The organism is Paenibacillus sp. L3-i20, from assembly GCF_022180385.2.
Taxonomy (GTDB): Bacteria; Bacillota; Bacilli; order Paenibacillales; family Paenibacillaceae; genus Pristimantibacillus.
This window is the reverse complement of the sequence record NZ_BQME02000001.1, coordinates 403,701-507,500: the sequence shown is the minus strand read 5'-3', so window position 1 is coordinate 507,500 and position 103,800 is coordinate 403,701. Positions and strand designations below refer to the sequence as shown.

Sequence of the window (103,800 nt, the reverse complement as noted above, 5' to 3'; positions counted from 1 at the left end):
ATCCTGAGTACGGCGGGACACGAGAAACCCCGTCGGAATCCGGCAGGACCATCTGCCAAGGCTAAATACTCCCTAGTGACCGATAGTGAAGCAGTACCGTGAGGGAAAGGTGAAAAGCACCGCGGAAGCGGAGTGAAAAAGAACCTGAAACCGTGCGCTTACAAAAAGTCAGAGCCCGTTAAATGGGTGATGGCGTGCCTTTTGTAGAATGAACCGGCGAGTTACGATCCCGTGCAAGGTTAAGGTGGAAAGCCGGAGCCGCAGCGAAAGCGAGTCTGAATAGGGCGAATAAGTACGTGGTCGTAGACCCGAAACCGTGTGATCTACCCCTGTCCAGGGTGAAGGTGCGGTAACACGCACTGGAGGCCCGAACCCACGCATGTTGAAAAATGCGGGGATGAGGTGGGGGTAGCGGAGAAATTCCAATCGAACTCGGAGATAGCTGGTTCTCCCCGAAATAGCTTTAGGGCTAGCCTCGGATATGAGTGTCGTGGAGGTAGAGCACTGATTGGATGCGGGGCCCGCCAAGGGTTACCAAGTCTAGTCAAACTCCGAATGCCATAGACATGCTTACCGGGAGTCAGACAGTGAGTGCTAAGATCCATTGTCAAGAGGGAAACAGCCCAGATCATCAGCTAAGGTCCCCAAGTGTGTGTTAAGTGGGAAAGGATGTGGAGTTGCACAGACAACCAGGATGTTGGCTTAGAAGCAGCCACCATTTAAAGAGTGCGTAATAGCTCACTGGTCGAGTGACTCTGCGCCGAAAATGTAACGGGGCTAAACACACCACCGAAGCTATGACATTGCAGCTTGCTGCATTGGGTAGGGGAGCGTTGAATATACGTTGAAGGTATACCGTGAGGAGTGCTGGAGCGTATTCAAGTGAGAATGCCGGTATGAGTAACGAAAAGACAAGTGAGAATCTTGTCCGCCGAAAGCCTAAGGGTTCCTGAGGAAGGCTCGTCCTCTCAGGGTAAGTCGGGACCTAACGCGAGGCCGAAAGGCGTAGTGGATGGACAACAGGTTGAAATTCCTGTACCACCGAAGATCGTTTGAGCAATGGGGTGACACAGAAGGGCAGTGACGCGGACTGATGGAATAGTCCGTCTAAGCAGTGAGGCTAGTGTGTAGGCAAATCCGCACACTATTAGGCTGGGCTGTGATGGGGAGCGAAAATTATAGTAGCGAAGGTCATGTACTCCGGCTGTCAAGAAAAGCCTCTAGTTAGATCAAGGTGCCCGTACCGCAAACCGACACAGGTAGGCGAGCAGAGCATGCTAAGGCGCGCGGAAGAACTCTCGTTAAGGAACTCGGCAAAATGACCCCGTAACTTCGGGAGAAGGGGTGCCTCGGTAGGGTTAATAGCCCGAGGGGGCCGCAGTGAATAGGCCCAATCGACTGTTTAGCAAAAACACAGGTCTGTGCGAAGCCGTAAGGCGAAGTATACGGGCTGACGCCTGCCCGGTGCTGGAAGGTTAAGGGGAGCGGTTAGGAGCAATCCGAAGCTGTGAACCGAAGCCCCAGTAAACGGCGGCCGTAACTATAACGGTCCTAAGGTAGCGAAATTCCTTGTCAGGTAAATTCTGACCCGCACGAATGGCGTAACGAATTGGGCGCTGTCTCAACGAGAGATCCGGTGAAATTTTAATACCTGTGAAGATGCAGGTTACCCGCGACAAGACGGAAAGACCCCATGGAGCTTTACTGCAGCTTGATATTGGACTTTGGTACGATCTGTACAGGATAGGTGGGAGCCATTGAAGCATGAGCGCCAGCTTGTGTGGAGGCGACGTTGGGATACCACCCTGATCGTATCGGAGTTCTAACCTACTACCGTGAAACCGGTAGAGGGACCGTGTCAGGCGGGCAGTTTGACTGGGGCGGTCGCCTCCTAAAATGTAACGGAGGCGCCCAAAGGTTCCCTCAGAATGGTTGGAAATCATTCGAAGAGTGCAAAGGCATAAGGGAGCTTGACTGCGAGACCTACAAGTCGAGCAGGGACGAAAGTCGGGCTTAGTGATCCGGTGGTACCGAATGGAAGGGCCATCGCTCAACGGATAAAAGCTACCCTGGGGATAACAGGCTTATCTCCCCCAAGAGTCCACATCGACGGGGAGGTTTGGCACCTCGATGTCGGCTCATCGCATCCTGGGGCTGAAGTAGGTCCCAAGGGTTGGGCTGTTCGCCCATTAAAGCGGTACGCGAGCTGGGTTCAGAACGTCGTGAGACAGTTCGGTCCCTATCTGTCGCGGGCGTAGGAAATTTGAGAGGAGCTGTCCTTAGTACGAGAGGACCGGGATGGACGTACCGCTGGTGTACCAGTTGTTCCGCCAGGAGCATAGCTGGGTAGCCAAGTACGGACGGGATAAACGCTGAAAGCATCTAAGCGTGAAGCCCCCCTCAAGATGAGATTTCCCAGTATGTAAGACCCCTTGAAGACGACGAGGTTGATAGGTTCGGGGTGGAAGTGCAGTAATGTACGGAGCTGACGAATACTAATCGGTCGAGGGCTTATCCTATAATGTTTGTATCGGTGTTTTCTTCCTTGTCGAAGACAATGAGAAAATTACCTGGGTCATACAACCTACAAACAACAGCTAAAGTAACTCAAGCTATTCTTTCGTATCCAGTTTTCAGGGCGCAAGTACTGAATTTTATTCCCTGATAGCTCAGTTGGTAGAGCACTCGACTGTTAATCGAGTTGTCACAGGTTCGAGTCCTGTTCGGGGAGCCATTATAGAGAGGTGTCCGAGTGGTCGAAGGAGCACGATTGGAAATCGTGTAGGCTCAAAAGGTCTCGAGGGTTCGAATCCCTTCCTCTCTGCCATAATAACTTCTTGTACAAGAGAAGATTTTGTTAGAAACAGTTTTAGGCCCGTTGGTCAAGTGGTTAAGACACCTCCCTTTCACGGAGGTAACAGGGGTTCGAGTCCCCTACGGGTCACCATTTATGGAGGATTAGCTCAGCTGGGAGAGCATCTGCCTTACAAGCAGAGGGTCGGCGGTTCGATCCCGTCATCCTCCACCATAACTTACTTAGTAATGACGCGGGGTGGAGCAGCCCGGTAGCTCGTCGGGCTCATAACCCGAAGGCCGCAGGTTCAAATCCTGCCCCCGCAACCAAATTACCTTCGGAATTATCCGAGAACAATGATGTGGAGCTGTGGTGTAGTGGCCTAACATGCCTGCCTGTCACGCAGGAGACCGCGGGTTCGAATCCCGTCAGCTCCGCCATTTATCCACATCAAGGCTCGGTAGCTCAGTCGGTAGAGCAGAGGACTGAAAATCCTCGTGTCGGCGGTTCGATTCCGTCCCGAGCCACCATTTTTAAAAGCATAATTGAATACGCCGTTGTAGCTCAACTGGTAGAGCAACTGACTTGTAATCAGTAGGTTGGGGGTTCAAGTCCTCTCGACGGCACCACATGGAGGATTAGTGAAGTGGCTAAACACGGCAGACTGTAAATCTGCTCTCTCTGAGTTCGGTGGTTCGAATCCATCATCCTCCACCATTTACCTAGGGGCATAGTTTAAAGGTAGAACAAAGGTCTCCAAAACCTTTGGTGTGGGTTCAATTCCTGCTGCCCCTGCCAAGATTTTATAAGGTGTTGTATCATGGCGGTCGTGGCGAAGGGGTTAACGCACCAGTCTGTGGCTCTGGCACTCGCGGGTTCAAGTCCCGTCGATCGCCCCATTTATACACCTAAATCAACAAAAAAATAATCGTTGGGGTTTAGCCAAGCGGTAAGGCAACGGACTTTGACTCCGTCATCCTAGGTTCGAATCCTGGATCCCCAGCCATTACTTGCGGAAGTGGCTCAGCGGTAGAGCATCGCCTTGCCAAGGCGAGGGTCGCGGGTTCGATTCCCGTCTTCCGCTCCATTTTCATATTGGCGCCATAGCCAAGTGGTAAGGCAGAGCTCTGCAAAAGCTCTACCCCCAGTTCGAATCTGGGTGGCGCCTCCACAACGTTTCAAAAAGCAATATGTGCGGCCTTAGCTCAGCTGGATAGAGCGTTTGACTACGAATCAAAAGGCCAGGAGTTCGAATCTCTTAGGCCGCGCCATTTAAACAATATGCCGGTGTGGCGGAATGGCAGACGCGCGCGACTCAAAATCGTGAGGGAAACCGTGGGGGTTCGAGTCCCTTCACCGGCACCATAATCTTAAACTTAAGCTCATTGTACATTATGTACAATGAGCTTTTTTGTGTTTGAATATTTAGGGATATCTGAAGATTTTATGTTAGTCTTACTATTAGGAGTATACTCAATTCAAAGACTTGTCCTAACAAAATGTAAGAGTAGATGTAGTAGAAGCAAATGTTGCGAGTAGCGTAAAGAAGATGTTGTATAAATGCAAGTGATATTAAATTAAGGTTTACATAATCATGTATCTCAATATACTATCTTATAGTAATGATATATTAGAGGAATCCATTAGAATTAAAATGGATAGGTGTTGATAAGTAACTAATGAAAAGCAAAATATTGCATATAAAAAGTGCTAATATAAAAGAGTGAAATTATTTTTAAAATGGACTAGCTTTTTTGAAATATTCGTGGTATTATATAAGAGTCGCTTAACAAGAATAACTAACGACGCATGGAGGATTAGCTCAGCTGGGAGAGCATCTGCCTTACAAGCAGAGGGTCGGCGGTTCGATCCCGTCATCCTCCACCATAACTTACTTAGTAATGACGCGGGGTGGAGCAGCCCGGTAGCTCGTCGGGCTCATAACCCGAAGGCCGCAGGTTCAAATCCTGCCCCCGCAACCAAATTACCTTCGGAATTATCCGAGAACAATGATGTGGAGCTGTGGTGTAGTGGCCTAACATGCCTGCCTGTCACGCAGGAGACCGCGGGTTCGAATCCCGTCAGCTCCGCCATTTATCCACATCAAGGCTCGGTAGCTCAGTCGGTAGAGCAGAGGACTGAAAATCCTCGTGTCGGCGGTTCGATTCCGTCCCGAGCCACCATTTTTAAAAGCATAATTGAATACGCCGTTGTAGCTCAACTGGTAGAGCAACTGACTTGTAATCAGTAGGTTGGGGGTTCAAGTCCTCTCGACGGCACCACATGGAGGATTAGTGAAGTGGCTAAACACGGCAGACTGTAAATCTGCTCTCTCTGAGTTCGGTGGTTCGAATCCATCATCCTCCACCATTTACCTAGGGGCATAGTTTAAAGGTAGAACAAAGGTCTCCAAAACCTTTGGTGTGGGTTCAATTCCTGCTGCCCCTGCCAAGATTTTATAAGGTGTTGTATCATGGCGGTCGTGGCGAAGGGGTTAACGCACCAGTCTGTGGCTCTGGCACTCGCGGGTTCAAGTCCCGTCGATCGCCCCATTTATACACCTAAATCAACAAAAAAATAATCGTTGGGGTTTAGCCAAGCGGTAAGGCAACGGACTTTGACTCCGTCATCCTAGGTTCGAATCCTGGATCCCCAGCCATTACTTGCGGAAGTGGCTCAGCGGTAGAGCATCGCCTTGCCAAGGCGAGGGTCGCGGGTTCGATTCCCGTCTTCCGCTCCATTTTCATATTGGCGCCATAGCCAAGTGGTAAGGCAGAGCTCTGCAAAAGCTCTACCCCCAGTTCGAATCTGGGTGGCGCCTCCACAACGTTTCAAAAAGCAATATGTGCGGCCTTAGCTCAGCTGGATAGAGCGTTTGACTACGAATCAAAAGGCCAGGAGTTCGAATCTCTTAGGCCGCGCCATTTAAACAATATGCCGGTGTGGCGGAATGGCAGACGCGCGCGACTCAAAATCGTGAGGGAAACCGTGGGGGTTCGAGTCCCTTCACCGGCACCATAATCTTAAACTTAAGCTCATTGTACATTATGTACGATGAGCTTTTTTGTGTTTAATAGATGTATCTACATTACACATTATGTTATGAAAAACATTCTCTTTCTATAATCATTAAACGTTACGAAAGGTTTGTATTTGAGGGAACGAGTCGTTGGGGAGTAAAGCATAACTAATTTAGCGGACCAGCGCTTTACGGACTGGTCCTCAATATATTTTAAGATAGGATAATGAGTTCTACAATGCGCTTCCACCAAAAATCATACGATGTTCCCACTGAGTTCCTTTGATGGAGTCAACACGTACACCGCCGCTCTCTTTAGAGTAGGTGTGCAGTACTTTACCATTTCCTAAATAAATAGCGACATGAGTAACTTGTTGCTGCGACTTGGAAAGCTTCGAATAACTTGATGAAGCAGAACCTTTGTAAGACATGAAGAATACTAGATCCCCTCGATCCAAGCTGGACCAGCTCGTTTTCAGAGTAGAGTTTCTTTTGACATAGTCAGCTTGTGTGGATGAAGAACCAGGTAATGTTATACCTGCAGCTTGCTTGAAAATATGTTTGATGAGATCAGAGCAGTCAAATGTTCTAGTAGTACTGCGATTTGATCCAAATTCGTACGGAGTACCCAAGTACTTGTTGCCTAGTTTAATGGTTGCTTCTATTTTAGAAGAAGCGCTTGATGCTGTAGCTGCATGAGCTTGTCCATCTATAGGAAGAGGAATGACTCCAGTCGTTAATAGAGCAGAAGAGACAATACCTGCAACAATTGTTTTTGTGAAAATGTTTTGTTTCATTGGTGCACCTCCTAGTTGATAGTTATACCGTAACATAGCCAATGTAACCGTTTTAAGCTGTAAAAAATGGACATTAACCCATTTGCAGCACCGGAGTCTGAGGAAGGACTCGACCTAAGTCTAGTGAAAATACAGCCGGAAGTCGGTTTTAACAAGGGGTTAAACCATCTATACTAAGTACATAGGCAAGAGCAATCAGACGCAAGCGAAAAAGGAATATGAAGAAATTCTAATCGAAGAAAGGAGATGAAATTGGACATGAATGGAAAAAGTGCACTTGGAGCGTTATTGGTTATCGTCGGAGGCTTGGCGGTATTAAACTTTTTGAATATTGACTTCGGCAAAATTTTCAGCTTATTGCTTCCGATCATCCTTATCGGATTCGGTGTTGTTGGCTGGATGAATAATAAGAAAACAATTGGTGGTATCTTGATCGTCATTGGTACTATAATATTGATCGGCAAGCTTGGCGGACTGCTAATGTTGCTTCTGGCAATTGGATTGATTGTAGGCGGCGTATCGATGTTTAAAAATAATAAAAGTAAATCGTATTAAGTTAGTGTCAATAGTGATGTTGTGAAGCAACCTTAATGGGAGGTCAAATAGATGAGCATAGTACGTAGGATACGTGATATTACAGTCGCCACTTTAAATGAAAGACTCGAGAAAGCGGAAGATCCTGTTCGACTGATTGATCAATTTCTTTGGTCAACAAGAGAAGATATCGTTCAAGCTGAGAAGTTATATCAACAATACAATAGCCATAGTAATCACCTTCGTGCACAATGGTTGCAAGCAGAAGCCCAGAAAGAGCGTCGTGAGCAGCAAGCAATGACAGCACTTAAAGCTGGCGAGGAAAACATGGCGCGTATTGCCTTACATGAAAAGGCAAGCTGTGAGGAACGGTCAGCTCAATATAAAGATTTATTTGAACAGAGCAGACAAAATTCAATTGATCTTGAGGATCAACTGCGTGAGATGCGCAGCGAATACCAGACGGTATATGATAAACGTGAATATTACGCTGCTCGTATGGAATCCATTCGCTTGCAACAGCGTATGAACAGCAGATTGAACGGCGGCATTTTGGAAAATGGCTCACATCCTGGAACGGTGTTTCGGAAGATGGAAGATCGTATAACCGATATGGAGCAAGAGGCACGGAGTTTACGGGATGTTCGTAGAATGGGCCGGGAATCTGAAGTTGGCTCAATAGGAAATACAATAAAATCAGTTGTAGAGAGAGAGCTTATTGAACTGAAACGTAAGCTGGAGAAGGAGGGCTGGACATCTTGAAGAAATTGTATCGCTCCAGAAGAGATAAAAAGTTACTTGGACTATGCGGTGGATTAAGCGAGATGTTTAATGTCGATGCGACGCTACTACGGATACTTCTAGTAGTTATAACAATTATCTCTAGTGGCATGGTTATATTCATTTATTTAATCGCTGGACTGGTTGTACCGAAGGAACCACCAGTTTACGGAGCATTTGGACCTCATGGACCAGGCCCTGGAAACGGATATGGTGGTGGATACACGGGAGGTTACGGACCACAATACGGTGCAAAACCAGGTCCTCATTCCGATCCTTACGGACAATTCACTAATAACAATCAGCCTCCACACCAGAATCAATGGGATCCGCGCTATGCTAAGGAAGAGCCGATTCCAAATGCGCAATTTGATAGCATGATGGATGATCTAGAGAAAAAAGCTTTAAGACGTGAAATCGAAGAATTGAAAGCCAAAATAGCGAAGCAAGAGAAGGGAGAATAATATTATGGGAATCTTTAAAAGAATGAAAGATATGACGAAAGCATCATTTAACGAGGTATTGGACAAAATGGAAGATCCAGTTATTATGCTTAATCAGTACTTACGCGATATGGAATCAGAAATTCATCTAGCAGAGGTAACTGTAGCAAAACAAATGGCAAATGAGCGTAGAATGAAACAACGTCTAGATGATTCAGTACGTAATGCTGCTGATCGTGAATCAAAAGCAGAAGCAGCACTTAGAGCTGATCAAGAGGAATTGACTCGTAAGTTGTTGGAAGAAAAATTGTATTTTGACCAAAAGGTTACTGAATACATCGATCTTCATGCACAAGTTAAATCACAAGCAGAAGAGTTATTGCAACAATTGCATGGTATGAAAGAAGAGTTCTACCAGCTTCGCAACAAGCGTAATGAACTAGCTTCCCGTGCTCAAGTAGCAAAAGCTCAAAAACAAATGTCACAGCTAAGTTCCAACCATTCTATTGACAGTGGTACAGCATCCCGCGGCTTCAATCGTATGGAAGAAAAAATAATGCAAATGGAAGCTGAAGCAGATGTGCTTCGTACTCCTTACTCCTACGGCGGAAGTGCTAATTCTTCCATCAGCTCTGCTGATATTGAAAAGCGCATGAAGGTGGATGAGCAGCTTGCAGCTCTGAAAAATAAGATGGGTGCATCATCAACAAGCAGCTCTGAAACTAAAGAGTAATATAAAACAATGGAAGTAGCGGACCGATAATCGGTCTGCTCTTTCATATGTTTATAACTAGATGTAAAGATTTTGACGCTACATAAGGAGCTGTAAAGCATGCATGTAGGGAAGGACAATGAAGGAGAGCAGTTCACAGCGGCTAGAAGACGCAATATCATAGAGACAATCCTGTGGCTTATTATCATCATAAGCTTAGTTATTATTGTTTTGCAGGGTTTAGATGTGTTTAAGCTATATGTGCTTAAGGGGAAATGGGCAGTCATTGGACTAGGTGTTGTAGGAGCAGGGCTTGCGATAGCGACACTGAAGAGCTATTTGCAAAACTCCAAGTTGAAAGCAGTAATACAGCGGTTAAGCGAGCAGCCACGTAAGAGACCTTTTGCCGTAACCTTTAACCATAAGGATGAAGGAAGCGAAGAAGAAAACCATCCAGATGAAAATGATCCAAAATGGACTGAAAAAGTTAGATTCACAGCTGTTATTGAGGAGAGGCAAAGGCTTGCTAGAGAGCTCCATGATGCGGTCAGCCAGCAATTATTCGCAATATCAATGACCGCGACAGCTGTGAGTCGAACGATTGATCGCGATTGGGAACGCGCAAAGCGGCAAGTACAACTGATCGAAGAGATGGCTGCTGTTGCTCAATCAGAGATGAGAGCACTGCTTCTTCATCTCAGACCTGTTCATTTAGATGGTAAAAACCTTGGACAAGCGCTAACTATTCTTGTTGAGGAATTGAAGCAGAAAGTGCCTATGCAAATTTCGTTAGAGGTAGATGAGAACATCGCATTGTTGCCACAAGCGGAGGACCATTTGTTTAGAATTGCACAAGAGGCATTATCTAACACGTTACGTCATTCGAAATCTGAAAGTATGCATATTAGATTGTTGCGTATTGATAATAAAGTGCATATGACGCTTCAAGATACTGGTATCGGGTTTGATTTGGAAGAAAAGAAGCAAACTTCGTACGGAATGCTCACTATGGAAGAACGTGTGAATGAGCTTGGTGGTTCGCTGCAAGTGATTTCGCAGCCAGGAGAAGGTACAACAATTCATTTATGGGTGCCAATGGCACCGTTTAGTCCAAAAGGATAAGAAGGCGGTGTGCGCGTAGTGAAGGGAGTAGAGAAAGTGGAAGAAGCGATAAAGGTTTTATTAGTTGACGATCATGAAATGGTCAGAATCGGACTAGCAGCTGTTTTAGATACTGAGGACGGTATCGAAGTGGTTGGGGAAGCTAGCAATGGCGCCGATGGCATTCGATTGGCGCAAGCATATCGGCCAGACGTTGTATTGATGGATTTAGTTATGGATGGCATGGATGGAATAGAAACAACAGCTAAGCTATTAGAGCTATATCCGGAATGTAAAGTTATTGTACTGACTAGCTTTATTGATGACAGTAAGATCTATCCTGTAATCGAAGCGGGAGCATTTAGTTATTTGCTAAAAACTTCGAGAGCAAGTGAGATTGCGGAAGCGATTCGAGCAGCAGCGAGAGGGCAGTCAGTGCTGGAATCACAAGTTGCCGCGAAGATGATGAATCGCTTTAGAGCACCGAAGCAGCAAGAGCAAGCGCCACTTCATGATGATCTGACGGAACGGGAGATGGATGTGCTTAAGCGCGTTGCTCAAGGAAAGTCTAATCAAGAAATCGCTGATGAGTTATTTATTGGCATTAAGACAGTGAAGTTCCACGTCACGAACATTTTTAACAAGCTTAATGTGGATGATCGCACACAAGCGGCTATCTATGCCCACAAGCAAGGGATAGCCGATTAATTGCAGTTATTTATCTTACGCGTAAAGTGTTAGGCAAGTTCGGATTATAATTCAAAGAATAGCAAATATAATTGGGCTATAAATATGATGTATGGAATCAATAATTAGGAATTGTTATGTATCTGAAGCAACTGATCAAAAATTTGTTTATGATCAGTTATGGAAAGAAACTGAAATGTTGACGATAGTTCCTTTGGATCAGTTAACAAAGTGGCTCTAGATGCCTCTATCGTAGGCATTAAATCAGGCCAGTAAGCCAGAGCAATAATGTTAGGTAGTGTTTTAAGTAAACAAAGGTCTGATTCGTTTCGGGCCATAATGATTTTGGGATACAAAGCTTCTTTAAAACCTTCAATGAGAATGACATCGGTATCATTTCGGATTGTTGAGATAAGTTGTTCTAATGAGTCAGAGCTTTGTTTAATTATTGCAGTTCGTTTCGAAGAAGCGATTGCAGTAATATCGGCACCAGCTTCTTGATGACGCCATGTATCAGTCCCAGGGGTGTCCATCTGGAAATCATGGGCATCTCGTTTAATTGTGCCAACCCTATAGGACGCTTTTTTGAAATATTCCGTTAACCGGCAAACCATCGTGGTTTTGCCGGTATTTTTGTATCCTACGATTTGGACAATTAGTGGAGATTTATTGCTCGGTTGAATCATTTGATTTGGAGTCCTCCTCTATATGTAAGAACAGATATGTTTTTTGATGTGAAGTGCTTAATGAATCAGCATTAGTTTAGCATAATGGACGTATAGAGATCAGGAGTTCGCGAATATTTTACGATGTTCTAATGAATATCAGTGTTATGTTACAATAATGGGCAGAGAAAAAATGGATTCGGGTAGTGAGAAGGACGGGGGGAAGTAGCGTGGCGGAAGGGATTGGAATAGCGACAGGTGGCGAGGGGAAGTTTTTTCGCCGAGCGGTGAAGGTAGATGAGGCGCAGCAGCACATACTTACTGCTGCGACGGGGCAAACAATGGCAAGCGAACTTGTGCCGCTTGCAGAATGCGGCGGCCGCCGCCTCGCGCAGCAGCTCGCTGCGACGAGCGACTGGCCGCCGTTCGCGCGCTCGGGGCTCGATGGCTATGCCATGCGCGCGGCAGACACAGCGCAAGCGACGCCAGATGCCCCGGCGTCGCTGCGCATCGTTGCTACGGTCGCGGCGGGCGGCATAGCCGCCGCGACCGTAGAGCAGGGCACTGCCGCGCGAATTATGACTGGCGCGGCTGTGCCCCGAGGGGCGGATGCGGTTGTCATGCTGGAGCAGACCGCAGAAGCTGTTCTGGCCGGTGGCGAGGAGGCGGTGCTGATTAAAGCAGCCGCCCGTCCCGGCCAGAACGTGGCACCACGAGGCGAGGAGTTCCGCCTCGGGAGCCCGTTAGCTACGCCCGGCACGGTTATTCGGCCGGGGCATATCGCTTTGCTCGGTACATTCGGCTATGCTAATGTGCCCGTGTATCGGCGCCCGCGCGTCGCGGTGTTCGCCACGGGCAGTGAGTTGCTGCCCGTGGATGCGCCTCTCGCGCCGGGACGTATACGCGACAGCAATAGTTATATGGTCGCGGCTATGATCAGGGAGAGCGGCGCTGAGCCGCTGCTATGCGGTACATTGCCTGACAAACCTGAAGCGGTATTGGCTGCACTAGCTCGTGTAAGGGAACAATGTGACATCGTTATAACGACTGGTGGCGTTTCTGTTGGTGATTACGATGTGATGGCGGATATTTTTAGAGGGATGGCGAGTCATTCCACGGAACAGACACGTCACTCGTATACACTATTCAACCGAGTGGCTATGCGGCCAGGAAGTCCAACCTCAGGAGGAGTTGTGGACGGGAAGCTGGTCATAGCTTTGTCGGGTAACCCGGGTGCCTGTTTCGTAGGTTTCGAACTGTTTGCACGACCTGCTTTACGTGCGATGCAAGGAGATGCATGTCCGTTGTTACGAAGTGTAAAAGCTACACTTGTAACTAGTATCGGAAAGGGAAGCCCCCATGTACGTTATGTACGGATTAGGCTACAGCAAAATAGTGATGGAAGCCTTCTTGCAGATCCACTTGCCTTCTCAAAGTCCAGTATGATGGCTTCGTTAGCAGATGCTGATGGCTTAGCAGTTATTCCGTCAGGTTCAGTTGGAGCAGAAGCGGGCGACCTGATTGAAGTATTGCTATTGCCTTAAAGCGAGTACCAAACTAAAGTGTCTCTTTTGTCTCAATGAGAATCAGAGCGAGCTGTTGATAATGCCTCGATGAGGCAATCAAAGAAAATGATCGATTTATAGTGATCATTCGAATGGATAAAGATTATCAAGCATCCAATTGTCAACTAATATAACTTATTAAGTACCAACCCTCGGAATGGGAGTGGCGTATGGGCTTGCATCGCCCCGTAGTATATGGAGTAGGGAAAGGTCGCATGAAAAGGGAGCTGTAGCAAATTCATTGTTTTCTGCTGCTCTCCATAGGATAATGCACGTTTTAGATCGTTCAGTAATCCTTCAGAGCCTAATAGCAGTCTTCTAAGCCACACCTTATCTTTAAGTACAAGCATTCGTAGCGACTCTTGTTTGCGTTCGTATGCTACAAAATGATTAGCTGGGGCACCCGCATGGGGACTTTGCCAATGAAAAGTCATGTCTTTTCCTTTTTTAATACCAAGTGCTGACATGGCAGGGTGGCGAAGTGCTAATTCTATAACCGCCCATACCTCTTGTTTCAGATTTGATCCGTGACTTCTAAAGCTTCTATCCAGCTCATTAATTAATTGCACGATTTCTCGAATTCCATCTTCAGCACTAACATCCACTTCTATCCCATTTCTTCCTCCTAGACGAAGAAGCATTCCATCTATTTGCACCTTTGCTTTCGAGGCAATTTGAAGCCACTCTGCTACACTTTCAGCTGCAAGATTATAGACTTTGTGCCATTGTTGTTGATCATTAGAAGGTATATGAAAGCTAATTGGTATAGGCAAGTCGCTATATTGTCGTGTAGATTGAATTGGTATGTAGTGATGGGATCGTTCGATACTATGAATAGATCGTGTATAACCTGACATTCATGTGACCCTCCTAAAAAATGAACATAGCGACAGCATAACGCAAGCAGACTGTGAACACTGGCGAAACATCGGGGAGAATAATGACGTTTCTTCTCGAAAAGAGAGCTATTCGCTGTTGCATTTGAAGAAGCGTGTCGAATGAGCACTTAACAGTTTATGGACAGTTGTTTTAAGTTTGAAATTGGATAAATCAATCAACATAAGTTGTTCCTCTTACAAGGAAGGAATATGCGCCTTTAAGGCGTATTTACTAGGAGATTAAGTAATTGCTTCACATGCCACCTCTCATCAGTAGTTGCATCAAGTGTATTCACCCAAGGGCGAATGTGTATGTGTGCAAAAATTGTGATAGGAGGCTTGTATATGTACATACCCGAAAATTCGCATTTTAATCTGGGCGGAGCTACAAAAATTGGTCGTAAACCCTCACCAAAAAAGAAGATATACAGTTTAGTAATTGGTTTTGTTGTTCTCGTTGTAATGTTAATAACTGCTTTGTTGCTATCCAAGGCGGAGTCAGAGGCCAAGCTTGCAAATATATCGGTACCTTATGATCTTGAGCAATTATGGGGTTGGAGCGACGAGGTGCTTGAAGCAGGAGCGGGAAGCGCAGAGTGGACATTACGCTGGGACGTGACAACGACTTCTAAATCCGCTTTTAAAGAGCTGACAGCAAATTTGTTTAAAGAAGAGAACGGCGATATGACTAACAAGGTCATTACGAACGGAGGGAAATCGATAAGGGGAGAAGTTTCGAGATTGGGAGGGATATTATCTATTCATATACCGGAGGAAGCAGGAGGAGTCGATCACCTTTTAGTGATGCTAGAAGCGAGCAGTGGAGATGGGTCATTGCAGAAGTTGCTTGCATCCGCAGCTATTATTGGGGAGGAATTAGCATTAGTTTCTTCTTATACGGATACCAGCATGAAGGTACATGGATTTGCAAAGAGCAAAGATGCGGTTAAGCAACTAGAAAGATTATCTTTGGGAAAAGTAGTCGAGGATTATGAGGATGGTGGGACGTGGAGTGTAACACTGAATTCAAGTAAATTACTTTCTTCTCAGTCGTTGGATAATAAAAGAAGTGCTAATTTGCAAATCTCTGCGCATGATCATACCGAACGGAAAATGACAGAGCTAACGATAGGAATTCCCCTTATAACCGGAGACTTTTCGTCGACAAAAAATGAGCCGTAAGCGATCTTACATGGGCAAAGATTACCGAATATAACTTCAATCAGAAGAAATTGTGTGTCCTATCAGTATTTTTTATGGGTCGTTCAATGGCGATTTAAGGATGAATATGCTACACTACATTACATGTAATTCGTATAAAAATTCCATAGAAAGAATGAGGCATATGACGACTTACAATCCTACAATTGATACTATCTCTCCGGAGGGCGCAGTATACTACCTGTTCGGAGCAACCGGTGACTTGGCCCGGCGCAAGCTCTTCCCGGCGTTATTCAGTTTATATAAAGAAGGCAAGTTGTCGGACAACTTCGCAGTTGTAGGCCTTGCTCGCCGACCTCGTACGAACGAGCAATTTCGTTCGGATTTGTATGAGTCCATTAATGAGTTCTGTCGCTACAAAGTGGACAATCTAGAACTGTGGAATCGATTCACGGAGCATTTTGAGTATATGTCTCTTGACATCAATAATGTGGATGGTTTCCGCGAATTGAATGTTCTTTCAACAGAGCTGGATAAAAAGTTTAATATTCCAGGCAATCGTTTATTTTATTTGGCACTCGCACCTTCCCTTTTTGGACCGGTTTCTTTCAATTTGCGTGATGGCGGCTTGTTAGAGTGTCAAGGCTGGCATCGTCTAGTTATAGAAAAACCGTTTGGTTATGATCTGCCTTCTGCTCAAAAGCTGAATGAGCAACTAAACCAAGTGTTCAAGGAAGATGAAATTTTCCGTATCGATCACTATCTAGGCAAAGAAATGGTACAAAATATTCAAGTGATCCGATTCGCAAACGCATTTTTTGAACCGTTGTGGAACAATAATTATATCGCTAACGTACAAATATCACTTTCGGAAACGGTTGGGGTAGAGGAACGTGGCGGTTATTATGACAAATCTGGTGCTTTGCGCGATATGGGTCAAAACCATATGTTACAGATGCTTACAATGATTGCAATGGAACCGCCAAGCCGTCTTCACGGTGAAGATATTCGTGATGAGAAGGTGAAAGTGCTTCGTTCACTGCGCGGCTACACCTCAAGCGATGATGTTCGCAAAAACGTAGTACGTGGACAATATGCAAAGGGTAAGTTCGGAAGCAAAGAGTTGCCAGGCTATCGTCAAGAGGAGTCAGTTGATCCTGAGTCAACGACGGAAACCTACTTTGCGGCAAAAGTATACGTAGACAATTTCCGCTGGGCTGGTGTTCCGTTCTACATCAGAACAGGTAAGCGACTGCCAGTAAAAACGACCGAGGTAGTTGTAGAGTTCAAATCGATGCCGCAGAACGTATTGTTCGCACAGCGTCATGATTTGGCACCTAATCTGCTCGTTATTCGTGTCAATCCGCTCGAAGGAATATATATTAAAATAAATGCCAAAAAGCCAGGGGCAGACAATACTGTTCAACCTGTATCAATGGAGTTTTGCCAAAGCTGTCAAATCGGCATCAATACGCCGGAAGCTTATGAGCGACTTATCCATGATGCAGCAAGAGGAGATTCAACGTACTTTACACGTTGGGATGAAGTGTCCCACGCTTGGGAGTTCGTAGACCGTATTGCTAACGCATGGCGTGAAGATAAAAGCGACCTCGCGTTTTATCCGGCTGGTTCATGGGGACCTGTTGAGGCTAACAGATTGCTCGACGAAGAAGGTTTCCATTGGTGGCCGGTAAACGGTCAAGAGGAAGACAACGTAATTTGGGTAACTAAAGGCAGCAAGTAGCGAGTAATCACTACTGCTGCAATTGTATACCTTGCAAAAGTGAAGGGAAGTCAAGCATGAGCCAAACGTTAAGTAATGAAATTAAACAGGAAGTGGAAAAAAGACGTACTTTCGCGATTATTTCCCACCCTGATGCTGGTAAAACAACATTGACTGAGAAGCTCCTCCTATTCGGAGGGGCCATTCGTCTTGCAGGATCAGTAAAAGCTCGTAAGGCGAGCCGCCATGCAACGTCAGACTGGATGGAAATTGAGAAACAGCGTGGTATTTCTGTTACCTCATCTGTTATGCAGTTTGATTATTTGAATCATCGTGTTAATATTCTTGATACGCCTGGTCACCAAGACTTTTCGGAAGATACGTATCGTACACTAACTGCTGCGGACAGCGCAGTGATGTTGATCGACGTGGCCAAAGGTGTCGAGGCTCAAACGATTAAGCTATTCCAAGTTTGTCGTAAACGGGGCATTCCAATTTTCACATTCATTAACAAGCTTGACCGTGAAGGTAAAAGTCCTTTCGACCTTATGGAAGAACTGGAACAAGTGTTAGGTATTCGTTCCGTTCCGATGAATTGGCCAATTGGTACTGGCCGTGAATTATGTGGTGTGTATGACCGTATGAACTCGCAAGTCGAGTTGTTCCAAGGAAACGATCATTCAACGATCGAAGTTCGAAAAGTAAGCGACTACAACGATCCAATCATCCGTGAGATGGCAGGCGATTATTTGACAGATCAGCTTATTGCAGATCTTGAATTGCTAGATGTTGCGGGCGATCAATTCGATTTCGATAAGGTTCGAGCAGGAGAGCTTACACCAATTTTCTTTGGTAGTGCGGTCAACAATTTCGGAGTTCAGACGTTTCTGGAAAACTTCTTGAAGCTGGCACCGAAGCCTACGCCGCGTAACAGCACTTCAGGAGAGATTGAGCCAACAAATGAGAAGTTTACTGGCTATGTATTCAAAATTCAAGCAAACATGAATCCAGCTCACCGAGATCGGATAGCGTTCCTGCGTATTTGCTCAGGACGATTTGAACGTGGTATGAGTGTAAGACATGTGCGTAATCGTAAAGATATTAAGTTGTCTCAACCACAACAATTCCTTGCTCAAGATAGAGATATTGTAGAAACAGCTTATCCTGGAGATATTATCGGCTTGTTTGATCCAGGTATATTCCGAATTGGTGACTCACTATCCCAGGGGTCTGAAGTGGAATTCGACGAGCTACCAACGTTTTCTCCAGAAATCTTCTCAAAGGTAACTGTGAAAAATGCGCTTAAACATAAGCAGTATCAAAAGGGTCTGGATCAATTGACGGAGGAAGGCACAATTCAAGTGTTCTATTCTACCGGTAATTTTGATGAAACGATTCTTGGCGTAGTTGGTCATTTGCAGTTTGAGGTGTTCGAACACCGCATGCGTGCAGAATATGGCGTTGATATCCAGTTGCATCGTATGTCATATCAATTCGCAAGATGGATTGTTGGGGATAATATTGACCCATCCAAATTCAGAATTAATACGACACTGGTTAAGGACAAAAAGGGGAACTTTGTTGTTCTTTTCGAGAATGAATATGCAATGAGAACGGCTATGGAGAAAAATCCGACAGCTCAGTTTCTGGAGACTGCTCCATAAGTTGTGTAATAAATATCGTTTAGTGAATCCTCCCACGGGATCGTTGAATTCCGTTAAGGGAGGATTTTTTTGCGAAAAAAAGAGACGTTTTAACTAGGTATTATGGTATTGGTAATAAAAATTTAAGGATATTCTAAGAGAAAAGATCGAATCATACCGAAAAATTTGATAGACTAATAGGTATTATTACAAAAATGAGAGAGTTATTGCTGAAGAAGGAGTGTTACAAAGAACGTTATGAAAAATCGAAAATTAATGCCATTATTATTTATTGGATTGTTGATTGTTATTGCTGGATCTCTATTCGCAGTACAGTATTTAACAAAGTCGAGTAAGCCGTCTGAACCAACCGCTACAAAAATTACTGAAGTGCCGCAGGTTGAAGTTGTTAAAGAGCAATATGATGTCATTGTGGTTGGTACTGATCCAGAAGGTGTAACAGCTGCAGTATCAGCTGCTCGCAATGGATTGAAAACACTTTTGATAGACGGTAAGGACCGTGAAGTACTAGGTGGTTTGTTTACACTAGGTTGGCTGAACAGTCTTGATATGAATCGTGCGCCAGACGGCAAAGATTATTTAAACAAAGGTTTATTCAAAGAATGGTTTGATCAAATTGAAGGTGACTCATTCGATATTACAACAGCGACAAATGCTTTCCACAAGATGGTTGAAGGAGAGCCTAATCTAGAAGTTCGAATGGGCATGAAATCAATAGAGCCGATTATTGAGAAAACGGCTAAAGGCAACACAGTTACTGGTGTGAAGTTGAAAACTGCTAAAGATGAGGAAAAAGTCGTAGTTGCTAAGGCAGTTATCGATGCTACCCAGGATGCTGATTTTGCAGCAGCGGCAGGAGCAGAATTCACGTTTGGACGTCAAGATATTGGTGACGATAAGTTGCTAATGGCTGTTACGCCAGTCTACAAGCTAACAGGTATTACACCTAAGGTTTGGGGTAAAATTAAGGATCGTCTGAACAAAGATGAGTACCCAGGTACAGGTGCTAATGATGAGAGTGCATGGGGTTATATCGAGATGTGGGATTATCCATCTTCAAACCCAGAGCGGATTCGTTCACGTGGACTTAATATTGGTAGGCAAAATGATGAGACGATGCTCATTAATGCCGTACAAATCTTCGGAGTTGATCCATTCGATCCAGCTTCAAGAGAAGAAGCTTATGATATTGCACGTAAAGAGATACCACTTATGCTGGAACATATGAAAAAGCTGTATCCTGAGTTTGCAACAATTGAGCTCGGCGAGCTCGCACCAGAATTATATATTCGCGAAACTCGTCATTTGGAAGGTATGTATCGTTTATCGATGGTCGATCTACTAGAGCAAAGTACACATTGGGACGACATTGCTTTTGGCTCTTACCCGATTGATATTCAAAGCACATCAGCAGCGAAGACGGACCGTGGAACGGTATTGATGGCACCGAAGCTGTATGGTGTACCATTCCGTACATTAGTGCCTCAAACGATAGATGGCCTCCTTGTTGTCGGTCGTTCAGCAAGCTTTGATACTTTGCCACATGGTAGTGCACGTGTAGTTCCTCTTGGAATGGCTACTGGTCAAGCAGCTGGTGCGGCAATCAAGATAGCAATGGACGAAGGTGTGACTCTTCGTGAACTTGCTGCCTCTGAAAAGTTGATTAAGCAGTTGCAAGAGCTGTTGACTAAACAGGGTATGGATTTGAAAGCACCTAAGACAAAACCATACGACTTTATTAAGCACCCTGCTTATGAAGGATTGAAAGCAGCAGCTAGTATGGGAATCGCACAGGGCGCATACAGCAATGACTTCCAGCTAGATGCAGATTCGAATCCGCAGCGTATGCTTCAAAATGTGAAGGGTGTTGCGAAGGTACATCCAACAGCATTAACACAATCCGTTGATGCTTCTACTGCTTCGCTGGATGAAAAGACTAAGTTTGGTCCGTTAACATTAGATCAGGCAGCATATACAATTGCATTGTCATTGAAAGAAGGCGCTGCAAAAGAAGGTGCGCTTGATATGCTCCTAGCTGAAGGTATTGTTACAGATGCAACACTTGCACTCATTAAAAACCGTGAGAAACTAACTAACGGTGATGTCTATTTGTTGCTTAAGGATGCAGTTGTTGCAACAACTGGCGTTACCTACTAATACTTCTAAATAAAAAAATTAAAAAATAATACAAAAAATCAAAAAGGAAACTATTTGTTAGGTAATATATTACAAATAGTTTCCTTTTGTTTGTTATTTTATTGAAACTAGCAAACTACTAAATCGTATACTATAGGAGTGTGCATAAAAAAATAGAATTGGAGTGACTATGCAAGTGAAGAAGTTATCTGTATTAACAAAACCATCAATATGGGCCAAAACGGTCGTGGCTGCAGTATTGTCTGTTAGCTTAATGACACCCGCCATCCATGCGAGTGCGGATGCTGGCGGAGCACCTCCTAAAGCTAAAACGTTGGATTCGGCTAATGCTAATGGATTTCTTGACGATTTTTTTGCATCGGAAGAAGCTAAAGCTCACTATGTAGGTGCTTCCGTTGTTGTTGTGAAGGATGGCAAAGTGCTTGCTCAGAAAGGTTACGGTTTCGCTGATAAAGAAAAGAAAAGGGCAGTGGACCCAACATCGACTGTGTTCAGAATCGCTTCGGTTTCCAAGACGTTTACTGCTGCCGCACTCATGCAATTAGTTGAGCAAGGAAAGGTTGGCTTGCAGGATGACTTTACGAAATATGTAAAGGGTCTGACATTCGATAATCCATTTAATAAACCTGTTACGATAGAGCATTTACTTACACATACAACAGGTTTCCAAAATTATGACGTACAGCCAGAAGATATACATAATGACTTTAATAAGATTGTAGAGATTGAGGATTACGTTAAGGCCAACATGCCGCCTGTCGTGCGTGAGCCTGGAACTTCTTATTTGTACGATAATTTTGCTTCTTTAATTGTGGGATTAGTTGTGGAAAAGGTGAGTGGAATGCCATTCGCTGATTATATGGATAAGCATATTTTTAAACCACTTGCTATGAACAATACCGGATTTTTGCCTGAAGGAAAGCTCAAAGAAAATCTAGCAATTGAATATGGTCCAGCTGGCATTATTCCTCCATACGCGGTTTCACCAACTGTTATGCCCCATGGCGGCATGTTGTCGACTTCCGAAGATGTTGGTAAATTTATGATTGCATTTTTGAAGGGCGGAACAACTGGAGCTAATCGTATTTTGTCCGAGAGCACAGTGGATTCCATGGAACAATATCGTTCTTCTATCCATCCGTTAATGCCTAATACGACATATGGTTTCGAAGCTCCATTCCAATTGCCAGGAGCGGGAAGCAGCTCCAAAGTGATTACGAAAGCTGGAGACATGCTCGGTATGAGCTCTTATATGTTTTTGATTCCTGAGCAAAATACAGGTGTGTTTATAACGTACAATCAAACAGGTTTGTTACGCAACTTTTTCTACCCAGCTTTTATTCATACTTTTTTCCCGCAATATGCAGCACCTGCTAAGCTAGAACCATTTACAGCACAAAATGAAAAAGATTTAAGCAAGTTCGGCGGTTTTTATTCTGATCTTCGTTTAGATATTATGGTATCCGCATTAGGAACAGAAGGAGAAGGCGATCTAGTTGTTTCGGATGCTTACGTTGGAACTCGCGCTTTGAAGCAAATAGATGATAATTTGTTTGTTGATTCGCTTTCGAATCAGTTTACAGCATTCGAGCTTGATGCAAATGGGCATGTTGCCTATATGAAGGAGCCTTACCTCAATCCAATGGGCTACTCGCAAAAAGGCGCTGTTGCAGCTGGTTTCTCCGATGTAACTAACGAACATCCTTATGCGAAGCAAATATTTGCATTGCAATCTCTAGGTTATTTAGCTAATGATGCAGCAGAAAGCTTTAATCCAGAGGGAGCAGTAACTAGAGGTGAATATGTAAAAAACATTCTTGAAATAACTAATATCAAAGGTAGCAAAACGACAGAACTTGCTTTTACTGATCTAGAAGGTCACTCGGCAGCTGGATTTGTTCAAATGGCGTATGAAATGGGTATGGTTACGGGTAATGGTAAAGGATTATTCCATCCTGATAAAGCTATTACACGTCAAGAAGCGGCAGTTATGATGTGGCGTCTCATGAAACTTCAATATTCAGATGAGTTGTTTGAATCAGTGGAACTTGCAGGGAAAACAGATAAATGGGCTGTTCCGGCTGTTAAGATGTTAGTTAAACTTGGTATTTACGGTCCCGAAGTGAAGGTAAACAGCAAAGGTGCTTTCGATTACCAATCACAAAAAGTTCTTAATCGTCAAGAAGAAGTAGCAATTTGGTACGCTCTATTTACTCAGCCGACAGATCAAATTGTTGGTGGCCTAATGCAAGAGCAGGAAGCAAAAGAAAAAGAAAAAGAAAAAGAAAAAGAACAAACAAAAGAATTGCCTAAGGCATCTTAATTAATGTTTATAGTGAATGAAGTGTTTCAATAATGTTATCCAGAGAGCTCCCGAAGCGGGGCTCTTTATTGTTGCAGTGATATATTTATTTGATCATCGTATAATGATGAGAATGATATATGATGATGGGTGGTCGACGATATGGGAATTATTATGTTTACTGGAGGCGGCTCAGCATGAATCTGATCTTACACCTGGCCTAGCTAATGGAATTGCGATACCCTTCGCGACAGGAGTTTGTACGACATTTCCTGAAACAGTTAATGTGCTTTCAGCGGGAAAATGCTGTTATATCGGCCCCGTTATCCGAGATAAGCAGCGCTATATTGAAAAAATGAGTGTTAGCAAAGAAACAGATAGTTTGTCCGCCATTTATAATTGGATTCAGGAAATAAAAAGAAACTGAATTGGTCGCCCTTGTTCTGAAGAATACAAGAGTGGCTTTTTTTCTTCGATTTTTCAAATAAAGAAATCACTCGATAATTATGGTAATATGACTAATAAAGATCCTTAAACAAGGAGATGATCCAAAATTAGTAATGCTTCTATTGAGCCTAATGAGACAAAAACATACAACCAAATGCTGATCATAAATGGACAAGTTGTTTTGAAGGATAAGGTGGTAACAGGTGCTATAGCAGTGGAGGATGGAAATATAACTGCCATCCTGTTAAATGATGAGGAGATTGCCGAGTGGAAGGAAGGCATTAATGACCAGAGCATTCTAACAGTAATCGACGCCAAACAACGTTTTGTATTGCCTGGGCTTATTGATATTCACTGTGATGCAATTGAAAAGGAAGTTCAGCCGAGGCCCAACACACTTTTCCCTCTTGAGATGGCATTAGTAGAGTTCGAGCGCAAGTTGCCGCTCCACGGTATTACTACGATGTATCATTCATTATCGCTTGGGGTAGGGTTAAGTCTAAGAGGCGATCATTTACTTACGAAAATGATCGAGCTAATCCATCATTATAACCGTAAGCGAGCGATAATACGCAATCGTGTACATTTACGCTTCGAGGTTTCGCATCATGCAGGCGTACCGATATTGAAACGTTTTTTGGATGAGGGGAAAATACACTATTTATCATATATGGATCATTCCCCAGGTCAGGGTCAATATAGGGAAACAGGATCATTTGAAAAATATGTAATGAAAAATCAAGGTGTATCTTTGAAAGAAGTACAGGGGATTGTGGAAGGATTGCTTAAAAGACAACAAGAGATTGATTGGGACCAATTGAAAAGACTCGGCAACTTTGCTGTAGAAAGGGGAATACCCGTTGCGTCACATGATGATGATTCTCCAGCTAAAGTGGATCAATTAAAGAGCTATGGGATAAGTGTATGCGAATTTCCGATTAATTTGGATACAGCCAAATATGCAACTGAGCTTGGATATTCGGTATGTGTAGGAGCACCAAACGTAGTGAGAGGTATCTCTCATGACAATAATTTAAACGCAACTGATGCTATCCAAGCTGGAGTTGCAACGATATTATGCTCGGATTATCATCCTTCATCCCTACTTGGAGCTATATTTAAGCTGGTGGACGAAGGAATAGCCGATCTGCCTGTTGCAGTCAGAATGGCTACCCTACATCCAGCACAAGCATTGCATATAGATAACTCATTTGGATCAATCGAAATAGGCAAAGCCGCTGACATTATTATTATTGATCGATATGAAGGATTACCTTGGGTGACAGATACGATTGTTAACGGTGTTCATGTATTAGCTGCGTCAGTCAGGTATTAAGATGGAGATGGATTCGATGTTCCATCTTGATGAAGATGTTGGTATAAAGTATCTACCATTTGGGTCTGTTCAGATGTATTGGATTGCTTCCAAATCATCTCGAATAATACACCAAGGCCGGGTAAAGTGCGCTCATCATTGCCAACAGAGTCCTGAATGACATCAGTTAGTTGTTCTTTGGAGTTTTCTTGAACACGGTTAATAATTGCTTGACGAAGATCTAGCGTAGTCAATGGATAACCCTCCTGACGGATTCGGAAATTTTGCTTCTTTACTATGCCCAGCAACAAACATGACCATCCACCTCGTTTGATTATGTTATAATGGACGAAAGAAAGATGGGACAAGCGAAGACGATTAATGTTGAGTTTCACTGTCTTGAACGGAAGGTCAGGTATAGAATCATATGAATAATTTCCAGAGCAAGCAAATATATATCGGTTCACCTCAGAATGAAAGGGTTAAGCAATGGGCATCTTTACTTGATAAAAAGTATCGTGACCGTGCTAATCAATTTATTATTGAAGGTGTTCATTTAATTCAAGAAGCATTAAAGGCAGAAGCTAATGTTACATATATCGTTTTTGATGAAGAGCGAGGACTGCCCCATGAATTGAAGGAAGATAGCTATACTTCGACTAAGCAAATGGAGTGGGTTAGTGCATCAAAGGCAGTAATGGCGAAATGTACCGGGACAGATTCTCCGCCACCTGTATTCGCCGTTCTTGATAAGCTTTCTTACTGTGAAGATACCTTGTTAAAAGAACATGCATTAGTTGTTGTCCTTGACGGGGTACGCGACCCAGGCAATGTAGGTACTATTATTCGTAGTGCAGATGCTGCTGGGGCTGACGCTGTTGTGCTTGGCAAAGGCTGCGTAGATTTATATAACCCTAAGACGGTACGTTCCACGATGGGCTCCTTATTTCATTTGCCTATCCTTGAAGGTGAGCTTTCTGAGCTGCTGCCAAGGGCTAAAGCTAGTGGTGCAACACTAGTTGGAACAAGTTTGCAGGCAAACCATAGTTGCTATAGCTATGATTGGAAAGGGACGACATGGCTACTAATGGGCAATGAGTCGGAAGGATTGTCACCTGCTGTACGTGAACAGTTGGATGAAGCTGTTATTATCCCGATGGCAGGTCGAGCAGAGTCTCTGAATGTAGCAATGGCTACGACTATATTGTTGTTTGAGGCGCTCAGGCAGCGGGGATATTCACCGAAAATAAACTCATAAAGCAGAAAATAAACTCGTATCAGCCCAACTCATCCCCTAAACTCTGTAGTAACATGAAACCCAAAACGAGGAGAGAGCCAGTAACACCGCCCTCTCCCTTTTCTTTTTTCAATCGTTCTCCCATTCATTAGCTCAGGCATTCCCCAATCATTTCTCCGCCATTACAAACCGGAATCCTTTACCACTCCGGCATTATCTCAGCCTTGTTCTTCGTCTATTTTGAATATATCTGCCTCAGATTACATTCCCAATCTAATACTCAAACAAGGTTTTCCCCGATCATTTATTCCAGCTACTTCTCATGCTTGAACTTATCTACCTCTGCTTTTTTAAGCCCTACTCAAGCCTGTCAGGATACAACTTATTATCATTGTGAACATAAAAGCTATACCAATTACTATTTATATTTTCTTGTTAGTGAAGGAGTAGTGTTGACGTAGAGAGTGTGTTCTATTTATTGAGCGTGATAGCGGTAATCTTTTTTGAGCAAAGCCTAAATTAGTTTTTATTTACATTTTAAATATTTCAATGCTATAATTTGAATGAACGTTCATTCAAATTTGTAATAGGAGGATCAATATGTCCAAAGAGAGCGAGCAATTACAGGAGATGTTTTTGAAAAGTTTTGAGGAGGATGTTCAGGATCATGCTGTTAGGCAAATTATTTTGCATGCTATAGAGGTTTTTTCGAAAAAAGGGTTTACAGGTACAAAAATTAAAGATATCGCCCAAAGTGCGGGGTTCAGCCAAGGTTATGTCTATACATATTTCAAGTCGAAGGATGAGTTGTTCTCCAAAATTGTAGAGCTCGCCACTGTTGGTTCAGGAAGATCTGTTTATCAAGCAACACAATTATTAGGCTCACCGATCCAGAGGATAACATGGCTAACTGAAGCTTTTATATCAACGGACAGTATCGCGATGCAGCATTGGCGCTTACTTTTATTGCAAACGACTACGTCAGAGGCCATTCCTGAAGAAGCAAAAAGAATTGCGAAAGAACAAGCAATTGCACCGTTCCAACATTTTATTCCACTCATTATTGAAGGGCAGCAAACAGGAGAAATCGTCGAAGGGGATCCTTTTATGCTTGCTATCACTTATTTTTCCTTTATACAAGGGCTTGGTATTTCCAAAATCCAAACGACTGGCGATTTACCATTCCCGTCTGCGGAAGTTGTACTTCGATTTTTGCGTAAATAATTCGTGAGTATTGCGTTATCATTCGGAGGGAGTTGAGGTTGATATGATTAAGTCGTTCAAAAGTGAGAAAGCGCGATTGAAAGTATTACATTCTTATGAACTTGTGATGAAAATGTGGGAAGCTGATGTAACGGAACATACGATTCCTTCCCGATATGGAACGACTCACTGTTATACAGCAGGAAAGAAAAACAACCCGCCGCTGCTATTGTTCCACGGTGTCGGTGATAACTCGGCTGTAATGTGGGCGCTAAATATAAAAGTTTTGTCGAGTAAATATTATTGTATTGCTGTTGATACTATTGGCGGACCAGGCAAAAGCACTCCTAATGAACACTTTAAGAAGGGACTGTATAATGGGCCCGAATGGATAAATGAGATTATTGACTTTTTTAAACTAGAAAGAGTATATATGGCTGGCGTATCGAATGGAGCTTATATGGCTTATCAATATACGACAATACATCCGGAGCGGGTTATACGAACGGTTTGTATGGAAGGTGGGATGATTATTAATCCACTGATGGCTATGTTTCGGATATTGTTAGTTATGTTTCCAGAAATATTGCTGCCGACAAATCGTAATATGCTTCGTATTTTGAAAAAGCTGAGTTCACCGCACTCAGACGTATTCGATAGATACCCACTTTTAGCGGAGCACATGATTTTAGTAATGAAGGCGCATAATCAATTAGCAATGTCTCCGAATCAGCCTGCAAAATACGATAGGGAAAAGGGAATTGCAGTGAGAGATAAGTTATATTTTCTAATGGGAGACCATCTTCGGATAGTAGATAAAGATTTTATGGCTGTAATGGACGACGGACAATATAACTATAAAATAATACCGAAGACAGGACATGGCATCAATTTTGAGCAGCCAGAAGTTATACATGAGGAGTTGTTTCGTTTCTTTTCAGAAGTTGAGAAAGATATAGAGAAAATTGCATCACATGCTGCGCTATAATACAATATATGGATTACATAAACGGGTAGGTGTATCTTTTTGGAAAAATGGATAGAGAAACATATAAAAGATGCAGAGAATAAATTTGCATTGGACGATTATCGCTTTCATTCTTATAGCTTGCATCGCTCTGGAAGTTCTGCAAATGAAACGATATACACGTTATCGCTGGAATGGTTTCCAAATCATGCACCTGTTGTAAATGAAGACGAAGGTTCGAATCCTACGGGAACAGCCGTAATAAGGATTAATTTGAATACTAATCTTTATGATAGTGTCATTTTTGTTCAGGGCGAAAGCTTTGCAGGGGAAAACGGCGTCACATTCTCATTAAATGATGAAGCTGAGATTATAAGGTGGATTGAACGCGAAACGGGAATGAAGCATGGGAGTCAATTCGAACGGGATACAAGGGGCAAAGATAAGCCAGGGTTTAGATATAGAAGTATTTATAATGGTATTCGAACTTCGCCTTCAGGCAGTATTAGCATTGAGCTAGATCAAGAGGGGAAGTTAGTGTTTTATTCGGTAATTGGACCATTTCCTATGGTGGAGACGATTAGTGAGGATCAATTTACGCTAACTTTCAAGGAAGTAGAGCCTTTAATACTGGAACAATTGCAGTTGACCGAATTTCCAATCACTAACAAGAAGAAGTGGGTTTCCGCATATGGGCTTGAGGAATTTTATGCTACCGTACAGGATGTAAGAAAGATAGAAATTAAAACGATTATGAATGAAAATAACTCACAAATTGTAATGGATCGATTGCTTGAATGGGAAGAACCACTCGTCAATGATTTTAAAAGTCAGCCCGTTTATTTTTCGGAAGAGATTACAGTGGAACAAGTGATTGCTAAGGAACAACATCCAGAATTGATCATCATTAATGAATCCGAAGCAGAAGAATGCATTAAGACGGTTGTTAATTTTATGCGTAAAGTGTATGCGGATCAATCTGGTCAATGGATGCTGTCGACGCTGCGCCGGGAAAGAGCGTTCATCTTTGCTGAATTGCGTCCTGTAGCTCAGGATATCCGTTTATTGAAGCGCAAATTGCGTGTAGTTATTGATAACACAACCTTTGAAGTTATTAATATGATGGATAGTGAGGCATTCTTTGCGATGTTCGAGGGGTATGATCCTGCTGGCGAAGTTATTGTAAACCAGGAAGAAGCTTTTGCGAAGTTAGTTGAACATATCGAGATAGATCCTATCTATGTATACGATTCGTCGAGTAAGAGTTACATCTTTTGCGGTCGAGTCGACTGTAAATATGGAGTAAATGCTACAACAGGCGAGGTTGTGGAACTAAATTCTTTATAGTTCCTTGATCGTAATGTATTAAGCTATGTATAACCGTAAAGAATAGTAGTTTGGCGGACGCCGAATTGCTGTTCTTTTTAAATTATTAGAATTATATCAAGTAAACAGCTAGGAATAGATGGTAATTCATGATAGTATGGATAGTACATAAAGTTAATTAACTGGGATCAACGATATAGGAGGTAAGTACATGTCAAATGCCCAAAGTGAAACTTCGGTTGAAGCATTGTTTAAGCCCTTTACATCGTCAAATTTGTCGGTCGCAAACCGTATCGTAATGGCACCTATGACTAGAGGATATTCCCCAAATGGTGTGCCAGGGGAGGATGTTGCCGCTTATTATCGCAGGCGGGCACAGAATGGCGTTGGTCTTATCGTCACGGAAGGAACACTCATTAATCATCCTGCTGCTGGTGCAAGTCCGAACTGGCCTAATTTTCACGGTGAAGCTGCATTAAATGGTTGGTCTAACGTGGTAAAAGAAGTGCACGAAGCAGGAGGGAAGATCGTTCCCCAACTGTGGCACATTGGTTTAACACGCAAAGCCGGAAGCCAGCCGAACCCGGAAGCACTGTCAGTTGGTCCTTCCGGGTTAGATCTTTCAGGAGAGAAAATAACCCAACCTTTAACCGAAAATGAGATTGCAGATCTTATAGCAGCATATGCCCAAGCAGCGGCAGATGCTGCTCGAATCGGATTTGATGGTATTGAGCTTCACGGTGCACATGGCTATTTAATTGACCAGTTTTTCTGGGGCAGAACAAATCATCGAACCGATCAATATGGAGGGGATATAGCAGCACGAACACGTTTTGCTGCTGAAATTGTGAAAGCTTCCCGCCGTGCTGTGGGAGCTGATTTCCCCATCGTACTTAGATTCTCTCAGTGGAAAGCAGATAACTACGATGCTAAACTAGTCGAATCACCTGGGGAGCTGTCACAGTTTTTAACACCACTCGTTGATGCTGGAGTGGACGTCTTCCACAGCTCAACACGCCGTTATTGGGAGCCTGAGTTTGGTGATTCTAACTTAAATCTAGCAGGTTGGACAAAAAAATTGACTGGAAAGCCAACCATTACAGTAGGCTCGGTCGGATTAGATAATGAGTTTAGAAGCAGCAGCGGTGACATTGCTAAGCCAGCGGATCTGAATAGTTTAATTGAAAGATTAGAAAATGGAGAATTCGATTTAGTTGCAGTAGGTCGAGCATTACTCGCTGATCCTGAATGGGCTGCCAAAATACGCAATAATCGCGGTGATGAGCTTTCGAATTTCGATATAAGTTCTACCAAAACGTTATATTAATAAAGCTGATTAAATTCATTAAGTCGAATCAGATTTGTATAAACAAAGAAGGGGAGCCTGCTCGTTGTGGGCTCCTCTTCTTTTTGTTGACAATTAGGTCTCTCCACGATTGATTGAATATAAATACATCATTTTTCATAAATAAACATTACGAGAGAGAGGAAAACGAATGCAGCATGTCATATCGTTAAAAGACTTCGATTGTCTATACAGATACATGGATCGATAAGGAGTTTTTTTATGAAAGTCACTATCAAGACGAAAAAAATCGAAGAATTGAGCATGCAAGCCGAAAATAGGATGCATGTACAAAAGTCGCTGTTGCTATACCTGTTGAATAAATAGAAAAAGGATAGCAGATATTGATATATTTTCAGATATTTATTATACAAAAAAACAGCGAAGCTTCCTTTACTAAAGGAGGTCCGCTGTTATGTAGCATTACAAGTGTTCCTCTTATAGGTGCTCTCGTAAGAACGTAAGCATCTTTCCCCAAGCGTCTCGTTCGGCACGAGCGATATCCGAAACGGCGACATGGGGAGCGAGGCTATTAGGCGGTAGATTAGGAATATGGAATCCATGTCCTGCTTCTGGGTAACGGAGATGAGTCACGTTGCAGTGGGAAGAATTACGCTGGATAATCTGCACAATCTCGGCAGACATATCTGATGTAGGACCTGTCTCGTCTTTGTCACCAGTAATAAGCAGTAGGTTGCCTTGTATTCGCTCTACAGGAATTCGGGCATGCTCCTTTTCTGCATCCGTAGCATTTTGTATGGTCCAAGTGTGGATTTCATGTAGCTTTGATTTGTCAAAGTCCATACTGGATTGGTAACTATCCGGGTAGCTGAGGAAGCCAAACGGCTTGCCATTATACGACCATGATGCTAGTTTCTCATCAGATCCAATTCGAATGCCCTGTAACATGTACATAGACCCGTTAAAAGCTACTGCTGTTTTTAAATCTTCTGGAAACATAGAGCCGAGTAATAATGCAAGTTCACCACCTTTGGAAATGCCGATTATACCGATAGAATCGCCATTCACTTCTCTCCGCCCGCGAAGCCAGTTGATACATGAGGCAAAATTTTCTATTGGAATATTCACTAATTCGTTCGGTAAGCCATAATTTCCATAATAATCGTAATAGGCTACAGCCATTGCCGCAAACCCGCGGGAGGCGAGTATAGCCGCTACTTGCTCGGACCAATATAATCCGCCGCCTGAACCGCCGACTACGATGACGGTTGGTAGACTTGCAGCATTAGTCGGAACAAAAAACTTGCCTACAAAGTCAGTATGAACCTCTTCAACTGTCAACTGCCCGACTACATATTTTGCAATTATTTCAGTCTGGGCAATCCACTCATCTTCGAGATACAGAGATACTGTAATCTCCTGTGGTGACACATTACCTTTTATAAAAAAAGGAAAAGTTCCGATGTTCTCATATGATAATTGTGATGGTTCTGCATGCAATTTCATCGACCAAAGCAAGCCTGCCTGATCAATTCCTTCGTAGGTTCCAAACTTTGGGGCTTGCGAGGAGGGATCAATTCGCCCGCTTAAATCAGCTTCAAAAGTTGCATGTGATTGCCACAGACGCCCGCTATCGTCCTTCATCTCGGCCCTCACCTCATACAACTTTCCAACATGAAGTCCGACGATTTCAATATGAATTTGTTCGTCCACAAGTTCTGTTTTTCTTTGAATATGAATGATTGGATTCATAGGTTTCTCCCTTCGAGTATTCAGTCCGTAGTTTCTAAAAGTAAAGTATCTCTCTTAGTATTTTACTCAACATTGATTATCCAACGTTGAGTAAACAATATCACAAAAGTTAAATACTGTAAACAAAATTGGTAAAAAAAGTTGAGAAGTAAGGCTATCACACAAGTTTTTCGTTATCTGCTATCCGAATTATAGTTGGCAGCTACTTGTATTCCTAAAGCTACTTATCGAAAAACTTTCGTGTTTCTATCGTTCGTAATTGACATCCCATTGTAATTTATCTATACTGATCATTAATCTTATATACGATATACGTTGAAAGAGCCCAGTAGCTGCTTAGTCCCTGTTGTAGAAAGCCGGGGGTTGATGAAACCCGGTACACATTAGGTCAGCGAATTACACTCTCGAGTATCTCGGGTAATGCCGAGCGGAATTGCGAACGATATCTCGCCAAGAGTGGCACAAGTAGCTTGCGTAACCGCATGTCGATTGGTGCAATTTGGGTGGTAACACGGTTGAATAATCGTCCCTATGTCTAATACAGACAAGGGGCGTTTTTTGTTTTTCAAAATATAAGAACTTATAAGTTTTTCATCTTATAAAAGGCTTATATTTCTCCACGGAACGAAAGCTAAGCCTCCAAATGACGACTTTAGCGGTTTACGCTTGATAAAGGTAATTTACGGATTGTTATAAAATGAAGGGGTGGGATTACAATGAATATTATTGATGAGCTGGAATGGCGTGACGCCATTAATCAACAAACGGATGCAGAGGGGCTTCGAGAATTAACGAATGAAAAAGCAGTCTCCCTTTATTGCGGAGTAGATCCAACGGGCGACAGTATGCATATTGGTCACTTAATTCCATTCATGGTGCTGAAGCGGTTTCAGCTTGCCGGTCATCGTCCAGTTATTTTGATTGGTGGGGCAACGGGAACGATCGGTGATCCAAGTGGTCGTCAATCCGAGCGTTCATTACAGACGCTTGATGAGATTCAAGCGAATGTCGATGCGTTGTCCGCACAACTCAATAAGCTGTTTATAACAGAGGGCGACAATCAAATTCGAATGGTAAATAACTACGATTGGACTCATAAAATTAATGTAATTGAGTTTTTACGCGACTATGGTAAAAATTTCAGCATTAATACGATGCTTGCTAAGGATGTCGTTGCTAGCAGACTGGATAGCGGTATTTCCTTTACTGAATTTTCATATCAGATTCTGCAATCGCTAGATTACTTGCATCTATACCAGAATGAAGATGTACAATTGCAGATCGGCGGATCAGACCAGTGGGGCAACATTACAAGCGGTCTTGACCTAATTCGTAAGAAGGAAGGTGCCGAAGCTAAAGCGTTTGGTCTCACGATTCCGCTTATGTTGAAAGCCGACGGCACGAAATTCGGGAAATCAGCTGGTGGGTCAATCTGGCTTGACCCTAACAAAACGACTCCATTTGAGTTCTATCAGTTCTGGGCGAATACGGATGACCGTGATGTTGTGAAGTATTTGAAATATTTCACTTTCCTTTCCAAAGAGCGAATTGATGAGCTAGCTGAAAAGGTACAGTCAGAGCCTCATAAACGTGAAGCGCAAAAGACACTAGCAGAGGAAATGACGACTTTTGTACATGGCGAAGAAATGTTAGAGCAAGCTAAGCGTATTACAGCAGCCCTGTTCAGCGGAGATATTAAATCGTTAACTGCAGAAGAGATTGAACAAGGGTTTAAAGAAATGCCGACATTCGAAGCAACGAAGGAACCAAAAAATATTATCGATTGGCTTGTTGATCTAGGTATTATAAAGTCAAAGCGTCAAGCTCGCGAGGATATTACTAATGGCGCTATCTCTATGAACGGTGAGCGCATTACTGATTTGGAGTTTGAAGTGAACGATAGCCAGGCTATTGGCGGACGATTTATTATTATTCGCAAGGGTAAGAAAAACTATAGCTTGGTGAAAATGCACTAATGATTGGAATAGTACAAAACCTCACTTGTTTAACAAAAGTGAGGTTTTTTCATTTTATTATGGAAATAGTCTTTTAATTCATATAAATTATTTGAATATTGCAAATATTAACCATCAGCTCAGGGGAATATAGTGTATACTGAAATGGTACGAATCTCTAGATTGGTTATACTAATGAAATATTGTTTATAGAACTAATATAAATGAAATATCGGAGTGGAGCTGATTATTTTGAAACACAGTATGACCCTTTTTTTTGTCGTGATAATGTCGTTTTTTGTCGTTTCTTGTAAACAGATTCATGATAATGATGTGATAGGAAAAGACACAAGTTCACCTATTGCAACGATGGGACCTGATGTACAGCATGTGTCTAAGGAAGAAAATATGTTGATTCAGTTTTTAAAAGGTGAACAATACGGACAATACGGTGTATACACCAATCGGCTGGATTCAGGTCAGAGTGACAATGTTGCTACTGGGCATGAGGTGCTCAGTGAGTCTGCTGGACTTATGATGGAGTTTTATGCAAAAAAGAAGGATCGAAATGCTTTTCAACAGGAGTGGGAACTTGCAAAGCAAGTTTTCGATCAGGAAACGAGTTTTAGTTATCGCTATAGTCCAAAGCTTGATAAACGATATTCAGTGAACGCAGCAGTCGATGATTTGAGAATAGTTAAATCGCTGTATGAAGGTGCCAAAGTATTTGATGATAGCCGATACCTTGATGAAGCAAATAAGTATGCTTCAAGATTTACTGCTCACAATATCAAGGATTCAAAGCTTCATGATTTCTATGACGAGCAATATAAAATGGTTAATTCCTATATAACACTATGTTACATCGACCTGGGGACAATGCTGAAATTACCGCTAACGGAAAAGGAGTCTCAGAAGCTTCAAGCTAATATGCTTGCTATTATCGAGGGTGGTTATCTCTCGGATGGATTCCCCTTTTATGAAACTCGATTTAATTACGATAAGGACAGTTACAGCTCTGAAGATATCAACATGGTTGAAGGGATGTTAACTGTACTTTCATTAACGGAAGTGGGTAAACATAAAGAAGCAAGTGTACATTACATTAAGGAACATGTTAAAAAGGGAACACTTTATGGTAGATATACAAAAAGTGGAGAGCCTACAACTGATATTAGGTCAACTGCCTTATATGCATTAGCAGCTATGATTGGAAAAAGTGTCAAAGACGAGGAGCTTTATAAGGATAGTATTGATAAGATGTTGCAGTTTCAAATTATAGATACAGCAAGTCCGATGTATGGTGGCTTTGGAGATCCAGTTTCGGGACAAGCGTACTCATTTGATAACTTGATGGCTCTTAATGCGTTAGCTTTACAACAATAATAATGAAAGAGGCATTAGTATGAATCAATTAAGTAAGCTTTTGGGAAAGGGAATGAGTACTTTTTCAAAATATATATCACCGGCAATGCTTGCTGCATCAATGCTCGCAGTGATCACATGTATTGCATTATTTGTTCGCCCCTATATAGGGATGGCTGATAACGGTGATTTTTTTCGCATTATTTATGGTAATGGTCTTTATTTTAACGAACCCGATTATTACAGTCAGTACTTTGGTCATTTTGTAAAACAATACGGGATTTTTCAATATTTTAATGAAAATGCTGCGGCGTTAACTTCATCGCAATCGTTATTTATTAGGTTGTCTATGGCAATTAATAAGCTTATTTATCATCCAGAGCTCTTTGATATTCGAATACAAGGTGCATTATATACAGCTTTACTTATTGCAGCCGTTTATTTGTTAGTGGAAAGTGTAACTTGGAAAGTTCGCCGTAAATATGGCTATCCTATAGCGTTGCTTGCCGTGTTTATGTTTGCTGATACGGGCTACACAGCGTATTTTAACTCCTTCTACGGAGAAAGTGTCGTTTACATTATGTCCATACTGCTTGCAGCGTCAGGTTTTTTACTTTATCGCAATCGTTATAACGACTACGTCATGTTGGGTCTGTTTATCGTGAGTACGTTACTGCTAACAACTGCCAAGCAGCAAAATGCTACTGTAGGTGTAATTGTAGGGTTGATTGGAGTTATTTTTATCTATCTGCGCAAAAATAAGATGTTTCGGACAGTTGTAGCAACGTCAATGATTGTTTTGTTTTTGTCAGGAATATCAACATACGTCTTCATCCCGAAAGAGTTTGTAGAAATCAATCAATATCATGCGATGACTCGTGGTCCGCTTTCTCAATCAGATAATCCAGAGGAGACTTTGAAAAAGTTCGGTATTAATGAACAATATTCGATCTTATCCAAAAGTATATATTATGAGCGATTTACGACAGTCGATGTTGAATCCCCAGTGCTTAAAGATGAATTTTATAGTCAATATGGATTTGGATCACTATTAGGTTTCTACATAACTAATCCAGATATAACGCTGAAGATGCTGGATTTGTCAGCTCAACATGCTTTTACGATCCGACCTTCGGCAATGGGGAATTTTGAAAAGACGGAAAATAAACCATTCGGAGAAAAAACGAATTATTTCACTGGGTATAGCACACTTAAAAAGGAGTTATCGCCGAAAACGTTTGGTTTTATTGTGTTGTGGTTAATAGTTATATGCAGCATTTATATGCCTTCGTTTATTAGTGCTGTTAAAGCAAAGGATGTTCGCGGTGCGATTAGGCTGCCACTTATCGTTATGATGATGTTATTAGGTTTATCAGGAATAGCGGTTTCCACTATAGGTGCGGGGGATGCTGATTTAGCTAAACATTTGTTCCTATTTACGGTCATGTTTGATATCGTAACGTTTCTTGCTATCGCAGATGTGATTAGAAGAGGCATTTGGCAAAATAAAGGGTTAAAGGTAGGGGAATAGATGCTGCGGCTTCCCAAATTAATGATTATTTTTTTAATGTTAATACCATTATTTTTAGTTCCGAGCAATGTATTTGCTTCTAATAATAATGAAAGCAAGCTTCTGCTCATATACGATAGTTTAGCCAAAGGAACACCTCAAGAGGGAAATATTGAGTCACTTAAGAGGATACTCGCTGCATTGGGGTTTAATGTGAAGCTGCAATCCATTGAGAACTATCAATCGGGTGAATTAAGCGGGTACAACAAACTTATTGTTGTAAGGAATATGCTGAATAATTTTATCAATGATCAGTTTGAAAAGGATTTGTCCCCCTATAAGGGGGCGTATCTCCACATCGGGCATGAACGGCCTTCGTTTTTAAAGAGCAAATTTCCAGTTGAAATGGCTCTTTCTGTTCCTGATCGAGCGAAGATTACGATAGGTGGCTTAGATCAGTTAAATATTACGGCAAGTGCAGAGCGAATACCGATTATTTTACATACATCTGGAGAAAAATATGGTGGATTGGAATTGGCTAGTCATACTGAAAAGTTTCCCTACAGTGTGAAGTGGGGACAGGTTGCATTTGTACCTTATTTCGGTACTGGCTTTGGGGCTGAAATTTCTATGGGATATGTGTTGGCGGATTGGCTTGGTATACAAAATGACGGACAAATCTATCTCATCTTTAAGGAGATATATCCGTTTAGCGATTTAAAGCTACTGGAAAGTGCAGCAAATCAGCTTTATGAAGCGGGGATCCCCTTTATATTTAGTATCCGGCCGGTATTCTATAACACCGATTACCCAGCAATGAAGCGATATTTAGAAGTGCTGAAATATGTACAATCGAGAGATGGATCCATCTTCGTCGATGCTCCTGTGGCATCTTTAGCTGCTGGAATACAGAAGGACTTGCTCAAAGAGAAAATGACTGGATTTATTGACCTGTTGGCAGCAAATGGGATCGTACCGCTTGGTATTGGAGTTTCCTCCGAGTTGTATTGGAGAAATGGGGACCAGTTTGTAGAGAAGGGCATGTCATTTTTTAACTCTGCAATATTGTTTAGGGACGATATTCCAGAATTGGTGAAGGAAGCTGAACCGGGGAGATCATTTTTTTCTTCACCCATAAGCGTTCGCTGGAATGATGTGATCTCAACATTAGGCCGTCCAGAGGCAAGCCGTGTTCTTCCTTTGGACTTGGCGGTGACTTTCGACTTTGCAACTGGAACAGCCGAGTGGGAGGAGCAATTGCAGGAGCTAAAGGAAAGCTGGATCTCCTTCGATGATTATAAATATAGTCCTCATCGAACCGAAACAGAGGAGTACGTTATGGAATCTAAGGAAGGCCTATTATTTGTGAATAAGGAGGAAATAAGTATTGTTCATACGATAAGCAGTGTATTACCGGATTATGAGTATAGAGAGAAAGAAACAAAAAGTTTAGAGGGACTGTTTAAGGTCCAAAACAATTTTTATCTTATTGTAATTGGTGTTTCGTTATTGCTGTTCAGTGGGTTATTCGTTATCGGATATCGACTGTACAAACGGAAATATTTGAAATAAGGAGGGCTATATGACAGTTGCAGATATTTTGATGGTCATCGCAGTGTTTTGTATATGGTCCTTGTTGCTTGTCAATATTGTATTGATTATTGCGGGATATTTGTACTACATGAAATGCGAGAAAGAACCAGAACCGACTATAAAGGGAACTGTTCCGTTTGTGAGTATTATGGTTCCTGCACATAATGAAGGAATCGTTATCGTACCAACGGTGGAGTCGTTGCTCGCTCTTGATTATCCTCAAGATAAGTACGAAATTATCGTCATTAATGATAACTCTTCAGATAATAGTGCGGAGTTGCTAGCTGCTCTGCAATCGAAGTATGACGATAGGAATCTGATCATTATTAATACAGATAATGTGATAGGTGGCAAAGGGAAATCAAACGCGCTGAATATCGGTTTCAAGCAAAGTAAGGGTGAGCTCATCGCGATCTATGATGCAGACAATACTCCTGAGAAAACAGCGCTTAGATATCTAGTTGCGGAGATTACAAATGATGATAAGCTCGGAGCTGTAATTGGAAAGTTTCGTACGAGAAACCGCGATGCGAGCTTACTTACCCGTTTCATTAATATTGAGACGTTGTCCTTTCAATGGATGGCGCAAGCAGGAAGATGGCAATTATTTAAGCTCTGCACCATTCCAGGAACTAACTTTTTGATGAGACGATCTATCATTGAAGCAATTGGTGGTTGGGATGTTAAGGCAATCGCAGAGGATACGGAAATTAGCTTCCGAATTTATATGATGGGCTACAGGATCAAGTTTCAGCCCAAATCAGTCACATGGGAACAGGAGCCGCAAACACTCAAGGTTTGGTTTAAACAGCGAACGAGATGGGCTAAAGGGAATATTTATGTCATCGTGAAAAATGCTCCATTACTATTTGATCGTTCAGCCAAAAACATCCGTTTTGACATCGTATATTTCTTGTCCATTTACTTTCTTCTTCTCACTTCGCTAATTATTTCTGACGTATTGCTGTTGCTCCATGCGTTAGGGTTGGTCTATACGACCATTGCCGGTTTTAGTTCACTTTTATGGACTCTTGCTATCGTGTTATTTATTACCGGTACATTCATTACATTAACGACGGAGAAGGGAGAAATGAGTCTCTCGAATCTATTGCTCATCTTGCTGATGTATGTGACATATAGCCAGATGTGGATGGTAGTAGCTGCTTACGGCTTATATAACTTTATAAAAGATACTATTTTCAAAAGGGAAGTGAAATGGTACAAGACAGAACGTTACTAGCGAAAGGGGAGAAAATGATGATAAAAAATAGTTCGTCTCGAATAATAACTGCACTAGTAGCAGCATTAATAATGTTTACATCTACACCACTGAGTGCAAATGCACTTGGTTATCCGATTTTATTATCCGAGCAGGATCGTTATTTGTCAGGCATTATGGCATCGAATCAAAGTTATTTCCAGCTTCCATCTTATTGGAATGTTGAGTCAGCTACTGTCAAATTAGATTACACAGCATCACAGCTTTCGAAACAGGAGCAATCCAGTGTGACGTTGTTTGTGAATGGGACACCGTTTTACTCTTTCCGACCGATTATCAAAGAAAATCAGAAACAGCATCTTCAAGTTAATATCCCAAAGGGTCTTCTTATTAAAGGATCTAATTTATTGACCATCGAAGGCGGCATTCGAACAACAGAAGATAAATTGGTATGTTCTTGGGATGAAACTAGAGATAACTGGCTTCACGTCTATAAATCGACGTCAGTAGATATCAACTATTCATTGAATCCTCATGAAGGTACAATTAAAGACTTCAGTGAGCGATTTGTCGGCATGGATACGATGAACAGCTCAAACAATGTCATTGTTTTACCAACAAAAAGTGATCATGCCGCTTTGGAAACTGCAACGCATGTCATATCTGGATACGCTAAAGGAGACGTGGTAAAGGCAGGACCTCTAACGTTGCAGCCATTTACTGACATGACTTGGCCAACAAAACCATATGTAGTAGCGGTCTCACTTCATAAAGATTTGCCTGCAGTTGTGAAAGATCAATTAACTCCACAAGATTGGAGTAAAGTTGCAGTCATACAAGTTGTCGAGAATGGTGCTCAGCAAGTTCTTGTTGTTACTTCTGGTGAACCAACTTTGCTAGTCAAAGCGGGGAGATTGTTAGCCAATCAGGAGATGGTGATGCAGCTTGATAGCAACATAAAAGTTGTAAATGAAAGCACTGAAATCAACACTCCTGACGTAGCTATTCAACGTACAATGAAGCTTACCGAAACAGGGGACAAGCTTACAGGAGTATATCATCAGGAACGCAAGTACTTTATTACATTACCAGCCAACCGAGTGATTGCTGATTCAAGTCAAATTCATTTAGATTTCAGGTATGCCAAAAATCTGGATTTTGACCGTTCTATGGTTACAATCCTTGTAGACGACAAACCGATAGGAAGTAAAAAATTAAGCGAGGACTTAGCAGACAATGATTCATTAACGCTGACGATCCCCAAAAATTTAAACGTTGCGGGTAACTTTGAGATTACAGCTGCGTTTGATTTGGAGTTAAAAAGCAATTATTGTGTTCGAAATGACGCTCAAATGCCTTGGGCTTTTATAACGAATGATACAGTACTTAAACTGAATACGAAGGAGCAAACCGATTTACTATTCGATAATTACCCTTATCCATTTGTAAGTGATGGAAACTTCAACAACGTAGCTGTAGTATTGCCAAAGGAACTTGACCGTTCGACGTATCAAACCTTATCGAACGTATTTAGTTTACTCGGACAATATGCGGAAGGAAATAGGGGGGAAGTTCGTTTTTATAACGGAGAGGAAAGTTCGGATAATTGGGCAAAAAAGAACGTAATTGCGATCGGCAGTTACGCCGATAACTCACTCATACGCGATAATAACGAAAAGCTTTATTTCAAATATGATAACAATGGAAAAGGTTTTATATCAAACGAGAAAATGAGTATTGAGTCACGATATGGAACACAGATAGGGGCGCTTCAATTACTGGAGTCTCCGTATCAAGCAGGAAGAGGTCTGCTCGTCATCTCAGGTTCGAGTTCACAACATGGACTGCTGGCTTCCAAACTAATTGCTGCCGAAAAGGACAGATGGAAAGTTTGGGGAGATGCAGTCATGGCGGATAAAGACGGCACGGTGGCTGCATTCCGCTTCAAGCAACAGGCGGAAGCTGAACCGAAAGGAATGTTTGAAAATATTGTTGACCGACCGGATATACTAAGTTTCCTCGTTGCCGCAATTCTCGTACTTGCGCTCGTTATGATCTCGCTACTTCTTATGGTTCGTAAATATCGAAACAAGCGAGGTGGCAGAAATGAAGCGTAGTCGGAGCGGCATTCAATCGGACTTTGGTTTCTTGTTATTAATTGTTTTATGTTTTGTTGGTGTGATGTTTATTTCTGGAGATCAGGATCATTACATTCAAAATCTCATTTTGCTAAATGTGGTGTTTCTGATGGCGATTTTGACGTATTTCACCACAATTACAACAGGGTTAATTTTGAACATCCTCTTTATATTCGGTTATGGTACCTATACGATTTACCAAACGATTGTTGTGGGTGCTGGAGTGGACATTCAAAATTATTTCTGGCTCTTGATGGCTCCACTATATTCTTGTGCTATCTATTTGTTCTCACGTGGCGTACAGAAGATTCAGCAGGAAAATGAGGAGTTAAGGAGCTTAAATGATCAGTTTGCTATGATGGATCAGAACACAAATCTAAAAAATATTTTGTCCTTTCAGAAGGATGCTACCGTCTTTATGGCGTTGTCGAAACGGTATGAAATTCCATTAACACTTCTTGTGATGGAAGTTCGTTATTGGAAAGAAGTTCGTAATATGATTAGTGACGAGCAAATGTCGGATGTGTTGTATGAAATGTCGCAAATGAGCCAAACGAGTATCCGAAACAACGATTCGCTTTATATGCTAGATCAAGAAAACGCAACATGGGGTTTGTTATTATTTACGGATAAGGATGGCTCCAAAATTGTAGTGAATCGGATAAAGGAAGCTGTGGAGCATTTTAATAAAAATGATAAGAAAAAGGATTTCAAAGTAGAATTCCAGCTGCGAATGGGAGGTTTTGAATACGATATCGCATCGGTTCAGTCGCCGCTTGAATTTATTGATAAGGCACGTAAACAGTTGGAATATGATGTGTAATTGGACGAAACACAACTTCCCTCGAAAAAGAGGAGTTGTGTTTTTTACTTAACAACTTTTAGTTGTGGTAGGGTTTTATTTCCACACTTTATTCTCACTTAACGATTTCGTAATCTTAAACCTCATCTGTCTTCTTCAAGTAATGTATAAAATAAAAAGTACTAGTCTTATTGTCAAACATGATGTATTTCGGGTCGATTACGAATGAAGTGGTTAGTGCCCTTGTGAACAAGGGAGGGCGGGACTATATTTAGAATGAGTAGGAAAAATCACCCAAGCAAGGGGGTAAAAAGACCGCTATCCATTTCATCTTGGAGAGCTATAATAAAGTTTGTGGGGAATGTACAACCTGTTTCCCGAAAGTGGTAGAGTATTCCCGATGATACGGCGAGGTGATATGGTGGGCAAAATAGAGACGGTATTGACCAAACAGGGAAAAACGTTTAAAGATTATCGGCATTTGACCATTACGGAAGCAACGAAGGTTTGTATCCTTAATGTCATAAAAGGTCGGTTATATTCCGACAAGAAGACGATAAATCCGACATATGAGCCATATGCCACCAAACAGGAAGCAATCGATCGGCTGAAGGAACTGGCTGATGAATTTAAAAACAAAGGTTTTGTTGAAGAACCGACGGACGTCTTATTTCAGATCGCTGAGAAAGAAATATACGTGTTCGACAAAGCAAAATGGCATTACGAAGGCGACTTTCCGCAACAACTGGATTCCACTCAAGCCTACGTCCCGACGGGCATGTTCATAGCCTGGTTGATTAAAAACGATCTAGTTGGCAAACGAAGCCGCAGGGACGATGGACCGGAAATTGTACTTGTTAAACAGAATGAAATGACTGGAGCCCAATTTTATCGGCAAAACTGGGATGGCGTATTAAGCTCGAATGAATTGTCGGATGAAGCGGATGCATTTGCTCGCGAATACCTCGATATCCATAACGATCTTTATACCGCTGTTGATTTCACGAACATATTGGCAAACGGGCTGCCGACGATCTACCACGTGGAAGATTCGATTGAAAACTATCACATAATAGAGCCGATTATTACCGAGCGTTACCGGGAATGGAAACGTCGCAAAAATTCGGGATTCGCAAGTCGTTTATAACGTTTCGGGATCAGCTAAGGAGGATAGCGATGAATATTACCCAAGATTTCATAGATGAACGTTTCAAAGCATACGTTCTGGAAAACTTTTGTGAAAATCGTGAATGGATTCAGAAGAGTGACGTGGATCGAATCGTATCGCTGAAGCTTGCGAAGCATGGATATTCAAGTCTGAAAGGGATTGAACATTTCGCGTCGCTTGAGGAACTGGATTGCGGTTTTAACCATATTCGGGATCTGGATGTCAGTCAAAACGCTAAGCTCACCAAGCTGGATTGTTATTGGAACATCATTTCGGAATTACAAATCGATCAGAACACAAATTTAAAAGAACTTAACTGCAGTTACAACGCTATGTTTGATTTGCAATTGGATTATAATACGCAGCTTACATATCTCAATTGCGGAAACAATTATTTAATCAGCTTGAACATAACAGGCTGCTCGAATTTGATTGAGCCAGCCGGATCATACTATCAAAGGGATGGGGACTTTTCAATATGATGTCTCGCTATCTTCCTATAAATCCACGATTCTTTATAAGGAGCAAGAACTGTCCATTACAACGGATGCCTCCATCAAAGCCGATATGAAACGACTGACGCCCATCGTTAAGAAAGCATGGGAACACTTTGACGAACTGAGCGATAAAGCGCTGAACCTGATTGCCCAAATGAATCCAGATGAAGATGTGAGCGAGTTAATTCTATCCGAGCTTGAATTTGATAGAGAGGGCTCATTTCGATTGGGTTTCGATGCAGGCGATACCCCGGCCGGGCAACTATGCATTTATGTGGTATTTAATAGTAAGCTTGAAATGAACAGCGATCTCGTTTACGAAACTTATTAATATGAATATGTTTTAGTGATCTGACCCTTCCCAAAAGTGGAAGGTTTTTTTTTTCTATCAGTTCGAATTAGATTCAGCTATTTATAATAGTCATTTGACCGCAGTGAGTTGATAGAGGAATTCTGAATCCGTCACATGTGGAGTGCTGTTCACGTAACAATGCTCGTTCCACATATGGTACAATATAGGTGAATTCTATTTGAATGTAGTTGTGCTGTACAAGCTAATCAAAATCCACAAGCTATATTGCAATTGTCTCAGTAACTTAATAGAGTAGCCTAATGTTAGGCTGAGTGAGAAAGGAAGGGAATGATTCATTTCCCTTCCATTATTTTTATTTTACATCTCAGGGTGGTGAATCGATTATGAAATTGTACGTGACGGTAAAAAGCTTAGGTAAGCGCAAAAATGTGCTGACAAAGCTTGAAATAGAGCTTCTAGTCATTCCGACAACGCTGAGGGAGCTTATTACCGAAGTAGTTAAATGGAATGTACATCAGTTTACGGAGAAGCAACAGAGTACAACGCTGATTCCATTTTTAACAGGAATGGAGATTGAGGAGCGCAAAGAGAATGGGAAGGTAGCATTCGGCTCCGTTTATAATGACCAGATCCCTGATCTTAAACAAGCAATCGAGACCGCAGTAGTAGCTTTTGAAGACGGGCTATATAAAGTGTTTATTCGTGAAGAAGAAAATAGTGATTTGGAATCACCGATTAAGCTTAATGAAGGGGATGAAGTTGTATTTATTAGATTTACAATGTTAGCAGGAAGCATATGGTGAAGGGAGAGAATAAATGATGGAAAAGCAGGGACAACAGAAGCGTTATTTTGCATCACTACAAGAGCGAGCTGAGAGGGTAGACCCTCATCTTTCTTCATTAGCGAAATTAGTAGTAGAGTTAGGTCGAATGGTACGTGTGAATGAGGGGAATTCTACTTTTTTGAAATGTGAAGAGATATTACATTCACTTGCCGCGGGCAATAACGATCAATTATTCGAGCCGCTGGTGAAAGTTGTGAAGCAGCTTACGAATGAGCACACGGGAGAAGTGTTGGCGTATATTGCTGCTCATGCAACTGAATACCCCTATAATACGGGCTATGCACGCAGACCATTCCGTACAACGGAAAAGAGTGCCCATGTTGGTCAAGTGGTTAACAAGATGAGTTCGCTCATCACTATGGATTGTTATGAATTTAATATTATCGATTATTTGACGTTACCCAATTATCCGTTGAGACAGGATTATGAATTGGCACATTCGATCAGTGATGTTATTGCTTATGAGATAGATCGTAACCATACAGAAGTACTTGCAGCACTTAAGGAAATTGTATATGGAGACAACCAAACGGCATTGCTTACTCATGAAATGATCAAAGGGATATTTATGAGTCATAATGAGGAATTGTACGTTATGATGGGCGAGCTATTGACTGCATCACGATTACAAGAAGGACTTCGACAATCCATTGTGGAACGAATGGACGAGGGGACGTTGAAAGCGAACCTGTACATGCTGAAGGTTATCGTTGATAACGGATTTATTCGCTATAGTTCTGTCGTGAGAGCGCTTGGCGTATGGACAGGTATGGGACTGGAAGCAACAAATCAGCGCGTAGTCGGGCAACTTATCGAAGGAGCCTATCAATCTCTGAATGATGAATCCGTTCGTGAGTCTTGGTTGTCTAGCAAAAATGCAAATCATGTCTATTTAAGCTTATGGGCTACAGCAGTTTTCGAAGAACGTAACTTAATTAGTAAAATCCAGTATTTGATGGAGCACGGAGAGCTATACCAAAAGATCATTGCGCAGTATGTACTCGTTAATAGTAAAAATGACGATGTTCGGTATAGCATTGCACGACAATACTTAGATACTGCGGACTCAGAATTACAATATTGGATCTTGTCCAACTATTGTTATGATTACAGCCGTGTATGGAAAAGAGAAGATGACGACGAGCCAAGTATTACATTTGAACGTATCCCTCTTCTAGAAAATAAGGAAGAACGTCGATGTGAGTTTGAACAGCTTAAGGCGATGTTCCTTGGTGGAACTCAAAAAGAGATAGCTTCCACTTCCAAAGTGTTGGATTTTGCACATATTCATTACACGCCAGACCTCCCTATTCGCAAAATGTTATACCTTATCGCCTATGACATGGATAGTGAGTGGATCGCCGAAATTATTGCTCTGAAGGATCGATTAAGTGCGGATACGCGTGGAGAGTTGCTTTCTTATTTCATGAAGGATATGGATAATTCCATTCAGCGTGAATTCATATTTGCTTCTCTATCAGATAAGAGTATGACTAACCGTGATCATGCAATCAATAAGGCGAAAAAACTGACGTTATCGGACGAAGAGTTGATGCTGGTGGAAGGTTTATTGAAGCTAAAGACAGGTTCCTTACGCCAAAGTGCTATAGAACTGCTGTTGAAACAACCAAAGGATAACATGAAAGTCTCGTTGACTAGGTTATTGCAAGGAAAAAGTGAATTGCAGAGATTGGCGGCATTGGAGACGATTGTTGAGATTTTTGAGGATAATGAACGTGCGGAGCAATACGAAGCAGTGAGCTCGCTACCTAAATTAATTGATAGTCCCACACTTAAGGAGCAGCAGTTGATAGGCAGGCTCAATAAAAAAAGTGAATATACAGCAGCGAATGGCTTTGGTCTATTCGATCCCAATGCTATCGAGCCTTGGCTTACAGAAACTCCGGTAATAAGGGAGTTCGAGTGGAACAATGTTTTCCAGTTGTCAACGGAAGATGTGATTCGTTTTCTCTCTGGGCTGGAGCAAGAAATTCATAAACATCGTGATTATGAGTATGAGGTAGAGTATTATTCCGGTTACAAGGAAACGCTGCTGCTAGGTACAGAATTAAGACAGCTTCGCCCATTACATGAGGACGAGGAAGATGCTGCTGTGCTTCCGAAATATCCGCTGCACGACGTTTGGAAAGATTATTTAGAGCGCAGTGATTTGGGAGCATCCCAGTTACTACAGATCTATTTTTATTCGAAAATAGAGCCGCTTGACCAGACGTTGCAACGCTATTATCGGTATTTCATTGATGAGTTGGACTACGCTGAGCTTGAGAAGCATGCGCTGCTAGAAGGTTCACGTAAGGAATTTGCGGAGCAGGTATATCCTGTTGCCCAAATTCAAGAGATTAAAGATGCGCTCACTGGATTTAAGTATAATAGGCAAATCACTAATCTGCTTTATGCTTACTTCATAGATAGTGACAAGAGCGAAACTTTTGATTTAACGATAAATGCCTTGAATGCAGTCATCCAAGCTATGCCAATAGAGAAAGTAGCCAAAGAGTGGGGAATATTGAAACTCTTAGCGGAACCATGGATTTCAATGGCCCGTAGTCGAATATATGATGACAACAGCTTTAAACGAATGTTCCATACTTTTTATACTTTTAATCGCATGAACCCGAATAAGAAAGGTGATTCGAATCTTAACCTTAACGATTATTTACGTGCTGTCGAAGCGGGAATGATCGGTGCAGGGGAAGTATATCGGGAAATAGTCGGCAGTCAAAACGGTCGCAATCATATACGCAATATAACATCTAAACAATATGATTGGATAGACGATAAGCCGATGTTGCTTACGATTCGCCAGACAGCCGTAGAACGGATTTTGGAGGTGGAGCTTGGTCGTGGTGATCTAGCTACTGAAGTAACACCTCTCGCCATGGGGCTGGAGCGGATCGAGGGCATGGAGCATTTCATTCATATCTTATCCGGGTTGCAGCAGGAAACCTTCATTCGCGGCTATATCTATGGATACGGGGATAGCATTACGAAGAAAGAATCCCTTTGTCATCTGCTTAAGGCCAGTTACCCGCGTAAAGGTGAAGATGATACTTTATTGAAACAAATGTTAGAAGGTCTTGATATTACAGAAAAAAGATTGCTAGAAGCAGCCATGTATGCTCCTCAATGGTTGGATATTGTAGCCAATTATTTGAATTGGGATGGGCTGCGTAGTAGCGCTTGGTACTTCCATGCGCATATTAATGAAAGCTTCTCTGCCGAGAAAGAAACGATTGTGGCGCATTATTCACCAATTTCAGCACAAGAGTTTAATGACGGCGCCTTTGATATAAGGTGGTTTAAAGAGGCATACGATACACTCGGAGAGAAGCGATTCGATTTATTGTACGATTGTGCTAAGTATATTTCGGCTGGAGCTAATCACCGAAGATCACAACTTTTTGCAGATGCGACATTGGGTAAGTTAGAGATCATAGATATGCAGAAGTCAGTAGAAGAGAAACGGAATAAGGACCACTTGCTGGGCTATAGCCTTATTCCGCTGGCTGACAATCGAGAGCAAGATATTCGAGAACGTTATGAATTTATTCAGCGCTTCTTGGCGCAAAGCAAAAAGTTTGGCGCTCAGCGTCGGGCAAGTGAAAGCTTGACTTCGCAAATTGCACTTGGCAACCTAGCGAGAAATGCTGGGTACGGAGATGTCATTCGGTTGATGTGGGATATGGAAGCACGAAAGCTGGACGATATGCAATCTTATTTCCAGCCTTATAACCTAGATGAAGAGACGACAGTCCAACTCCTTATTGATGAAGAGGGACAATCTGAGATTGGCATCACCCGAAAAGGGAAAGAGCTGAAAGCCATCCCGGCTAAGTATAAAAAAGATGAGTATATTGCTACATTGAAAGAAATGAAGTCGGAACTGACCGATCAGTATCGGAGAGCCCGCAAAGAGCTAGAACGCTCAATGGAATCAGTTAATACATTCACTTTCCAGGAGTTGAAGGGGTTATCAGGTAATCCAGTAATCACTCCTCTATTACGGACGTTAGTGTTTAAGTCTGGAGAGAGTTTGGGATACTTCGATGCAATTGCAGGAGGGCTTGTCGATCCAGCCGGTAAGTTGATGCTTGTTGGGGAATCAGATGTACTCTATATTGCTCACCCTCTTCATTTGTACGAGAGCGGGCAATGGAGTCAGTATCAGAAGGACTTGTTTGATCGCGAGCTTCGTCAACCATTTAAGCAAGTGTTCCGTGAGTTGTATGTTCCAAATGCAGATGAACAGGCTCAAGGTACAGTTTCTCGCAGATATGCCGGGCACCAAGTACAGCCAAGAAAAACGGTCTCCTTGCTTAAAGGCAGGCAGTGGACAGTTAGTTACGAAGAGGGATTGCAGAAGGTATATTATGCTGAAAATTTGATAGCGAATCTTTATGCAATGGCGGATTGGTTTTCACCTTCGGAGGTTGAAGCCCCTACACTGGAAACCGTCCAGTTCTTAGATCGGAATACGTATAAGAGTGTCACCTTGGATAAAGTTCCTCCTATTTTATTCTCAGAAGTAATGCGGGATATCGATCTAGTCGTAAGTATCGCTCATATTGGCGGCGTCGATCCAGAAGCTAGCTTAACAACGATTGAGATGCGTAGAGTAATTGTTCAAGAGTCGCTTCGACTAATGAAGATTAATAATGTTCGTTTAGATGGTAATTATGCTCGAATTGAAGGCTCTCTTGGTGAATATGGCGTACATTTGGGCAGCGGTATGGTTTACAAGCAGGCTACAGGCGCTATGTATATCATTCCTGTACATTCACAGCATAGAGGCCGCATATTCTTGCCCTTTATTGATGAAGATCCAAAGACAGCAGAAATTTTGTCGAAGATCGTAATGTTGGCTGAGGATAAGAAAATTAAAGATCCACAGATTTTAATGCAGTTGCAATCATAATAGAGGACACTAGCTCTCAAACCACGTGTTCTAGGGCATTTTTGGGGGCTATAAAAAGGGATAATCCGTGTGTACGGGTTATCCCTTTTTTAGGTGTGACCAGCCGCTCCCTCTTACTCGAGTGTAGTTAAAAATAATTCAATTATGGTCGGTTTTTACGCATCCAATCAATAACATTTTCAAAAAAATCTAACGAATATGTATTTGTGCTTGGAAGATTAGATACTGAATTGAGGATTGTTATTATATTTTGCTCAATGCTTTTTGCTTGAATGAATTCTACATAATTCTTGACCTCCGAAAAAACGGCTATTTTTGTATTAAGATTAAATTGATTGGTTATCATAATCATGATAAAATAATGTAGAAAGGAGAGGGACGCTTTGCCTCAAATTAGACCTGTATCCGATCTGCGGAATAATTTTTCGGAAATATCAAAGATTGTTCACGAAAGTCGAGAACCGGTATTTCTTACAAAAAATGGACATGGCGATATGGTGGTCATGAGCATCGAGCAGTATGAGAATATGCAGTACGACAATGAGATTTTTGCAAAACTGAAAGAAGCTGAACTCGAAGCTAATAACTCAGATGTCCGTTATACTCACTCCGAAGTGTTTGATAAAATAAAACAGAACATTCGTAATGGTGACCGGGGGTAACCTCCGGTTTTTTTGCTTTTCTTGACAGTTATTTATTCGCACGATATATTAGGTATGGACATACATATTTTTTTGAGAGAATTTAATAGGTATATTAATACCTAAAAAGGAGATACAGGATGAGTAATATCGACAGGAGTGCCGAACTGAATAGATTGATAGGAAACTCTCTTGATGAGCTAAGGAGAATATACACAACTGAACAATCTATTCGCATTTTTATAGTCATTGCTTCTATCTATTATTTAAATGAAATTGAACAAAGCAACGAGAAGAAAGTTCAATGGGATCGGGATTTTCAAGATAATCCAATTGTAGAATGGTTATATGCCAGAATGAAACAACTGGAGTATAGCGATAAAAAGCTTAAGGGTATTTTCACAGGCCTTGTGGATTCATTCCTTCACTTTTCTAACGATTCTACGAATCGAGCATTGGAAATTTTAATTAAGAACTTGAACCATTATCAATTTGTAAATCTGAATGAAATTGTTCAACTTATTAACTTACTGGCCTCCAAGTTTGTTAGTGGTAAAGGGTACGTCGGAACTCCGGAAGCGATTACTAATCTGGCGCTTAATCTAGTTCGCCTTGAACATATTCAGTTTATTGCCGATTACTGTTCGGGGATTTCGAGTGTTTATCTTGAGATGGTTCACCGTTTGAATGTATCGGGAAAAGAAAACCTCACCTACTACTACGGGGAAGAGATGAATGTTTCGGCATATTTAATTTCCAAACTATTAATGTTTGTAAAAAGTATCCCTAACTTTAATATTGTTAATAAGAATGTCTTAGATCATGTAAGCAGTGGGAGCACGCGTCAAACTTTTGATTTCATTTTTTCGGATGCACCTTTTAACGCAACCTGGAATCAAGAAAATGCATGGAACGATCCTAGATTCGAGTTTGGCATACCACCGAAATCGTCCGCGGATTGGGCATTTTATCAGAATGTTTTATACCATTTGAATGAAAACGGTAAAGCTATTGTAGTCGGTACCAAGGGGACATTGGTAAGAAGTACTGAAGTTCATATAAGAAAATCAATCATAGACAAGGATTTAATTGAAGCAATCATCACCATGCCAGAGAACCTCTATTCCCAAACTAATATCAGTACGGAGCTGATCGTTTTCAATAAAAGGAAACCGAGAGAAAGATGTGGCAAAATATTGTTTATTGATGCCAGTAAATATTCTTGCAAAATAAATAGGTATCAACATGCGATTACTGAAGAGGGTCTCTTAAAGATTGTTGCATCTTATTGGGAGGGAAATGAAGAGGAAAGATTTTGCAGGCTGATTGATGTAGAAAAAATTAAATCCTATAACTATAGCCTCAATCCAAAAGAATATTTAGAATTTGATATTTTGAAAAATTCATTTCAGCATACAGTTAAGCTTGGCGAAATTGCTGAGATTAGGCGCGGTGTTCAATTATCGAAAGAAGAATATGAAGAACTCAAGGAGGCTGCAACTCATTATTTTCTAAATATTAAGGATATCGAGAGTGGGAGAATTTCTTATGACGAAGAGTCGAAAATTACTTATAAAAAGCAAGACTGGCTTGTGAAGTTTGCAATCCAGCCGTTGGATATACTCATCACTTCCAAAGGTTCAGTAATCAAGTTCGCAATAGTTGAAAAACCATTTAATGAGTCGTTTATTAGTGGCAACTTATCCATAATTCGAGTAAACCCTAAACGATACGACGCTTATGTTCTGTATGAATTTTTACAGAGTGATACGGGTCGTAGGATGATTGATGGTATTCAAACGGGAACAACCATAAAATTAATTAACCCATCCAAACTGATGCAACTTGAAATCCCATTATTTACGATGGAATTTATGAATGAAGTAGGAGAACAGTTAAAGAAGAGTAAACAAGAATACGAAGAAATAATAAAGGAAACGGAAGAAAAGTATGTAATGCAAAAAAGAATATTGCTTGAAAGAATGATGATTAAAAACAAACTATAAAGGGGTCGCTTTAATGGAAAGTAAGTATACTTTACGCTATCTCGCGTTGGCACAATCGGACTTATTAAATATTATCAATTACATTAGCGAACAACTTTTCGCACCAGAAGCCGCAATTCATCTAGTAGAAAAATTTGAAGAGACTATATCTAGACTAGAAAGTTTCCCTTACTCAGGACGTCTTTATAGAAGTACGGGTAAGCTTAAGGACGAGTATCGAATTCTTCTCGTTGAGAGTTACCTTATCTTCTATGTTGTCTTGGACAATATTGTAGAAATTCGACGCATTATTTATAGTAAACGCGATTATGAAAAATTGCTTTAGAGGTTTATAGTGAAGATTTTATGGAAGCTTGTCGTAATGATTTAACCATTTTTTATGGATAATAGAACGACTGCTTTAATAGGTAATTATATTATAGAACATAGGAGGACTACATGTCCTGGAGCAAAATGAAGCAACAACTGGAAAGTTTTCTTTGTCCTGCGTTACATGGGAGGGTTGAATACCTTTCAAGCAGCTATCGTTATTCACCTGATAAAGCAGGACTTTGTTATATCGCTGTAGATAAAAAGAAAGTATTTAATATGAGTGATAAAACAACCTTAATTAAATGGTATATAACGGAGCTTGAAATTAAGAATGATCCACATATCCAAATTCCCATTAGCAATGAAGAAATTGAAGCGATCAGAAAAGATACCGAAGGAAAAGTACCGGAGGATCGTTTAAAAGTAATTGTAAGAAGCAGAAAAACATCAGAACTTGCTAAGGAGCTTTTATCAGCACAGTTATCATTAAGTAAATCAAATTTTGTTATTGTAGCTAATAAGTTTTTATCCACTTCTATAGATGAAAGCTTAGAGAGTAACGATATCTTATTAAATATTCTAGCTTTGGTGGACAGACGAGTTGGGAAGAAGAGAATCTTAAACATGAGTGAAAAGATAAAGTTAAAGCATCCAGTTGTGCAATATTTTTATGAACTTCGGCTTAGTAAAGTATGAAAATGAAAGGTCATTAACCTCCAAGCGGGAGTTTTTTTCATAGAATGAGAGGTTTTCTGTCAGTTAGGAATAGTTTGTATTGGTGGAAATATACAGGACTCTATTTGAAGGTCGTGACTATAAAATTGCCAAAAAACGATAATATGCTAGCAATTCTATGGATGCTGAATTCGGGCGTAAAAATGACTGCACAACAATTATCCGAAAAGTTGGAAATAAATATAAGGACAGTTTATCGGTATATTGATGCATTATGTGCCAGTGGAGTACCCATCATATCCGACGCAGGTCATAATGGCGGGTATAGCTTGCTGAATAATTTTATCAGAGCACCTTTGTTATTTGATATTGAAGAGAAAAAGGCACTTCTTCAGGCTGCTGTTTTTGCAAAAGAAGCGGGATACCCTTTGAATGAGGCATTAGACAATGCGACATCAAAGTTGAAAATGTATTCGAATCAGGAACAGGAAGGTATACTTAGTCGTCATTTAGCCGGATTTGAAGTGATTAACCGTAAGGGAGACCCTTCAATTCAGCCAGTATTGGCTGAATTGGAGCAAGCTGTAGCAAGCCTTCTTTCTGTAGAAATTGATTATCGCACAAGCCGTGAAGAACATCATAAGAATAGGGTGATAGACCCCTATGGAGTGGTTTACTGGAACAACAAATGGTATACCGTTGCATATTGTCATCTCAGGAATGAAGTCCGTAGCTTTCGAGTGGATCGAATTCTAGAAATCCAGAGTACTGAAAGAATATTTATCCGTTCTGAAGTTTTTTCGGCTCGTGAATTTTTTATACAAAATCAGTTACCTGATTTAGTGGGCAAGGACGGGTTAGTTTCATTAATTATCGGAGGCAGGTCAGGGGCATTGGATGATTTATGCCTGCATTGGTTTTTGGGGCATCATCTGAAGGAGCGGACATCCAATCAAGCAATCTTTTTACTAGATGAACAATCGATTCATAAGTATGTCCCTTATTTTCTCCTATCCTACGGGAAATCCATTCAAGTAATCGAACCACAGAGTTTGAAGGAAAAACTTGTTGTTGTTGCGTCGGAGTTAATAGAATATTATCAACGCTAATAGCTTCACTGACAGCAGATGTCAGTGAAGCTATTTTATAATGATGGTAGTCATTGATTACCGATGGTTGGTAAAACCTGATGAATTGTAAAATAAGGAGAATTCACAAATGAATAATACGGTATATCTTTATGTGTTTGACACAATGGCAGACTGGGAAATCGGTTACTTAACTGCCGAACTGAACTCGGGAAGATATTATAAAAAAGGGCTTTCCCCATCAAAAATAGTTACCGTGGGAATTGAAAAAACTCCTGTAACGACAATGGGTGGATTGAAAATACTGCCTGACATCCAACTGGATGAATGCAGCATTGAAAGCACAGATACATTGATTTTACCCGGTGGAGATACATGGTCAGAAGTCATTCACCAACCCATCTTAAAGATCGCTCAAAAGTGCTTAAAGGAAGGTACATTGGTTGCAGCGATTTGTGGCGCTACAATGGCGCTTGCCCAGACAGGATTGCTGAATTCACGTCAACATACAAGCAATGATCTGGGATACCTAAAAATGACCTGTCCCACTTACACGGGCGAAGAGTATTACAAAATGGAGTCTGTTGTAACGGACGGGAATTTGATCACTGCATCTGGCATAGCTCCATTGGAATTTTCTGTACACGTCTTAAAAGCTCTGGATGTGTTTTCTTCACAAACATTAGATGCCTGGTATAGTCTATATAAGACTCATGAATCTAACTATTTCTATGAGTTGATGGAGTCAATTCAATGAAGGGAGTGTCAGGTAAGTATACAAAGAATGGAACACCCAACGGCTTTACATCTATTACCCCATTTATAACAGTGAAGAATCCTTCAGAAGCAATAGAGTTCTATAAAACTGTTTTCAATGCAAGGGTTAAGGATATTACTGAATCTCCTAATGGAAAAGGCAATAAAAGAATTGTTCATGCTGAATTAGATTTTGGAAATGGTTTTTTGCAGCTGGGAGCAGCGAATCCGGCATATAAATTGGTCTTGCCGCCAGATGAAGACAATGCGTGTTATTCTTTAGGAATTTACGTAATTAATGTTGATCAGGTATTTGAAAATGCGGTAGCAAGAGGAGCAAAAGTAAGGGAACCAGTTGCAAGCTTTGTTTCAGGTGATCGATTCGGAAGTATATTGGATCCTTTTGGAGTAAGATGGTCTATTATGACTAGGATTGAGGATTTGTCAGAAGAGGAAAGTAGTCGAAGGGTTGCTGAATGGGCCAAAAGCTTTAGTGGAGAATAAATGATGAAGCATACTGTTTATTTGCATTTACGCAACCATACGATTAATTATGAGAATAGAAGAAAGCCTGTTGAGAGTCTCTCAACAGGCTGAAACGCCAAGTGGGGCGTGTTTTTTCTATTTACTTAATGTCGATGATTCCTTGTCTAACTTATTTTAGAGAACGTGAGAGTTCGGTGAAAATAACTCCTAGACCGTGGGCTCCTGCGTCAGGATAACCGAGACTTCTTTCCCCTACAGTGCCTGCACGCCCCATTCGAGCCACGATTTCCTTTGTTTTTTCCGCACCTTCGACAGCCGCCGCTGCGCCTTTTTCAAAGGCAGTCTTGAACGTATCTCCCGCTGTGTTGCTTTCCAACCACGAATGAACACAAGGCACTAGCGCATCCACGAGCGTTTTATCTCCAACCACTGCTCCCCTTCCGAAAGAGCGTTCACCAGTAGCCTGAATTCCATGGACAGCAGCCTGTAACATGTCCGCAAACTCACCGAGGGACAATTCAAGTTTTCCGTCGACAGCTTTACCTGCGTAGCGGAAAGCTGAACCCCAGATTGGACCAGATGCGCCGCCGCAATATTCCATAATAACAATCGAGCATGATTGAAGGAACGTTCCGATGGTTAATTGAGGTTGGCTCAAAATTTCGCTCCACTCGCGTTTTAATTGCTTGAATCCTTTGGCAACACTCATGCCGAAGTCTCCATCGCCCGCATGCGAATCCAGTTCACAGAATGGGATTTCATTTTTGATAATGACTTCACTCATTTTATCAACTAGATAAATCATATTTTCTAGCGTAAGCACATCGTCTTTAATGATCGCGTGTGTTTCTGAAGTCTCTGTCTCAAAGGAAACAGGAATTGCTTCATCCTGATCTACATGTTCGACGTACGAAACACTCTCTACCGGCCCGTCCACTCTAAAAGCAGGCGTTATACATTCTCGGGATATCAATGTTTTCAATTCTTCGTCTAACTTCATTACAGTTAACGAAACACCTGCCATATCAATACTCGTCATATAATTGCCGACAAAGGAGCGATGAACTTGGATCTTTCTTCGATCCATTTCCCGCATAACCGAATTGTGAAACAGATAGAGCTCTTGTAGCGGAGTTGCACCGAAGCCATTGACCAAGATAACCGCTTCCGTTTGATCTTCGCTATCTATTCCTAAATCTTTCAGAAGGTCGTTCGTCATTCGTTCTGCCAATTCGTCGGCGGAAATCATTTTTTCTCTTCGAATTCCTGGTTCGCCATGAATGCCGACCCCATATTCGATTTCGTCTGTACCCAATGTGAAAGTAGGTGAACCTTTAGCGGGAACAGTACATGAAGTAAGGGCAACGCCAATGCTTCGTACGTTTGCGGCCGCTTTTTCTGCCACTTCCTTAACTTGCTCGAGATCTCTGCCTTCTTCCGCTGCAGCCCCAGCGATTTTATGAACCAGCACAGTTCCTGCAACACCGCGACGTCCTACAGTGTACAAGCTGTCTTCGACCGCGATATCGTCATCCACTCGAACGTATTCTACCTGGATGCCTTCTTCTTTTGCCAATGCAGCACCATTTTTAAAATTCATCATATCGCCGCTGTAATTTTTAATAATCATCAGAGCGCCTTTGCGTCCAGCAGTTGCCTTTATGGCTTGATATACTTGAATTTGCGATGGAGAAGCAAATACGTCGCCGCATACAGCAGCATCCAACATGCCTTTACCCACCAATCCCGCATGAGCTGGTTCATGTCCGCTGCCGCCACCGCTGATCAGACTTACTTTATTTTCATTGATCGTTTTTTTCTTGATGATTTTATATTTTTTCAGAAACTCCAGTTCCGGATGCGCGAGCACCATTCCGTTACACATTTCCACTACGAGATTTTCCGGTTTATTCATTATTTTTTTCACTTGAGTTGCCTCCTCAGTTGAACTTGGACGAAGTCCGAATGAATTGCTAGTGTTAATGTCTATATTAAAGTGTAAGCGCTTCATGGTAAACGGACAAATAAACGCATCTGTCAAAAATAAGCTTGTTTATCTTTGCGAACAAATTTTTGTTACTATTAAGAAAGGAATGAAAGGATGGTTGGAATGACTTCATCGATCATTACAAAAAAAATGATTGCAAAATCATTAAAAGAACTAATGGAGACGGAATCGTTCCATAGAGTCTCGGTGAGCGACATCATGTCAAACTGTCAGATGCGGAGGCAAACGTTTTATTATCATTTTGTAGATAAATTTGAATTGCTGGGTTGGATCTATAAAGAAGAAACGAAGGAGAACATCACCGATTTTATTGAATATGAGAAGTGGGAAAATATTTTTAATCAGTTATTCGGCTATTTTTATGAAAATCAGCAGTTTTATCGAAATGCGTTTAAGGTTGTCGAGCAAAATTCGTTTAACGAATATTTATTTGAGCATACAAAAAACTTATACATTAAAATTATCGATGAACTATCGGTTGGTGCTGGAGTAAGTGTTTCCGAGGAGAAAAAAAGTTTGTTGGCCTCTTTTTATAGTCACGGGTTTGGGGGCACAATCAGGGATTGGATACATAATGATTGCGTGGTCGATCCGTCAGTCATGTCCTCTTTGATGAAAATGATCATTCAGGATCAACTATTATTATCGCTGCGGCAATCCGCAAACCATAAGGTGGAGAAACGATGAATAATATAAAAACGATTAAAAACGATGTTCAAAATATAGTTGAAGATATGTTGCAGGGTTTTTATTTTGAATATAAAGACAGAGTTTATTATGACTCGAAACATCACATCATATATCGGAAAGATCTGGGGGAAATTGGACAAAACGTCGTTCTTTTAAGTGGCGGGGGGAGCGGCCATGAACCTGCGCATTTCGGTTACGTTGGGGACGGAATGCTCTCCATATCGGTTAGCGGAACCATATTTGTTCCTCCTACTCCGGAACAAATATTGGCTGCGATTCGTAAGGTGGACAAAAATCAAAGCGTACTGATGATTGTGAAAAATTTTAAAGCGGATGTAAACAACTTTTTAACTGCCCAAACCATCGCGGCAAAAGAAGGCAGATCTGTCGATCATATTCTTGTGAACGATGATGTTTCCATTGAAAACGATGCAACATTTAACAAAAGAAAAAGAGGGGTAGCCGGTACTGTTTTTGTACATAAAATTGTCGGTGCGGCAGCAACGGAAGGATATTCTTTGCAAGAGCTGAAGGAGATTGGTACTACTGTCGTTAGCCATCTACATACGTTGGGTGTTGCGCTGTCCCCTGCCCACAACCCGATTCAAAGGGAGCATTCGTTTACTCTGGAGGAGCACGAAGTTTATTATGGCGTCGGAATTCATGGTGAAGAAGGATACCGCAAAGAGACGTTTGATTCATCCGAGAAGCTGGCGATTGAATTGATGAATAAGCTGAAAAGCATTTACCGTTGGAAAAAAGGGGACAAGTTTGCCATCTTAATCAATGGATTAGGCTCAACACCCTTAATGGAACAGTATATTTTCGCCAATGACATCAGACGTTTGACACAATTGGAAGGCATCGATGTCTGTTTCTTTAAAGTAGGTTCGCACCTGACATCCTTGGATATGAAGGGGATTTCCTTGAGCCTGCTTAAGCTTGAAGATCCCAACTGGGAGAAATGGTTGAAGGCGGATGTGCGCGTATCAGACTGGTAGTCACAATAAATATATACAATAAATTTGGATATTATCAGAAGGTGGAAGAGGTGCAATTATGATTTTCAAAAAAGACCTAATGGATAAAAATATTTTACTTAAAGAATTAGATGCTCTAGGATATTCTGACAGAATGAAAAAAATAGCCATATTAGGTCGGGATAACAGCGGGTCAGCCCAGTATTCAAAATTGCTTTTATCATTGCTAGAGGGAAGTGCCTATGAGGCACATCTTGCATTAACTGGTGCTGGTGTAACACAAAATGCAACTATTGTTATACAAGCATTAAAGCATCCGATGGCTTCTGTTAGAAATCATGCAGTAGGACTTTTGGTCAAAGTAGCCTCAGATAGTGATATTGAACGTGAAATAGAACATTTATCACATGATTGCCGTCGCAAATTGCTACGGACTATTGTATTTATTAATCGTCAACCATTGGCGGAACGTTTATTGCCTGTTGTGTATGCTGGGTGGGGAGCGCATGAGGCCGCTATATTACTACCAGTATGTTATAAAGACACGGTGAGTAAATGGATTTTAGAAATTGGACATGTCATAAAAAATTGGCATAAATTAGCTAGCCGACATGTTGACGTGGTTGCGGACTATTTTAAAACAACTTTAGAACGAACACCAGTTAGAGAAAAGGGAAATGTTTGGTGGGAGCTTTCATCAGCTATCGAAACATTATGCAATTTAAAGGCGGATTTGGTTTTAGAATGTGCCATGAATCATGGTCCAATGGGTAAAATACATCCTGCGTTAAGAAAACAACTTGGTACTTTAGTTCGCATAAATGCTGATGCAGTTTATAAGCTGTTAACACGAAATGAGTTGCGAAGCGACCTGATTACTCATGGTGTACCTGAGGGGATTTTAAAAAGAAGAAAGTACTTATCGATAGATCAATGGATTGAAATAGCGAAAATACTTGCAAATAGTCCCGACCGTTTAGCGAAACTACTTCATTGTATAGCTCCTTCAAATCGTAAACTAATTTTCGAGTCAGTATATGAAGAAGATAAGCGCAAAGAGCGTATTTTTTCAGAGGTGTTACTGCATCAGTTACCGCACTCCTTACGTGACAAAGAAGCAGCCCGAATGCTTGGGCTTCGTGAAATCTATGATGATTCGGAATTAATGATTAGGTTTACAGCTTTTCGTTCTATTCAACATTCAAGAGAGATGCTTGAAAAAGCAACACTTGTATCTAGCGCAGATGAACGTGCTAGAGCACTTGCGCAGCTAATAAAAAGTACTGCCCTATCGAAGCAAGGTGTTACTGAGACTTTGGTGTATTTAGGTCGTATCAAAAATGATCAGGACCCTGTACGGTGTGCAGTATTAACAGAGCTTTCAGTTAGTCCGACTTCTATCTTTACGGATGACCATATAAAAGAACTTACGTTACTTGTTGATAGCGTAATTGAAGCTAGAGATACTTCATATGCTACACGGAATGCAACTCAAAAATTAGCTATTCGTATTATGCGGCACAACTCCTCAAATCCGCAAAGCGAGCTGTTTAAGTTCTCTTTAAACACGATTATTAAACTAACTAAACAGAGCGGACAATTAGAACTACCATCAATACAGGAAAATTTTTCTCAAGAAGTTGTAGAGGTTATATTTAACGAGATTTATCCACTAGCTATGAATGCAAATAAAATAGAAAAATACAGTTTTGTCATTAGTATGGCGAACTCTTTCGGAAAAAGAGGCTATAGCCTATTAAAACTTCAACATTTATTAAAGGAAGCGACGAATGCGAACAATGAGTCTACAGCTGCACAAGCAACGAGACATTGGCTTGCACCAACTAAAACACGTGATGAAAGAGTTAAACAATTATTAACTTCGGATCAATCGTTTATTGCAATAAATGAAGTGTTCCTGCATTTGCATCAAAAGCGTCAAGAATGGTTAGATCCATTTATTTCGGGTGCTGTTATTAACGGCAAGTTTTTGACGGGAAAAACGATTTATATTGTGCCAGCTACGGATGGGTTTAATAAGTGGTTGCCTCGTCAGCAAAAATCTTTTAGTTCCTTATTAGAAAGAATTGCATTCGATGCAAAACGTAGTCTTTTTGAGCGTTCACAAGTTATAAAAACGATGGCTAAAATGCCGGACTTTTTCCCTGATAAAATACTAGACCTTCTGAAGGATAAGGAAGTATCTGTAGTAGAGGCTGCACTTTATGGACTTTCACTGGTTGAACAACCAGATAAAGCACTTCCCATTCTATTAGACAACTTGGATGGAGATAGAGCTCGTGTAGCGATGTATGCGATACCTAGATGCATGCGTAGAGTTAATCCGAATTTATTGACTACAATGGTTAAACAACTTTTAAATCGGGAAAAACTCAAAATTACGGTTAGAAAAGAAGCCATCAGATTACTAGGTGCTTATAGAAGCAGTGACAGCATTCCGTTATTAATAAATGAATTCGAGAAAACAAATGTTCATAAGGATGTAATCATTGCAATAGGGCATGCAGCGAGGCAATTGTTAGACGATGAACGTAGTTGGAAAATAGTAAATGAAATGGCTCTTTCTTCACAAGATGATATTGCAATAAGTTTATTATCTCAACATCCTAATGAACTTCCTGTCAACCTTAGATCTCGCTATTTAGAAATCATGATTACCATTGCAAGTACAGATACGAATGTTAGAAGATATGCTTTCAAATGTATGAGACGATGGACAAATGGAAACGAATTAACCATTGCGAATGCTACTGCTAAGGCTATTTTGGATTTAGATGATGCCTCTAGATGGAATGATGCAATGAATACGTTAATAGAAACGTGTCGTGATGGTGAGGTTAATGAATCTGTAATTCTTGTGTTTAAACAGCTCGCTAGTACCCAAATAAGTGATGATTGGAATGCAAATGCAAAGAGAGATTTGCCACATCGACAGCGGCTCTTGAGATTTACAGAGAGACTGATAGATTTGCCGAAGCATACACGCTTAAATCTCATACCTTTATTTAAGGGTATTATTGATTGCCTGGATTCTAATGAAACATTAAAGCAAGTTGTAATGAAATTGTATATAGCATTAATTGATTGGAATAATGCCCCGGAATCCGTTGCATTTCTAAATAGTATTACAAATTCCGTATCTGATCAGCCACATCTTTTAGGAGTTGCATACAAGCTGGTTGCGCAGGACTTAAAAGATAGCAAAGGGTATTGGACCCCAGAAACAGTATTAGAAATTGTAGATGTAATATGGTCTGAAGGTAGCAACGAAACTCAGTTTATTGCACTTTCTTTGCTTGAAGTTGCAGGAAGTGATTTATTGTGGAGCCCGGAATGTGTTCACCTATTAAGATTATATAGAAATCACACAAACATTGAGATTCGTTCATGTGCTTTGGATATTTGGACAGCAATAGAGTAATAATCTATTGTCTAATAAGACATTGAAATAGGAGGAGAAATAATTGATTAAAAAAATAGGCCTGGTATTATTTGCATCAATAGCGCTTGTTGCATGTGGAGATAATGAAAAAGCTTGGAAACCTATTAGCCCTCTAAATACTACTTCATTGCTGAACATGTATGCACTACAAGATAACTATGAAGAATTTAATGCCTTATATATGAATGGTACTGATACAGCAAGTACTGAAGAATCGTTTAGTCAAATTAAGGGTATCGCAACTCCCAATGCAGGTATAGATAACTTTACTACTCTTTCGTTTGATAATGGAGAAATGGTAATTATTCACTTGACGCCAGTACCAAATGAAAAAGGAGAGGTGCTAATACAAAGTATTGTTAAAGTTCCAGAAGAAATGAAAGCCTTTATCCGAGACGCAATTAGCCAGCCTAAACCAAGTCAGTAAGAAATAATAACACAGCTTAACTTTAACCTGAATACGTGAAGTTCCTTTACTCAAACTCCCTGTGAACTCAACACTTGTTGAGTATGGCAAAAATATTGTTTTATACGGGCAAATTAAAAATAACAATCAGCTACGAACTTATCTTTAACGAAAGAAGAAGCGCTCTCCATTAAGTAGAGTAATCTACCTTTGAAAGAGCGCCTCTATCAAACTATCCCACCTGCACTATGTATTACTCGGCAACCGTACAACAAAAGCCTTCCCATCCCCATCATGAACAACGCTAATATCCCCGCCATGAATATCCATAATCGTTTTTGCGAGGAATAGACCGAGTCCATTCCCGCCTACTTTACGGTCACGAGATCGATCACCTTTCTGAAAACGTTGAAAGATTCTTTCGATATCTTCTGGTGGAATAGGAGCACCGTTATCCCAAAAAGCTACGCTCACATCTTCGGCATGACCGATTACTGCCTTCAATTCGATATGAACCTTGCCTCCAATAGGTGTGAACTTAATCGCATTGGACATTAAATTAACCCACACCTGATCTAGCAGCTCTTGATCTGCTTGAATGATCGTCCGCTTGGCATCCATCGATACTTCAATCCCTTTGCTCGACCACATAGGCTCAAAGGCCAATACAGTATGGCGAATTTGCTCGGCTAGATTGAAGCTCGACAAGGAGGGGGCATATCGCTCAGATTCCAAATAGGCTAATCGAAGCAAGTTATCACTTAATTTCGATAATCGATCAGTCTCATTGATCATCGTATTTAGCGCCTGCTTTTGCTCAGCTTCATTCAGCTCCCCTTCCAATATCATCGAGGAGTAGCCTTTGATCAACGTTAGCGGCGACTGGAACTCATGGGATACATTAGCGACAAAGTCTTGCCTTTCACGATCAAGCTGTCCGAGTTCTATTGCCATTTCATTAATAGCAGATGATAATGCACCTAGCTCGTCTTTTCGGTGCTGGGACAACCGTACATCGAAATCTCCTTTTGCAATTTGCTTCGCTGCTGATGTAACCGCTTTAACTGGTTTTATTAAATATCGCACTGAGAGCAGCATAATTAGTCCACCGACCAATAAAACGACAGCCAAGACGATGAGTATTTCTTTTATCCCGGATGCACTTGTTTCCTTTAAGAGTACTTCTAAACCATACGTTTTGCCGTCTATAATCCAAGGTACTGTAATAGCCTCTTCGCAATTACAGGAAAATTCATTTTCAGTTGCATTAAAATATTGTGGTGTTTTCATATCCGTTGAAGTTAGTTTTAGTCCTACTTCTGCTGATTTCGCAGCAATGCTTAAATAAAGAGAGAGGTCAGAAGGGTTGTATTGATCATAATGTTCAATAATAATGTTTGCTCTATCTTCTATCATTTTTAATAAACTTTCATAATTTGATTTTTGAAGCAGCAATACTGCTGTTACAAAACCAACGAGAAGACTAAATAGTACCGCAGACATAAAAATGACGAATACCCGGGTATAAAGTGATTTAAACATGCTTAACCTCTAATCGGTAACCAAATCCGCGAACGGTTACGATCTCAAAGCTATCAGTTAGACTGCTGAATCTTTCTCGTAGCCGCTTCACATGCACATCGACTGTTCTTTCATCACCTGCATATTCAAGCCCCCATACGTATTCGATTAACTGTTCACGAGTTAACGTACGGTTTGGGTGAGCAGCTAGTTTAAATAACAACTCATATTCCTTGGGCGGCAATGACATGGTTTTTTCTCCAATTAATAATTGCCCTTCGGAATTCATATAAAGTGATCCTACCCGTACCGAAAAACCTTGCTCCATACGGTATCGTCTCAGAAGTGCCTTAACCCGATACTTGAGTTCGCCGGGATCAAAGGGCTTAACGACATAGTCGTCAGCCCCTGCTTGAAATCCTTTTACTTTATCCGTATTTGTCCCTTTTGCCGTCAACATTAATACAGGTATATCGCTGTACCGCTTAATTTCCTGACAGACAGTTAGACCATCTTTGCCCGGCATCATAATATCAGCAATGGCAAACTGCGGATTGCTTCGATACATCGCATCAATCGCTGTATTACCATCTTCAACTTCAAGAAATTCATAACCATCGGAACGTAATGCAAGCTTTATAAGCTCACGGATATGTGGATCGTCATCAGCGATTAACACTTTGATCAAAGTTGCAGCCTCCTAACAAACTTAGGTGAATAGTTAAAATCGTACATCAATCCCTATAAATGTTATATCAATCTATAATCAGTTGGCAATCTTAATTTACTCCGGCGGATTTAACGTTTTTGTTAAAGTATTGCAACAAAATTTTATTAAGTTTAGTCATGACCGAAGGTACATATTTACCTAGGATTGGTGAGAGCTGTATGCCGTCAGAGAAGCTTTCATGAGAGGCATCATCTAGGACGAGCTCAGTCCCCCCATTACTAAGAAGCCCTTTTGTCCGAATGATCGATTCTGTTATGAAAGGTTTATAAATGTCATAGGAGATAGCACTACTATGCGGTGAATTTTTCCACTCCTTTTCCGTTAAAACTTTGCTGGAAAATGCGACTGAATCTGAAGCTTGGATATAAAGAAATGGATGGGCAAGCCCATTTTCAATACGTTTACCAAATAAAGAGCCGTCCATGTTCACGCCAGCCAAAACTTTAGGCTCAATCGTCATCACTTGTGCAGATGCTGCACCGCCGAAGGAGTGACCAAACATCCCAATTCTGGATAGGTCCATTTTGCCGCTTAAGAGGTCCCCGGTCTCTGCCTTATTCCATTGCTCTAACTCATGCAATAGAAATCTAGCATCCTTGACCCATACTTCCATCTCTTTATCGGAACTCTCCCACTCAAGTGAATCCGACATCTCAATCTGTCCCTTTGCTACTCGTTTGTCAGGGAACAACGTTGGAATGATCGAATAGTGGGGGTGCTGCATCGAAATAACAATATACCCGTGACTCGCCAAATTTTCTGAAATAGACGCATACATGTAATTTGATGCCCCGTAACCAGGGGAGAAAAGAAGGACTGGATAGTTTTCTGATTGTGATGATACAGGAGCCTTCCAATAAGAATGGGACTTCACATCCGCAATCGAGCTAACAAGTGCTTTCTTAAAAAGCGGCTGGTTCTTTTTGACCAATTTGCTCTCCTCGGCAGTATAAGCATAAGGTGCTAGCTTGGAATCCTCTCCGATTTCAGCAGGATACCAAACTTTTGCTATCAATTCCCTATGATCGGATGGATCAGCAGTAAAAAGTTCTTCACGAGAAGTGTCAACAAAGTGGTAATTAGCCGTTCCGATAGCATGAGGTCCCGTTGGAAGCGGGATTTTTACTTGAGGGAGGAAATAAAGCGGCACTGAAAGCGCCAGTGGAATGAAAATCAGCCCTAGACAACTTACAACAATTCGTTTCCAGAGCTTAGGTCTCACTCGTTCAAAGGACTTTCCTCGTCGAACAAGATTTATAATGTATAGGAGTATACAAATGACATAAATGCCGTAAATCAAAAGTATTGCTTCTCTGTAGCCTTCGAATATGATGTGCAAACTAAGCAAGGCGGCGCCAATAGATTGTAGAATATCAGCTCTCTTATCTTTGTTGAAAAAATTCGTAACATACCCTACTATAAAAGCGACTATAACGATAACCAATCCAATCTCCAATAGTTTCATTTTGTATGCTCCTCTCTTTATCCTCATTAAGCGTACCAATTGAATATGAACAAATGATGAATAACAATTGCTAATTATGCCAATGAGTTTTTGCTACAATGTAACTGATACAGTTAGAAAGCACTAAAGGGAGCGAATGAACAACAACGGGAGGAACTTACTATGTACAAGGTTTTAATAGTGGAGGATGACGAGAAAATCGGGGATCTGCTGAAATCATATATCGAAAAGTACGGAAATAAAGCCATTATTATTGAGGATTTTCAAAAGGTACTGGAAACTTTTGAGATTGTGGAGCCGCATATCGTATTAATGGATATTAATTTGCCTAGCTTTGACGGGTTTTATTGGTGCAGACAAATTCGCACAATATCTACTTGTCCTGTTATTTTTCTGTCAGCGAGAAGTGGCGAGATGGATCAAGTATATGCTATAGAAAATGGAGGGGACGATTATTTAACGAAGCCATTTCATTATGAAGTTGTAATGGCGAAGATTCGCAGCCAAATTCGCCGAGTTTACGGCGATTATGCAGGATCAACGACAGAGAGAGTAATTGAGAAGTCTGGACTTGTACTATATCCAGAGCGGATGGAGCTGCACTTAAATGGCAAGTGGGTTGAACTCACCAAGAAGGAAATGATCTTAACCGAGACATTACTTAAGCGGCTAGGGATGCTCGTTAGCAGGGAATCTATTTTGGAGAAACTTTGGGATGATTATGCCTATGTTGATGATAATGCGCTAAGTGTTAATGTAACGAGGTTGCGTAAAAAACTTGCGGAGCTTGGCATTGCTGACGCATTGGAAACCGTTCGGGGAACCGGTTATCGGCTATTTGGAACATGGAGCGCTGAGGGGAAAAGATGAGACTATTTTTCCGCGAACATGTCCCTCTCACTCTTTTTATGTTTGTGCAATTAGGTATCGTTACTCTAGTATTCTACCTAGATGGCTATCGTAGTTGGACAGTTGCTGCGTATGCGATTTTGTTAGGGATATGCCTCTTTGCCGTATATCTCATCTATCGATATATGAGTCATCGGAAGCTCTATGAGCTATTATCAAGGAAGACGTTTAAGATTGAGGAATCTTATCAGCTTGAAGGACATGCCCCACTTCCAGCATCGGTGAACGAGCTGCTAAATTCGCAGTATCGTCATTATGAAAATGAATTGGTGAACGGTGAGCGTAGTTGGCAGAACCATATTACATTTATGAATCAATGGGTACATCAGATGAAGACGCCATTGTCTGTTCTGGAACTTATGCTGCAAGATGATGATGGACCACGCAATGAAAGTATGCTGGAGGAGACGGAGCGGCTTCGCAAAGGATTAGAAATGATTCTTTATATGGCGCGGCTTGAAACGTTCGAAGTGGATTTTGGTGTAGATAAGGTTATATTACGCCATCTTGCTAATGAGGTTATTTTAGAAAATAAAAGATTGTTTATACGAAACTATGTGTATCCTCGCATTGAAATAGAAGAAGATTTAGTGGTAGAAACCGATCACAAGTGGCTTCGATTTATATTGATCCAGATTATCTCGAATGCAGTTAAATTTGCCGCTGGGACTGAAAGTATCATTACGATTGCAGCCTATCACGATGAACGTGGTGTTATTTTGGAAGTTCGAGATAAGGGAGTAGGCATCCCAGCTTTTGATATGAAACGGATATTTCAACCCTTCTTTACAGGCGAGAATGGCAGGCGATTTAAAGAATCGTCAGGTATGGGATTATATATGGCTAAGACGGTTATGGACAAAATGAATCAAAAAATTGAAGCTGAATCTAAGGTTGGAGAAGGTACGATTATACGTCTTATTTTCCCATATGCAGCAGTAGGAAAAGCGAGAGATCATTGAGATCTAATCGCTTTTTTATGCTACCTTTCAATATTGTAAGGTAGATGAAGGTACTGTTCGTCGAAAAGGAGGCAGTTATCGTCTACACTGGAGCTATCACAGAAACAGATAAGGAGAGTGCGGAGAATGGATTTGCTCCAAGTACGCAATCTAAACAAAATTTACCCTGGAAAAGTGTCTTATAAAGCGTTAAGTAACTTTGACCTGACGATTGAGAAGGGGGAATTCGTTGGTATTATGGGGCCGTCTGGGAGCGGCAAAACGACGCTGCTTAATGTTGTCTCCACAATTGATCGTCCTACATCTGGTGATGTTCGAATCAATGGAAATAATCCATATGACCTTTCTCAGGAGAAGCTGGCACACTTTCGCAGACGTGAGCTTGGATTTGTGTTCCAGTCCTTTAACTTGCTCGATACGATGACAGTAAACGAAAATATTGTGCTTCCTTTGACTCTGGAGGGGGTAAGTGTCAATGAAATGAAGCAGATGGCAGAAGCTATCGCAAATAAATTAGGTATTTCTCACATTATGGACAAGCGAACGTATGAGATTTCGGGAGGTCAAGCGCAGCGGACGGCTATTGCAAGAGCGCTCATCCATCGCCCTCAGTTGCTCCTTGCTGATGAGCCGACTGGCAATTTGGATTCCAAATCAGCACGTGATGTGATGGAGTTGATGTGCAAGCTCAATAAAGAAGAGGGAGCAACAATGATGCTCGTTACACATGACGCAATGGCCGCAAGTTACTGTGATCGGGTCGTATTCATTAAGGATGGTCAATATTATACCGAAGTTCATTGCGGAGATAATCGCAGCGCCTTCTATCAGAAAATCATCAATGTGCTTTCTTTATTGGGAGGTCAGGAGAATGAATTTCCGACAGTTCGCGTTTAGAAATGTCATTCGTAAGAAACGAACGTATGCGGCACATTTTTTGAGCAGTGCCTTTGCTGTAATGGTGTTTTTCATCTATGCCGTTCTGCTTTTCCATCCCGACCTTCAAGGTCAACTGGCATCGAGCAGCGGAGTAGCTTCCTATCTCGGAACGATGGGACTTCGAGTATCCATCTATTTAATTTTCATCTTTTCATTTTTATTTTTACTATATTCAACTAGCGCATTTCTTAAGGTGCGAAAGAAAGAATTTGGCATACTGATGATTCTCGGGATGTCGGAGAAACAACGAAAGAAGCTTACATTTATCGAAAATATGATTATTGGATCAGGGGCCATTCTATTTGGGATTAGTGTAGGTTTACTTTGTACGAAGCTCATGTTGCTTATTAGTGCTCGCTTATTAATGTTAGAGAAAGGATTGAATTTCTACATTCCTATCCAAGCAGTCTGGATGACTGCGGGAGCATTCGCTCTATTATTCCTTGTAATCTCACTGCTCACGACAAGAATTGGCAGACATAATGAGGTGCTGGATCTAATTAAGTCTGATGAGAAGCCGCGCCCTGAACCAAAGGCATCCCTACTATTAAGTCTGATCTCTGTCGTATTGATAGGTGCGGGTTATGGCATGGTGTTCCATTTTGTTAACAATTCAGCATTTTACATGTGGCTAATTTCGCTTGCGGTTGGTTGTGTAATAGTAGGCACTTATTTTTTGTTCACACAACTAAGCGTATATGTTATTCGTGGACTTAAGCGTCGTGAAGAGTTATTTTTTCGCAAAATCAACCTGCTTACGTTCACCGATCTCGCTTATCGGATGAAGGATAATGCGATTATGTTTTTTATGGTGGCAACGGTTATGGCAGTAGCATTCTCCGGAGTTGGCGTCTGTCTGGTCATTGGTGATCCTGATCGGACGGAACGAGATAATCCGTATGCGTTTATTTACAAGTCTAAAGAAGACAGTGAGTGGAAAGGGGAGCATCTTAGCAGGATAGACGGGGCATTATCTGATGAAGGGTATACATTTAAAAAAGTTTCCGTACAAACGAAATATGCAGCAACATACCCGGTTATGAAGCTAATGGAGTTTAATGCTCTAATAGAGATGCTCGGCTATGAGCCCAAAACGTTACATTCTGATGGAATGCTTGTCTCATCCGGCACGATTGCAAGAGGTGGTATGATCGATGAAAATTATGCTGCTGCGGTACGTGCGTCAGGAGGAGAACGTACATCGGATTTGAAGCTAGAGGAAAGAATGGAGGATATGGTCATCCCTAGTCCCTATGACACGATTATTGTGTCAGATGAAATGTATGACCACATATCTAAGTACGATGCATTAGAATCTACAACTTATTATGTAATGCCGCAATGGGAAGATACAATTCAAGTCGCGAGGGAACTTCAATTATCGATTGAAGAAGATCTCAAAGAAACGACAATAAAGGATTCATCCGCAGACGGGGTCATAAAGTCTCTTGCATTGTCCGCATTAGTACTCGACTGGTATGACAGTAAGCAGCTAAACGGTATCTTGTTAATTATTAGCGTTCTAGTAGCTGTAGTGTTCTTTACCTTTGCTGCAAGCTTTATATATTTCCGATTGTATGCTGATTTGGATCGAGATGAGAAACAATATGAAATGATCGGCAAGATAGGACTAAGCGGTAAGGAACTAAGTAAACTAGTAACTAGACAGCTAATACTTATGTTTTTCCTACCCTTTTCTGTAGGAATGCTTCATAGTGCAATAGCCTTTATGAACATGGGGAACCTTGTGCAAATGCCGATGCTCGAGGATGCACTACTCATCTACGTTTCGTTTCTAGCGATGCAAATCATATACTTCTTGCTAATACGCTGGCGTTATTTAACGCATATGCGGAGGAAGTTGATGTAATGTCTTGAATTAAACAGGGAAGCCGGTCACTCGTCGCAAACAACAACGTGTGACCGGCTTTTGTATGTTTGTTTTTGTTTAACGTTTTCTCAGCTCATAAAATTCACATTCAGTACGATCGTGATACATAAGATCACTGACATCCGATTGTGTGACGACTAGGCCATCGTCGAAGCGAACGATGAGGGAACTGGCATCTACGATATGGTTATCTTTGAATACGCGAATACGGATTCCTTTATCGAGAACGTCTTGGAAATCGGAATCGGTCATTAATTTAAAATGAAGAGACATAGGTACACTCCTTTAATCACTGCTTGTTTGCTCCTGTTATAGTCTAACGCATCCTTTACCGATGGACAACTAAGCTATTCGGAATGTCCTGCACTCGTTGTAAATTGGACGAGCGTCGTACATTCGTTAGCCCAGCTTGCCTTCTTTTTCGACCTCTCACCGCATAAAGTATGGAAAGTAGTTGATGGACAGGGCGAAACGGGAGGCGAGCCGATATGGCCAAGTGGGGGAAGAAGGGCTGGCGGTTCAAGCCGTCAGGCGGCTTTCAATTCAATTTATTCCGGGGTAAGTCTTTAAGACGAGTGAAGACGGTAAGTTGGGGGAGCGGCCGATCAAAGTCTGCCCCAAGTCGATCGAGCGGAGCAAAGTGGGGAATGAAACCATCCGCTAGTAAACCTGCTGCAGGCTGGGGAAGCAAAGGGCCAAGTTTCTCTTTTGGAGGTCAACGCGTAAAGAAAAGTACAGGTTCCACATGGGGAGCAAGAACAAGGGAGCCGCGTGTCCGCCCGCGAATGAAGAAACGCAATGTATTACTAATGTTCCTCTTATTTATGATGGTATTATCTATTCCTTCCTTTGTTTTTATTGAAAAGAATTTGAGACCTCCGCTTATGAATATTGCTAAAGTTAGGGTGAAGCAAGTTGCAACACAAGCCATCAATAAAGCAATTACAGAGCAAGTAGCCCGCAAGTCAGAATCGGAAAAACTTATAGATTGGAAAATGAACGGAAATGGGAAGATATCTGGATTTATGCTCAACTACGCAGAGCATATGAGCATCACCTCACAGACAATCGAAACCGTGCAATCTACGTTAAGTGAAATTAAAGATATTCCTGAGCATATTCCGATTGGTCATGCACTTAACAGTGCGATCATTTCTTCGTTCGGTCCAAGAGTTCCCGTTAAATTTGAGCCGGTCGGAGCAGTTAAAGTGGAACTGAGCACTCGCGAGAGGAATGCAGCGATTAATATGGTGCTTGTGGAAGTTTATATAAAGGTTGTTGCAGAGGTATCAATTATCATTCCATTTGATACTGAACCAGAAATTGTCGAGACTGAAATTCCAATTTCGTATCTGCTCGTCGTCGGCGATGTGCCTATGTATTATTATGACAGTACAGGCAAAGCAGTAGGGGATACGGCACAGCAAGCACCTAATATTTCTGTCCCGCTTGCACCAGGTTCAGGTGTCACGTCTAACTCAGAAGAGTCGGGTAAGAGTACTGAGAAGGGGACAGAAAATAGCACTGAGAAAAGCTCAGAATCGGGGGCAGAGGGTGCTCATGAAAGCGAACCTCCTGCGGAATGATGAATGTTCCAATCGTCAAAATGTACATTCAAAAACTTAATTTCGTTTTGATAATGCAACAAATGACCATCTTCAACCATTTTCACAAAAGCGGCTACTTCATTGGCAGCACCTTGAGAGAGGGTTGCACACATAGCTTGAAGGCGTTTAATAACCCAATGTTTTAGGTCATCTGGGGCTTCCATCCCGTAATTTTCAAAAAATAACTTAATCCGTCGACACCTATTTTCAGCATGGAGTTCAGTACTATAGGATACAGTCGTTGCATCGATTAACGCTGGCTCGAAACTGGCGAGCGGAACGGTTGTATAGAGTGTATACACGATATCCCAAATACGCGGACCGGGGCTCGCCATGTCGAAGTCAATTAAAGCCATAGGCTGTATATCTCTAAATACAATATTGTAAGGTGCGGCGTCGTTATGACAAACGACTTCATTGATCGTTAGATCTGGATAAACATTATTCGGCTTAGCTTCGGAAGTAAAACCTATTGTTGCATCGTGAAATTGACGAAGTAATTTAGCTATTTCTATAAGAGCGGCATCCGACCACATGTAAGGGATTAGGTTAGGATAGTCATTTCCGGGAACCTCACCGGGGATAAAAGTAAGTATTTCGCGCCCCTGTTGATCTATTCCGAGAAATCGTGGGGCTTTACCAAAATCGTTTTTTTCTAGATGCATCAAAAGGTCATTCACATAGGGATTGTGATTATTACTTCGCCGTACAGTATCGCCTACCCGTACAAGCGTGCTAACATTCCCACCATGTAACACTTCTTCTTTTTCAGTCAAGTTATGTTCATCCTTCCATAAATGCACTTCGTTTAACATGTTAATTAATAGGGGTATTATAACATCTTTAACAATGGTGGCATACTTTCAGCTGGGTTCGTCACGATGTAGACGACATCATGTTTCAATAGAAATAATAATAAAAAGACGTACAAATGAAAGTCCATTTGTACGTCTTTTGTATGGTCTATTTTGAACGAAGCTTTCTATAATCCCCCTGCTCCCAGCGCCGAAGCATCGGATACGGATCAAACGCCCACTCCAGAAGACCACGATCACTATAAATCCCATAGTGCAAATGCGGTGGGAATTTCCCAGAAGTACCCGGCTTGCCATAACCAGAGCTGCCAACCCATCCTACGACTTGTCCAGGCTCAACAATATCGCCGACTTTAATCGTTTTGTCGAATCCTTGTAGATGGGCGTAATAGTGGTAATGATTGTTCAGGTCGCGAATACCAATTCGCCAGCCCCCAAATTTGTTCCAACCTTTAATTTCAATAATGCCATAACATGTGCTTCTGACGGGAGTGCCATATCCAGCAAAAATATCTGTACCTTCATGGGTTCGTCTGCCGCCCCAACCGCGTTTATCCCCCCAAGTGTCTTTATAGGAGTAATTATTTCCGATTGGGAGTGGGAAGGCATGTTCGAACAGATTAAGCTGACCGTAGTGCTTATAAATTGCTGCAAATTGTTCAATACGTTGAACAGAGCGACTATTTTGATAATAATCCCAAAGCCCGATGGGAAAATGTTCATCCGTTGTACCTTTAAGTGAGGTATGACGGATGAGTGAATAGAGCAAGTCGAAGTCACTATTCCGCTCAGCAATCCCATTGCCGTCCCCGTCTCGGCCGATACCATTAAACCATCTAATCGAGAGGGGTGAGTTATCCTCATCATCTGGATTCAAAATACCTGCCCAGAGCTCTTTGTCAATGAACACGCCTACTGTCTCTCCTAATAAAGGTCGAGCCTTGGGGCGAGCTCTTGACATTGTTCTTTCATACTGATCAACAGCGGCAACCCAGTACCATTCTACATTTGTTACGCTGCTTAATTTGTCATACAGTTCACGTTGACTATCAAATGGGTTTTGGCTGTTCGCACTGGCCGTATTATCATTTAGTATTTGTGCTCCACCCATTGAAGCATTAGCGTTTGAATTTGTCGGATTAATTAGCAGCGATAGGGTAACGAGCGCAGCTGTCATCGGAATCAATACCTTCATCGTCTCACCCTTTCAGCAGCATGACGGTCATAAAGGTATGATTTGCATATGATTGGATTTTATCCAACTTTTTCACTTGAGATTTTCAAGCTCGTTATTTTGCATCTATTCTTCGAGTGGCTATATTCATAGTGAACGGAATAGCAAGAAGACTGATGACAGTAAAGGCAATAATTAAGTTGAATAACCAACCGCTAAGATCATTAAGTGAAAGTACTATTGTTAATAGTACAATTCGCGAAATACAAAGGAGCCATTCCCGCCACACCAGAAACATCGTTCTTTCTTGATCATTTAAAAATTGGATGGAATTAAACGTTATCGCATTCCAGGTCGAAGCGAATAAGAGCATACCAATCGCAGAAATGATGTTGGAAGAAATGAGCAAAATAGATTTAGCCGATGGAGTAGGCATTGGTATAGTAACGATAATGAAGCCAAACGCCAACAGACCAGCACCAATCCAAAGCCACTTCATATTTGTTAGTTTAATGCGTTTATAGATGAGCAGAGCGACAACGCCGGCAAGTGTATATAAAGCATTCAACAAAGAAATAAGGGTTTTGTCTTGCGTCACGGTAAAAGTAAACAGCAACGTAAATAAGTTTTGAAATTGTAGAAAAATACCTGCCGCAAAAATACTGAACGTAAGCCACCGATACTGAGGCTGCAACATCTGCTTGCCAACTTGTTTAAAAATGCCGAAAGGACTTAATGACTTGCTTTTTCTAGTTTCTTTACTAGGCAAGGCGCTATTTTCTTTAGGTAAATGAGGCAAAAACTTAGCATATACCATCATAATAAGGACAAATACAATCATTGCAATGAATGAAGCCGAGTAGCCAAATTTCAATATGACTTGTGCATAGATGATAGGAACAATCATGGATAATATTTGACCAGCCAAAGTGCTGTAGGCAAAATAAACAGAAAAGTCTTTGTCCTTGCCTAAAATAGTTAAGCTAATATTTTGTGTTGCTGAATATAAGCCCCAGCTTAATCCAACAGGAAGTGCAATTGAAGCGAGCCACCAAATTCTCTCGAAGGGAGGCATCCAAGCTAATAATGCGAATGCTAATCCAACGCTTAAAGCAGAAATGGTTATCAATTTTCTCATACCTAGTTTATGAACAAGAAATGTTCCACAACCATACGAGATGCTCCAGCCAGTGAACAAAACGATATTGTACCAAGCAACATCGGATATATTTTGCCCAGCTTCCCAAATGTACAAATTAATAAAAATACCGACATAGATGTAGATGATAGAGCTGATGATGTTCATAGTAAATATTTTTCTAATGCTTGATGTCATGGCAGATACCCTCTTTATTACGTGATTTCAACATTATTACTACCAATTATAAGTTTTTCTTCACTTATGAAACGCTATTTGTTGCTGAAATGAGCTTTAGAATGTCCATTGGATCATTTAATTTATACTGAGCATGGACAGAATCAGGAGAAGGAGCGCCCCATAACGCAAGACCGAAGTCGATACCAGCATCAGCAGCACATTGCATATCGTATATCGTATCTCCAATATAGATGGCTTTGGATTTGTTTACACCTGATATTTCAATAAACTTTTGAAGCGGTTCAGGGTTCGGCTTATGCTTAAGCGTATCGTCTGCGGTAACTACAAACGGCAAATATTTCATGAGTCCAAATGGTACAAAATCCTCTTCTAGCTGCTCTTTTGTCTTAGAAGTAACAATTCCCGTCGTTATATTGGCGTCATGTAATGTTTTTAACATGAGATCGAAGTGAGGGTAAATATATATTTCAGCATAAAATTGTTTCATATAATCGTTCCAAATCGTGTTTGCTTCATCTATATTTTTAATGCCCAACATCGGTAGAGAGGTTGATCCGGGTATGCCAAGTACAAAGGAAAGTTCTTCACTGGTGAAATCCTGATTTAACAGCTGCTTGAGTGTTTTTTGTAGTGAACCGATAACAGCTTTTTCTGTATTGATAATAGTTCCATCAACGTCAAAAATGATACTTGTATACATGTGAGTTCCTCCGCTTCATATGAGGTAATTAAGGCGCACGATTACTTTAAGAAACGACATGCTCTCCTACAACCATTATGTCGACCTCTACAGCCTCTAGCTGCTCTCGCAATTGTTCATCAGGTTCTTGGTTTGTAACGATGATATCAATATCTTTAAGATCGGCAGTACGGTGGAACAGTTTTTTACCAAACTTAGTGGAATCAGCGAGAACAATGATTTGCTCGGATTGCTGAATAATTTTACGGATAAGAAAGCTTTCTTCTTCAAAGTAAGTTGTAAGTCCTTCAGCTGTAATGCCGCATGCACCAAGAAAAGCTTTCTCAAATTGGTAGTCGCCTAACATATCAATCGCTCTTTGACCATATACGAAGCGGTGTTCATTGTTGAATAAACCACCTAAGAGGTGAATGCGAATACCTTCTTTCTGGGTAAGCACATCTGCCGTATTAATTGAATTGGTAACGACTGCATTCATCTTACTTGTCATATACTCAACTGTATGTCGAACAGTTGTTGAGGCATCCATATACAGATAATCGCCATCGTGAATTAGCGTTGCTGCTAACTCGCCTATCCTTTGTTTTGAAGTTAGGTCTTGTTTCATTCTCTGTTCATAGTTTAGAATGTCTTTTGATATTGGTGGCAGAATTGCTCCGCCGCGCGTTCGCAAAATAGTTCCTTGTTGTTCAAGTTTGATAATATCCCGCCTTGCTGTGTCCCTTGAGATGTTGAGCAAGCTGCAAATTTCATCAACTTCAATCCGTTTCTTTTCCTGCAAATACTTCAAAATAGAGACTAGTCGTTCTTCTTGAAACATTGCAAACTCTCCTTTTTCAGTACGTAAACTTAAGTTATTTTAAGTAATTGTAAGTTATATTAATGATTATACGCTGAATTTTGGCAAAATCAAGTAAAATATTAGCTCAAATGGATGGATTACCAATCGATCCTTATCACTTTTTGTCATTTAAAAGCATGTATCTCAAATTGCGATAGAAAACATTCCGATAAACTATGAATTATGCGTCTTCCTTATAGGGCTTGACATTACTTTTTCTGTTATAGTCATGTTATAATGTTGGCAATGCCGTAAACTTATAACTGAATGTGAAAGCAGGTAATGATGAATGAAACAGCGTGAGAAGCTTCAAAAGCCTGACTGGCTTCGCATAAAACTAACAACAGACGGTAATTATGCCGAGATAAAAGACATGATGCGCAATAAGACGCTACATACGGTCTGTGAAGAAGCGCGGTGTCCTAATATTTATGAATGCTGGGCTAATCGTACCGCTACGTTTATGATACTTGGTGATATTTGTACACGAGCTTGCCGTTTCTGTGCGGTGAAAACAGGAATGCCTACTGAGCTTGATACAGCTGAGCCAGAACGTGTTGCAGAAGCTGCAGAGCAAATGGGACTTCAGCATTGCGTTGTTACATCAGTAGCACGTGATGATTTGGCTGATGGCGGTGCATCTATCTTCGCTGCTACAATTAGAGCGATCCGTAAGCGCCTTCCATTCTGTCGTGTCGAAGTACTTATACCGGATTTCATGGGCAATAAAGATGCGCTTCAAGTTGTTATGGATGCGAACCCAGATATTCTTAACCATAATATTGAAACGGTTGAGCGTCTGTCTGACCGTGTACGTGCAAAGGCAAAGTACCAACGTTCAATTGAGCTTTTGAAGCGTGCCAAAGAAATGAAACCGAAAATTCCGACGAAATCAAGCATTATGCTTGGCGTAGGCGAGGAGTGGGATGAAATTTTGCAAGCGATGGATGATTTGCGTGCGGTAGATGTCAACATTTTGACACTTGGTCAATACTTGCAGCCTACACCAAAGCATATGCGAATTGTACGTTACGTTCACCCAGATGAATTTGCTGGATTGAAAGAAGAAGGCAAGAAGCGCGGCTTCCGCCACGTGGAATCTGGACCGCTTGTACGCAGCTCATACCATGCGCATGAGCAAACGGATTCTGCACACGCAGCGATTGAAGCGGACACTTTGAATACGGTGACGGCTGCTTATGAGATGGAGTCTTCAGGCTCATGTGCAAGTGCCGGTGCCAGTATTAAGTAATTGATGCTCAAGTGAGGTGTAACTATGGCTTTGATTCATATCGGTGGCAAATCGTACGAGCTTGTTCATGAGAATAGAAGCGGCTGGAATCCAGAAGCCTTTCGTAATCGCTTTAGCGAGGTACTTGAGCGTTATGATTACATTATCGGTGACTGGGGTTATAACCAGTTGCGCTTGAAAGGTTTCTTCAAAGATAACCATCAAAAGGCAACTAAAGATAGCACGTTCTCTGCTATATCGGACTATATTAATGAATATTGTAATTTCGGCTGTGCTTATTTTATATTGGAGAAACAACTTGGCGGACGTAAAGAACCAAACGATGATGATATGGATCTTGACTTGGACTTGGGTGACGAGGTTATACGTTTAGAAGGGTTCGATCTTCGTGCTGCAGCTGAATCTGCCGCATCATCTTCACTGGAAGATATCCCTGCAGAGGGTGACGTTAAACCTGTACAGAAGGAGCATTTCTCCTCAACTCGTCATCGCAGCATGAGCGCTCACAATAATCAGCGGGCTGCGGAGGATCAAGGGAAACCAGCGGGGAACGAGGGTCGTCGTCGTGATCAAAATAATCGCAACAAAAATCATCGGGGTGGCAACGATCATCGCGGAAAGAAACCAATGAAGATTGCGGCGAATGAAACAGCAGCAGCTTCTGAGCCAACAAAAAGCTCTAATAATAAAGACGCCGGACGCTCCTAATTGGAGCGAACCGGCGTCTTTTTTATTATTAACGTGGGTCATAGTCCAGGAAGGCCTCACGTACACGGTTCCAAAACGGAAACGGTCGATATCTAGGAAAGCTCACTTTACGTGTAGCGACGCTGCAACGGATGGAGCGTATGTCACTGTGTGTAATATTTACATGATCAATGCAAAGTTGAATGCGCTGTTCTTTTTTGGAGAAAATGTCGCAATGATGATGCTTAGGCAATAAGACAGAAGAGCCTAACGTACGGAAAACTCGATTGTTGATTGATGCGATCTCTGCGAGCTGTAGCGATTCAATGGAAGGATGTACGATTGCCCCGCCAACACTTTTGTTATAGGCAGTACTGCCAGATGGTGTGGAAATAACGATCCCGTCACCTCGAAACATTTCGAAGAGTTCATCGTTAATATCGATCTGAGCTACAAGAGTGCCATCTACACCCTTTAGCGTGAACTCATTCAGTGCCAAGTAATGAAGTGTCTCTGTGCTTGTTTCAACTTCGATTTGAGCAAGCGGGTATCTGACCATGCGCGGGGTTTCTTCAGCCATTAATCTAACCAGCTCTTCCAGCTCATCGGCATTCCAATCGGCATAGAAACCGAGGTGGCCAGTATGTATACCTACAAATCCAACGTCAGCAATACAATCCACATATTTATGAAAAGCCTGTAGGAGCGTACCGTCACCACCAATAGATATGACAATGTCGGGATGTGTTTCATGCTGTATAAAGCCCCGTTCTGCTGCTAAGGAATGAAATTGTTGAACCAACGATTTGGACAGAGCGTCGCCCCTGTCGATAACGGCATATTTCAAAGTTGTATTTCTCCTTCCGAGCAATCAGTTCTGTATCTTTGATGATATAGGAAAATCGTTCTAAATTCAATGAATCGCTATAACCCACGATCAAGGACCTAGCCAGCCCCATAACAAATAGACGAGACCCATAGCGATAAACCCATGCAGCAGTCTAGCTATAAGGAAAGGGGCATACCTCAAATTCGTTCGACTGAGTAAGCTGGCTATTTGTGCATGCACGGATAATCCACTCCAAGAAAGCACCCAAGCGGCCATAGCTACCGCATGCATTAATAAAGTTTCACTTGTCCCAGATGCCCTTGCACCTAGTGTTACTTCAAATAGTCCGAATATAGCAGCGTCAGCGAGCGGGATAGGGAGTCCTAACATTCCGAATAATAATCGCAGCATTTCGGTTAGCAGTTCTACAAGCCCGACATGTGTCAGCATTTCCATCACGACGGAGAAGAAAACAACAAGTCCTCCTACTACAATCATCAGCTTTAGGGCAGACTGTACAGAGTCTTGAAGTAATCTTCCCAGCCTTCTGCCGTCAAGCAGTCTCGCTTCGTGCATAGATCTAAGTGCTAAAGCGATTCGGGAATGTGATAAACGTTTAACTTTGAGCATTGGGGATCGAGACTGGTTATCATGCTGAGCATCTCTTTCTCTGGAAAGGGTTTCTGAATCCGATTTGGTATCGTGGAATCTCATCAAAAATCCAATCAACAGCCCTCCGCCGTAGTGTGCAGCAGCAAGCACAGGAACGATAGAAACATTTTGAAAAAAACCGACTGAGACAGCTCCAATTAAAAAGATCGGATCAGACGTTGTCGTAAATGCGACTAGTCTTTCTCCTTCTGCACGGGTTATAAGTTTCTGCGCCCACAGCTGCGCAGTAAGCCTTGCACCTACAGGGTAACCGGATATGTATCCCATCGTTACAACAAAACCGCCAATACCCGGCAAACGGAATAGGGGACGCATAAACGGGTCAAGCAATTTACCAAAAAAATGAACGATTCCGAAACCTAATAATAGTTCTGATATTACAAAGAACGGGAAAAGTGCAGGAAATAACACCTCCCACCAAATGGATAACCCTCGAAGGGAGGAGTGCAACGTTTCAGTCGGGTATATGGCCATTAGCAGCGCAATGAAGAAAGCGACAAATGCCGTTATGGATAATGGATGAAAAAATACGCGCAGCATAGGTTCCTCCTTAGACTCAATTGCTTGTACAACATCTCCTATTACTTATATGAATGAAGAAGGACATCCATCACTAAAATAGGCTGAAGATATGCATCATTTTCTTCAAAATCATCTGCTATCAGACTAGTTTTTGAATTTGGATATGGTACAATGGAATCATCCTGACATACTTGGAGTGATGATAATGAGCGTTATCGCTGGCATTCTTGTCTGTGCTTTTATCTACGTCATCAGGGAGTGCCTTGCAACACCGCAAGAAGAGGAGTACAAAGCTTAATACCATGTATAGATAAAGTCCGCGTATATGAATGCGGGCGTTTTTTTTATTCTACAAATGCTTGACTCATATAATTCTTAATACCTACAAAATGGAGATGGAAATGACGATGAATAGGAATATAAGCATCTACGAAGCAATCGGGGGAGCCGAAGTACTCAGATCAATAGTTGAGTCTTTTTACCCAAAGGTGAAAGAGCATCCGCTATTAGGTCCGCTGTTCCCTGAGGACATTGATCCTGTCATAGAAAGGCAGTATCAGTTTCTTACTCAATTTTTTGGAGGTCCATCCCTGTATTCTGATGAACATGGCCATCCGATGATGAGAGCGCGGCATTTGCCGTTCCCTATTACACCGGAGCGCGCGGAGGCTTGGCTCGATTGTATGAGGAGAGCGCTTGAGGAGATTGGCATAGAACCAGAGCTTCGGACGTTTATATTGGACCGACTATCTGGACCAGCTCATCATTTTATTAATACTACCGAATAGGAGACGTAAGCCTATGGAACCGCTGTATGAATCCAAGATTTCATGTATTTGCTGTGAAACGATATTTATTACAACTAGAGTACGTCCAAGCTTTAAGAAAGCTACAGCTGTGGATTCTGATTTTTGTGGACATTATTCCAAAGGCACTAACCCTGATTTTTATGTTGTACGGATTTGCCCAAAGTGTGGGTTTGCTTCTACGGAGAACGGATTTGCTAGTTTAACTGAATCACAGAAACAGAGTTATAACACTCGAATCGGTCTAAATTGGAGAGGTCAAAGCTTTAGCGGTGAAAGATCGGCGGAGCAAGCGATGATGAGCTACAAACTAGCCTTGTTGACTGGACAAGCAACTGATGCCAAAGATCGGGTAATTGCAGGTATTCTCCATCATATAGCGTGGTTGTATCGATATGAAAATAATGAAACAGAAGAAAAAAGATTTTTGACATTTGCATTAGAAGCTTATATTCGTGTGTTTGAAACAGAAGGCATATCGCTTAATAATGCGAAGTTAATGTATTTAATAGGGGAACTAAATAGAAGAATTGGCCAAGATCAAGAAGCAGTTAAGTGGTTTTCACGTGTCGTTAATGACAAAAAAATTATGGATGCTGCGATGATCCGTGCGTGCAGAGAACAGTGGCAGCTTATTCGGGAGGAGTCGGAAGCCAGACGATTAAGCTTGTCCAGCTCTTCCTCTCAAATTGTAAGCAGCTTATAAAATGAAATACTACTTAAATTGTGTACGCTTGCTCAATGGACGATCTGTAAGAAGATAGTCATGGTCGGCATCAATTAAAGTCATTTTATTATGGCAACATGGAAGTACCAACAATCGTTTTTTGCCATCTTGAATGTCGGGCAGCTCCGTTCTCTTTAACGGCAGAAGCACGTTTTCTTCGTCACAGAACGGGCAGCTCGATACGTAAAGATCGCCCATTATTGTTTCGTAAGGCCATGCATTCTGGAAAGGGATCATCATGACTCCTTGTTCTCCGATTCCGCAGCTGCATCTTTTTTGGCAAGTTCAGCAAGCTTCTGTAATAAAATATGCTTTGGCATATGCATTAGGTGCTCAAGTGGCACATTTAATTGTTCGGATAACTTAATAGCTGTTTCCGGTGAGATTTGCAAAGGTTTCGACATGGTTTTGTCCCTCCAATCAGGATATAATAAAGTTATACACCGCCAAGTGGGTTTGCGCAAATCATTTGCGGTAATCGCTTGGTTTTTTTGTTGTATATACATAAAAATAATGCGAAATGATGAGGTGCAAAATAATGTCAAGCAAATATCCATTACAATGGGATTTGGAAGTTATTTATCCTGGTGGATCTAGTTCAGAAGCATTTGGTGAGGAATTAGCAGGAATGGAGTCAAATATTCAAAGTCTTAATGAGCTTATGAAAGAGAAAGAAGGTCTATTATCTGACCGGATTGGAGCAATGACAGAGATCGCACAGTCTATTTTGCTCGCACTAAGACAGTCTGAATCATTTGTTGGGTGCTTGATTGCTCAAAATGTGCGTGATCACGCTGCTATTGGGCTTGATGATCGTGTGAAAACGATAGCGGCGAAATATTTATCTGCAATGACGAGATATGATAATGAGCTTCGTGAAATTGATGATTCCACTTGGGATGAATTAATGAAGGATGACTATTTAAGTGAGATAGCCTTCAACCTGGAGGAAAGAAGAAATCTCGCTAAACTGAAGATGGCGCCTGAACTTGAAGCGCTTGTTGGGGATCTTGCAGTAGATGGTTATCATGGCTGGGGTAATAACTATGACGTCATCGTATCGAGAGCAGAATTCCATGTAGAAGAGCAGAATGGCGAAAAGAAAGTATTATCTGCAGGTCAGATGAGCAATCGACTTTCTGATGGTGATCGTTCAATTCGCCAACCGGCATTTGCAGAGTGGGAACGTGAATGGTCTGCACTTGCTGATCTAAGCGCAGAAACATTGAACCGTATTGCCGGCTTCCGGTTGAAGCTATATGGAAATCGTGGATGGTCTTCCGTCCTGCAAGAGCCGCTTCAAATTAATCGCATGACTGAAGCTACGCTGAACGCAATGTGGGGAGCAATTGAAGAGGGCAAAAATGCACTTATTCCTTATTTGGAGCGCAAGGCTCAATTGCTTGGCGTGGAGAAGCTGGACTGGCACGATATTGAAGCACCAATTGGATCAGCTACGCGAACAGTACCTTTTGACGAGGCAGCAGACTTTATCGTGGAGCAATTCCGTGCATTTGATCCGGCGCTTGCTGAGTTTTCTGAGATGGCGTTCAGAGATGGTTGGGTTGAAGCCGAAGACCGTTCAGGCAAACGTCCAGGCGGATTTTGTACATCCTTCCCTAAGAGTGAACAAACACGCATATTCATGACCTTCTCAGGAACAGCATCCAATATTTCTACATTGGCTCATGAATTAGGCCATGCTTATCATCAACATGTCATGAATGATCTGTCTGCCATGTCTCAGGAATATGCGATGAACGTTGCAGAGACCGCTTCTACATTCGCAGAAATTATCGTATCCGATAGAGCGATGAAAGCAGCTACAGATGAAGATGAGAAACTTGGACTGCTTGAGGATAAAATCCAACGCTCCGTTGCGTTCTTTATGAATATTCATGCAAGATTCCTGTTCGAAACTCGTTTCTATGAGCGCAGAAGTGCAGGGCTTGTTACCGTTGCAGAATTAAACGAACTGATGGAGTCCGCACAACGGGAAGCTTACCGTAATATGATTGGTGAAGCACATCCACATTTCTGGGCATCAAAGCTGCATTTTTATTTGACGGATGTACCGTTCTACAATTTCCCATATACGTTCGGTTATTTGTTCAGTGCAGGTTTATATGCAAGGGCGATTAAAAAAGGCGAAGGATTTGCAGACAAATATGTTGCGCTGCTACGTGACACAGGACGATTGACGGTTGAAGAGCTGGCGAGCAAACATTTGGGGGTCAATCTCGAAGAACAAAACTTCTGGAGAGATGCTGTTTCACTAACTGAAGAAGATGTTCAATTGTTCTTGGAAATGACAGAAAAGAAATAGTGAAGGGAATTATATTCCTTAACTGCCCTACCTTGTCATGTTATACCAATGAAAGCGTTTGTATTTCAATATTGTACATTATATATGATTGTGATATCTTAAATAAAGCGATTTGTTCGTATGACGTTTATTTATGAGTCATATAAGGAAAGAGGGGAGTACGATTCAGCTTTCTTCAAGACAAATGGAGCTTATCGAGCTGGTTCAGAAACATTCGCCAATTACGGGTGAACAGTTAGCTGAATATTTAGGAGTAAGTCGTCCTACTCTTCGGTCGGATTTATCCCTGCTGGTTATGCTAGGAATGCTAGATGCCAAGCCAAAAGTGGGATATTTCCTTGGAAAAACATATCGACAGACGCATGAACCGCTACAACGATACAGCAGCATGAAGGTTAAAGAGGTGCTGGGTGTTCCTGTTAACATTCCGGAGACTCTCTCTGTGCATGATGCGGTCATAACTCTCTTTATGGAAAACGCTGATACGTTGCTCGTTGTGAATGAAGAGAAACGCTTTGCAGGCATTATTACGCCGAAGGATCTGCTTAAGATTACGTTAGGCAATGCTGGCGCAGCTTCAATTCCTGTTAGTATGGTTATGACTCGATATCCCAATATTGTTACGCTTTTGCCTGACAATACCGTAATAGATGCAATGAGAAAGATGTCCCAGCATCAAGTGGACTGTCTGCCGGTCGTTGTTCCTTCCGCTTCTCCTGAGCAATATCCTGAGGTTGCGGGATGGGTGTCGAAATCTAACATTATTCGGCTTATGGCAGATATCGCAACAGAAGGGGAATTGGGGGACACTGATTTATGACACATCAGACTATTTACGTTTGCTCCGATGCAGTAGGAGAGACTGCCGAGGCAGTAGCTAAGGCGACGATTAGACAATTTCCTTCTGAAAGCGTGAAGATTAAGCGATACGGACATATTCGTTCGGAAGACGAAATTGTTCGTATTATCGCCGAAGCAGCGAAAACAGGAGGTTTTATTAGCTACACACTCGTTCAACCTGAGCTTCGTGAACTGATGAAGGCAGAAGCAGTGAGACTTGACGTACGAGCTGTTGATGTTATGGGGCCGATGATGCAAGCGTATGTCGACACCTTTGGCAGTTTTCCAAAGAGAGAGCCGGGATTGTTGCATTCAATTGATGAAGCCTACCATCGACGCATGGAAGCGATAGAGTTTGCTGTGAAGTACGATGATGGTAAAGATGCGAGAGGTTTAGCTCAAGCACAAGTTGTTCTTATTGGGGTATCACGGACTTCAAAAACGCCGCTTAGTGTATTCTTGTCGCACAAGGGTATACTGACAGCTAATTTGCCTCTTATGCCTGAGGTTAATCCACCAATTGAACTGAAGCAGGGTCCTGGTAGACTAATAGTTGGACTTACTATGCAGCCAGAGCATTTGCTTGGTATTCGATCGGAGCGATTGAAGACACTTGGTCTTCCCTCTTCCGCACAGTATGCATCACAAGAACGAATTCTAGAGGAACTTGACTATGCTACATCTGTTATGAAGTCATTGAATTGTCCCGTTATCGATGTAACGAATCGCGCAATTGAAGAAACCGCTGGTATCATTATCGATTGGATTAGCAAATAAACTTGTACCTATAGATATGGAGGGTTTTTGAATGAGTAGAACATTTGTAATGGTTAAACCTGATGGAGTAGAACGTGGTCTTGTTGGTCGTATTGTTGCTAGGTTTGAAGAGAAGGGTTTTACGCTTGTAGATGCTAAGCTAACACGTCTTGACAGAAAATTGGCAGAAATACATTATGAACACTTGAACACGAAGCCATTCTTTGGTGAATTGGTAGATTTCATTACTTCCGGTCCAGTATTTGCAATGGTTCTTGAAGGCAAGGATGCCATACAAAACGCTCGTTCATTAATCGGTGCTACGAATCCTACAGAAGCAACACCTGGAACAATTCGTGGTGACTATGCAATTGATGTTTCCAGTAACATTGTTCACGGATCTGATTCTGATGAAAATGCTGAAAGAGAAATCAATTTGCATTTCCAATAAAAGTTTTTAATAGAGATGGTTGACGACTTAACTATCCTATGGTAAATTCTATACCAAGAAAATAAGTAACGACGGAAGCACCGTGTAGGGCTGCAGCTTGCTGCGACTTTACCGGTGTTTTTTTGCGTTCATTTATTATCCAAGGAATAGAGCAAGTGCTTAAAGTGTGGGAGGAGGGTCAATCTGAAACGATATCAATTAGCGATTGCGGTCAAAGAAAAGGAATATTCGAGAAGGCTTGCAGATTACGTTCGAAGCAGCCCTTACGGGGATCGTTGGCAAATTTCTGCCTTTACTCATCCGAATGCATGCAAGCAGTTTCTACAGCAAGGTTATGGTATTGATTTACTCGCAGCAGAACCTGATTTGCTGCGTGAATTGCAGCCAGAATTAGCGTGTGTACCATCTATAGCATTAGTAGGGAAAATTGGTGAATCGGATGCGAAATATGAGCTTCTTCAATACCAGTCTTTACCGCAGCTATTAAGAGGAATGTCTGAACTGTTTGATGTCATGTCCCATACAGGAACACAGTCGACTGACAACGGCAGGAGCAATTCAAAAGTTGTGACAGTCCATTCCGCTTCAGGTGGTGTAGGGAAAACAACATTTGCTCTGCATTTGGCTAACGCGGCAAGTATGCTCCAGCATCGCACATTTTATTTGAATTTAGAAAGATATAATACGGCCAACCTTTGGTTAAGTAATAACGAAGCTGAAGCTGGTTCTGGAGCGGGCCTTTCAGATTTACTCTACGGAATAAAAACACGATCACAATTGCAAGCACAATGGCTTCTTCAGCATCGTAAATATGATCCTCATCTCAAATGTGATTATTTACTTGGCTTCACCAATATTGAAGATCGACTAGCTCTAAGTGCTGAAGATGCGGTTGCCATCGTCGATACGATCTCTCAAAGTGGTCACTATGACGTTGTCGTCGTAGATATGGATGATGGGATGGAGGAGCTTCATATCGCTCTGCTCGATCGTGCGGATCGTAATTTTTGGATCGTTACAGAGGATCGTTCGGTTCTCCGTAAGCAATCAATTGCCAATATGTATGGTGAACAGAAATGGGGTGAACGGTTCCAAAGGCTACTCCAAAAATCACAAGCCATTCGCAATCGACAAAGTAAAGAGGGGGATGAGAGTAAGGAGAAAGTACCACGAGTTATATTTGCACCATATTCATTACCAGATGTAGAGCAATGGAGGGACGGAGAGATTAAAACTTTACTATCTTCCTCTCATTATCGAGCTGCGGTGGGCAAACTTATAAAACATGTGCTGACTGAAGGAGAATATGCTCATGATATCCGATGACATTGTGTATGAGCTTCGGGGAAAGATCAGAGAGAAAATTGACTTTAGCGGTGCAATGACTGATGACGAGTTATTGGAAAAGACAGAGGAGATTGTTTTCGGATGGTGCCAGCTACATTCTTTAACAGCAATAGAGAAGGTTAAGTTAGTTCGAAGGTTGTTTCATTCGTTTAGGGGATTAGATATTCTTCAACCGCTGATGGAGGACCCAACGGTTAGTGAAATTATGATTAATAGCCATACTGAAATCTTTGTGGAAAGAGATGGACGTATAAGCCAGTTAGAGACGGTGTTTGAGAGTAAGGAAAGGCTGGAGGATTTAATTCAAACTGTTGTTGCAGGAGTAAATCGTGTCGTCAATGAATCCTCTCCAATTGTGGATGCAAGGTTGAGGGATGGTTCCCGAGTGAATGTGGTGCTTCCACCTGTAGCGTTAAAGGGGCCAAGCATGACGATAAGGAAGTTTCCAGATCAGCCTATGTTAATGGAACATTTAGTGAAAAGAAGTTCAATTACTGAAGAGGCTGCGTTATTTCTTAGGGAGTTAGTAGAAGCGAAATTCAATATGTTTATTAGTGGAGGTACAGGGACGGGGAAAACAACCTTTTTGAACGCATTATCCCAGTTCATACCTGTGGATGAGCGTATCGTTACGATTGAAGATTCGGCTGAGCTGCAAATTCGATCAGTACCTAATCTTGTATCCTTGGAAACGAGGAATGCGAATACGGAAGGGAAGGGTCAAATTACGATACGAGACTTAATACGTGCAGCACTGAGGATGAGACCTAATCGGATTGTAATCGGTGAAGTACGCGGGGAAGAGGCATTGGATATGCTTCAAGCATTAAATACGGGACATGAAGGTTCCGTATCGACTGGTCATGGCAACAGCGTGAAGGATATGGTTGGAAGATTGGAGACTATGGTGTTAAGTGCCGCAGACTTGCCTCTTATCGTTATCAGGCAGCAAGTAGCCTCAGCTATAGACATTATGATTCATCTATCCAGATTCAGAGATCAAACTAGGAAAGTAACGGAAATAAGCGAGGTCCTTGGAGTAATGAATGGCGAGGTTCAGCTCAATCCATTATTTCGATTCCGAGAGGACGGTGAGCGGAATGGATATGTAATCGGTTGTTTAGAGCGAACGGAACATTACTTGCAAAGTACGGAGAAGCTCCGAATGGCTGGGAAGGAGCTGAGCGGTGGAATTGCGGGATAACTACATAAGGCGTTCTAGCAATCGAATGAAAGGATTCGTGATTTGGTGCGGCTGGGAAGGTGTGTTTCCTTCTACAAGCAGTCGCGAGACTAATTCACTTCCAATATACACCTCGTACGTTCTTAGTCGTAATGAGCTGCTTTTTTCCATCCTAATTGGGAGCGTTGTCATTTATACAGCTACGTATTTATTTTATCATTCTATGTCACTTTCTATTATATTGGCTTCAATGGGAGTTGCCACTCCTAGATTTAGAAGACAGGCATTGTTAGACCGCCGTAGAAATCGACTCAAAGTGCAGTTTAAAGAAGCTTTATTTTCACTGACGTCTTCTCTTGCCGCAGGACGTTCATTAGAAAATGCCTTTAGAGGGGCACTCGATGATATGAGGTTGCTATACACAGACCCGGCAACTGATATTTTAAGAGAATTTCAATTTATATGCTATCGACTAGAAAATGCAGAGCCACTAGAAAGTGCTTTGCGGGATTTAGCTAAACGAGCTCAAATTGAGGAGATAACGCAGTTTGTTGATGCATTATCCGCATGCAAGCGCTCAGGTGGAGACTTACTTGAAGTAATGAAACGAGCATCAACAATTATTGGCGAGAAGCTTACAGTTGAAAGCGAGATTATGGTGATGCTAGCGCAGAAACGTTTTGAAGCGAAAATTATGATGGCAGTACCATTTATATTTCTCAGCTTTCTAGCATTCGCAGCCCCAGATTACATGGAGCCGTTGTACAACGGAATCGGATATGTATTGCTGACGGTCGTATTCCTTGTGCTGCTAGTCTGCTTTTGGATAATGAATAAAATTATGAGAATAAAAATGTAGAGGGTGAAGAGAATGGGGCTGCTTGCAGCCATAGCATTGACAGGCATATGGCTCTACCTCTTAAGTAAATCCTCGTTAAAGCAATTAGTAATGTTATTGGTACGAAGAACAACAAGAGGCAAGAAGAGTGAGCAACTTTTCAAAGAATATGCTATCGTAATGCCGTTTCAAATGCTATTGGAGAAAATATATCAAATGGACGTGCTACAGATTCAACTTAATGCTTTTCATATGAAGCTTTATGTCTTAAACGGTTCTTCGTGGACAAACGAACGATCGAAGCACGAAGCTGCGACTTCTATAGGTAATGGATTTATGTCGCTTGTATGCTGTACGTGGCTTGCTTGGCTTAGTAATGAAAAGCTGTTAATGATAGTTGGTGTTTTATTTGCGATTGGACTTGGGCTTCGCAGCTTTGCAGAAGCAGGACGCAAGATCGAACAACGCAAGAAGGATATTATTACTGCTCTCCCAGATATGCTTAGCAAACTGATGCTTTTAGTTGGTGCTGGCGAGACCGTACAAGGGGCCTTCATTAGATGTATGGAAGGAAAAGAGGAGAAGAATCATCCCCTTTATAAGGAATGGGGCTCTGCCATTATATCTATGGGAAACGGTCAGCCATTTAGCTTAGTTATGGAGCAATTTAATAGAAGATGTGCTGTGCAAGAAGCGTCCGTTTTTACGACGGTTATGTTATTGAACTATCGCAAAGGCGGCGACCATTTTGTGTTAGCAGTAAAGGAACTTTCTTTCTCACTTTGGGAGAAAAGAAAAGCGATTGCGCGGACTAGCGGAGAAGAAGCTTCGTCCAAGCTGGTATTTCCGCTTGTTGGTATATTGCTGATTATGATGGTAATCGTCGCAGCTCCAGCGGTGTTGTTAATGGGTTCATAAAAAATGATGAGGAGATGTTGAGACATGAAGAAACTTAGAAATCCACTAGCATTATTTTGGCGTGATGAAAAAGGTTTGGGTACCCTTGAAGTTATTCTTATCATTGCTGTAGTCATCATTATTGCTTTGTTGTTTAAGGATTGGATTATTGCACTTGTGGAAGATCTCTTAAATAAAGCAGATAAAGAAGCGGATAAGATTTTTGAATAGGGAACGCTTTTCTAAGTGGTTTCAAGATGAGCGTGGGAGTTACACGATTGAATCCGTCATCGTGTTCCCACTGCTTCTGGGTGCAGTGCTGTTATTTATACTCTTCGGAATGTATCTCTATCAAAATGTTGTATTAAATTTTTCGACCGCCGTTACTGCAGAACGTGCCGCATTCAGCTGGGACAACAGTCATCGCGATTCAAGGAGCGGACTGCTTCTAAAACCGGAATATGACGGGCTTTATCGCAGGCTCGGATCAGATGAGATGTTGTCAAGTCTGTTTGGAATGGCAGGATCATCTGAAGATACTTCGCTCGAGTTGCCTAAAGACATAAATAGTGGAGGGAATAAAGGATCAGTCAATTTGTCCAACCAAAAGTTAATACAAGCAGCTGCCTGGATAGCTGAGCCTTATCAATCGTACAGGGGTAAAGTTTTCTATAATAGAAAAGGATTGAAGCGATACGTAGAAGTTCGTTTGCAGAAACCGATTGACTTGTTTCCATGGGAGAGAAGCAGGTTTAAAGCTGATCCTGAGGCATTATCGAAGGGCCATATCGTTGAACCTGTTGAGTTTATTCGAAGTGTTGATTTGGTGAGATATTATACGACCAAATTTACGAATAATTCAATGGGTAAGACGACAGCCAAGGAAAGAGCAGCTCAAGTGCTCTCTTCCTACGAACAGACAAAGTGAATGGGGGAAGAGCCCTGAAAAAAAATCGTTCATCCGGCTTATTATTCGAGCAGAACGGAGCCGTGACTATATTTGCAGTTATCGTATTATCTACTCTTTTATTGTTTTTTTCGGTATTGATAGACTATGCCAGAATAGCGGCCTTTCATATGATGTCTGAAGATGCGGCTCGATCTGGGACGAGATCTGTACTGTCGGCGTATGATTCATGGCTTTATGAAAGGTATGGTCTATTCGGACGCGGTGGTACAGAAGGCAATAAAATATTCGAGGATGTTATGAAGGGTAATAACGAAACAAGCGGGTCGAGCTCATCAGAACGGTTTAATTTAATAGATATCAAAGTTGAGAGCGCAGTTATCCAACCAGCCTCTGTTCTTGGAGAGCACCCAGTGCTTAAGCGGCAAATCCAAGAGGAAATGAAATATAAAGCTCCGATCGACTTTACTCTAGAAGTGATTGCAAAGTTCACACCACTGGCACAGGGGCTAAAGGAAAGCTCAAATGCGGTCCAAACGCTAGAGCAGCTTCGCAAGTTATATGAGAAGAGAGAGACATTACTTGAACAGGGGTTAAAACTTCAAGAGTTAGCAGTAGATGCACTAATAAGTAGTGAAGCGTTGCCTCTAGTACCAGTGACTGCTGCTGGAGGGATTACTTTTGCTAGTTTGGCTAACGGTTATAGCACCTATGTAGGTCAAGTAGAGTACGATTCATCACTCCGAAAGGGTGAGAAAGCAAGCTTTAGTGCGGAAATTGCACAGTATAGATCGGATGTGTGGGGTTTAATTAATCAAGTCAGAAGCTTTAGTAATTTATTAGAGCAACGCCATGCCAAGTTGCTTTCGGATGCGATGACAAAACTGAAGGAAGCTGAACGACTGAACGTACAAATGCAGAGTGTGCTTAATAGTGCGAATAGCTCTGCTTCAGCCGGTTACGATGGGGTTGCAGGAAAGAAGGTACCGGGTTCCAATACTGTTCCTACTACGGGGGATCCTGCAAAGGAGCTTTCCGAGATTAAGAAGTCAGGTCAACAATTAATAAGAGAGCAAAGGTGGTTTTCAGATTATACGACAGAACTGACGTTACAAGGTATTCGAAATACAGCGGTTACAAGTGAGCTTGAGCAGCTTATTGGCAGGTGGTCAGGAGCAATGTCAACACCGTCAGTTTTAAATCAAGCTTTACTTGTAACCGTTCAAGGCGATGCAGTAGTTGCTTATAGAGACTATGAACAACGATATTCAATGCCAGGATTAACGATTATTGAACGTAGGAAATCTGTACTGGACAGTTCAATTAAGGATCAACTAGCCCAGCAAGAACAGAAGAAACAATCGTTATGGGGGCAGGCCAATCGTATGATGCAAGGACTTGCCTCAATACCAAACAATCCTGATCATAACCTCATCTTTCAAAAGGTTCAGGATCGGTATAAACAAAACCTTATTTACAATCAACAAGCCACTGGGATTACAGAGCCGAAAATCCAAGGTCAGGCTCGTAATGCCAACGAGGCAGCAGAGAAATCAGCTTCTTTTTTGGATGGATTATTTTCTGGAATGTCAGATATGCTCATGCAGAGTAGAGATTATTTCTATTACGGCGAATACGCCGTTAATCGTTTCTCTTTTTTTGAGCCGCAACAACTGCGCATGCTCATGGAAAATGGAGATGTTGAGGGCTTAGCCCAAACAACATCTTTTCACAATCAAGAAATGGAATATGTATTGTACGGATTTCATGATCCTGTTGGAAATCTTATTGCTGCTTATGGAGAATTATTCGCTATTCGTTTGGCGATTAGAACAATGGAAGGCCTTATTGTCAGTCGTTCATTAGGACATCCGCTTCTAATATTGTCGGCGGCACTCATTTACGGACTCGAAAAAACGATGGAAGATATATTGTCGTTTACCTATAATGGTTCTGCCCCATTATCAAAGTATGTGAATGTTGATCTGACATACACGGATTATTTAAGACTGTTCATGCTGTTGCATGGAGGTAAGGAAGAGGAGCGAGTCGGTCGAATAATTGCTGTAATCGAGCAAAGCACTGGACTCACGCTTACTTCAATTGGCACAGGAATAACAGGAGAAACAAAAGTATCAATGAAGCTGTGGTTTCTACCTGGAATTATGGAGATGTTAGGGCGCATGGATCTCCTTCAAGGAAAGGTTGTTGGCAATCGCTATGAAACGACGCAAACGGTCGGTTCGTCCTATTGATGGGACACGGAGAGTTATTTCGTCCAGTCAACAGGGCTCAATTGTTGTAGAAGCAGCAATTGTCATGCCCCTAATCATATTTGTACTCATTATTTTTGCGATGATCATATCGCTTAGTTCATCTCAGATGGCGCTTCATTCTGCTGCATCTCAGAGTGTCCGTCAGTTGTCTGCTCATATATATCCGGTAGAGCTTGCAAGGGCGCAAGCTGCTGCAGCTGCAGGTAATACGGTGCCGCCTGTCCCTGCAATTCCGTTACCTGTACCTTTGCCTGAGTGGACGGATTTTGCAGCTGACGCTGCAAAGTGGCTGCCAGAGCCTATGGGGGAATTTGTATCTTCGGTTATTAAGGGGGACTGGCGGCCGGTACAAAATATTGCAGCAACTGAGCTTGGTCGAAATGTCATTGAACCATTCGTACGACAATATGTGAACCCTTATGTATTGCGACCTGAGCTTGTACAGCTGGAACGAATTACTTTGCCAGATTTTAAAAAAAAAGAGGATCTATACATAGCTATCGAGCTTAAATATGAGTATCCAATTGATGTTCCATTCATCAACAAACCAATTGTTTTACGCGAACAGTCCTATGAACGAGTATGGCTCAGTGATGCTGTCGCAGCAACAGCAATAGATAAAGATACGGGCAATGAGGGGAATGCCGCTCTTCAGATCGTTGCGATTCAACCATCACCATTGCGACCAGGTAATAAGGCTACAGTCATAGTGAAGACAAAGCCAGGTGCTGTTGTATCCCTTGGAGTAATGTATAAAAGCGGTTCAAGCAAAGCAAAGCACTTAGGAGAAGCAACTGCGGACGAAAATGGATATGTGCAGTGGACATGGCATGTTTCAGGCAATACAACGCCGGGATTGTGGGAGCTTACTGCAAAATCGTTGGATGGATTAAGCAGTGTATCTAAACATTTTTCAGTTCAAAAGAAACAGTCTGAGCCCCCTAAATAATATTGTGGGGAAAATGAGAATGGAGATAGGAGGCGACGATTTGGTTGTTGTGACAATAGCTGCATTGTTGATACTTTCGATCGCATTAATTACGGATATACGTAAACAACTTATACCTAACTGGTTAACTGCTTGCTCGTTTACTTTGGGTGTTGCGTACCATGCGATCGCAAACGGTGTTGAAGGGTGGATTTGGACATTGGGAGGTGCGGCTGTCGGCTTCTTCCCACTCTTAATTCTTTATATTTTAAAAGGAATTGGTGCAGGTGATGTAAAGCTATTTGGTGCAATTGGCGCATGGATAGGCATGCTCTGGGTAGCACAACTTATGTTGTATTCCATTCTTTATGCAGGAGCAATTGCTGTTTTGCTGCTTGTTACAAGGCGGACATTCGTAAAAAATATAGCGCTCGCCATTGTAGCTATTGTTGCACCAAACGTCTCTTGGTCCAAAGGAGAGTGGCTATCATGGGCAAAGTCAGGCAAGAGCTTCCCCTTTATGCTGGCAGTGGCACCAGGAGCCGTTACATTATGGATTACGAGTTATTAGAGTAAGCGATCAATGATTAGAAATAAGGGGGGAGATGTTCGTGATGCATCAATTTCGCATTGATTTTGCGATGAACCGAGGGCATGAAATGACGATTGATCGTGAAAGTGGCATCGTAAGAAATGAACTAGACGAAATAGAGCTGAACATGCTTCGCTCGCAACGTGTGCCATACCTTCTGCCAATGGATTGGTTCGAGATGGATGGGAAAATTACATTTCGTTATACGCTGACAGGTACAAAGATGTTAGTACATCGCTTGCAGCAACAACCTATTACAATGGAGCAGTATTATAGTTTGATACTAGCAGTAACGGATGCTTTGTTAGAGTGCAAAGCGTATATGCTTAGACCAGAGGGCTGTTTGCTGAACGATCAATTTATTTTTTCAGGAGAACAGTTTGGTGATATTAAAATTCCCTACTTGCCTATTAAAACATTTGAAGATGATTATGTTCAAAAGACGGAGGAACTTCTCTCTCTTGTTGTTCGATGGACATCGTATGTAGAGCCAATTGATGGAGCAGGTCTAAAGAGAGTTCTTCAGCTTCTCAATAATAATCGATGGCCGCTTGTAGAACTACGAGAGACTCTTTTGGAGCTTATATCTACTTTAAATGAATCTAGTAAAAGTGAACCAATTACAAATGTATCAATCAAGAAAGAACCCGTTTCAACAAAAAGATCAGACAACTTGCAAGAAGATCTTAATATTTCTTCATTGAGTCCTGGTAAAAGGTCCGCCTCTTTAAAATATGAGCCACATATGGATAAGGAAGAAAGGGATAGTTTTATACCGCATGTAGACGATTTTATGGACGATGAATCCGATCAGGCAACGGGTAATCAAAGGAGCATGTGGTTGGTAGGGGCTGCATTCATAGTAGTGTCGGCATGTGTGTGGAGATTTATCTACTTTGAAAATCCAGCGAACCAAAGTCTATTAATTAGCTCAGGTTTGACTTTAATATTGTTTACTGTAGTACTGTTCTTTAAAAAGCGGGATGCCGATCATCAAGTAACAGAGGATTCTCTACTTGAAATCTCTGAACCCTTCGAAGAAAACTCAAGTTCAAAACGATTCAAGAAAGGGTGGAATCATGAGCAAGAGCAATTAGTGGATACAACAGATTCTTTAGGAAGTTATTCTCTACCGCCAAGGAATTCACAATCCCATACTTCTTCGGAAGGAGCAATGCTTCCAACCACATATTTGGGATCTGGAATGCTGGAAGAAAATAGTACTGCGTTACTTGGGTCAGCGGATAGTGAGAAAACATGGTTGAAACGAGTATGGAAAGGGCAAGAAGAGGAGATTACAATTGCTTTGGAGAGTTTCAAAATTGGGAGAGCGGCAGAAGGCGTAAGCTACGCTGAAAGTGCAGACGGCGTTTCTCGTGTACATTTGGAAATAGAACGAATAGATGGGGAGCATCATGCCAAAGATTTGGGTTCTAGAAATGGAAGTCTTTTAAATGGTAACTTAATGGTCCCTTATAAAGCATACAAGCTGATGACTGGCGATACCATCCATCTTGCAGGTATGAAGGGACCAGTCTATGAATTGCATAGAGGATAGTTGCAAGTTATCGGCCAACCAATTGACGCATAGCACTTTGGACATTTGGGTAACGGAAAATATATCCGTTATCCTGTGCTTTTTTAGGAACTGCACGCTGACCATCAAGCAATAAAGTGGCCATTTCCCCAAATAATAATCGCATGAGAATGCTGGGAACTGGAAACCAATGTGGTCTACCCATAGCATGACCGATTGCTCGACCGAAGGCATCATTGGACACTGGATCTGGGGCGGAAGCATTAATAGGACCACGCATAGTTTCATTGTCCAAGCAATAAAGTATAAGTCCTATCATATCCTCGATATGAATCCAGGATAATCCTTGTTGTCCGCTGCCGATTTTCCCACCGCCAAAAAGCCGGTAAGGAAGGGCCATTATCGGGAAAGCCCCGCCTTTAGCATCCAAAACGACACCAATTCGCAGTTTTACTAAACGTTCTACTGGGATGCTGTCAGCAGCTTCTTCCCACTGTTTGACGACCTCAGACAGATAGTCCGTTACATTTGTTTTGCTGTACTCATCAAATACTTCGTCCTGAGAGATCCCGTAAGCAGATATGCCGGAGGCGTTAATAACGACCGATGGTTTATTAGATAACGACTTTATTAAGGTGGCAACATTTGCAGCAGTCCATAGTCTGGAATGGAGTATACGTTTCTTCGCTGAAGCTGTCCATCTTTGATTGATGGACTCACCAGACAAATTAACGATAGCATCCAAACTTTCAAGTGGTGAAGAGTCCCGCTCAAGCTCGTCCCATGTCACGAATTGAATGTTCGTATTACTTGCAACATGCTCGGAAGATTTTTTTCGTGTTATGATCCACACGGTGTCTCCACGCTCTAGAAGTGCCTTCGTTAACGCTTTTCCAATAAAACCAGTTCCTCCGGCAATTGCAACCCGCATTATATACGATCTCCTTATCGGAAACTATTTTATTTCTTCAATTTTTGTTAGATAGAGCAGCTTAATGGATGAATCACTCTCATCTACTTTACTCGTATATTCGAATTTCACTTTGCTGTCAGAAGGCAAAGCTTCAATAACAGCTGTAAGTTCTTCAGTAATTCGGTAAGAATCTGCACCGGCACTAGTTGTTATCTCAATCGAGTTGGAATCAATTTGTCCTGTATAAATGCCTTCAGCACTAATTGGATTACTTGTTGGAACTTCTTCACCATTATTTTCACTATTGGTTCCATTGTCTATTGGCGTTTCAGGTTCTGCTATCCCAGTTTCTTCTGGCAAATTATCAGTTGGAGCGACGGTTGGAATGTTGCCCTGGGTATTATCGGCACTTGGATCCTTAGCATTTGAGCCACATGCTGACATAGTTAACATAATTGCAAGGACGACGGCACTAGCGGTTGCGGCTTTTGTTCTTCTTTTGTTTGATAAGTTCATGATGAACCACCTCCTGTATACTAAAACGAAAAAATGGGCGTGGAGGTTGCATATATTCGTAGACGGGGCCATCCCTTGCAGCCCAGATTATTTGTTCAGCAAATGTTTAAATGCTGAGTAATCGATTTCATTTTTATCAAGAAAGCTTACTAAGCTGCGATAATCACGTTTAGGTGTAGCTCTTATGTAGCCCTCTATGCAATGGTCTCGAGTTACACTCGTAGCGCCATGCTCAATAGCAACTTGCCCGATCCTAGCTGCAATGGAATGTTTCGCAATATCCCGGAATGCGACTGGTACTGGAGAAACCAGTACATCTAGAAACTGCTTGGAAGGTTCGTTCCACATACTGCGGCTGCGATCCACCCAATAGTTTTGCCAATCAAGTTTTGATTTACCGTCTCTCATTGGCAGCACCTTTAAAAACTTGCGGAACATAAAAAAGCCACCAATGGACATGGCTATAACCATGACGATTGCCCAGAAAGCAATAAAATACATGAACCAATCCGGCGTTTTATCCATCATTGTCTGTCACCTCAATAATGAATTATAGCGTATTCCTAGATTTATTTCGACATTCCTTGTAAAATAAGGTGTGATCAACCGAAAGGGGCGTTTAATCAATGTTAAAAATAGGTTCCCATGTATCATTTTCGGACAAGGGGTTGCAGACAGCAGCTAAAGAGGCCATTTCGTACGGCTCAAGTACATTTATGATCTATACCGGAGCTCCGCAAAACACTCGGCGCAAACCGATTGAATCGTTATATATTGAAGAAGGTAAGGCATTAATGGCTAAGGCGGGTATCGATGAAATTGTCGTACATGCGCCATACATTGTAAACTTAGGTTCTTACAAGGAAGATACGTTCGAGCTTGCTGTGAATTTCCTTCAAGAAGAAATTCGCAGAACGGATGCAATTGGTGTACGTAATATCGTCTTGCACCCTGGTGCATATACAGATAAAGATGCAGAGTTTGGAATTTCGCGTATCGCAGAGGGACTGAATGAGGTTCTGGCTGGAACGAACGGTACAAATGTCAACATTGCACTTGAGACGATGGCAGGGAAAGGTACAGAAATCGGCAGAAGTTTTGAAGAGATCGCTGCGATAATGGATAAAGTTACTCATAATGAGCGGCTTACCGTTTGTATGGATACTTGCCATATGCATGATTCAGGCTATGATTTGATCAATGATTTAGACGGAGTGCTTAGTCAATTTGATCGTGTAGTTGGACTAAATCGCGTAGCAGTCGTTCACGTTAACGATAGCAAAAATGATCGTGGAGCAAGCAAGGACCGTCATGCACCAATTGGAGCGGGCTGGCTTGGACAACAAGCTATTTCATCAATTGTTAATCATGAAGGGCTAAAGGGTCGTCCATTTATATTGGAAACACCATGGATTGGAAAAGAGGACAAGACTGAGCGTCCGATGTATGAAGTTGAAATTGCACTTCTTCGCGGTGAAGTGAGATCGCGGTTTGGTGATGAATTCTTAAATGATGTGGAGCGTCTGCATCACTTCTTCAGCAAACAGGAGATAGATCCAAGAGGTTATGTGCTTGACACATGGTCACTACTGAAAAGCGACGCAAAAGCAAAAAAAGCTGATCCACGTGAGCCAATGGAGCGTCTGTATGATTTGATCATTGCTGGCGAAGCATTGTCCAATGACCTTTCTGAGGAGCAAGTTAATCAACGATTGACGGCTTGGTTTGCTGGCAAGGACTTGCTTGCAAGAACATAATTTCGTATAAACAAAATTCATAATAGAAAAGGAAGAATGAAAGTCATGTCATCCCAACCACATAACATGCCTAAACCTAATGCTTCGAGGGATAATAATGGACGTGCACGGATGTTGATTTCATGTCCAGATCGTCCTGGTATCGTTGCTGCCGTATCGCATTTTCTTTATGAGCATGGAGCGAATATCGTACAATCGGATCAATATACGATGGACCCAGAGGGCGGTATGTTCTTTATTCGCTTTGAATTTGATTTAACTGATCTCGATAAAGAGTTGCCTATTTTGGTGGAGGATTTCGCACGAGTTGCGGATCGTTTCGAAATGAAGTGGCATACATTTCGTGCAAGCCGCAAGAAGCGTCTTGCTGTGTTTGTATCGAAGGAAGATCATTGCTTACTTGAGCTCTTGTGGCAATGGCGCGCAGGTGATTTAGACGCGGATATCTCTATGGTTATTAGTAACCATCCGGACATGAGAGAACTGGTTGAATCATTTGGCATTCCGTATTATCATATCCCGATTACCGCAGAGACAAAGGCAGAAGCTGAGCGTAAGCAGATGGAAGTTGTTGCAGATAAAGCGGACATAATTGTGCTCGCACGATATATGCAAATTATCTCTCCTAAGTTTATCGAGCACTTCCCGAACCGGATTATCAATATCCACCATTCTTTCCTTCCTGCATTTGTTGGAGGTAAGCCTTACGCACAAGCGTATAATCGTGGAGTGAAAATTATTGGTGCTACGGCACATTATGTAACTGAGGAGCTTGACGGTGGTCCGATTATCGAACAAGACGTTCAACGTGTAAGCCATCGGGACAATGTAGATGATTTGAAACGAATTGGACGGACAATTGAACGTGTTGTTTTAGCTAGAGCAGTAAAATGGCATATCGAGGATAGAGTTCTTGTTCACCAGAACAAGACGGTTGTATTCAATTAAGCGACAGTGATAC

89 protein-coding genes, 29 tRNA genes, 1 rRNA gene and 1 other annotated feature (1 of these 120 cut by a window edge) are annotated in these 103,800 nt (G+C 41.7%); of the genes, 97 read left to right on the top strand and 22 right to left on the bottom strand.

What is annotated here, in order from left to right; genetic code table 11:
* The 30 genes from MFF31_RS02510 to MFF31_RS02365 all read left to right on the top strand — a co-directional run.
* A 23S ribosomal RNA gene (locus MFF31_RS02510) occupies positions 1-2,519 on the top strand; it begins 412 nt to the left of the window's first position.
* Between the two features lie 139 nt (positions 2,520-2,658).
* A tRNA-Asn gene (locus MFF31_RS02505) sits at positions 2,659-2,734 on the top strand.
* A 4-nt stretch (positions 2,735-2,738) separates the two neighbouring features.
* Positions 2,739-2,827: transfer RNA gene (locus MFF31_RS02500), tRNA-Ser, on the top strand.
* 45 nt (positions 2,828-2,872) lie between these two features.
* A tRNA-Glu gene (locus tag MFF31_RS02495) sits at positions 2,873-2,947 on the top strand.
* A gap of 5 nt (positions 2,948-2,952) precedes the next feature.
* Positions 2,953-3,028: transfer RNA gene (locus tag MFF31_RS02490), tRNA-Val, on the top strand.
* Positions 3,029-3,046: 18 nt separating this feature from the next.
* Positions 3,047-3,123: transfer RNA gene (locus MFF31_RS02485), tRNA-Met, on the top strand.
* A gap of 34 nt (positions 3,124-3,157) precedes the next feature.
* Positions 3,158-3,234 (top strand) — tRNA-Asp (locus tag MFF31_RS02480).
* 14 nt (positions 3,235-3,248) lie between these two features.
* A tRNA-Phe gene (locus MFF31_RS02475) sits at positions 3,249-3,324 on the top strand.
* Between the two features lie 23 nt (positions 3,325-3,347).
* Positions 3,348-3,423, top strand: a tRNA-Thr gene (locus tag MFF31_RS02470).
* A gap of 3 nt (positions 3,424-3,426) precedes the next feature.
* Positions 3,427-3,511, top strand: a tRNA-Tyr gene (locus MFF31_RS02465).
* 7 nt (positions 3,512-3,518) lie between these two features.
* A tRNA-Trp gene (locus tag MFF31_RS02460) sits at positions 3,519-3,592 on the top strand.
* A gap of 25 nt (positions 3,593-3,617) precedes the next feature.
* Positions 3,618-3,693: transfer RNA gene (locus MFF31_RS02455), tRNA-His, on the top strand.
* Between the two features lie 33 nt (positions 3,694-3,726).
* Positions 3,727-3,800 (top strand) — tRNA-Gln (locus MFF31_RS02450).
* 6 nt (positions 3,801-3,806) lie between these two features.
* Positions 3,807-3,881 (top strand) — tRNA-Gly (locus MFF31_RS02445).
* A gap of 10 nt (positions 3,882-3,891) precedes the next feature.
* Positions 3,892-3,965: transfer RNA gene (locus tag MFF31_RS02440), tRNA-Cys, on the top strand.
* 23 nt (positions 3,966-3,988) lie between these two features.
* Positions 3,989-4,065, top strand: a tRNA-Arg gene (locus MFF31_RS02435).
* 12 nt (positions 4,066-4,077) lie between these two features.
* Positions 4,078-4,159 (top strand) — tRNA-Leu (locus MFF31_RS02430).
* Positions 4,160-4,605: 446 nt separating this feature from the next.
* Positions 4,606-4,681, top strand: a tRNA-Val gene (locus MFF31_RS02425).
* An 18-nt stretch (positions 4,682-4,699) separates the two neighbouring features.
* Positions 4,700-4,776 (top strand) — tRNA-Met (locus MFF31_RS02420).
* Between the two features lie 34 nt (positions 4,777-4,810).
* Positions 4,811-4,887 (top strand) — tRNA-Asp (locus MFF31_RS02415).
* Between the two features lie 14 nt (positions 4,888-4,901).
* Positions 4,902-4,977 (top strand) — tRNA-Phe (locus MFF31_RS02410).
* Between the two features lie 23 nt (positions 4,978-5,000).
* Positions 5,001-5,076: transfer RNA gene (locus MFF31_RS02405), tRNA-Thr, on the top strand.
* Between the two features lie 3 nt (positions 5,077-5,079).
* Positions 5,080-5,164: transfer RNA gene (locus tag MFF31_RS02400), tRNA-Tyr, on the top strand.
* A 7-nt stretch (positions 5,165-5,171) separates the two neighbouring features.
* A tRNA-Trp gene (locus MFF31_RS02395) sits at positions 5,172-5,245 on the top strand.
* A gap of 25 nt (positions 5,246-5,270) precedes the next feature.
* Positions 5,271-5,346 (top strand) — tRNA-His (locus MFF31_RS02390).
* A 33-nt stretch (positions 5,347-5,379) separates the two neighbouring features.
* A tRNA-Gln gene (locus MFF31_RS02385) sits at positions 5,380-5,453 on the top strand.
* A gap of 6 nt (positions 5,454-5,459) precedes the next feature.
* A tRNA-Gly gene (locus MFF31_RS02380) sits at positions 5,460-5,534 on the top strand.
* Between the two features lie 10 nt (positions 5,535-5,544).
* Positions 5,545-5,618, top strand: a tRNA-Cys gene (locus MFF31_RS02375).
* 23 nt (positions 5,619-5,641) lie between these two features.
* Positions 5,642-5,718 (top strand) — tRNA-Arg (locus MFF31_RS02370).
* Between the two features lie 12 nt (positions 5,719-5,730).
* Positions 5,731-5,812: transfer RNA gene (locus MFF31_RS02365), tRNA-Leu, on the top strand.
* 234 nt (positions 5,813-6,046) lie between these two features.
* Here the strand turns inward: MFF31_RS02365 and MFF31_RS02360 are convergent.
* Entirely contained in the window at positions 6,047-6,610 is a 564-nt protein-coding gene (locus tag MFF31_RS02360) for a C40 family peptidase (protein WP_238186560.1), read from the bottom strand.
* 258 nt (positions 6,611-6,868) lie between these two features.
* Between MFF31_RS02360 and MFF31_RS02355 the strand changes: the two genes are divergently transcribed.
* The 6 genes from MFF31_RS02355 to MFF31_RS02330 all read left to right on the top strand — a co-directional run bounded on the left by MFF31_RS02355 (position 6,869) and on the right by MFF31_RS02330 (position 10,888).
* Positions 6,869-7,165: a LiaF transmembrane domain-containing protein gene (locus MFF31_RS02355; protein ID WP_238186559.1), complete on the top strand. Its 297-nt coding sequence runs from the start codon at positions 6,869-6,871 to the stop codon at positions 7,163-7,165.
* A 51-nt stretch (positions 7,166-7,216) separates the two neighbouring features.
* The gene (locus MFF31_RS02350; protein ID WP_238186558.1) at positions 7,217-7,906 is read left to right on the top strand and encodes a PspA/IM30 family protein; all 690 of its coding nucleotides are present in this window, start codon (positions 7,217-7,219) and stop codon (positions 7,904-7,906) included.
* Positions 7,903-8,388, top strand: coding sequence for a PspC domain-containing protein (locus tag MFF31_RS02345; protein ID WP_238186557.1), 486 nt, complete (start codon positions 7,903-7,905; stop codon positions 8,386-8,388). Before MFF31_RS02350 ends, MFF31_RS02345 begins: the two co-directional genes overlap by 4 nt.
* Positions 8,389-8,392: 4 nt before the next feature.
* The gene (locus tag MFF31_RS02340; RefSeq protein WP_238186556.1) at positions 8,393-9,100 is read left to right on the top strand and encodes a PspA/IM30 family protein; all 708 of its coding nucleotides are present in this window, start codon (positions 8,393-8,395) and stop codon (positions 9,098-9,100) included.
* A 99-nt stretch (positions 9,101-9,199) separates the two neighbouring features.
* The gene (locus tag MFF31_RS02335) at positions 9,200-10,201 is read left to right on the top strand and encodes a sensor histidine kinase (protein WP_238186555.1); all 1,002 of its coding nucleotides are present in this window, start codon (positions 9,200-9,202) and stop codon (positions 10,199-10,201) included.
* A 36-nt stretch (positions 10,202-10,237) separates the two neighbouring features.
* Positions 10,238-10,888 (top strand): response regulator, encoded by a 651-nt coding sequence (locus MFF31_RS02330; RefSeq protein ID WP_282570463.1) that lies wholly within the window; start codon positions 10,238-10,240, stop codon positions 10,886-10,888.
* A 104-nt stretch (positions 10,889-10,992) separates the two neighbouring features.
* Here the strand turns inward: MFF31_RS02330 and mobB are convergent, their stop codons facing one another.
* Complete coding sequence (gene mobB, locus MFF31_RS02325) at positions 10,993-11,553, bottom strand: molybdopterin-guanine dinucleotide biosynthesis protein B (protein WP_238186554.1); 561 nt, start codon at positions 11,551-11,553, stop codon at positions 10,993-10,995.
* 185 nt (positions 11,554-11,738) lie between these two features.
* Between mobB and MFF31_RS02320 the strand changes: the two genes are divergently transcribed.
* Positions 11,739-13,076, top strand: coding sequence for a molybdopterin molybdotransferase MoeA (locus MFF31_RS02320; RefSeq protein ID WP_309296653.1), 1,338 nt, complete (start codon positions 11,739-11,741; stop codon positions 13,074-13,076).
* A gap of 146 nt (positions 13,077-13,222) precedes the next feature.
* Here the strand turns inward: MFF31_RS02320 and MFF31_RS02315 are convergent, their stop codons facing one another.
* Entirely contained in the window at positions 13,223-13,954 is a 732-nt protein-coding gene (locus MFF31_RS02315; RefSeq protein ID WP_238186553.1) for a hypothetical protein, read from the bottom strand.
* Between the two features lie 366 nt (positions 13,955-14,320).
* Between MFF31_RS02315 and MFF31_RS02310 the strand changes: the two genes are divergently transcribed.
* From MFF31_RS02310 to MFF31_RS02280, 7 genes are all read left to right on the top strand, one after another.
* Positions 14,321-15,157 carry a hypothetical protein gene (locus MFF31_RS02310; protein WP_238186552.1) on the top strand — a complete coding sequence of 279 codons (837 nt, stop codon included), beginning with the start codon at positions 14,321-14,323 and terminating at the stop codon, positions 15,155-15,157.
* Positions 15,158-15,320: 163 nt separating this feature from the next.
* On the top strand, positions 15,321-16,880 hold the full coding sequence (gene zwf, locus MFF31_RS02305; protein WP_238186551.1) for a glucose-6-phosphate dehydrogenase: 1,560 nt from the start codon (positions 15,321-15,323) through the stop codon (positions 16,878-16,880).
* 56 nt (positions 16,881-16,936) lie between these two features.
* Positions 16,937-18,523 (top strand): peptide chain release factor 3, encoded by a 1,587-nt coding sequence (locus tag MFF31_RS02300; RefSeq protein WP_238186550.1) that lies wholly within the window; start codon positions 16,937-16,939, stop codon positions 18,521-18,523.
* A gap of 237 nt (positions 18,524-18,760) precedes the next feature.
* Complete coding sequence (locus MFF31_RS02295) at positions 18,761-20,680, top strand: FAD-dependent oxidoreductase (protein WP_238186549.1); 1,920 nt, start codon at positions 18,761-18,763, stop codon at positions 20,678-20,680.
* A 175-nt stretch (positions 20,681-20,855) separates the two neighbouring features.
* Positions 20,856-23,003, top strand: a complete 2,148-nt coding sequence (locus MFF31_RS02290; protein WP_238186548.1) for a serine hydrolase domain-containing protein — start codon at positions 20,856-20,858, stop codon at positions 23,001-23,003.
* A gap of 103 nt (positions 23,004-23,106) precedes the next feature.
* The gene (locus tag MFF31_RS25355; RefSeq protein WP_375541265.1) at positions 23,107-23,409 is read left to right on the top strand and encodes a hypothetical protein; all 303 of its coding nucleotides are present in this window, start codon (positions 23,107-23,109) and stop codon (positions 23,407-23,409) included.
* A gap of 174 nt (positions 23,410-23,583) precedes the next feature.
* Complete coding sequence (locus MFF31_RS02280; RefSeq protein WP_248565384.1) at positions 23,584-24,765, top strand: alpha-D-ribose 1-methylphosphonate 5-triphosphate diphosphatase; 1,182 nt, start codon at positions 23,584-23,586, stop codon at positions 24,763-24,765.
* Here MFF31_RS02280 and sspI read toward each other — a convergent pair.
* Entirely contained in the window at positions 24,762-24,998 is a 237-nt protein-coding gene (gene sspI / locus MFF31_RS02275) for a small acid-soluble spore protein SspI (RefSeq protein WP_238186546.1), read from the bottom strand. The two genes, MFF31_RS02280 and sspI, sit on opposite strands and share 4 nt — an antisense overlap.
* Positions 24,999-25,171: 173 nt before the next feature.
* On the opposite strand from sspI, the gene MFF31_RS02270 reads away from it, so the two are divergent.
* The 5 genes from MFF31_RS02270 (at position 25,172) to MFF31_RS02250 (ending at position 30,804) form a co-directional block, all read left to right on the top strand.
* Complete coding sequence (locus MFF31_RS02270; protein ID WP_238186545.1) at positions 25,172-26,002, top strand: TrmH family RNA methyltransferase; 831 nt, start codon at positions 25,172-25,174, stop codon at positions 26,000-26,002.
* A 579-nt stretch (positions 26,003-26,581) separates the two neighbouring features.
* Entirely contained in the window at positions 26,582-27,205 is a 624-nt protein-coding gene (locus tag MFF31_RS02265; RefSeq protein WP_238186544.1) for a TetR/AcrR family transcriptional regulator, read from the top strand.
* Between the two features lie 43 nt (positions 27,206-27,248).
* Entirely contained in the window at positions 27,249-28,172 is a 924-nt protein-coding gene (locus MFF31_RS02260; RefSeq protein ID WP_238186543.1) for an alpha/beta fold hydrolase, read from the top strand.
* 39 nt (positions 28,173-28,211) lie between these two features.
* The gene (locus tag MFF31_RS02255) at positions 28,212-29,498 is read left to right on the top strand and encodes a hypothetical protein (RefSeq protein ID WP_238186542.1); all 1,287 of its coding nucleotides are present in this window, start codon (positions 28,212-28,214) and stop codon (positions 29,496-29,498) included.
* Positions 29,499-29,688: 190 nt separating this feature from the next.
* Positions 29,689-30,804 (top strand): NADH:flavin oxidoreductase, encoded by a 1,116-nt coding sequence (locus MFF31_RS02250; RefSeq protein WP_238186541.1) that lies wholly within the window; start codon positions 29,689-29,691, stop codon positions 30,802-30,804.
* 456 nt (positions 30,805-31,260) lie between these two features.
* On the opposite strand, the gene MFF31_RS02245 is transcribed toward MFF31_RS02250, so the two are convergent.
* Complete coding sequence (locus tag MFF31_RS02245; RefSeq protein WP_238186540.1) at positions 31,261-32,535, bottom strand: acyl-CoA thioesterase/bile acid-CoA:amino acid N-acyltransferase family protein; 1,275 nt, start codon at positions 32,533-32,535, stop codon at positions 31,261-31,263.
* 306 nt (positions 32,536-32,841) lie between these two features.
* Positions 32,842-33,069: a binding site (T-box leader), on the top strand.
* Positions 33,070-33,251: 182 nt separating this feature from the next.
* On the opposite strand from MFF31_RS02245, the gene tyrS reads away from it, so the two are divergent.
* From tyrS to MFF31_RS02150, 19 genes are all read left to right on the top strand, one after another.
* On the top strand, positions 33,252-34,511 hold the full coding sequence (gene tyrS, locus MFF31_RS02240; protein ID WP_238186539.1) for a tyrosine--tRNA ligase: 1,260 nt from the start codon (positions 33,252-33,254) through the stop codon (positions 34,509-34,511).
* A gap of 231 nt (positions 34,512-34,742) precedes the next feature.
* Positions 34,743-35,876, top strand: a complete 1,134-nt coding sequence (locus MFF31_RS02235; RefSeq protein ID WP_238186538.1) for a glycosyl hydrolase family 8 — start codon at positions 34,743-34,745, stop codon at positions 35,874-35,876.
* Positions 35,877-35,895: 19 nt separating this feature from the next.
* The gene (wsfD, locus tag MFF31_RS02230; protein WP_238186537.1) at positions 35,896-37,386 is read left to right on the top strand and encodes a glycan biosynthesis hexose transferase WsfD; all 1,491 of its coding nucleotides are present in this window, start codon (positions 35,896-35,898) and stop codon (positions 37,384-37,386) included.
* A gap of 21 nt (positions 37,387-37,407) precedes the next feature.
* A complete protein-coding gene (locus tag MFF31_RS02225; protein WP_248565383.1) occupies positions 37,408-38,937 on the top strand; it encodes a hypothetical protein in 1,530 nt (509 codons plus the stop codon).
* A 10-nt stretch (positions 38,938-38,947) separates the two neighbouring features.
* Positions 38,948-40,198, top strand: coding sequence for a glycosyltransferase family 2 protein (locus MFF31_RS02220; protein ID WP_238186535.1), 1,251 nt, complete (start codon positions 38,948-38,950; stop codon positions 40,196-40,198).
* On the top strand, positions 40,174-42,294 hold the full coding sequence (locus MFF31_RS02215; RefSeq protein ID WP_248565382.1) for a cellulose biosynthesis cyclic di-GMP-binding regulatory protein BcsB: 2,121 nt from the start codon (positions 40,174-40,176) through the stop codon (positions 42,292-42,294). Before MFF31_RS02220 ends, MFF31_RS02215 begins: the two co-directional genes overlap by 25 nt.
* Positions 42,284-43,138, top strand: coding sequence for a diguanylate cyclase domain-containing protein (locus MFF31_RS02210; RefSeq protein WP_238186533.1), 855 nt, complete (start codon positions 42,284-42,286; stop codon positions 43,136-43,138). The genes MFF31_RS02215 and MFF31_RS02210 overlap by 11 nt, the downstream gene beginning before the upstream one ends.
* 379 nt (positions 43,139-43,517) lie before the next feature.
* Complete coding sequence (locus MFF31_RS02205; protein WP_238186532.1) at positions 43,518-44,264, top strand: DUF7832 domain-containing protein; 747 nt, start codon at positions 43,518-43,520, stop codon at positions 44,262-44,264.
* A gap of 29 nt (positions 44,265-44,293) precedes the next feature.
* Complete coding sequence (locus MFF31_RS02200) at positions 44,294-44,767, top strand: leucine-rich repeat domain-containing protein (protein ID WP_238186531.1); 474 nt, start codon at positions 44,294-44,296, stop codon at positions 44,765-44,767.
* On the top strand, positions 44,748-45,113 hold the full coding sequence (locus tag MFF31_RS02195; RefSeq protein ID WP_248565381.1) for a hypothetical protein: 366 nt from the start codon (positions 44,748-44,750) through the stop codon (positions 45,111-45,113). Before MFF31_RS02200 ends, MFF31_RS02195 begins: the two co-directional genes overlap by 20 nt.
* A gap of 365 nt (positions 45,114-45,478) precedes the next feature.
* Entirely contained in the window at positions 45,479-45,898 is a 420-nt protein-coding gene (locus MFF31_RS02190) for a hypothetical protein (protein ID WP_238186529.1), read from the top strand.
* A gap of 13 nt (positions 45,899-45,911) precedes the next feature.
* On the top strand, positions 45,912-50,876 hold the full coding sequence (locus MFF31_RS02185; RefSeq protein ID WP_238186528.1) for a DUF4132 domain-containing protein: 4,965 nt from the start codon (positions 45,912-45,914) through the stop codon (positions 50,874-50,876).
* Between the two features lie 383 nt (positions 50,877-51,259).
* Entirely contained in the window at positions 51,260-51,538 is a 279-nt protein-coding gene (locus tag MFF31_RS02180; protein WP_238186527.1) for a type II toxin-antitoxin system Phd/YefM family antitoxin, read from the top strand.
* 119 nt (positions 51,539-51,657) lie between these two features.
* Entirely contained in the window at positions 51,658-53,523 is a 1,866-nt protein-coding gene (locus MFF31_RS02175; RefSeq protein ID WP_238186526.1) for an N-6 DNA methylase, read from the top strand.
* 13 nt (positions 53,524-53,536) lie between these two features.
* Positions 53,537-53,848 carry a type II toxin-antitoxin system RelE/ParE family toxin gene (locus tag MFF31_RS02170; RefSeq protein ID WP_238186525.1) on the top strand — a complete coding sequence of 104 codons (312 nt, stop codon included), beginning with the start codon at positions 53,537-53,539 and terminating at the stop codon, positions 53,846-53,848.
* A 113-nt stretch (positions 53,849-53,961) separates the two neighbouring features.
* Positions 53,962-54,531, top strand: a complete 570-nt coding sequence (locus tag MFF31_RS02165; RefSeq protein ID WP_238186524.1) for an SF0329 family protein — start codon at positions 53,962-53,964, stop codon at positions 54,529-54,531.
* A 125-nt stretch (positions 54,532-54,656) separates the two neighbouring features.
* Complete coding sequence (locus MFF31_RS02160; RefSeq protein WP_238188454.1) at positions 54,657-55,619, top strand: helix-turn-helix transcriptional regulator; 963 nt, start codon at positions 54,657-54,659, stop codon at positions 55,617-55,619.
* 109 nt (positions 55,620-55,728) lie between these two features.
* Positions 55,729-56,355, top strand: coding sequence for a type 1 glutamine amidotransferase family protein (locus tag MFF31_RS02155; protein WP_238186523.1), 627 nt, complete (start codon positions 55,729-55,731; stop codon positions 56,353-56,355).
* On the top strand, positions 56,352-56,858 hold the full coding sequence (locus MFF31_RS02150; protein ID WP_238186522.1) for a VOC family protein: 507 nt from the start codon (positions 56,352-56,354) through the stop codon (positions 56,856-56,858). Before MFF31_RS02155 ends, MFF31_RS02150 begins: the two co-directional genes overlap by 4 nt.
* A 151-nt stretch (positions 56,859-57,009) precedes the next feature.
* Here the strand turns inward: MFF31_RS02150 and dhaK are convergent, their stop codons facing one another.
* The gene (dhaK, locus tag MFF31_RS02145) at positions 57,010-58,767 is read right to left on the bottom strand and encodes a dihydroxyacetone kinase subunit DhaK (protein ID WP_238186521.1); all 1,758 of its coding nucleotides are present in this window, start codon (positions 58,765-58,767) and stop codon (positions 57,010-57,012) included.
* A gap of 183 nt (positions 58,768-58,950) precedes the next feature.
* Here dhaK and dhaS point away from each other — a divergent pair, with 183 nt between their 5' ends.
* Genes dhaS through MFF31_RS02125 form a run of 4 tightly spaced genes read left to right on the top strand, consistent with a single transcriptional unit; the run spans position 58,951 to position 64,408 of the window.
* Positions 58,951-59,535 carry a dihydroxyacetone kinase transcriptional activator DhaS gene (gene dhaS / locus MFF31_RS02140; RefSeq protein ID WP_238186520.1) on the top strand — a complete coding sequence of 195 codons (585 nt, stop codon included), beginning with the start codon at positions 58,951-58,953 and terminating at the stop codon, positions 59,533-59,535.
* Positions 59,536-59,540: 5 nt separating this feature from the next.
* Positions 59,541-60,539: a DhaKLM operon coactivator DhaQ gene (dhaQ, locus tag MFF31_RS02135; RefSeq protein WP_238188453.1), complete on the top strand. Its 999-nt coding sequence runs from the start codon at positions 59,541-59,543 to the stop codon at positions 60,537-60,539.
* A 58-nt stretch (positions 60,540-60,597) separates the two neighbouring features.
* The gene (locus tag MFF31_RS02130; protein WP_238186519.1) at positions 60,598-63,960 is read left to right on the top strand and encodes a HEAT repeat domain-containing protein; all 3,363 of its coding nucleotides are present in this window, start codon (positions 60,598-60,600) and stop codon (positions 63,958-63,960) included.
* A 43-nt stretch (positions 63,961-64,003) separates the two neighbouring features.
* Entirely contained in the window at positions 64,004-64,408 is a 405-nt protein-coding gene (locus MFF31_RS02125) for a hypothetical protein (protein WP_238186518.1), read from the top strand.
* A 225-nt stretch (positions 64,409-64,633) separates the two neighbouring features.
* Here MFF31_RS02125 and MFF31_RS02120 read toward each other — a convergent pair whose 3' ends face one another.
* The 3 genes from MFF31_RS02120 to MFF31_RS02110 all read right to left on the bottom strand — a co-directional run bounded on the left by MFF31_RS02120 (position 64,634) and on the right by MFF31_RS02110 (position 68,103).
* Positions 64,634-65,929 (bottom strand): sensor histidine kinase, encoded by a 1,296-nt coding sequence (locus MFF31_RS02120; RefSeq protein WP_238186517.1) that lies wholly within the window; start codon positions 65,927-65,929, stop codon positions 64,634-64,636.
* Complete coding sequence (locus MFF31_RS02115) at positions 65,922-66,596, bottom strand: response regulator transcription factor (protein WP_238186516.1); 675 nt, start codon at positions 66,594-66,596, stop codon at positions 65,922-65,924. The genes MFF31_RS02120 and MFF31_RS02115 overlap by 8 nt, the downstream gene beginning before the upstream one ends.
* Positions 66,597-66,687: 91 nt before the next feature.
* Entirely contained in the window at positions 66,688-68,103 is a 1,416-nt protein-coding gene (locus MFF31_RS02110) for an alpha/beta hydrolase family protein (protein WP_238186515.1), read from the bottom strand.
* A 162-nt stretch (positions 68,104-68,265) separates the two neighbouring features.
* Here MFF31_RS02110 and MFF31_RS02105 point away from each other — a divergent pair, with 162 nt between their 5' ends.
* The 4 genes from MFF31_RS02105 to MFF31_RS02090 all read left to right on the top strand — a co-directional run bounded on the left by MFF31_RS02105 (position 68,266) and on the right by MFF31_RS02090 (position 72,783).
* Positions 68,266-68,973, top strand: coding sequence for a response regulator transcription factor (locus MFF31_RS02105; protein ID WP_238186514.1), 708 nt, complete (start codon positions 68,266-68,268; stop codon positions 68,971-68,973).
* On the top strand, positions 68,970-69,974 hold the full coding sequence (locus tag MFF31_RS02100) for a sensor histidine kinase (protein WP_238186513.1): 1,005 nt from the start codon (positions 68,970-68,972) through the stop codon (positions 69,972-69,974). The genes MFF31_RS02105 and MFF31_RS02100 overlap by 4 nt, the downstream gene beginning before the upstream one ends.
* Positions 69,975-70,100: 126 nt before the next feature.
* Positions 70,101-70,871 carry an ABC transporter ATP-binding protein gene (locus tag MFF31_RS02095; protein ID WP_238186512.1) on the top strand — a complete coding sequence of 257 codons (771 nt, stop codon included), beginning with the start codon at positions 70,101-70,103 and terminating at the stop codon, positions 70,869-70,871.
* A complete protein-coding gene (locus tag MFF31_RS02090; protein WP_238186511.1) occupies positions 70,846-72,783 on the top strand; it encodes an ABC transporter permease in 1,938 nt (645 codons plus the stop codon). The genes MFF31_RS02095 and MFF31_RS02090 overlap by 26 nt, the downstream gene beginning before the upstream one ends.
* Positions 72,784-72,861: 78 nt before the next feature.
* On the opposite strand, the gene MFF31_RS02085 is transcribed toward MFF31_RS02090, so the two are convergent.
* A complete protein-coding gene (locus MFF31_RS02085; protein ID WP_238186510.1) occupies positions 72,862-73,077 on the bottom strand; it encodes a hypothetical protein in 216 nt (71 codons plus the stop codon).
* Between the two features lie 215 nt (positions 73,078-73,292).
* Between MFF31_RS02085 and yunB the strand changes: the two genes are divergently transcribed.
* Positions 73,293-74,390 (top strand): sporulation protein YunB, encoded by a 1,098-nt coding sequence (gene yunB / locus MFF31_RS02080; protein WP_309296652.1) that lies wholly within the window; start codon positions 73,293-73,295, stop codon positions 74,388-74,390.
* Here yunB and MFF31_RS02075 read toward each other — a convergent pair.
* From MFF31_RS02075 to MFF31_RS02055, 5 genes are all read right to left on the bottom strand, one after another.
* Entirely contained in the window at positions 74,363-75,187 is an 825-nt protein-coding gene (locus MFF31_RS02075) for a phosphotransferase (RefSeq protein ID WP_238186509.1), read from the bottom strand. The genes yunB and MFF31_RS02075 overlap by 28 nt on opposite strands.
* Before the next feature lie 187 nt (positions 75,188-75,374).
* Positions 75,375-76,421 carry a M23 family metallopeptidase gene (locus MFF31_RS02070; protein ID WP_238186508.1) on the bottom strand — a complete coding sequence of 349 codons (1,047 nt, stop codon included), beginning with the start codon at positions 76,419-76,421 and terminating at the stop codon, positions 75,375-75,377.
* A 94-nt stretch (positions 76,422-76,515) separates the two neighbouring features.
* Positions 76,516-77,736, bottom strand: coding sequence for an MFS transporter (locus MFF31_RS02065; protein WP_238186507.1), 1,221 nt, complete (start codon positions 77,734-77,736; stop codon positions 76,516-76,518).
* 64 nt (positions 77,737-77,800) lie between these two features.
* Positions 77,801-78,439, bottom strand: coding sequence for an HAD family hydrolase (locus tag MFF31_RS02060; protein WP_238186506.1), 639 nt, complete (start codon positions 78,437-78,439; stop codon positions 77,801-77,803).
* A gap of 46 nt (positions 78,440-78,485) precedes the next feature.
* Complete coding sequence (locus MFF31_RS02055) at positions 78,486-79,259, bottom strand: DeoR/GlpR family DNA-binding transcription regulator (protein WP_238186505.1); 774 nt, start codon at positions 79,257-79,259, stop codon at positions 78,486-78,488.
* A gap of 310 nt (positions 79,260-79,569) precedes the next feature.
* Here MFF31_RS02055 and lipA point away from each other — a divergent pair, with 310 nt between their 5' ends.
* Both lipA and MFF31_RS02045 read left to right on the top strand, forming a co-directional pair.
* Complete coding sequence (gene lipA, locus MFF31_RS02050; RefSeq protein ID WP_238186504.1) at positions 79,570-80,532, top strand: lipoyl synthase; 963 nt, start codon at positions 79,570-79,572, stop codon at positions 80,530-80,532.
* Positions 80,533-80,556: 24 nt separating this feature from the next.
* Positions 80,557-81,240: a YutD family protein gene (locus MFF31_RS02045; RefSeq protein WP_238186503.1), complete on the top strand. Its 684-nt coding sequence runs from the start codon at positions 80,557-80,559 to the stop codon at positions 81,238-81,240.
* Positions 81,241-81,268: 28 nt separating this feature from the next.
* Here MFF31_RS02045 and MFF31_RS02040 read toward each other — a convergent pair whose 3' ends face one another.
* Both MFF31_RS02040 and ylbJ read right to left on the bottom strand, forming a co-directional pair.
* Positions 81,269-82,066 carry an NAD kinase gene (locus MFF31_RS02040; RefSeq protein WP_238186502.1) on the bottom strand — a complete coding sequence of 266 codons (798 nt, stop codon included), beginning with the start codon at positions 82,064-82,066 and terminating at the stop codon, positions 81,269-81,271.
* 90 nt (positions 82,067-82,156) lie between these two features.
* Positions 82,157-83,260: a sporulation integral membrane protein YlbJ gene (ylbJ, locus tag MFF31_RS02035; RefSeq protein WP_238186501.1), complete on the bottom strand. Its 1,104-nt coding sequence runs from the start codon at positions 83,258-83,260 to the stop codon at positions 82,157-82,159.
* Positions 83,261-83,649: 389 nt separating this feature from the next.
* On the opposite strand from ylbJ, the gene MFF31_RS02030 reads away from it, so the two are divergent.
* Both MFF31_RS02030 and MFF31_RS02025 read left to right on the top strand, forming a co-directional pair.
* On the top strand, positions 83,650-84,030 hold the full coding sequence (locus tag MFF31_RS02030) for a globin domain-containing protein (protein ID WP_238186500.1): 381 nt from the start codon (positions 83,650-83,652) through the stop codon (positions 84,028-84,030).
* A 13-nt stretch (positions 84,031-84,043) separates the two neighbouring features.
* Positions 84,044-84,754, top strand: coding sequence for a DUF2225 domain-containing protein (locus tag MFF31_RS02025; protein WP_238186499.1), 711 nt, complete (start codon positions 84,044-84,046; stop codon positions 84,752-84,754).
* Positions 84,755-84,763: 9 nt separating this feature from the next.
* Here MFF31_RS02025 and MFF31_RS02020 read toward each other — a convergent pair whose 3' ends face one another.
* The gene (locus MFF31_RS02020; RefSeq protein ID WP_238188451.1) at positions 84,764-85,012 is read right to left on the bottom strand and encodes a hypothetical protein; all 249 of its coding nucleotides are present in this window, start codon (positions 85,010-85,012) and stop codon (positions 84,764-84,766) included.
* The gene (locus MFF31_RS02015) at positions 85,012-85,179 is read right to left on the bottom strand and encodes a YycC family protein (protein WP_238186498.1); all 168 of its coding nucleotides are present in this window, start codon (positions 85,177-85,179) and stop codon (positions 85,012-85,014) included. Before MFF31_RS02015 ends, MFF31_RS02020 begins: the two co-directional genes overlap by 1 nt.
* A 134-nt stretch (positions 85,180-85,313) precedes the next feature.
* Between MFF31_RS02015 and MFF31_RS02010 the strand changes: the two genes are divergently transcribed.
* The 14 genes from MFF31_RS02010 (at position 85,314) to MFF31_RS01945 (ending at position 99,674) form a co-directional block, all read left to right on the top strand.
* Entirely contained in the window at positions 85,314-87,101 is a 1,788-nt protein-coding gene (locus tag MFF31_RS02010) for a M3 family oligoendopeptidase (protein WP_238186497.1), read from the top strand.
* Positions 87,102-87,234: 133 nt separating this feature from the next.
* Positions 87,235-87,921 (top strand): helix-turn-helix transcriptional regulator, encoded by a 687-nt coding sequence (locus MFF31_RS02005; protein WP_238186496.1) that lies wholly within the window; start codon positions 87,235-87,237, stop codon positions 87,919-87,921.
* Entirely contained in the window at positions 87,918-88,718 is an 801-nt protein-coding gene (locus MFF31_RS02000; protein ID WP_238186495.1) for a pyruvate, water dikinase regulatory protein, read from the top strand. Before MFF31_RS02005 ends, MFF31_RS02000 begins: the two co-directional genes overlap by 4 nt.
* Positions 88,719-88,749: 31 nt before the next feature.
* Positions 88,750-89,148 (top strand): nucleoside-diphosphate kinase, encoded by a 399-nt coding sequence (gene ndk / locus MFF31_RS01995; RefSeq protein ID WP_238186494.1) that lies wholly within the window; start codon positions 88,750-88,752, stop codon positions 89,146-89,148.
* 366 nt (positions 89,149-89,514) lie between these two features.
* Complete coding sequence (locus MFF31_RS01990; RefSeq protein ID WP_238186493.1) at positions 89,515-90,474, top strand: P-loop NTPase family protein; 960 nt, start codon at positions 89,515-89,517, stop codon at positions 90,472-90,474.
* Positions 90,461-91,699, top strand: coding sequence for a TadA family conjugal transfer-associated ATPase (locus MFF31_RS01985; RefSeq protein ID WP_375541264.1), 1,239 nt, complete (start codon positions 90,461-90,463; stop codon positions 91,697-91,699). The genes MFF31_RS01990 and MFF31_RS01985 overlap by 14 nt, the downstream gene beginning before the upstream one ends.
* Before the next feature lie 25 nt (positions 91,700-91,724).
* The gene (locus MFF31_RS01980; RefSeq protein ID WP_248565380.1) at positions 91,725-92,537 is read left to right on the top strand and encodes a type II secretion system F family protein; all 813 of its coding nucleotides are present in this window, start codon (positions 91,725-91,727) and stop codon (positions 92,535-92,537) included.
* Between the two features lie 12 nt (positions 92,538-92,549).
* Positions 92,550-93,434: a type II secretion protein F gene (locus tag MFF31_RS01975; RefSeq protein ID WP_238186491.1), complete on the top strand. Its 885-nt coding sequence runs from the start codon at positions 92,550-92,552 to the stop codon at positions 93,432-93,434.
* Positions 93,435-93,458: 24 nt separating this feature from the next.
* Positions 93,459-93,644, top strand: coding sequence for a Flp1 family type IVb pilin (locus tag MFF31_RS01970; protein ID WP_238186490.1), 186 nt, complete (start codon positions 93,459-93,461; stop codon positions 93,642-93,644).
* The gene (locus tag MFF31_RS01965) at positions 93,637-94,341 is read left to right on the top strand and encodes a TadE/TadG family type IV pilus assembly protein (RefSeq protein WP_238186489.1); all 705 of its coding nucleotides are present in this window, start codon (positions 93,637-93,639) and stop codon (positions 94,339-94,341) included. Before MFF31_RS01970 ends, MFF31_RS01965 begins: the two co-directional genes overlap by 8 nt.
* On the top strand, positions 94,338-96,575 hold the full coding sequence (locus MFF31_RS01960) for a TadE/TadG family type IV pilus assembly protein (RefSeq protein ID WP_248565379.1): 2,238 nt from the start codon (positions 94,338-94,340) through the stop codon (positions 96,573-96,575). Before MFF31_RS01965 ends, MFF31_RS01960 begins: the two co-directional genes overlap by 4 nt.
* Entirely contained in the window at positions 96,541-97,545 is a 1,005-nt protein-coding gene (locus MFF31_RS01955; RefSeq protein ID WP_238186487.1) for a pilus assembly protein, read from the top strand. Before MFF31_RS01960 ends, MFF31_RS01955 begins: the two co-directional genes overlap by 35 nt.
* Before the next feature lie 19 nt (positions 97,546-97,564).
* Positions 97,565-98,095 (top strand): A24 family peptidase, encoded by a 531-nt coding sequence (locus MFF31_RS01950; protein ID WP_238186486.1) that lies wholly within the window; start codon positions 97,565-97,567, stop codon positions 98,093-98,095.
* Positions 98,096-98,138: 43 nt separating this feature from the next.
* The gene (locus MFF31_RS01945) at positions 98,139-99,674 is read left to right on the top strand and encodes a DUF6382 domain-containing protein (protein ID WP_238188449.1); all 1,536 of its coding nucleotides are present in this window, start codon (positions 98,139-98,141) and stop codon (positions 99,672-99,674) included.
* Between the two features lie 7 nt (positions 99,675-99,681).
* Here the strand turns inward: MFF31_RS01945 and MFF31_RS01940 are convergent, their stop codons facing one another.
* From MFF31_RS01940 to MFF31_RS01930, 3 genes are all read right to left on the bottom strand, one after another.
* Positions 99,682-100,584 (bottom strand): TIGR01777 family oxidoreductase, encoded by a 903-nt coding sequence (locus MFF31_RS01940; protein ID WP_238186485.1) that lies wholly within the window; start codon positions 100,582-100,584, stop codon positions 99,682-99,684.
* 24 nt (positions 100,585-100,608) lie between these two features.
* Positions 100,609-101,082, bottom strand: a complete 474-nt coding sequence (locus MFF31_RS01935) for a hypothetical protein (RefSeq protein WP_238186484.1) — start codon at positions 101,080-101,082, stop codon at positions 100,609-100,611.
* Between the two features lie 87 nt (positions 101,083-101,169).
* A complete protein-coding gene (locus MFF31_RS01930; RefSeq protein WP_238188448.1) occupies positions 101,170-101,607 on the bottom strand; it encodes a DUF2621 family protein in 438 nt (145 codons plus the stop codon).
* Positions 101,608-101,708: 101 nt separating this feature from the next.
* Here MFF31_RS01930 and MFF31_RS01925 point away from each other — a divergent pair, with 101 nt between their 5' ends.
* Both MFF31_RS01925 and purU read left to right on the top strand, forming a co-directional pair.
* Positions 101,709-102,839: a deoxyribonuclease IV gene (locus MFF31_RS01925; protein WP_238186483.1), complete on the top strand. Its 1,131-nt coding sequence runs from the start codon at positions 101,709-101,711 to the stop codon at positions 102,837-102,839.
* A gap of 45 nt (positions 102,840-102,884) precedes the next feature.
* Entirely contained in the window at positions 102,885-103,787 is a 903-nt protein-coding gene (gene purU, locus MFF31_RS01920) for a formyltetrahydrofolate deformylase (RefSeq protein ID WP_238186482.1), read from the top strand.
* Positions 103,788-103,800: the final 13 nt, after the last annotated feature.

Coding starts and splice junctions, on each gene's coding strand:
- MFF31_RS02360 (WP_238186560.1), bottom strand. CDS start 6,610: ATGAAACAAAACATTTTCACAAAAACAATTGTTGCAGGTATTGTCTCT.
- MFF31_RS02355 (WP_238186559.1), top strand. CDS start 6,869: ATGAATGGAAAAAGTGCACTTGGAGCGTTATTGGTTATCGTCGGAGGC.
- MFF31_RS02350 (WP_238186558.1), top strand. CDS start 7,217: ATGAGCATAGTACGTAGGATACGTGATATTACAGTCGCCACTTTAAAT.
- MFF31_RS02340 (WP_238186556.1), top strand. CDS start 8,393: ATGGGAATCTTTAAAAGAATGAAAGATATGACGAAAGCATCATTTAAC.
- MFF31_RS02335 (WP_238186555.1), top strand. CDS start 9,200: ATGCATGTAGGGAAGGACAATGAAGGAGAGCAGTTCACAGCGGCTAGA.
- mobB (WP_238186554.1), bottom strand. CDS start 11,553: ATGATTCAACCGAGCAATAAATCTCCACTAATTGTCCAAATCGTAGGA.
- MFF31_RS02315 (WP_238186553.1), bottom strand. CDS start 13,954: ATGTCAGGTTATACACGATCTATTCATAGTATCGAACGATCCCATCAC.
- MFF31_RS02310 (WP_238186552.1), top strand. CDS start 14,321: ATGTACATACCCGAAAATTCGCATTTTAATCTGGGCGGAGCTACAAAA.
- zwf (WP_238186551.1), top strand. CDS start 15,321: ATGACGACTTACAATCCTACAATTGATACTATCTCTCCGGAGGGCGCA.
- MFF31_RS02300 (WP_238186550.1), top strand. CDS start 16,937: ATGAGCCAAACGTTAAGTAATGAAATTAAACAGGAAGTGGAAAAAAGA.
- MFF31_RS02295 (WP_238186549.1), top strand. CDS start 18,761: ATGAAAAATCGAAAATTAATGCCATTATTATTTATTGGATTGTTGATT.
- MFF31_RS25355 (WP_375541265.1), top strand. CDS start 23,107: ATGATGAGAATGATATATGATGATGGGTGGTCGACGATATGGGAATTA.
- MFF31_RS02280 (WP_248565384.1), top strand. CDS start 23,584: ATGCTGATCATAAATGGACAAGTTGTTTTGAAGGATAAGGTGGTAACA.
- MFF31_RS02270 (WP_238186545.1), top strand. CDS start 25,172: ATGAATAATTTCCAGAGCAAGCAAATATATATCGGTTCACCTCAGAAT.
- MFF31_RS02265 (WP_238186544.1), top strand. CDS start 26,582: ATGTCCAAAGAGAGCGAGCAATTACAGGAGATGTTTTTGAAAAGTTTT.
- MFF31_RS02260 (WP_238186543.1), top strand. CDS start 27,249: ATGATTAAGTCGTTCAAAAGTGAGAAAGCGCGATTGAAAGTATTACAT.
- MFF31_RS02250 (WP_238186541.1), top strand. CDS start 29,689: ATGTCAAATGCCCAAAGTGAAACTTCGGTTGAAGCATTGTTTAAGCCC.
- MFF31_RS02245 (WP_238186540.1), bottom strand. CDS start 32,535: ATGAATCCAATCATTCATATTCAAAGAAAAACAGAACTTGTGGACGAA.
- tyrS (WP_238186539.1), top strand. CDS start 33,252: ATGAATATTATTGATGAGCTGGAATGGCGTGACGCCATTAATCAACAA.
- wsfD (WP_238186537.1), top strand. CDS start 35,896: ATGAATCAATTAAGTAAGCTTTTGGGAAAGGGAATGAGTACTTTTTCA.
- MFF31_RS02225 (WP_248565383.1), top strand. CDS start 37,408: ATGATTATTTTTTTAATGTTAATACCATTATTTTTAGTTCCGAGCAAT.
- MFF31_RS02220 (WP_238186535.1), top strand. CDS start 38,948: ATGACAGTTGCAGATATTTTGATGGTCATCGCAGTGTTTTGTATATGG.
- MFF31_RS02215 (WP_248565382.1), top strand. CDS start 40,174: ATGGTACAAGACAGAACGTTACTAGCGAAAGGGGAGAAAATGATGATA.
- MFF31_RS02210 (WP_238186533.1), top strand. CDS start 42,284: ATGAAGCGTAGTCGGAGCGGCATTCAATCGGACTTTGGTTTCTTGTTA.
- MFF31_RS02205 (WP_238186532.1), top strand. CDS start 43,518: ATGATACGGCGAGGTGATATGGTGGGCAAAATAGAGACGGTATTGACC.
- MFF31_RS02200 (WP_238186531.1), top strand. CDS start 44,294: ATGAATATTACCCAAGATTTCATAGATGAACGTTTCAAAGCATACGTT.
- MFF31_RS02195 (WP_248565381.1), top strand. CDS start 44,748: ATGGGGACTTTTCAATATGATGTCTCGCTATCTTCCTATAAATCCACG.
- MFF31_RS02190 (WP_238186529.1), top strand. CDS start 45,479: ATGAAATTGTACGTGACGGTAAAAAGCTTAGGTAAGCGCAAAAATGTG.
- MFF31_RS02185 (WP_238186528.1), top strand. CDS start 45,912: ATGATGGAAAAGCAGGGACAACAGAAGCGTTATTTTGCATCACTACAA.
- MFF31_RS02175 (WP_238186526.1), top strand. CDS start 51,658: ATGAGTAATATCGACAGGAGTGCCGAACTGAATAGATTGATAGGAAAC.
- MFF31_RS02170 (WP_238186525.1), top strand. CDS start 53,537: ATGGAAAGTAAGTATACTTTACGCTATCTCGCGTTGGCACAATCGGAC.
- MFF31_RS02165 (WP_238186524.1), top strand. CDS start 53,962: ATGTCCTGGAGCAAAATGAAGCAACAACTGGAAAGTTTTCTTTGTCCT.
- MFF31_RS02155 (WP_238186523.1), top strand. CDS start 55,729: ATGAATAATACGGTATATCTTTATGTGTTTGACACAATGGCAGACTGG.
- MFF31_RS02150 (WP_238186522.1), top strand. CDS start 56,352: ATGAAGGGAGTGTCAGGTAAGTATACAAAGAATGGAACACCCAACGGC.
- dhaS (WP_238186520.1), top strand. CDS start 58,951: ATGACTTCATCGATCATTACAAAAAAAATGATTGCAAAATCATTAAAA.
- MFF31_RS02130 (WP_238186519.1), top strand. CDS start 60,598: ATGATTTTCAAAAAAGACCTAATGGATAAAAATATTTTACTTAAAGAA.
- MFF31_RS02120 (WP_238186517.1), bottom strand. CDS start 65,929: ATGTTTAAATCACTTTATACCCGGGTATTCGTCATTTTTATGTCTGCG.
- MFF31_RS02110 (WP_238186515.1), bottom strand. CDS start 68,103: ATGAAACTATTGGAGATTGGATTGGTTATCGTTATAGTCGCTTTTATA.
- MFF31_RS02105 (WP_238186514.1), top strand. CDS start 68,266: ATGTACAAGGTTTTAATAGTGGAGGATGACGAGAAAATCGGGGATCTG.
- MFF31_RS02100 (WP_238186513.1), top strand. CDS start 68,970: ATGAGACTATTTTTCCGCGAACATGTCCCTCTCACTCTTTTTATGTTT.
- MFF31_RS02095 (WP_238186512.1), top strand. CDS start 70,101: ATGGATTTGCTCCAAGTACGCAATCTAAACAAAATTTACCCTGGAAAA.
- MFF31_RS02090 (WP_238186511.1), top strand. CDS start 70,846: ATGAATTTCCGACAGTTCGCGTTTAGAAATGTCATTCGTAAGAAACGA.
- MFF31_RS02085 (WP_238186510.1), bottom strand. CDS start 73,077: ATGTCTCTTCATTTTAAATTAATGACCGATTCCGATTTCCAAGACGTT.
- yunB (WP_309296652.1), top strand. CDS start 73,293: ATGGCCAAGTGGGGGAAGAAGGGCTGGCGGTTCAAGCCGTCAGGCGGC.
- MFF31_RS02070 (WP_238186508.1), bottom strand. CDS start 76,421: ATGAAGGTATTGATTCCGATGACAGCTGCGCTCGTTACCCTATCGCTG.
- MFF31_RS02065 (WP_238186507.1), bottom strand. CDS start 77,736: ATGACATCAAGCATTAGAAAAATATTTACTATGAACATCATCAGCTCT.
- MFF31_RS02060 (WP_238186506.1), bottom strand. CDS start 78,439: ATGTATACAAGTATCATTTTTGACGTTGATGGAACTATTATCAATACA.
- MFF31_RS02055 (WP_238186505.1), bottom strand. CDS start 79,259: ATGTTTCAAGAAGAACGACTAGTCTCTATTTTGAAGTATTTGCAGGAA.
- lipA (WP_238186504.1), top strand. CDS start 79,570: ATGAAACAGCGTGAGAAGCTTCAAAAGCCTGACTGGCTTCGCATAAAA.
- MFF31_RS02045 (WP_238186503.1), top strand. CDS start 80,557: ATGGCTTTGATTCATATCGGTGGCAAATCGTACGAGCTTGTTCATGAG.
- ylbJ (WP_238186501.1), bottom strand. CDS start 83,260: ATGCTGCGCGTATTTTTTCATCCATTATCCATAACGGCATTTGTCGCT.
- MFF31_RS02030 (WP_238186500.1), top strand. CDS start 83,650: ATGAATAGGAATATAAGCATCTACGAAGCAATCGGGGGAGCCGAAGTA.
- MFF31_RS02025 (WP_238186499.1), top strand. CDS start 84,044: ATGGAACCGCTGTATGAATCCAAGATTTCATGTATTTGCTGTGAAACG.
- MFF31_RS02020 (WP_238188451.1), bottom strand. CDS start 85,012: ATGATCCCTTTCCAGAATGCATGGCCTTACGAAACAATAATGGGCGAT.
- MFF31_RS02015 (WP_238186498.1), bottom strand. CDS start 85,179: ATGTCGAAACCTTTGCAAATCTCACCGGAAACAGCTATTAAGTTATCC.
- MFF31_RS02010 (WP_238186497.1), top strand. CDS start 85,314: ATGTCAAGCAAATATCCATTACAATGGGATTTGGAAGTTATTTATCCT.
- MFF31_RS02005 (WP_238186496.1), top strand. CDS start 87,235: ATGAGTCATATAAGGAAAGAGGGGAGTACGATTCAGCTTTCTTCAAGA.
- MFF31_RS02000 (WP_238186495.1), top strand. CDS start 87,918: ATGACACATCAGACTATTTACGTTTGCTCCGATGCAGTAGGAGAGACT.
- ndk (WP_238186494.1), top strand. CDS start 88,750: ATGAGTAGAACATTTGTAATGGTTAAACCTGATGGAGTAGAACGTGGT.
- MFF31_RS01985 (WP_375541264.1), top strand. CDS start 90,461: ATGATATCCGATGACATTGTGTATGAGCTTCGGGGAAAGATCAGAGAG.
- MFF31_RS01980 (WP_248565380.1), top strand. CDS start 91,725: ATGAAAGGATTCGTGATTTGGTGCGGCTGGGAAGGTGTGTTTCCTTCT.
- MFF31_RS01975 (WP_238186491.1), top strand. CDS start 92,550: ATGGGGCTGCTTGCAGCCATAGCATTGACAGGCATATGGCTCTACCTC.
- MFF31_RS01970 (WP_238186490.1), top strand. CDS start 93,459: ATGAAGAAACTTAGAAATCCACTAGCATTATTTTGGCGTGATGAAAAA.
- MFF31_RS01955 (WP_238186487.1), top strand. CDS start 96,541: ATGAAACGACGCAAACGGTCGGTTCGTCCTATTGATGGGACACGGAGA.
- MFF31_RS01950 (WP_238186486.1), top strand. CDS start 97,565: ATGGAGATAGGAGGCGACGATTTGGTTGTTGTGACAATAGCTGCATTG.
- MFF31_RS01945 (WP_238188449.1), top strand. CDS start 98,139: ATGCATCAATTTCGCATTGATTTTGCGATGAACCGAGGGCATGAAATG.
- MFF31_RS01940 (WP_238186485.1), bottom strand. CDS start 100,584: ATGCGGGTTGCAATTGCCGGAGGAACTGGTTTTATTGGAAAAGCGTTA.
- MFF31_RS01935 (WP_238186484.1), bottom strand. CDS start 101,082: ATGAACTTATCAAACAAAAGAAGAACAAAAGCCGCAACCGCTAGTGCC.
- MFF31_RS01930 (WP_238188448.1), bottom strand. CDS start 101,607: ATGGATAAAACGCCGGATTGGTTCATGTATTTTATTGCTTTCTGGGCA.
- MFF31_RS01925 (WP_238186483.1), top strand. CDS start 101,709: ATGTTAAAAATAGGTTCCCATGTATCATTTTCGGACAAGGGGTTGCAG.
- purU (WP_238186482.1), top strand. CDS start 102,885: ATGTCATCCCAACCACATAACATGCCTAAACCTAATGCTTCGAGGGAT.